This is a genomic window from Streptomyces sp. cf386 (assembly GCF_900103585.1).
Classification (GTDB): Bacteria; Actinomycetota; Actinomycetes; order Streptomycetales; family Streptomycetaceae; genus Streptomyces.
Genome location: NZ_FNHV01000001.1, coordinates 79,326 through 192,913 on the forward strand (window position 1 = coordinate 79,326; position 113,588 = coordinate 192,913).

Here is a 113,588-nt window from a genome sequence, read left to right on the forward strand (position 1 = left end):
AGAACCTGGGCCGGACGCCGGACCAGACCCTGGCTTCGGAGACCAGGACCGGACGCCTGGGCCGGACCCCAAGTCCGGTCCCGGCAGGCCGGTCCCCGAAAGCCGGGGCCGGAAGGGCGGTCCCCGAAAGCCGGGACCGGGCACCAGGGCCAGACGCCGCAGCCGGAGGCCGTTGCGGACCGCAAGTCGGGAGGCCGGGACCAGACGCCGGGACCAGACGCCAGCGCTGGCGGCCGGTCCCGGAACCCAGGGCCGCGGCCGGAGTACCGACCCCCGAGGCCCAGCACAGCGAACCGACCCCGGAGACCTGGGCCTGACAAACAGCGGAGGCAATGCTCATGAGCACACCCCAAGTGCGGCTGTACGGGCCGCAGTACGTCCTCGGCGAGACCGAGGTGCACCACTCCGAGATAGCCGATCTGCCGGCCCGGGCGGCCGAGTTCCGTATGCCGCCGAAGCCCGGCCTGTGGGGGTGGGGGACGGTACGCCGCGCCGAGCGGAGCCTGGAGAGCATGGCGGCCGACAGCGCGACGGCCACGTTGCGCGCGGCCGGCGCCGACCCGTCCTCGGTCGACGCGGTGGTTCTGTGCTCCACCCGGATCCCGGGGCCCTCGGAGGTCCACGGCCGGTTCATGCAGACCTTCCTCACCGAGGCCGGTCTCGGCGACATCCCGTTCTACGGCCAGAACATGAACCGCTGCGTCAACCTGCTGGCCGCCATCGACACGGCCACCGCCTTCGTCGCCTCGGGGCGCCACCGCAGGGTCCTGGTCGTCACCACCGACGCCGTCGCGGACGAGGCGGACCGCATGGTCAGCTACGCCTTGTTCAGCGACGCGGCGGCCAGTTGCCTGATCGCGGCCGAGGGCGAACCCGGGGGCGAAACCGACGCCGGGTACGAGGTCCTCGGCTGTGCCACCGCGCAGGACAGACTGAGCCTCGACCACTCCAACGAGATCAGCTCCGACCTCGCCCGGACGGTCAACGACCGCCTCCTGGCCCCTGTTGGCATGAAGCTCGGCGACGTCGCCGGCTTGATGCACGCCAACATTTTCAAGCCCGTCGTGGTGATGAAGGAACTCCAGGCCGGGTTCACGCAGGCGCAGCTGTACACCGACAACATCACGCGCGTCGGGCACTGCTTCGCCGCCGACCCGCTGATCAACCTCGCCGACCGGGCCGCCATGGGCCAGATCGAACCCGGCCGGCACTACATGCTCGCCTCCGCTGTCGCCGGGCAGCGCATCGGCGTGCTGCTGCGCAAGACCCACCGCGCATGACGCCCCAACGGGCCGCTGCCGCCAAGAGGCGCGAGAAACCCCGTAGTCCCGCGAAGACCCGTAGTCCCGCGAAGACCCGCAGTCCCGCGAAGAACCGTAGTCCCGCGAAGAGGGGAGCCCGGGAATGACCACCGCACACACCACACACGCAGGGCGTCGAGACCGGGCCTTCGTGCCCTTCGTCCTGCCCGACACCATCGCCGCCCTCCCCCGCCGCCCGTTCGAGTTCAGCCGAGCGGGTCGGGACGAGGCGGCGGCAGCCTCACTGGAGCCGGCCGACCTGTTCCAACGGCTCCTGCGCGACCAGGAGTCCGAGGCGTCCTTACTGCTCGCCCGGCGTGTCCTCGACGCCTTTCTGCCGGCCGACGGCCCGTATGCGGACGGCGATCCCGAGGTCGGTCCGGAAGCAGTGGTCGCGGCCGTCGCCGCCCAAGTCCACGAGATACGCGCGGAATTGGCCGGGACGATCGACTCGCTCGGCCGTCTGGAGCCCGAGCTGCGCGAGGCCGTCGTAAGGGAGCGTTCGCCCCTGGCCCTGCTGGACGGCTGCTGGCTCGACGCCGTCTCACAGCCCGCCACCCAGCCCTCCGTCATCGTCAACCGCCTGTTCGCCCACCATCTGACGCTGCGCGGAGACGGCAACCCCAAGCGAGGCTTGGCCCAGTTACGACGGCGGGCCATGGAGGCCGAGGGCGTCTACCTGCCCTCCATCGCCGCCGTCGACTTCCTCGACAAGGCGCGGGCCCGGCCGCTCACCGCCCTGCACGGTTGCTTCTACCTCGCCCTCTCCCGACTGCCCGGCAACTTCCTGCCCGAAGTCGTCGGCGTGCACCTCGTCTTCCACGCTCTCGGCACCGACGACCTGCTGCTGGGCACCGCGCCTCCGCTGCCCGGGCAGGAACTGCTGGACACGCTCGCCGCCTTCGTGGACCTGGCCGGCCCGGACGAGTTACGGCGGCTGGGCGCGGCCGTACAGCTGACGCTGGAGCTGGAGCAGGAGCACGTCACCATGCTCGCCGAGCTGGCCTCCTGGCGCGCGGGGCTCACCCTGGAGTCGAAGGTGGCCGAGATCATCGCCCGGCATGCTCCCCTGGCGGGCACCCAGCACGGCGGCGTACGCGTCGGCGACAGCCTGCTGTCGGACATCTTCCGCGCGCCTGGGCGGGGGCGGGTCGAGAGCGGGTTCGGTGATGCCGGGGGCGAGAGCGCGCCATACGGTGCAGCCCCGGACGAGAGCGCGTCTTCCGGTGACAGCCCCACAACGCCCCCCACCCGCAGCGAACTCGCGGCCACAGACCTGGCCGCCTTCCTGGCCGACTTCCGTGACTCCCGGCATCTGCGACCCACCGGTTCCGGGGACGGTGCCTGTCGGTTCACCGATGCGATGAAGTTCGGCGGGCCGATGTTCGGGATCTTCGATGAGCGGGAGGCCGCGGCGTTCCGTGCCTGGGCGGCGAGTGTCCAGGCGGGTGAGCGGCCCGAGATCGAAATCTCGCCCGCCACCGTGGGGGACGTACGGGCCGAACGGTGGAGTTCCGCGCTCGCGCGCAGCGCCCCCGCCGACGTCATCGTCGCCGAGGCCGAGCCCAGCGATCATCGCGAGCTGTTCCACCGGCTGGTCAACATCGAGAACTTCCCCAACACCCTCCCGCTCGCCGCGCAGCGGGCCGAACAGTGCTTCCGGGACGCGGAGATCCTGTTCGTGCACGGACGTGAGGGCAAGTACACCGACGCGACGTGGTTCGACTACAGCCCCAGGGCGTTGTACGAGCGGGCCGAGCGGATCTACTGGGAGAAGCTCGTCGAGCCGTACCGGCCGCTGGAGGAGATACCCGACCGCGACGAGGTGCTCTTCCGCCAGACCACGTACTACCTCACCTATCTCATCGACGGCGCCTGGCTGCACCGGCTGGTCGGCCTCGGGCACGACGAGCGCGAGAGCGACGGCATGCTCTTCTCGATCTACGCGGACGAGATGGGCAACGGGGACCTGCGCAAGAACCACATCACCCTGACCCACCGGGTCCTGGCCAGCGCCGGGATCGAGCTGCCGCACATCCGTGACGAGGCGTTCATGGAGCAGGACGAACTCCCCGACGACCTCTACGGGTTCGCGATCCAGCAGCTGTGCATGTGTCTGTTCCCCGACCGGTTCTACAACGAGATCCTCGGCTACAACCTGGCCATCGAGATGTTCGGATCCGGCGAGATGCGGCTGCACGAGATCCAGAAGCTGCATCACCACGGCATCGACACCTGCTACGAGCAGGCCCATCTGACCATCGACAACTTCTCCGCCGGGCATGCCAAGCAGGCTGCCGACATCATCGTCTCCCACCTCGACGGCGTCCGGCGCACGCTCGGCGACGCGGCCGTGGCGGAGCAGTGGCGCCGGGTCTGGCGGGGCTACGCGTCCTTCGCCTACTTCCTCGAACAGCCCCTGCTGAATCAGGTCGCCGCCGCGGCCGACGCCTCGGACGCCGAACTGGTCATCTGATCCGCCGCGGGTCGTCCGATCCGCCGTGGGTCGTCCGATCCGCCGCGAGGCCGGGAGCCCCCAGCGAGTCCGACCACCGAACGAGGCAGAACCCAAACCAGGAGAACACGCAGCCATGACCGAAGCCCTCCCCGCCCCCACTCCCGATGCCGCTCCCCGCCACGCCCCCGCCGACGACAGGCCCAGGGCGTTCATCCTGACCGGTTCCTTCATGGTGATCCGCCGCAACCCCCTGTACCTGACCGAGCTCTCCCGGCGCGGCCTGAAGATCCTCGTCATCACCGCCGAGTCGTACCGGGAACAGGCGGCCGAGGCGATGGCCGACACCTCCAACCCCGCCTCGCAGATCACCGACATCGCCTTCGTCACCGGCGACTTCACCGTCCAGGGCGCCTTCGTCGCCGGTGCCGTCGCCCGCACCGCCGTGTGGCGGGAGGCGTACACGATCGTCGGCGCGTACGCCGTCGGCGACTACCTGGCCGAGCCGACCGGGCTGCTCGCCGACGGCCTCGGGGTGCGTTCGCCCGGGCTGCGGGCCAGCCGGGCGAGCCGTGCCAAGTACCTGCAGCGGTGGTACGTTCCCGAGCTCGGTCCGGCCTCGGTGACCGTCCCGGCCGGGGAGCGCGAGACCACCGACCTGAGCGCGGTGCGCTACCCCGCGGTGGTCAAACCCGCCTCGCGGGCGTCGAGTTCGGGCGTGGTGACCGTCACCGAGCCGGAGGAACTGCGTCAGCGGCTCGCCACGTACCCGGACCACGAGGTCGTCCTCGTCGAGCAGAAGGTCGTCGGCCCGGAGTTCTCCGTCGAGAGCCTGATCCAGGACGGCCGGGTGATCTTCGCGTCGGTGACCGGCAAGGACACCACGGACAGCCACTCCCGGACCTTCGTCGAACTCGCCCACAGCGTCCCCAGCGCACGCGACGAGCTGCGCGAGGCCCTGCTGGACGCCAACCGACGGCTGCTGGCCGGGCTGGCCTTCGAGGACGGGATCACGCACTCGGAGTGGCGTGTCGACGACGACGGCCGCCCCTTCCTGATGGAGGTGGCGGCGCGCACGCCCGGCGACGGACTGCTGGTGCTGTACCAGCTCGCCACCGGCCGCCCCCTCGAACCGGAGATCCTCCGCATCGCGCTCGGCGAGCCCGCGGGCTACCCGCAGCCCCGCCGCTGGACGCGCCAGGTCTACCTGGAGCACGACCCCGGGACGCTTGAGGACGTCACCGTCGACTGGCCGGGCGTGCGCGCCGAGTGGATCAGCGACAGCGGCGCCTGGCCGGACATCAAGCCCGGCGCCGTGGACGACCCGCCGACCCTGCGCGCCGTACTGGTCCTCAAGGAACGCGGCAACCTGCTGGAGCCGCTGTCCAGTTCGGACGACCGGTCCGTCACCTTCTTCATCGACGCGCCCACGCCCGAGGAACTCGACGACCTCGAAGCGCGTGTGCGCGCCCGGATCCGAGTCGTCACCGGCGGACGCCCATGAGCGGCGTCGCCCAGGAGGCCGCCGAGAGGGCCGAGCAGGTCACCGTAGGAGCGACCTTCCGGCAGGCCCCGCTCGCGGCGAAGACGCTGCTCGTCGGGGTGTTCGTCAACCGTCTCGGCGGCTTCCTCAACATCTTCCTCGTGCTCTTCCTCGCCTCCCGTGGCTACTCCACCGGCCAGGCGGCCTTCGCCCTGGGCGTGTACGGCAGCGGGGCCATCGTCGGGGTGTTCTTCGGCGGGGCGCTGGCCACCCGGCTCGGCGCCCGCAATGCCAGCGTCATCAGCATGGCGAGCGCGAGTGTGCTGATGGCCGCGATGATCCACCTGCCGTCGTACGGTCTGGTCCTGGTCGCGGTGGCGCTGGTGAGCCTGGTGGGACAGCTCTACCGCCCGGCGTCCGCCACGCTGCTCTCCGATCTCACCCCTGCCGACCGGCAGGTGATGATCTTCGCGATGTACCGCTTCGGCATCAACCTGGGCGCAACGGTCGCCCCGTTGCTGGGATTCGCGCTGTTCAACCTGGGCGACCAGAGCTACACCCTGGTCTTCTGGTGCGAGGCGCTCATCGCCCTGGTCTACGCGGTGATCGCCTGGCGCACGCTGCCGCCGCGCTCGGCGCAGCCGAAGCCGGAGGTCGACAGCGAGGCCGCTGAAGGAGCGCCGAGCCGAGGCGGCTACGCGGCCATGATGCGCGACCGGCGCTATGTGCTCTACCTGGTGGCGATGCTGCTCTACGCCATGGTGTACGCGCAGTACCTGTCCACGTTGCCGCTGGACGTGAAGGCCAGGGGCGTTGCGGTCCTCTGGTACACACTGGCCGTCTCGTTGAACGGCTTCATCGTGATCTGCTTCGAGCTGATACTCACGAAGGTCACCCAGGCGTGGCCGCACCGGCTGACGATCTCGCTCACGCTGGTCCTGCTCAGCGCCGGCGTCGCGCTGTACGGGCTGCCGCTCGGACCGGCCGTCATCCTGCTCGGCACCCTGATCTGGTCCCTCGGGGAGATCATCGGAGGCCCGGCCGCCATGGCGTACCCGGGGATCGCCGGCCCGCCGGGCCTCAAGGCCCACTACATCGGCGGCTTCCAGTTCATCTGGAGCCTCGGCGCCGCCGTCGGCCCGGTCGTCGGCGGCTGGCTCTTCATCCACCTGGGACACCAGGTCTGGCCGGTATTCGCCGCCGGCTCGCTGGCCGCGACCATCCTGGTCCTCGCCGCGGTACCGGGCAGGACGCCCGCGACGGAATGAAGTCACCAACCCCGCAAACAGCGTGGCAGGACGCACGAGACAGCGACGCACGAGGCAGCAGAAGGGAGCGGCGGCCATGGCGGTCCGGACCGCGCGGGCATGGCGGCGCGACGAAGGGCGGGCGGCGCTCGCGGCCGGGGTCACGGTGCTGTTGTGGGCCTCGGCGTTCGTCGTCATCCGCGACGCCGCCCCGCACTTCGCCCCGGGCGCCCTCGCCCTCGGCAGGCTTCTGGTCGGCGCGGCAGTGCTGGGCACCTTCGTGGCCGTACGGGGCGAAGGGCTGCCGCCGCGCGCCGCGTGGCCGGGCATCGTCGGCTCGGGAGTGCTGTGGTTCGGCGTGTACTTCGTCGCACTGAACTGGGGCGAGCAGCGGGTCGACGCGGGTACCGCGTCCCTGGTGGTGAACATCGGGCCGATCCTGATCGCGCTGCTCAGCGGCTGGTTGCTGCGCGAGGGGTTCCCGAGGCGGCTGCTGGCCGGTGTGGCGCTGGCCTTCGTGGGTACTGCCCTGGTCGGCCTCGCCGGCTCGGACGCGGGGCGGGCCCCGCTGGTCGGCGTGCTGCTCTGTCTGCTCGCCGCCGTGGGCTGCGCCACCGGAGTGCTGGCCCAGAAGCCCGCTCTCGGCCACGCCTCCGCGCTGCAGGTCACCGCCTTCGGCTGCGCGGTGGGCGCGGTGGCGTGCCTGCCGTTCGCGGGTGCGCTGCTGCAGGACCTGGCCGCGGCACCGACGCGCGCCGTGCTCGGCATGGTCTACCTGGGCGTGTTCCCGACGGCCCTCGCCTTCACCACCTGGGCCTACGCGCTGGCCCGCACGACGGCCGGACGGATGGGCGCGACGACGTATCTGGTGCCGGTCGTCGTCGTGTTGATGTCGTGGCTGTTCCTCGGCGAGGTGCCCGGTCCGGCGGCGCTGGCGGGTGGCGCGCTGTGTCTGGCGGGCGTGGCGGTCTCCCGCCGGACGGCGCGCACAGAGCGAACACCGACGCCTGCGCCCGGCGCGGAGCGGACACCGGCGCCCGGCGTCGAGCCGATACCGACGCGCCGCGCCGCGACCCCCGTCTCCCCGGCGGAGAGACCCGTCCCCTCGGCAGAGGGCGAATCCGCCACCGATCCACACGACCCCCGGCACAGCGCGCCCGCCCCGGCGACCGCGACCGACCCACGTGACGAGGAGGAGAACCCCCATGGACTCCGCCGTTGAGGCATCCGAAACGCCGACAGACGCCCGATCAGCGGTGCCCGAGTGGGAGACGGGATCCTTCGTCGGGCGGACCGCCGAACGCGCCGCCGTCCGGGCGGCTCTGGGCCGGGAGCGGCTCGTGTCGCTCATCGGTCCGGCCGGTATGGGCAAGTCCCGGCTCGCCTCTGTCGTCGCCTCCGAGGTGGCGCAGGAGTTCCCCGGCGGCGGGGGCTTCGCCGAACTCGTTCCCGTACGACCGGAGTTCCTCGCCCAGGCGGTGGCCGCCGCGCTGGGAGTGACCGAGCGGCCGGGGCAGCCCTTGGAGCAAGCGCTCCAGGAGCGGTTGGGTGAGGGCCGCTGTCTGCTGGTCGTGGACGGCTGCGAGCACCGACCGGACGCCGTCGCGGGCCTGGTCGGCCGACTGCTCGACGGCTGCCCCGGGCTCACTGTCCTGACCACCGGCCGCGCACCCCTCGGGCTCGCCGGAGAGCACGTCCTGGAGGTGCGGGCCCTCCCCGTGACGGAGGAGTCGGACTCGGGCGCGGTGGAACTGTTCCTGGACCGGGCACCGACAGTCGAAGTCGATCGGAGGCTCGTGGACCGGCTGTGCTCCCGTTGGGGCGGCACGCCGCTGGCCGTCGAACTCATCGCTGGGCACGCGGAGTTGTCCGGCGCGGTCCCCGACGACCGGCACATCCCCGAAGCCGGGCCCGAGGCAGCCCTCGCCTGGAGCTACGGCCTGCTCAACGCCGACGAGCGCCGCACCCTCCGGCAACTCGGCGTGTTCCTGCGCGGCTTCGACGCCGCGGCGGCACACGCGATCGCGGCCGTCGACGGCACCGACATCACCGACACGACCGCGCTCCTCAACCGTCTCACCGCCCGCGCGCTGCTCGTGCGCGGCGCCTCCAACACCGACCTGTGGCGCATGCCCCCCGCGGTGCGGACCATGGCCCTGGAACGCCTCACCGCCGAGGGCGAGACGGCGAACTGCCGCGCCCGCCATCTGGATTGGGCCATCACGACGGCCACCGAGCTGGAGGCCGCCGCGGGCGTAGGGGACGGGCCTGATCAGGAAGGTCGGCCGACCCGACTCGACCTGGTCACCGGGAATGTGCGCGCGCCACTGGACACAGTGCACACGGCATCCGACACGACCGGAGCCGATCAGCCCCGACCCCCAGTCCGGCCAACACGGCACCCGCCAACGCGTCTCGCCTCCACCGACGACGCCCCGCCCCCACCACCACCCACAACCGGAACCCACCGGCCCCACCCCGCAACCCGCCCGACACCACACTGGCCCGCCCGCTTCGACCTCGTCGCCGACGACCTGCGCGCAGCACTGGACGCCGCTGACACACACCCCGCGCCCGGCCCGCACCGACTCGCCCGCGCCCTGGCCCGGCTGTGCTACTCCAGGCAGTTCCTCGTGGAGGCCCGGACGCGCTTCCGGGGCGCCGGTGTCCTCGCGGCCTCCCCCTCCGAAGCGGCGGCCGACCTGCGTGCGGCGGCGGACGTGGCGATGGCCGAGCACCGCGGCGACCTCGCCCACCCGCTGTTGCGGGAAGCGGCCCAACTCGCGGCCGGCGCCGGGGACACGGCCGCGCAGGCCGTCGCGCTCTCCTTCGCCGCCTGTGTCGGGAGCCGCTTTCCCGCGACGTTCACCGACCTGGTGCCGTACGACGAACTGCTCACTTTGCTGGAGGAGGCCAGGCGGGTCGCGCCGCCCGGTGACCGGCTCGTCGCCGCGTACTTGGCAGCCGCCGAGGCATGGAACGCGACCGGGCAGAAGACCACCCCGGACGCCGAACTGGCTCAGGTGGCGCTGGAGAAGGCGCGGGCTGCCGACGATCCGGTGCTGATCGCCGGTGCCATCGACGCGGTGTGCAGCGGCTACGGCGTGGCCGGCCGGTTCCGCGAGGCGCACCGGCTCGGCGACGAGCGGCTTCGGCTCTTCGACCGGCTGCCCCGGCACGATCCCCGGATCGGCCTCGAAATCATCGACACCCTGCATGTGGTGCCGCTGGCCGCCGTGGCCGCCGGCGATCTGCCTCGCGCGGTGACGGCGGCCAGTCGGGCCTGGGACGATCCGCTCAGCGGTCTCTACATGAGGGCCAGCAAGAGCGTGGTGCCGCTCGCGCTGTCCGGCAGGTTCGACGAGGCGCTGGAGTACGCGGACGCCATGTGGGACGGCTGGCAGCGGGCGGGCAGCCCCACCGCCCGCTGGATGGCTCCGGCCGTGCATGCAGCCGCTCTGGTGCACGGTCTGCGCGGTGGCGGGGAGGGCGGCCGAAGGCATCGGGAATGGCGCGAGCGTGCCCGGGACATGGCCGAGCCGTGGGATCCGCGGAGCATCGCGGCGAGTTTCGCCGCCTTCGCCGAGGTGCGGGTCGCCCTGCACACGGGGGCGGTCGAGGACGCTCTCGCCTCGGCCGTGGACCTCGCGGCGGTGGCGCCCTGGTCACAAGGCACGCATCAGTTCTACGACGCCTACTCCTGGGCCGTCGCCGCCGAGGCCGCAGCGGTCGCCGGACTCCCCGACGCCCGCGAGCGACTCGCCGCCGCGGCTCCCGCCGGCACCGAGAACGCCTGGGCCGCCGCCTGTCTGGCCCGCGCGGCCGGCCGGCTGCACGACGACCGGGACGCCCTGCGGGAGTCGCTCGCGGGGTGGGAACGTATCGACGCCGCCTTCGAACGGGCCTGCACCCTGGTCCTGTTGCCCGAACGGGCCGAAGAGGGCCTCGCCCAACTGGCCTCCCTGGGCTGCGAAGCGCCGGCCGGCCTTGGGAGGATCGCCCGATGACGACTCCGGACCACGACGCGACCGACACGACCGACGCGACCGTCTTCGGCCGGCTCCGTGCCGACGGCGCCGAGCAGGTCCTGTTCAGCCACGATGCCCGCACCGGGCTGCGCTCCGTGGTCGTCGTGCACGACACGACGCTCGGGCCGGCCCTGGGCGGTGTACGCATGCACGCCTACGAGGACGAACACGCGGCGCTGGACGACGCGGCGCGGCTGGCGCGGGCCATGACGCTGAAGGCCTCGGCCGCCGGGCTCGGCCTCGGCGGCGGGTGGAGTGTCGTCATCGGGGATCCGGCGCGCGACAAGTCGGAGGAACTGCTGCGCGCCCACGGCCGGTTCATCGCCACGCTCGGCGGGCGCTTCATCCCGGTGAACGACATCGGTACGACCCAGGCCGACCTGAAGGTGATCGGACGCGAGGCGTCTCCGGTGTGCGACAGCGGGGACCCGTCGCCCATGACGGCGCTCGGCGTGCTCGAAGGCATCCGTGCCTGTCTGCGTGCCGACGGCGCGGACGGCACTCTCGCCGGGGTGCGGGTGTGCGTGCAGGGCGTCGGCAATGTGGGCTCCGCGCTCGCCGAACTGCTCGCCGCCGAGTCCGCCGAGCTGGTCGTCGCCGACACCGACGCGAAGCGGGCCGCCGACGTGGCGGAACGCCTCGGGGCCCACGTCGTCGCCCCCGGAGCCGCGGTGGGCACCGACTGCGACGTCCTCGCGCCCTGCGCCATGGGCGCCGTGGTGAACGACGCCACGTTGCCCGAGCTGCGCTGCCGGATCATCGCCGGCGGCGCCAACAACGTGCTCGCCGCGCCCGAGCACGCCGCCGCGCTGGCGGACCGCGGAATCCTGTACGCCCCCGACTTCTGCGTGAACGCCGGCGGGCTGGTCTTCCTGGAGGAGCAGATCCTGGGCCACGACCGTGCGCGGGCCGAGCGAAGTGTCCGTCAGGTCGGCGCCCGTTTGGGCGAAGTGATCGCCCAGGCGCGCCGAACGGGCGTCACGACCACCCAGGCAGCGGTGGACCTGGCCGAGGCCCGCCTGCGCACGGCACGCGCGCGGGAGAGCACGACGTCGGCCTGACCCCCTCTCCACCCACGGAGCCATCCCGCGCCCGGCCACGATCCCCTCCCCCCTCCCGCTCCCCCGTCCCAGTCCCTGTCCCTGTCCGCTAGCGCACATGGCACCCCAGGCGTCCCCCAAAGCGCGAAAAAACGTCTCTCCTTGCATCGCGACATGCCTTTCCGTCAAGGCCTTGGCATGGCCGACATCCCACTCGTACTCGATGGAGGTACATCGCCATGCTCGGCAGACACACCGCGGCCGGCCGCCGCGTCGCCCTTACCGCTCTCGGCACCCTCGTCCTCACCGGCGCCACCTCGGCCGCCACGGCCGCGCCGCCGCCCGCGCCCGCGTCCACGGCCGCGCAGACCCTCGGCGCCGACCGGCCGCCGGCGGCGGTGCTGCGCGCCATGGAGCGTGATCTGAACCTGAAGCCGGGTCAGGCGGAGGAACGGCTGGTCAACGAGGCGGAGGCGGGCGCCCGTGCGGGTCGCCTCCGCAACGCCCTCGGCAAGCACTTCGCGGGCGCCTGGGTGCGCGGGGCGACGTCCGCCGAGCTCACCGTGGCGACCACCGATGCCGCCGACGTGTCCGCCATCAAGGCACAGGGCGCGAAGGCCGTGGTCGTCAAGCGGACGTTGGCCGAACTCCAAACGCTGAAGAACACGCTGGACTCGACCGCCCGCACCGCCAAGACACGCGACACACCGGTCTGGTACGTGGACGTACCGGCCAACCGGGTCGTCGTACAGGCGACCAAGCAGTCGGCGGCCACCGACTTCATCAAGGCCGCCGGCCTGGAGGGCAAGGACGTCGGCGTCCGTGTGTCGACCATGCGGCCGCGGCTGCTGGCGGATGTTGTGGGCGGCGAGGCCTACTACATCGAGAGCTCCGCCCGCTGCTCCATCGGGTTCTCCGTCACCAAGGACCAGCAGCAGGGCTTCGCCTCGGCGGGCCACTGCGGCGACCAGGGCGACTCGACCACCGGCTACAACATGGCCAACCAGGGCACGTTCCAGTCGTCCACGTTCCCCAACAAGGACATGTCCTGGATCGCCGTCAACAGCGACTGGACGGCCACCGCCGACGTGAAGGGAGAGGGCGGCCAGCGGACGCAGGTCACCGGCTCGGTCCAGGCGCTCGTCGGGGCGTCGATCTGCCGCTCCGGCTCCACCACCGGCTGGCACTGCGGCACCATCCAGCAGCACGACACGAGTGTCAGCTACGCCCAGGGCACCGTCGACGGCCTCACCCAGACCACGGTGTGCGCCGAACCGGGTGACTCCGGCGGCCCCTACGTCTCCGGCTCCCAGGCACAGGGTGTGACCTCCGGTGGCTCGGGTAACTGCACGAGCGGCGGGACCACCTTCTACCAGCCGATCAACCCGATCCTCAGCGACTTCGGCCTCGTCCTGAAGACCGCGCCGACCCAGTCCGGCACGCCCGCTCCGCCGGAGAACGCCGCGGAGACCTGGGCCGCGGGCCGGGTCTACGAGGCCGGCGCCACCGTGACCCACGCGGGTGTGCGGTACCAGTGTCTACAGTCCCACCAGGCACAGGGCGGGTGGTCGCCGGTCGCGACTCCGGCCCTGTGGGAGCGGCTGTAGGAGTCGTACTGCTCGGGCGGTGCGGGAGCCTGCTCCCGCACCGCCCGTTCTCGTTTCCCCACCAGGCCCCCGGCTGCTCCGCTACTGCTGCGCGAGGAGCGCGTACGCGGTGGCGACGAACGCGTCGCGGGCGCGGAAGCGGCGGGTGCACAGCGCGACCAGGGCGGTGCCCGTGTCGGGTCTGAAGCCCAGGAAGGCCTGTTGGCCGAGGGTCGCCCCGCTGTGGAAGTACATGGGTCCGCCGTCGGTCGGATGCCGGAACCACGAGACCGTGTGGATGTGCCGGCGATCCAGTCCGCGCCGGAGCACCGGCGTGCGCACCGCCCGCAGCGACTCGGTGAGCGGGGAGCCGGCCGGGTCGAGGTGGGCTTCGAGGAACGTCAACAGGTCGTGCGGGGTGGCGCGGACGGCCCCCGCCGCGTCGAAGCCGCCGGCGTCGAAGGCGAGGGTTGGCGTGTGCCCGTCCTTGCCGTGTCCGACGGCGTCGGTCTTGGGGTCCTCCGCCGTCAGGGCGGTGCCGCTCAGGCCGAGCGGGCGCAGCACATGAGCGCCGAGCAGGTCGGCCCATGTCGTTCCGGTCGCGGCGGCGACGGCGTGGCCGAGCACGGCGACGCCGAAGTTGGAGTAGTGCCAGCGGGTGCCGGGCCGGTGCCGGGAGCGATGGCGCAGAAAGGCGTCGGTGACCCGCTCGGCCGGGTAGCGGCCGTAGGGGTTGGTACGCCAGGAAGGCAGCGCCCGCGGATAGAAGTCGGCCGGCAGGGCGGGCAGTCCGGCGGTGTGGGTGATGAGGTGAGCGAGCGTCACCGGGGCCGTGTCCGTGCGCCGGCCCGGGTCCAGGCAGACGGTGGCGGGCTCGCCTCCGGTCAGCAGGCCGCGCTGGATGAGCCGGGCCAACAGGAGTCCGGTGAACGCCTTGGACGCCGAGCCGATCTCGTAGCGCAGGTCCTGCCGCGGGAGGGGTGGGGGCGGGGTGCTGCCACCGCAGTGCAGCATGCGGCGACCGGACCGGGACACGGCGAAGACGACGTCGGGGGCGTCCACGGCGTCGACCGCGCTCTCCAGCCGCTCGCGCCACGCGTCGTCGCTGCCGGGGTCGCCGCCCGTGCGGGCCTCGTCCGGGTCGTCGGCGATGCCCGGCCAGGGTGTGGACCGGACGGTCATGGGGTGGCGTGCGTCAGCTCGGCGAGGGCCCGGGAGGTGGCCAGCACGGAGGCGAAGGCGGCGACCAGCGTGGGGTGGTAGATCATGTCGAACACCTCGTCCGGTTCGCCCTCGGGCATCGTCCGTACGGCGGGCATGGCGCCGTCGGGCTGCTGTGCGGCGGCGAAGCCCTGCCAGGCCCGTTCGTCCAGGGTGGGGCGGGGCAGACAGGCGTCGACGACGAGCAGTTCGCCGAGCAGGTCCCAGCGCTCCAGGTCCAGCCAGTCGTCGATCCAGACCGGCAGCCAGGTGGCGAGGTAGTCGGCGATGTCCGGCGGCAGGTCTTCGGGGTGCTCTCCCCAGTCGGTGAGGTGGAACACCGTGTGGGTGAGGTCGTAGGCGATGTGGCCGCTGACCGTCCAGGGTTCGGGTGTCCGGCCCAGCCAGGTGGAGCCGACGACATCCGCCTCGGGGATGCGGGGCGTGAGGCCGAAGCGGCGTTGGAACGCGGACAGTCCGAGGCGGCGGGTCGGGTCCAGTTCGAGGGCCGCCCAGCTGTCGAGCCGGTGGTAGAGGACGGTGGCACGCTCCACCTCGGGCTCGCTGTACCCGAGTTCCTTGTAGGGGAGGTACACCTCGAACGGGATGGGTGAGAGCGGTTCGATGCGCTGGCCGCGCACCAGCATGCGACCGCCGTCCAGGGTGTGCCGCCAGGTGTGGTCGAGGAGCCGGCGCGCGAGGTCGGCCTGCCGCGATCCGGCGACGCCTTCGCGGAACAGCACCCGGCAGATCAGCGCCAGTTCACCGACCGGCTTGAAGCGCTCCAGGAAACCCACTTCGGGGTCGACGTCGGGTTCCAGGCGGAATCCGTCGCGATGGGCCCACAGCCATTCCAGGGCGCGGACGCCGACGTTGTGCACGAGTCGGGTGTCGGTCATCCGGGCACTCCTTGTCCTTCATCGTCCTCGCCGCTCAGGCACTTGACGGTCTGTGCCGCCGCGAAGGCGGCCATCAGGGTGGAGTGGTAGCAGCGCAGGAAGTCAGGCTCCCGATCCGCCCCGGGGTCGTCCCCGAAGTCCTGCTCCGGGAGCGCGCCGGATTCGCGCTGCGCCCGCGCGATCCGGGTCCAGGCGTGCTGAAGTGTCGCCGGGTCGGGCGGGCGCGGCAGGCTCGCGGCCACGACCAGCAGCTCACAACTGAGGTCCCACATACCGGCGTCCAGGCAGGTGTCGAGCCAGGACGGCAGCCACTGGTCCAGGTAGGCGGCGAGGTCGGCGGGGACGCCCTCGGGGGTGCGGCCCCAGTCGGTGAGGTGGAAGACGACGTGGGTGAGCGCGTACCCCGAGGAGCGCTCGAAGGTCCACGGTTCCGGAAGTCCGCCCAGCCAAGTGCGCCGCAGCGCCTGCGTGGCCCGCTCCGGCCGGTGGATGCCGCTGCGCCGCTCGGCTCTGAGGACGCCGAGCCGGCGGGTCGGGTCCTGCTCGGTGAGCTGCCAGCTCCGGGTACGGGCCGTCGTGGCGGCCGCGGCCTCGTACCCGGCGTGCCGCAACCCGGCCGCGGCGAAGACGGAGTAGATCTCCAACGGGTAGGTCGCGAAGGGCTCCAGCCGTTGGAGCCGCAGGAACAGCTCGCCCCGGCCCGTCTCTTGCCAGGCGAACCGCAACAGGTCGGCCGCGCGGGCATGCAGCGGATCGGTCGGCCGCGTGTGCGAGCGTACGCTGGCACACGTCTGGGCCAGTTCCCCCAACGGTTTCCAGGTGGCGTCCACATGGCCGTCGAGGGTGAGCGCGTCCTCTCCAAGAGCGAAGTCGTCGCGGTGGGCGGACAGCCAGGCGAACGCGGCGCCCCCCACCTCTCGGATCTCGGCGACGCCCGGGGCGCTCACGCCCACGGCGGTCATACGAGGGCTCCGGCCGTCCGCATGACGCGGGCCGCCTGTACCTGTAGGGCCACCCGGGGGTCGTTGCCGCCCATGAGTTCCACGAAGTCCAGCCCGGCTTCGAGGCCGAGTGTGTCCGGTACCCCGTCGAGCAGGGTCAGCCAGCGCCCGGCGCCGGCCGCCTGCTGATAGTCCCTGCGCCGCACGGCCCGTACGAAGCCCCGGGCCACGTCGACCGGGCGGCGCCCTGCCGCGCGGGCCACGGCACAGTCGTCGCCGGGTACCGCGAGCGGTGCCAGGACCGCGAGTTGATGGGTGAGCACCTGCCAGGTCGCCGCGTCGAGCCAGTCGGCGTCGGGTTCGGCGGCCTCGTCCTCGAAGGGCGCACCGGGTGCTCCCGGTGCATCGGTCAGGGGCGAGTCGAGCCGCCGCAGAGTGCGACTCATCGCCCAGTGGCTCCACTTGACGGTGGGCGCCGCGTCGGCTCGGGGTGGGAAGGCCTCCACCGTCTTCCGGAACACGGCGAGTGCCTCCGGGTCGGGCGGGGCGGGGAAGAGTACGTGCGGCAGCAGCAGATCTGCTCCCAACACGCGTACGGCCGCGAGGTCGAGGCTTCCCTCGATCTCCTCCACGGTCCCGGTGCCGGTGCTGGACATGCGCACGTGGTCTCCGCCCCGAAGGGCGGAGACCACGTCGGTCGCAAGGTCCTGCACCGCGCCCTGCAAGAGGGCCGAAGTGCCTGACTGCTCCATTCAGCCTGCTCCCGTCGTCCGCTCAGCCCTTCTTGGGGCGGGGGGTCGGCGGGGACAGCAGCAGCTTGGTGTCTGCGGAGAGCAGCGCCAGGGCGGCGCACTCCCGGCTGTCGCGGTAGACACCGTCGGGTTCAGCGGGGTCGAGTGCCGCTTCGAGGTCGGTCCGGACGTCGGTGATCTCTTCGATCGCCTTGCCAATGGACGGCATATCACCATCTCCTCTGGGGTCAGCCTTAGCCTCCAACACCTAGGTGACCATACGGTCACAAAGCGCGCATCTTTTCCCAGAAGCCACATAGGCAACTTCTTCAACATGCCGCCGCGTCCCGCGTACGGACAGAGCGAACACCCTTGCCCCCGCGGCCAGTTGAGCCTCGACGGCACCCGACCACATCGGTGAGACCCAGTTCACACACGGCGTCCTGTCACAGCCGGCGGGGTGCCCCGGTCAGTAGTGCGTATCCCGCTACTCGGCAAGGAGAACACCGTGGAACCGCGTCTCGACTACTTCGGCAACCCCCTCGCGGGAAAGGTGCTGCGGCACATCAACTCGGCCAGCAAGCTGCTTTCGGACTCGACACTGCCGGCCACCGTCCAGGAGCTGGTGAAGATCCGCGCCAGCCAGATCAACGGCTGCGGCTTCTGCACGGACATGCACACCAAGGACGCCGTCCACGCCGGTGAGACCCCGCAGCGTCTCCATCTGGTCGCGGCCTGGCGGGAGGCCAAGGTCTTCACCGAGGCCGAGCGCGCCGCCCTGGAACTGGCGGAACAGGGCACCCGCATCGCCGACGCCGCCGGTGGTGTCACCGACGAGGCCTGGACCAACGCCACCAAGTACTTCGACGAGGACCAGTTGGTGGCCCTGATGTCCCTCCTCGCCGTCATCAACGCCTACAACAGGATCAACGTCATCAACCAGCAGCCCGCCGGGGACTACCAGCCCGGCCAGTTCGGCTGACCGCACCGGCACGAGAGAGGTGGATCATGACGGGAGCCAAGGGGACACGTCGCCTTTCGCCGGTCCCGTCGGCCGCGGACCCGGCGGCGGGATTGCGTGCGCTCCCCCGTCCCGTCGCTGTCGTGGTGGGCGCCGGTGGTGTGCTCGGAGCGGCGCACGTCGGGGTCGGATACGCGCTGGAGCAGCGCAGATTCACGCCGGACATGATCATCGGAACCTCCGTGGGTGCCCTCAACGGGGCCATCGCGGCCGCCCATCCCGACCGGGCCGCGCCGTGGCTGGACCATGTGTGGACCCAGCTGCGTCGCCGTGAGGTGTATCCGCTCGGCTACCTGTCCTCGCGGGCCAGTGTCTTCACCGATCGCGGGCTGCGCCGACTGATCGCCCGGGCCGGGCTGCCGTCCCGGATCGAGCAGTTGGCGGTCCCGTTCACGGCGGTGGCCATGGACCTGGGCACCGGTGCTCCGGCCCTGCTCGACAGCGGGGACCTGGAGTCCGCGCTGCTGGCCAGCGCGGCCATCCCCGGCATGCTGCCTCCGGTGGACCGGGAGGGCCGGACGCTCGTCGACGGCGGGGTGATCGCCTATGTGCCGGTCCTGGCGGCTCTGCAGGCCGGGGCGGCCAGCGTGGTCGTGGTGTCGACCGGGCCGGAGAGCTCACCGCCGGGCCCGGTCAGTCCGCGCCGCCGGGCCAGTGCGATCGCCGCCCGGGCCGGAATGCTCCTGTTGCGCCATCAGATCGAGCGTGATCTGCACGAGGTGTCCCGGCACGTCCCGACCGTCGTGCTCCCCACCGGTATCGAGGCCTGGCCCGCCCCGTGGGACTTCGGCCATTCCCAGCGACTGATCAGCACCGCGTCCCGCACGGCGGGGCGCTTCCTCGACGAGCTGCGCATCGACGGGCCGGGCCTGTACCGGGTCGACGGCCCTTCGGCATCGCCCGCCGATCCAGGCGGGGCATCGATTTCTTCCGTAGTGGAGGCCGGCCTGTGAGTACCATCGCGTTCCTCAACATCGGCATGCACGGGCACATCAACCCCACGCTGCCGGTGGTGACCGAGCTGGTCCGGCGCGGCCACACCGTCACCTACCACACCTCGCCCGCGTTCCGTGCGGAGATCGAGGCCACCGGCGCGAGGGTGTATCTCTACCCCGGGGGCGAACAGCCGCTCCCCGATCCGCCGACGCCGGTCACGATGGTGGAGTCGCTCGCGCGGACCACCCTGCGCCTGCTGCCCGCCGTGCTCGACGACCTGCGCCGCGACCGGCCCGATCTGATCGTCCACGACAGCTCCTGTCTGTGGGGCGCGGTCGCCGCCCGCGAGCTGGGTGTGCCGGCCGTCTCGTCGTTCACCACGTTCGCCTTCAACCGGCATGTCCCCAGCCCCACCAGTGCCTCGTGGGACCTGTTGGCCATGGCACGGAAGCAGCCCCGCAACGTCCGGGGCTACCTGCGGGCCCGCGGGGAGTTGCACCGCCGCTTCGACGCGCGCGGGATACCCGTGCTCGACCTGCTGAACATCCGCCAGCCGCTCAATCTGGTGTACACCTCGCGCACGTTCCAGCCCGCCGCCGAGCACTTCGACGAGTCGTACCGTTTCGTCGGCCCGAGCATCGGCGCCCGCCCGGCCGACCCGTCGTTCGAGGCCGATCGGCTCCAGGGCCCGGTGCTCTACGCCTCGCTCGGCACGGTGTTCAACGCCGACCCGCAGGTGCTGCGGACGTTCGCGACCGCGCTCGCCCCGCTGGGCGGCACCGTGGTCGTCTCCACCGGGCAGACCGAGCCGGACGCACTGGGTCCGCTGCCGGCCAACGTGCTCCCGCTGCGTTTCGTGCCTCAGCCGGAGGTGCTGGCCCGCGCGGCGCTCTTCATCACCCATGGCGGAATGAACAGCGTCAACGAGGCCATGTACGCCGGGGTCCCGATGCTGGTGGTCCCCCAGGGCGCCGACCAGCCGATGATCGCCCGTCGCGTCGTCGAGCTGGGCGCGGGCCTGTCGATCCGTACCGAGGACGTCGCCAAGGGCTCGGTGCGATCCCTGGCCCGACGCCTGCTGCACGAGCCCGGCTTCCGGACCGCCGCGGGCGGCCTCAAGGCCGCCCAGCACGACGCGGGTGGATACTCGCGGGCCGCCGACGAACTCGAACGGTACGTGCACGTCGCCGGCTGGGTCCGTCAGCCGGTCCCCGCCGATCCGGCACAGCGGGGCTGAGCGATGTCCGTCGTCGTCCTGCTGCTGTTCGCCGGGCTGTCGGAGGCCGCCGGCCGGATCCTGCCGCTGCTGGCCCGTCGGCCCGGCATGCCGCGCACTCTGGTGGCCGGGTCGCTGCTGACCGCCGGTCTCGTCGAGGCCGCCGTGTTCGCGCTGTGGCCGCTGACCGCGTGGACCCTGTCCGAGCTGGTGGTGTCCTCACCGCCACCGGGCGACGGGCTGGAGTGGACGGCGGGCCTGGTCGCGCCGCTGCTGCTCTCCGCCGTCCTCGCGTTCCCGTTGCTCGGGCCGCTGCTCCACCTGCTGCTCTTCGTGGGGGTCGGGGCCGGTCTGGCAGGCCCGCTCGCCGAGGCGTCCGGGCTCGGCTGGTGGGGCGCCGCGGGCTGCGTGGCCGTCGCCGGGACCGGACTCGGTGTCGCTGTGGAGGCCGTTCGGCGTCTGGTCGTCAGGATCAGTGCGCCCCGGACGACGGAGCCGATCTCATGAACGACTTCCTTCTCTGGGCCTGTGTGGTCGGACCGGTCCTGCTCGCCGAAGGCCTGCTGGCCCGCTACGAGGTGCTGTCCTACAGCGCCGGTTTCCGGGCCCCCACCACCGATCTCCCCGAGGGCGTGCCCTACGCCCGGGGTGCGACCGCGGACACGCCTCCGGACGCCTACCTGGTCTACCTGGACGGCATCGGCAAACGCCGCTTCCGGGACACCCGGGACGGCGGCCAGCTGGTCAAGGCCGTGCTCGCCGGGGCGCCGGAACTGCGGGTGCTGGGGCAGGTGCAGCCCTACTCGCCGCTGGCCGACCCGCTGGCCGACCGGCCGGTGTGGAAGTGGCTGCGCCACCACATCGGGCTGCTGCTCTTCCTGCACAACGTCATGCAGATCTTCGTCGCCGCCGACCACCGGTACCGCCCCCTGTACAACCGGGCCGTCGGCTCCCAGATCGCCACGCAGCTGCAGCTCGCCGGTTACCGGCCCGACAGCGGTGTCCCGGTGGTGCTGCTCAGCTACAGCGGCGGTGCGCAGGTCGCCACCGGGGCGGTCGACCAACTGCACACCCGGCTTCGCTGCCCGCTCATGGTGATCACGCTCGGCGGGTTCCACAACGGCGCCAACGACCTCACCCATGCCGAGCACGTGCATCAGCTGACCAGCGCGTACGACCGTATCGAGCGGGTCGGCACCTGGATCTTCCCGCAGCGCTGGCGTCTGTTCCGCAGGAGTGGTTGGAACCGCGCCCGGCGCGCCGGGAAGGTCACCGTGCATCGGCTCGATCCGGCCACCCACCTCGGTCCACGCAGCTACATCAGCCGGGAGCAACGGCTGCCCGACGGCCGCAGCTACCTCGATCGCACGACCGACACCGTGATCACCCTGATCCGCGCCGGGCACGGAGCGACCGCGGCCACCGACAACCCGGCGCGATGAGGCAACACTGCGCTATGAGGCCGGGGCCCCGTCGTCGTCCAACCCGGCGACCAGGCCACGCAGGAGGGGGCCGTACTCCGGGTGGGCCAGGGCGGACGCCATCTGGGCGACCAGGTAGTCGGCCGGGTTGCCGGTGTCGTACCAGCGGCCCTTGATGACCTGGCCGTACACCGCGCGGGTGGCCGCGTAGGCGTTGATGGCGTCGGTCAGGTAGACCTCGCCGGTCCGGTGCTCGTACCAGCGGCGGGTCTGTTCGCGCAGTTCGTCGACGATGCCGGGGGTGATGACATAGCCGCCGATGGCGGCGTAAGACGACGGGGCGGCCTCGGGCTCGGGCTTCTCGACCAGTCCGGTGATGCGCAGCTGGCCGTCCCCGAGGTCCTCCTTGACGATGGGCACGCCGTAGCGCTGGGACTCGGTGGGGTCCATCGGCAGGAGGGCCAGCACCGGGCAGCCGGTCTGCTCGTAGGCCCGGATCAGCTGCTGGGCGCGGGGGACCTCGGCGACGAACACGTCGTCGGGCCAGAGCACCAGCACGGGCTCGTCGCCGAAGGAGCGGGCGGCGTTCAGCACCGGCGTGCCGTTGCCGTACGGGCCGTACTGGTCGAGGTAGGTGATGTGGCCCTGGCGGGCCAGCTCCGCGACCTCCTCCACGGCGTCGGCGTAGGCCGTCTTGCCGTCGCCCCGGAGTTGCTCGACGAGGGCGGGGTTGGGGCGGAAGTGGTCCTGGATGAGGCTCTTGCCGCCGGAGACCACGATGGTGATGTCGGTGATGCCTGAGTCCACCAGCTCGCGCACGGTGTGCTCGATGACCGGCTTGTCGCCGACCGGGAGCATCTCCTTCGGTGTCGCCTTCGTCAGGGGCAGCAGACGGGAGCCGAGTCCGGCGGCGGGGATCACAGCCCTGCGAATCGTCGGGGACATCGCATCTCTCTCGGTCGATCGGCGCACCGTACCGGGAGGCACGGCACAGGGTCGACGCTACCAACGCGGTCCACAGGTCAGTTCGCGGGGCGTGGAGCGCGCAGATGGGTCCGACGGCCCAGTTCCTCCTCGTCGACCAGCGTGAGCATCGGCCGGCCCGGCGCACACAGCATGGTGACGAGGAACCGGCACGGCACGTCGGTTCGGGCGTTGCCGTCCTGGTAGTGGATCACGTCCCCGCCCGGCTCCCAGAACGTCTCGCCGGCCTTGACGACACGTTCCGGCTCACCCTCCAGCTCGAACAGCAGCTCGCCCTCGATGACGTATCCGAAGGCCGGCCCCGAGTGCCGGTGCGGAGGGTTGCCGGGGTCACCGGGCGGCCACTCGACCAGGATGGTCATGCTCGATGCGCCTTCGGGGATCTGGGGCGGTACGACGTCCTGCAGCATCGTCACCGCGTCCATTCCGATGGAACGCCGCTCGTCGTTGCCCACGTCCGCTGAGTCCTTGGTAGACACGATGTGCACCTCCGTAGTGGTCCCGGTAGGGGTTGCGCTCTCTGAAGACCGGGCACGGGCGGTATGTGTGACAGGGTCTGTCACAGACAAGCCACCTGACCGGTCTTGCTATATATGCTCCCTTTATGGCAGATGTGTCCGTTGATCCTCCCAGCCGGGAGTCGCCGGACGCCTACGCGATCAGTGCCGAGTTCTACGACATCCTGCAGGCGGACCGGGACAGGGCACGCGTACGCCGGTTCTACGGCCGCGATGTCCGCGTCGCCCGTCGGGGTGTGCTGGACGTCGGCGCCGGCACCGGGCGGGTCACGCTCATGAGTCTCGCGGACTCGCGGGTTCCCGTGCATGCCGTCGAGCCCACGCGCGCCATGCGGTCCCTGCTGATGACACGCCTGGCAGCCCTGCCCGTGGACGTGCGGATGCGGGTGACCGTGCACCCCGGCGGACTAGCCGAGGCCGCCCTGCGAGAGGTGGCCGACGTGGGCATATGCCACAACACGATCGCCTGTCTTCACCCGGCCGCACGCCGGGCCCTGTGGCCGGCCGTCGCCGACGCGCTCGTCGCCGGAGGGGTGTTTCTTGTCCAGCTCCCGCCCGACCGTCTTCCCCCGCACGAGGCCACGCATGTGCTTCCGGCCCAGCAGGTCGGCGGGCACGAGTACGGCGGGCGCATGGTGATGTCGGCCGACGCGGACCGGATCCGGACACGGTTCGACTACTGGGTGCGGGGCGAGTGCGGGGTGCTGCGCGAGTACACCGAGACCTTCTGGATGTGGCCGGCCTCCCGTGCCGAGGTGATCGGGGAACTGGCGGGTTCCGGGTTCGTCCCACTCCCCGAACGGGCCGATCCCGCCGTGCTGGCCGTAGGGCTCGGGCGGCGCTGACGGGGGCCCCGCGAAGGCCGATCCCGGCCGCGCACCCTGCCGCACCCGCTTGTAGCCTGGTCGTCCAGGACTGGAGGACACACATGCGCGCCGAGGACGACGCCGACTCCCTCGACGAGGCGACCAGGCAGTTCATGGCAGCGCGCCCCCAGCTCTTCGGCATCGCCTACCGCGTGCTCGGCAGCGCGGTGGAGGCCGAGGACATCGTCCAGGAGGCGTGGTTGCGGTGGCAGGGGACCGACCGCACCGAGATCCGGGAGCCGACGGCGTTCCTGGCGACCGTCACCACCCGGCTCGCGATCAACCTCGCCCAGTCGGCCAGGATGCGGCGTGAGTCGTACGTCGGACCGTGGCTTCCGGAGCCGGTCGACACCCGTGCGGATCCGCAGCTGGGCGCGGAACGCGCCGAGGCCCTCGACATGGCGGTGCTGCTCCTCCTGGAGAAGCTCAACCCCGTGGAGCGTGCCGCCTACGTGCTGCGGGAGGCCTTCGACTACCCGTACAAGCGGATCGCGGACATGCTGGAGACGAGCGAGGCCAATACGCGTCAGCTCGTCACCCGCGCCAGGAAACACCTGGCCGCGGAGCGTACGGCGCCGGTCAGCTCCACCGCTCACCGGCGCCTGCTGGAGGTGTTCCTCGACGCGGCCCGGACCGGCAGCCTGTCGGAGCTGGAGCAGATCCTCACCGCGGACGTCGTCAGCTACTCCGACGGCGGAGGGATACGCGGCGCCTCCAAGATCCCGGTCGTCGGGCGTCTTCGCGTGTCCAAGTACCTGGCCGCCTTCGCCCCACGCTTCTGGCCTCCGACGGAGGTCCGCTGGGTCGAGGCCAACGGCAGGCCGGCCGCCCTCGTCTCCGTCGACGGGAACGCGGTGGCGCTGCTCTGCGCCGATGTGTCGGAACGGGGCATCGAGCAGATCATGTGGGTCATGAACCCGGCCAAGCTGGCTCCCTACGTGGCCTCGCTGACCGATTGAGACGTGCCTCGTGCCGAGGCCGCGCCCGGCTGCCCGGCCCCAACAGGCGGCTGTCACAAGGTGGATGACTTGTCGGTCAACCAGCTGTCCCGGACCTGGGATTCCTCTACGCGGGAGGCACCCGATGAGCGAGCCGTTCCAGTTGCCCGACCTGTCCATCGAGAAGGACTACGTCGGAGAGTCCTTCTCCCCCATCTACACCACGACGGTGACGGTGAGCGGTGGACCGGCGAGCCACGGGCGGGCCTCGGGCAGGGCGCGCTCGGGCGACGGCGTCCTGGATCTCGACCTGCGCATGCCCGCCGAACTGGGCGGAGACGGCCGGGGGACGAACCCTGAGCAGCTGTTCGCGGCCGGCTTCGCCGCCTGCTTCCACGGCGCCCTGAGTCTGGTGGCACGCCAGGAGGAGCTCGACCCCGCACCGATCTCCGTGGCGGCGACCGTGGCCTTCGGACGGGACCCGGAGGACGGCGGCTATCTGCTGCACATCGACCTGGTGGTCGGGTGGCCGGACATCGACCCCGAGATCGCCGTGCCCCTCCTTCGGAGGGCCGATTCGCTGTGCCCCTACGCGCGCATGGCAGGGCAGGGCACACCGACGACCATCACGCTGGCGTCCTGACCGGCAGCGATACCCGCTTTCCGATCGGGGGTACCTGGGCCACGGAGTTCTGTCACAGATCCGCCGGCAGTCCGGTCGTACTGAATGACACCCCCTGATCGGAGAAGACCGTGGCTATCACCGAACAACGTCTTTCCACCATGGTGCTGGTGATCGGCACCGGAGGCGCCGGTCTGCGGGCCGCGATCGAGCTGGCCGAGGCCGGTGTCGACGTCCTCGCCGTCGGCAAGCGCCCCAAGGACGACGCCCATACGGCACTTGCCGCCGGAGGAATCAACGCGGCGCTGGCCACCATGGACCCGGAGGACAGCTGGCAGCAGCACGCGGCGGACACGATCAAGGAGAGCTACCTGCTCGCCGACCCCCGCACCGTCGAGATCGTCACCCAGGGCGCCGGCCGGGGCATCGACGACCTGGAGCGCTACGGCATGGCCTTCGCCCGGGAGGAGGACGGCCGTATCTCCCAGCGGTTCTTCGGCGCGCACAAGTTCCGGCGGACCGCCTTCGCCGGCGACTACACCGGGCTGGAGATCCAGCGCACGCTCGTCAGGCGCGCCGAGCAGCTCGACATCCCGGTGCTCGAAGGCGTCTACATCACCCGGCTCCTGGTGCATGACGGGGCCGTGTTCGGCGCCTACGGCTTCGACCTCGCGAACGGAAGGCGCTATCTGATCCACGCGGACGCGGTCATTCTCGCCGCGGGCGGCCACACGCGTATCTGGCGGCGCACCTCCTCCCGGCGCGACGAGAACACGGGTGACTCCTTCCGGCTGGCCGTGGAGGCCGGCGCCCGGCTGCGCGACGCCGAGCTGGTCCAGTTCCACCCCTCCGGGATCATCGAGCCGGAGAACGCGGCCGGCACCCTGGTCAGCGAGGCCGCCCGGGGCGAGGGCGGGATCCTGCGCAACGCCGTCGGGGAACGGTTCATGGCCCGCTACGACCCCGACCGGATGGAGCTGTCCACCCGCGACCGCGTGGCCCTGGCCTCCTACACGGAGATCAAGGAGGGGCGGGGTACCGCCAAGGGCGGCGTATGGCTCGACGTCTCCCATCTGCCCCGGCAGACGATCATGACCCGGCTCCCCCGCGTCTACCAGACGATGCTCGACCTCCAGATGCTGGACATCACCCGCGAGCCGATCGAGATCGCGCCCACCGCGCACTACTCGATGGGCGGCGTGTGGGTGCGTCCCGAGGACCACAGCACCGATGTGCGGGGGCTGTACGCCATCGGTGAGGCGTCGAGCGGGCTGCACGGAGCCAATCGCCTCGGCGGGAACAGTCTCATCGAGCTGCTGGTCTTCGGCCGCATCACGGGGCAGGCGGCCGCCGCCTACTCGCAGTCCCTGACCGCGCAGCGCCGGTCGGCGTCGGCCATCGCCGAGGCCCGCGCGGAGATCGACGATCTGCTCGCGGCCGACGGGCCGGAGAACGTGCGTGCCCTGCAGCGCGCGATCCGCAACACCATGACCGAGCACGCGGGGGTCGTACGCGACGAAGAGGGCCTGCGTGCGGGCCTTGCGGAACTCTCCGTGATCGAGAAGCGGATGGCGGACGTCGGCGTGCACCCGGACATCGCCGGATATCAGGACCTGGCGCACGCCTTCGACCTCAAGTCCGCCGCCCTGGCGGCCCGGGCCACCCTCGAAGCGGCGCTGGAGCGGCGCGAGACCCGTGGCTGCCACAACCGCAGCGACTACCCCGACCTGGATCCCGCGCTGCGCGTCAATCTCGTGTGGTCCCCGACGACGGGCGTCACCCACGAGAGCATCCCGGACATTCCGAACGAGGTTTCCGCCCTGATGGAAGAGGTCTCGACCGAAGGGAAACTCGCGGAATGAAATTTCCCGATTTCCTGCGCGTCGCGTGTCACACACGGATCCCCTGCCCTGTCTCTTCTGGTGCAGACGTTGTGCAGACCGAATTCTCCTCCGAAAGGAATCCGCTATGAAGGTCGTCGTGATCGGTGGCACCGGTCTCATCGGTTCGAAGCTGGTCGTCAAGCTCAACGAGCACGGCCACGAGGCGGTGGCCGCCTCGCCCAACACCGGCGTCAACACCCTCACGGGCGAGGGTCTCGCCGAGGTCCTGAAGGACGCGGCGGTCGTGGTCGACGTGTCCAACTCCCCCGCGTGGGAGGACGACGCCGTCATGAACTTCTTCCGCACCTCGACGGCCAACCTCCTCGAGGCGGAGGCCGAGGCCGGCGTGACGCACCATGTGGCGCTGTCCGTGGTCGGCACCGACCGCCTCCAGGAGAGCGGGTACTTCCGGGCCAAGCAGGCCCAGGAAGACCTGATCAAGGAGTCCGGCATGCCCTACTCCATCGTCCACGCCACCCAGTTCTTCGAGTTCATCAAGGGGATCGCGGACATCTCGACCGACGGCGACACCGTGCGGCTGTCCTCCGCCAAGTTCCAGCCCATCTACTCCGACGACGTGGCCGCGGCCGTCGGCCGCACCGCCGTCGGCACTCCCGTCAACGGCCTGGTCGAGATCGCGGGCCCCGACGTGTTCCAGCTCGACGAGCTGATCCGCAAGGCGCTCGCCGCCCAGAACGACCCCCGCACCGTCGTCACGGACCCGCACGCCCCGTACTCCGGTGCCGAGCTGCAGGAGACCACCCTCCTGCCGGGGCCGGACGCGCACATCGCCGAGACGAAGCTGTCCGACTGGTTCGCGCAGCAGAAGTAATCCCGAGTAATCCCGGCGAATCAGCCCCTGATTTCCGACACCAGTCCGACACGAGTCCGACACCGGTTGGCCCCTGCTTCGCTTTTCGGCAGGGGCCTCGAAATTCCGTGAATCAGTTGTCAGCAGCTACTCGCTCGCGTCTGCCGTGGGCACCGCTTCCAAGCGCCCGAGGTCACCGGACTGTGCCGCCGCGAGAAAGGCCTGAACGAGCCGCCGATGCGCCACCGAGTCCACGGGCTGCCTGTGCCGGTTCGCGTCGAGACGCTCCTGGGCGCGTGAGACGTGCTGCCTCGCGTTGGGGACGCCTAGGCCGAGGAGCTCGGCGATCCGGTTGTACGGGTATCCGAACCCCTCCCGCTGGAGGATGTCGCCCGTGCCCGTCTCCTCTACGGCGAGTGGCTGCGCCGCGAGAACCGCCGAGCCGACGCCCGTGCGCAGTTGAGTTCCGCCCATGACACGCTCAGCCAGATCGGCGCCGAGGCGTTCGCGGAACGCGCGCGGCGGGAACTCCAGGCCACCGGAGCGACGATTCGCCGACGCGCCGTCGCGACACACTCGGCCCTCACCCCGCAGGAAGCGCAGATCGCCCGGCTCGCCGGCGACGGACTCACTCGACTCGACGGCACGGCGACATCGGCCTAGGCACCGGCCCCGGTCCCGGCCCCGGTCGGGCCGATGTCACAAGATCTGCGCCTTTCCGGTCTCACTGAGTAAGGGAGTGATGCCGTATGGCGGGTACGGATGACGCGGTACCGATCGCGGAGTTGCTGGACGAACGACGGCATCTGCTGGATATCGCGTACTGGATGCTGGGCAGCGGCCGTGAGGCCGAGGGTGTCATCGACGAGACCTACCGGCGGTGGTTCGAGCTGCCGGATCCGGCACGGGCACGGATCACGGCGCCGCGGTCGTGGCTGTCCCAGGTCGCCGGGAGTATCTGTCTGTCCCGGCTGGCCCTGCCTCGCCGGGACCGGGAGCGTGCGGTCGGGGAGGCGGCCGGCTGTGCGGGTGCGGTGGCGCAGGGGATGCTCGCGGAGGAGATCAGCGGGGTCCTGCTGGAGGCGTTGGATTCCCTGTCCCCGGCCGAGCGGGCGGCGTTCGTGCTGAACGACGTCTTCGGGATGGCGCCGGGTGCGGTCGCCGACATCGTGCGCCAGACCGAGCCGGAGTGTGCCGAGCTGGCGGACCGGGCCCGGCGCAGTCTGCGGGTGCGGCGTGCGCGGCCCACGTCGGCCCGGGAGCACGATGCGGTGGCCCGGGCGGTGCGTGAGGCGTGCGTGGCGGAGGACGAGACGGTCCTGGCGTCGCTCCTCGCCGCCGATGCCATGGCGTTCTTCGACGGTGGCGGCAAGGTGCGGGCGCTGATCAAACCGGTGCACGGCAACACCCGAGTGGCGCGCAGCCTCCTGACCCTGCTGGCCCGGCATCCACGGACGAGCGTGCACACGCATCCCGTCAACGGACGGACCGGTCTCGTCGTACGCTACGGCCCTCAGGTGGCCGCGGTCATCAGCCTCGACATCGCCGGCCCGTACGTCGTCCAGGTCTGGGTCACCCTCAATCCGGACAAGCTCCGCACCTGGAACCGGAGTCGATGAACGCCGCGATCTTGCTCGGGTTGAACACCCACATCACCTGGTGAATGCCCTGGGGCGAGGCCGCCATCGTCATGAACGTCGTGGGCGTACCGTCCCGGTAGAGCAGCACTCCGCTGCGTCCGTTGGCCTCGACATGACGGATATCGGCACCGCTCCAGAACTTCCGCGTGGCAGTCGCCAGGTTCGCCACCCGTGCGCGGCCCAGTACGGGGACGCGGGCCGCGCCCCGGATGCCGTTGCCGTCGGACAGGCTCACGGTGTCCGGTGTGAGGAGAGCCTGCAGTGAGGCGACATCACCGTTCTGCGCTGCCGACACGAAGGCGTCGAGGAGCTGCCGATGCTGCGCCGTGTCCACGGTCTCCCGCTGATCGGCCGCGAGATGCTTGCGGGCCCGGCTCACGATCTGGCGGACGTTGACGACGCTGAGCCGCAGAATCTCCGCGATCTCGGAGTAGGCGTAGTCGAACGCCTCCCTCAGGACGTACGCGGCCCGCTCCGTGGGACTAAGCCTCTGCAGGACGAGAAGCAGAGCGAGTTCCAGAGCCTCCGCCCGCTCGGCGCCGACCTGGGGATCGTTGCTCGTGTCGACGGGCTCGGGCAGCCACGGGCCGATGTAGGTCTCGCGGCGCACACGCGCGGACTGAGCGACGTTGATGGCCAGCCGGGCGGTGGTGCTCGACAGAAAGGCCACGGGGCTGAGCACCACGGAGCGGTCGGTTCGCTGCCAGCGCATCCAGACTTCCTGAACCACGTCTTCGGCCTCGACCGCGCTGCCCAGCACGCGGTACGCGATACCGAAGAGCCGCGGACGGAGCTCCACGAAGACAGAAACGGCGTCGTCCAGGCTGCTTTCCGCGCGGGACGTCTTGAGATCCATGCCTCATAGACCGGGCAGCCCGCCGTTCTGTGACAGTGACTTCGTGCGGGGAGGGAGCCGTCCCGAGGCCACGTTCCAGAGAATGGACCGCCTCTTGGTGAAGCACTTCGGCTGCTGTACAAATGTGCGTCATGAGTCCCGAGCCCTTGGTGCGACGCCCGGTCATCGACCTGTGCCGACGCCCGGGCTCGTGTTGTCGCTGACCCAGCCTCTGCTGATGCGCCCTGCCGTGCGGTGATGGCACCCGCACACCCCGCACACCCGTACCAGGGCGGTTTCCGTGCCCTGTCCCAGGGTGTGCTCCCTCTTCGTTCGGCATCACTCTCGCTCGGGGCCGGCCATGTCCACAATTCCCCCTCGGGACGTGGAGCGAGACGCTGGTTCCGCCGCCGGCCAAGGTGTGGGACGCGTTCATCGACGTCTCCACCACCCATGACGGCGTACGGGGCTACAACGGCACCACACTCGTCGAGCACCTCGGCATCAGCCTGCGGCGCATCGCGGTCGGCGCCGGGATCGGCATCGCCGCCGGCGTGGTCTTCGGGCTGCTCATGGGCACCGTCGGCTGGCTGCGCTCGCTGTTCGAGCCCTGGATCACCTTCCTGCGGACGCTGCCGCCGCTGGCGTACTTCTCGCTGCTCATCATCTGGCTGGGCATCAACGAGGAACCGAAGGTCACGCTGCTGGCCGTGGCCGCCTTCCCGCCCGTGGCGGTGTCCACCACCACGGCCGTCGCGGCCGTGCCGAGGAGCCTGATCGAGGCGGCCCGTGCGCTCGGCGCGTCGCGGTGGGACGTCGTCCGGGACGTGGTCGTCCCGTCAGCCCTGCCGGAGACGCTCACCGGGGTCCGACTCGCCGTGGGGGTCGCCTACTCCTCCCTGGTCGCCGCCGAGTTGGTCAACGGCCTGCCAGGCATCGGCGGCATGGTGAAGGACGCCGCCAACTACAACAACACCCCTGTCGTGCTCGTCGGCATCATCGCCATCGGCGTCTCCGGCCTGATCATCGACGGCCTGCTGCTGCGGCTGGAACGGGCGGTCGTTCCGTGGCGCGGTCGCGCGTAGGGCCTTTGTCCCCCCTGTGCCCTGCCCTCCCTCTTCAGAGAAACGGCTCCGCCATGCCCCCTGTCCCCCAAGGTCCGTCCCGCCGTCTCCTCCTCGCCGGCGCCCTGGCCGCCGTCTCCGCGGCCGTCACCGGTTGCTCCTCGGACAGTGCGGCGTCGACGTCCGGCGGCTCAAAGCGGCTGCGTATCGGCTACTTCGCCTTCCCCAGCGGCGACTTGCTCGTGAAGAACGGAAAGCTGCTGGAGAAGGCGCTGCCGGACTACGAGATCACCTGGATCACGTTCGACTCCGGCGCCAGTGTCAACCAGGCCTTCCTCGGCAAGTCCCTCGACATCGCGGCGCTGGGCTCGAGCCCGTTCGCCCGCGGGGTGTCGGGCAGTTCGCCCATCCCGTACAAGGTCGCATGGATCCTCGACGTCGCGGGTGAGAACGAGGCCCTCGTGGCGCGCAAGGCCACCGGCATCACCGACGTCGCCGGGCTCAAGGGCAAGAAGATGGCCATGCCCTTCGCCTCCACCTCGCACTACAGCCTGCTCGCGGCGCTGGAGACGGCCGGCCTCAAGCCGTCCGACGTCGAGCTCATCGACCTTCAGCCACAGCCGATCCTCGCCGCCTGGCAGCGGGGTGACATCGACGCCGCCTATGTCTGGCTGCCGACCCTGGACGAGCTGCGCAAGACCGGCACCCAGCTCACCAACAGCAAGGAGATCGGCGCGGCGGGCAAGCCGACCCTCGATCTGGCCGTCGTGTCGGACGACCTGATCGCCCGGGATCCCCAGGCCATCGATGCCTGGCGCAAGGCGGAGGCCGAGGCACTGCGCCTGCTCAAGTCCGACCCGGACGGCTCGGTCAAGGCTGTCGCGGCAGAGCTCGGCATCAGCACGGCGGATGCCGAGGCGCAGCTCTCGCAGGGGGTGTTCCTCACCCCGGAGCAGGTGGTCTCCGCCGACTGGCTGGGCATCGACGGCAGCCCAGGCAAGCTGCTCACCTACGTCACCGACACGGGTCGGTTCCTGGCCGACCAGAAGCAGATCGACGGCGCACCGTCCCAGGACGTCGTCCGCAAGGCCTTCTATCTCAAGGGGCTGCCCGATGTCCTCAAGTGAGCTCACCGAGGCCAAGGAAGCGGGGGACGTCGCGCGCGCCGGGTCCGTCCGCCTCGACCAGGTCACCCATCGGTACGGCCGGGGCGGCGAGGCCTTCACGGCCGTCGGGCCGGTCGACCTGACCGTCCCGGCCGGGAAGTTCCTCGTCCTGGTGGGTGCGTCCGGCTGCGGCAAGAGCACGCTGCTGCGGCTGATCGCGGGCTTCGAGCGGCCCACACACGGCTCGGTGCGGGTCTCCGGCAGCGAGCCGCGGCCCGGCGAGACGGCCGGCGTGGTGTTCCAGACGCCGCGGCTGTTCCCGTGGCGGACCGTGCGGGGCAATGTCGACCTGGCGCTGCGGTACGCGGGTGTGCCCCGGGCCCAATGGCCCAAGCGGCGCGCGGAGTTGGTGGGCCGGGTCGGCCTGGAGGGCACCGAGAAGCGGCGCACCTGGGAGATCTCCGGTGGCCAGCAGCAACGCGTCGCCATCGCCCGGGCGCTGGCCGCCGAGAACCCGCTCCTCCTCCTCGACGAACCGTTCGCGGCGCTGGACGCGCTGACCCGGGAGCGGCTCCAGGAGGATGTCCGCCGGGTCACCTAACGGACCGGCCGGACCACGGTGTTCGTGACGCACTCGGCGGACGAGGCGGTGTTCCTCGGCTCCCGCATCGTGGTGCTGACGAAGAGCCCCGAGACCGTGGCCCTGGACCTGCCGATCCCGCTGCCGCGCGGCGACATCGATGCCGAAGAGCTGCGCGACTCCCGCGAGTTCGCCGAGCTGCGGGCCCAGGTCGCCCACGCCGTCAAGGCCGCCGCAGCGCCTTGATCCCCGTGATCCCCGCACTCACCCCCGACACCCCCGACACTCCCGAAAGGACACACAGGTGAGCATCCTCAGCGAGCGGCCCGCCGTGGCGAAGCTGCCGATCACCGCGCTCGGCCCCCACTTCGGTGCCGAGATCCACCGCACCGACCTCGGCAGCCTCGACGACGACCAGGTCCTCGCCCTGCGCGAGGCACTCGTGTCGTACAAGGTGCTGTTCGTACGCGGCCGCAACCACCTCGACGACGCCGCGCAGATCGAGTTCGGCCGACGCCTGGGCGAGGTCACCGTCGGGCATCCGGTCCACGACTCCGGTGACGTGGCCCCCGAGGTGTACTCCCTGGACAGCCAGGACAACGGGTTCGCCGACAAGCAGTTCGCCCAGTGGTGGGGCGACCACCGCGTCGCCGCCCGCACCGTGGGCACCAAGACCCTCAACCATCCGGTCGTCGGCGAACTCGTCCTGGACTGGGACACCCTGACCGCCAACACCGACCCCGACCAGCACCTCACCGTCTGGACCGCCGAACCCGGCTCCCCCACCCACGAGCGCCTGCGCATCCTCGCCTCCTGGGCCGCCGGCCAGAATCTGCCCGCGTCACCACCGCTCACCTGACCGGGGCTCCCGGACAGCGGCGCCGCCCGGGAGCCTGTGCGGTCTCAGAGCTTGAAGACGAGTTCGGCCTCGTCGCGCTTGGTGGTGTGCAGCTCCCAGTAGAGCGGGGAGATCTGTTCGGGCCGGGCCGCCTCCAAGCCGGGGATGACGGAGACGCCGATCGACGCGTCGATGCCGACGTGCGCGGCCTGGATTCCGGTGCCGGCGTCGGCCAGCTCCTTGTGCAGGTTCATCGCCCAGTTGCGCAGCGCCGCCGCGGCGGCGTTGACGTTGGCGACCCGCGGGTCGGGCCAGATCGAGCCGGCACCGGTGGTGTAGAGCAGGGTGCCCGCACCGGCCTCGCGCATGGCGGGCAGCACCGCCCTGGTGGCGGCGATGGCCCCGTACAGCTGGGCGTTCATCTCGAACTCCACGTGCGACGGCTCGGTCTCGGCCGGGGCGGTCAGTGCGGTGATGCCGAAGGTCCCTACCGGGGAGTACTCCAGGACATCGATCCCGCCGAACTTCGTGGCGGCCTCCCCCAGCGCGTGGGCGAGCGCGGCACGGTCGAGCACATTCGCGGGGAACGCGGCGGCGGTGATGCCCTCGGCGGTGAGCTTGTCGACCAGGGGGTCGAGCTTGTCGCGGTTGCGGGAGATCAGGGCGACGTCGAAGCCGCGGGAGCCGAAGGTGCGGGCGATGGCCAGGCCCAGCTGGGGGCCGGCTCCGACGATGGCGATGCTGGTCACAGCGATCCTTTCGTAAAACCTGGTTGAGGAAGCAGCAAGACGGATGCAGATAGGCCTATCCGCATTTTGGAACCGGATAGACCTATCCGGTTCCGCATCCGGATAGGCCTATCCGGTTCACCGCAACCACAGTAACATCAAAAATGGATAGGGCAATCCGGTTGCTAGACTCGTCGGCATGAATCCTGGCGCCCCGCACCCCGACGCTCCCGCCACGCAGCCGCTGCGCAGCGACGCCGAGCGCAACCGGGAACGGATCATCGCCGCCGCGCGCACCGTGTTCGCGCGCGACGGCCTGAGCGCCTCCATGGCCTCCGTGGCCCGTGAGGCAGGAGTCGGGATCGCCACCATGTTCCGCCGCTTCCCCACCAAGGAAGAGCTGGTCGCCGCCGTCTTCTCCGACCGTATGGACGCCTACGCCGACGCGGTCGCCGTCGCCCTGGACGACCCGGACCCCTGGCACGGTTTCACCGGCTACATCGAGACCGCCTGCGCGATGCAGGCCGCCGACTACGGCTTCGCGGACGTACTGACCATGACCTTCCCCACCGCCAAGGCCCTGGAGGAACGCCGCAACGAGGCCTACGAGGCCATGCTGGAACTCATCGGACGCGCCAAGGCCGCAGGGCGCCTGCGCGAGGACTTCGACCCCTCGGATCTGGTCCTGATGCACATGGCCACCGCCGGGGTCGTCAACGCGACCGGCAGCGCCGCCCCGGACGCCTGGCGTCGTGTCGCCTCCCTGCTGATCCAGTCCTTCGAGTCCCCTGCCCGCGGCCCCCTGCCCGACCCGCCCGAGCACGCCGCCCTCTACAAGGCCATGCTCCGCGCCAGCCCGACGGACCTCACCTCGCCGGCGCCGGAGCCGGGGGCTCGGCCGGGGCCGGGGAAGGGGAACGGGAAGGGAAGGGGGAAGGGGAAGGTGTCGGGAAAGCGGCCGGGGAAAGCTCCGGGCACGGACAGCTGATCGCAGAGCCGTAACCGCCGTGCCCGGCCGGGGCGCGGCGGCCGGACATCCGACCGGGCGCCACCAGTGCCGCCGCCGGGCACGCCCTTCACCGGCAACTCGCCGCCCGCCCGAAATGCCGGTTCCCTGGAAGCTGTGGCCCTCGGCCGCCCGGCCGTCTTCAGCGGTCGGCCTCAGCAGTAAGGAGCCATCCTCATGCGCGGCGTCTTGATGCATGCCCCCGGCGACTTCCGGGTGGAAGAGCGCGAGGACCCGAAGATCCTTCACCCCACGGACGCGATCATCCGGCTGTCGGCGACCTGTGTGTGCGGTTCCGATCTGTGGCCCTATCGGGGCGCCGAGCCCATCGAGGCGCCCTCCCCGATCGGCCACGAGTACGTGGGCGTCGTGGAGGAGGTCGGCGGCGAGGTCTCCACCGTCGAGCCCGGACAGTTCGTCGTCGGCTCCTTCGCCGCCTCCGACAACACCTGCGAGAACTGTCGCGCCGGCTACCAGACCGCCTGTGTCCGGCGCGAGTGGATGAACCGGATGGGAGCCCAGGCGGAGCGGCTGCGCGTCCCGCTGGCCGACGGCACGCTGGTGGCCACCCCGGGCACGCCCGACGCGGACCTGGTCCCGAGCCTGCTGACCGCCTCCGACGTACTCGGCACCGGCTGGTTCGCCGCGGTCGCCGCGCAGGCCGGGCCCGGCAGGACGGTCGCCGTGGTCGGCGACGGCGCGGTCGGCCTGCTCGGGGTGCTGTCCGCCAGGCAGCTCGGCGCGGAACGGGTCATCGCCATGAGCCGCCACGAGTCCCGGCAGAAGCTCGCCCTGGACTTCGGCGCCACCGACATCGTCACCGAGCGCGGCGACGAGGGCGTGGCCCGGATCAAGGACCTGACCGAAGGCTACGGCGCCCACTCGGTCATCGAGGCGGTCGGCACCCAGGAGTCGATGCTCCAGGCGATCCGCTCCACCCGCCCCGGCGGCCACGTCGGCTACGTCGGCGTCTCCCACGACGTGAAGCTGGACGGCACGGAACTGTTCTACTCCCACGTCCACCTGCACGGCGGCCCGGCCCCGGTCCGCCAGTACCTGCCGCACCTGATCGATCTGATCTGGAACCGGCAGATCGACCCGGGCAAGGTCTTCGACCTCACCCTCCCGCTCGAACAGGCCGCGGAGGCCTACCGGGCGATGGACGAACGCCGCGCCATCAAGGCCCTGCTGACTCCCTGACCGGACCAAAGCCGGGGCGGCTCAGCCTGCCGCCCCCGTCAGTCGGGCCGGTGGCTTCGTGCGGTGGATCGGGCCGGACGGGTCGGACAGCGGCGGGCCGGTTCCCCGGTTGGTGAGGTCGAGGCCGATCGGGGACCGCAGCCGGGCCAACCGGTGCTGCGGGACGCCGACTTCGCGCAGGAGGCGCAGGCGCTCGTCGTGGGTACGCCGGGATCCCATCGCACCGGCGTATGACGGGCAGGTCGAGTGCGAGGCGCAGCAGGGGGATGTCGAACTTGGCGTCGTGGGTGAGAACGCAGATGGCGGTACGGCTCTCCACGGTCGCCGTTGACAGGTGGCGGTGGGGCCGGTCGACCACGATCTCGTCCGCGTGCGGGAAGCGTGCCGCGGTGGCGAAGACGGGACGGGCCTCGCGGGGGCCGGGGGGGGGCGGCCACGTGGACCAGGACGGAGAGCCGGTCGGGGCAGGTGTCCGCATCACCGCCGAGCGGGACCAGCGCGGTGGGTCCCGCCCGTAGCTGGGCCGTGGCCCGGTCCGCCACCGCCCGTGCCGCGGCACCGCCGACCGCGGTACTGGTGGCGATGAAGGTGCGCCGACTGGGTGCCGCGGGAGACTCGCTGGATCCGATGGGAGGTGGAACGGCAGCTTCAGGTAGGTCAGAGGACATGGGTACGCCTTCACATCAAAGAGGGGTCAGTCGCACACAGCAGCGGGATCGACGTCACCGCGAGGATCGGGGCAACCGCGCGCCTCGGTGGCTGCGGCTGGTCGCTCCGGAAGTCTCGCACCACCGGCTACGCGCGTGGCAGGGAGACTTTCCTCCCCCCCCTTTAACGTGCGTCCTTTACGTGCGTCGCGCATGGGGCTCCGTCGGCTCCTCTTCCGCGAGTTGGCCGGCGAGCCTCTGTATCGCCGATCGGATCCCTTGGCCGTAGTCGTCGTCCTTGAGCGCGTCGAGGTGCTGTTCGGCATGGGCCAGGTGCGTGCGGGCCTGCGTGATGTCTCCGAGTTTGTGGAAGTCGGCTGCGAGGTTGAGGTGCAGGGACGGGTAGAACCCGCGGATGGCCAAGGACGAGTCGTGCTGTTTGGCCCGGTCGTCGGTCACCGACGCCGCGGCGTCCAGGGCGCGCAGGTCCCAGGCCAGTTCGTCCTGCGGATCCGGCTGGAGATCGGCCATGTAGTGGGCGAGGACGCAGCGGTGGAAGGGGTCGCCGTCCGAGGCGATCTGCTCCCAGATCTCGGTGAACCGTTGCCGAGCGCCGTCGATGTCGCCTGTGTGCTGCAGCATCATGGCTTGCTCGATGTGCTTCATGGTCGTGTCCTCGGTGGTCACGGCAGCCTCCCCGTCGCTCGTCGATGATCACGCGGAAGCGTAGGGGCAGCCACTGACAAGAGACCGGGACCGGCGTCCGTACCGCGAGGTCCTGGGACTTGGTGTCACAGGGTGGGCCCGTCAGGAAGTGGCGGTACCGGCCTGGGAGTCGGCGGGCGGTGCGGAGGTGTCGTCCAGGAATTCGCGGATCGCAAGGCCCGCCAGTGTGATCACCGCGGTCCACACCACCACTGCCGTGGTCGGGTAGTTCCAGGTGAACAGGACGATCGCCGCGATCAGCAGGATGGCGACCCCGATCCAGCGCTTGAAGCGATGGACGAACCGCCCGACCGCACCCGTGCGGAACCCCGCCGACGTCGCCACGTCGCGCACGGCGCCGATGCTCCTTCGGCAGCCCGTGCGCGTGAGAACGGCGATCCGGGACGGGCCGGCGAGGAAGGCGCCGGCGGCGGTGAACAGGGCGACCGCGGCGAGTGCCCGCACGCCGGCCCGTAGGAACTTGATCAGCGCGTCGTACACGGCTCCCGCGGCCGCCTGGGAGGTACCGGGCGGAAGTCGGTCGAGGTAGACGTCACGGGCGACGGTGAGGGAGATGCCCAGGACCAGCATGGCGACGAACACGGCCAGGGCCGCCCCGATCAACGCGTGCCGGCGGTTGAACGCCACGTAGACGCCGACAGCCGCGACCAGGAGCGCGATGATGGGCAGCCAGCCGCCGAGGAGCTGCAGCACTCTCACATAGGTCTTGATCTCGCCGATGTCCTTGGACGCGAACACCACGAAGTCCGTGTGGACCTCAGGGATCTTCGCGGCGGGCGTGAGGCCGGCGGCGACCAGCCGGTCCTTGACGTTGGCGACGATCGGCCCCACGTCGATGACGACCTGGTTGTCCTTCAGCTTGACCGCGCCCTCGCCCTCGCCGGTCAGCGCCTCGTCCACCGCCGCGTGCGCCCTGCGGTTGGCCTCCACCCAGGTCTTCTGGAAGGCGCTGCTGGTGACCACCCGTTCCACCGTGTTGCTGACCAGCTGCTTGAGGCCGCTCTCGATCGGGCCGTCCAGGTTCTTCAGCAGCTCGGCGGCCCGCGGGGGCACGCCCTGCTGCGCCGCCGCATCCGTCAGCTGCTGGACCAGCGCGTCCACGTCGACGCGCTCCAGCACGGCGGAGGTGACTCGGTTGGTGACCGCCGCCTGCACATCGGGATTGCTCGCCAGCGGCCCGACGGTCGCGACGTAGCGGTCCGTGTCCTGCACGATGCTGTTCGCCCACACCGCGACGACGGACAGCAGCGACAACAACGCGGCGAGAAGGATCAGCAGGGCGGCGCCGAGCGACCGGAACGGATGGTGGCGCCGCGGCGGCCCGGCGACCTCCAGGGCCCCCACGCGTCGCCGCAGTTCCTCCAACTCGCCGCGCTCCCGGGCCGAGAGCCCACCATCACCGGTCTCACTCATGGTCACCAGCAGATGTGTGTGGCGCACGACGCGCCACCTGAGTGGGCCGAACCAGTGACACGGCGATCGGACGTACGACGGCCGTGCCGCCCGTCCGGGCGGATACCGTGGCAGACCCCGCATGCAGCGCTGCATGCCCGGCCGAGAGAGGGTGCTCGTGGAGGGAGCCGCGAACGAGGAGGGCCGTCCTGCGGGCCTGTTCGTCGGCCTGTGCACGCTGGATGTCATCCAGCTCGTGGATCGTGTGCCGGGTTCCGACGAGAAGCTGACGGCGCGTGAGCAGGTCGTGGCGGCCGGCGGTCCGGCGGCGAACGCGGCCGTGGCCTTCGCCCACTTGGGCGGCGCGGCCACGTTGCTCACCGCGATCGGTTCCCATCCGATGGGACATGCGGTCACGGCGGACCTGGAGCGGGCGGGCGTGACCGTGTCGGACCTGGCGGCGGACTCGCTCGAACCGCCTGCCGTGTCCTCGGTCCTGGTCACCGCGTCCAGCGGAGAACGCGCCGTCGCCTCGACCAACGCCACGGGGTACCGGCTCGCTCCGCCCGACGATCTCGACACGTGGGTGACAGCCTGCGACATCGTCGAGTTCGACGGCCACCACATGGAGCTGGCTCAGGCCACCGCCCACGCCGCGCGTGCCGCCGGTCGCCGGACCGTGCTCGACGGGGGGAGCTGGAAGCCGGGTACGGAGAGCCTGCTGCCGTCGATCGATGTGGCCGTCTGCTCGGCCGACTTCCGACCACCGGGCGCGGACATGCCGAGGGACATCTTGCGGTTTCTGCGGGACCACGGGGTCGTGTGGTCGGCCGTGAGCCACGGAGGGCAGCCCCTCGTGTGGGCGGGCCCCGACGGCGGCGGGACCGTGGAGGTACCTCCTGTGCGGGTGGCGGACACACTGGGCGCGGGTGACGTCCTGCACGGCGCGCTCACCCACCACCTCGCCGGACAGAAGCAGCTGACCGCACCAGGCTTCGTCGAGGCCCTGCGTGCGGCGGCCGTGGTGGCCTCGCGGGCGTGTGCCTCGTTCGGCACCCGGGCCTGGATGCGGGGCGGGTGACGCCGTCCCGCACGGGCGGCGATGCCCTGGTCGACCCCACGAGGTGGGCGCGGTCGCCGTGGACATGCAGCGGGCCGAGCCGAGTGCTGCAATGGCCGGAGGAGTTGTTCCTCCGGCTGACCGACACCCGATGAGGTGTGACCGGGTCCGAACCACCTCTGCGGAGTGGCCATGCACGAGCCGAGGTCCCCGGCCGCCCCCGCTGCCGGTACGCAGCCGGCGGAAGCCGACCGGCTGCGTGATCTGCTGCGGAGCCCGGCCTACCAGAAGACGCTCGTCTTCTGCGCGCTCATCGGTATCCCGGTCTCCTTCACCGCGTTCTGGTTCCTCGCCGGCCTGCACGAACTCGAGCACCTGCTGTGGGCCGAACTGCCCGCGGAGCTGGGTTGGGACATCCCTCCATGGTGGTGGCCGCTGCCGCTGCTGACGCTCGCCGGCATCCTCGTCGGTCTCGTGGTCCGGCACCTGCCGGGAGCCGGCGGCCACGTTCCCGCCCTCGGTCTGCACGCCCCGGGGCTGCCCCTGGCCGCCCTGCCGGGAGTCGTCCTCGCGGCCCTGGCCAGCCTGCCGCTGGGTGCCACCCTCGGCCCCGAGGCCCCGTTGATCGCGTTCGGCGGCGGTCTGGCCATGCTCTTCGCCCATCTGGCCCGTGCCCCGGTGACGTCGCAGAGCGCCGCTCTCCTCGGAGCGGCGGGTGCCGCCGCGGCTCTTCCGGCGATCTTCGGCAATCCGCTGATCGGAGCGGTGATCCTCATCGAGGTGGCCGGAGTGGGCGGCCCGCAACTGTTCGCCGTGATGCTGCCGGCGCTCCTGTCCAGCGGAATCGGCTCGCTCGTCTTCACGGGGTTCGGCCGCTGGACCGGCCTCTCCACCGGCGGGCTTTCGTTCGATGTGAAGGGGCCGTCGCCCCGCATCGACGCCGGAGACGTGCTCTGGTCGGTGCCCATCGCCGTCGCGATCGGCCTCGCCCTGCACCTGATCTTCAGCACCGGGCGTCTGGCCGCGGTGTTCGTCTCGCGACGGCCCGTCGCCCACACGGCGGCCTGCGCCCTGGCCGCCGGGGCGTGCGCCGCGGTGTACGCGCTGGCTGCCGACCGGTCGCCGGCGGACGTGGCGTCGTCCGGTCAGGCCACGCTGGCCCAGCTGGCCGAGGACCCTCACTCCTGGGGTGTCGGTGCCCTGGTCGCCGTCCTGCTGTTCAAGGCGGCGGCGTACGCGCTGTGCCTGGGCAGTCTGCGCGGCGGCCCCATCTTCCCCTCGCTGTTCCTGGGGGGCGCGGTGGGCGTTCTGCTGGCGCCGCTTCCCGGGTTGGGGGTCGTGCCCGGCCTGGCGGCGGGCATGGCCGCGGCGTCCGCCGCCGCGCTGCGGCTGCCGGTGAGCAGTGCGGTGCTGGTCGTCCTGGTCATGGGGAGCGCCGAGATGACTCCCGTGGTGTTGCTCGCGGCGGTTGTGGGGTTCGTGACGGTCCAGCTGCTGCCGCCCGGTCGCGCTGTGCCGCCCATGGGCGAACACGCCGGCGCACCGGACGACGGGACCCCCGACACACCGAGCGGGCATCCCGAGCACACCTGACCCGGACGGGGCCCCTGGAGCGGTCCCACGGCCCCCGCGAACGCCGGGGTGTAAGCCACGACCGGGCAGCCGACAGTGGAACCGCGAGCCTGCGACGAAGGAGTTCCCATGACGGACCGCCGACACCGCGCCGCGCCGGTAGCACCCGGCCCGCCCGCCCCGCAGCGCATCGCCGCCCGGCCGGGCCATCGGTCGCGATGAGCACGCACCGACCTCCCGCGTCCCCCTCCCCGCCCCCGCACCGCATGTCCGAGGCGGCCTTCCGGGCCCTGTACCGCAGGCTGCGTGAGCAGGTGCCCACCGGCGCGACCGGCCACCGGGGAACACTCGGCCTGCTCACGCCCGAACGGGTCGTGGCCGCCGCCGGCGAGGTCCGCAGCGGACGCACCGTCTCGCTCGCCGCACCCATCGAGACCGCGCCGGGCCCCGACAATCCGGAGCCCGCCACCCACCGGATGATCGCGCCGACGTGCGAGGAGTCCACCTCCCACGGGCTGCACTTCGCCCGCGACCGGTTCGCCATGAACGTGCACGGCGACGCCGACAGCCACCTCGACGCGCTCTGCCATGTGATGTTCGACGGCGAGCTCTACGGCGGTGTCCCGGCGAGCACGGTGACGCCGGACCACGCCGGGGCGCTGACCCTGGACCTCGTGCGGGACGGCATCGTCGGACGCGGTGTGCTGCTGGACATCCCCCGGCTGCGGGGCGTGCCGTGGCTGGAACCCGGCGCCCAGGTGACCGCCGAGGACCTGGAGGCGGCCGAGACCGCCCAGGGGGTCACGGTCGGGCCGGGCGATCTGCTGTTCGTGCGCGTCGGGCACCGCAGTCGGCGCCGCAGCCTCGGCGCCTGGGACCCGGCTCAGGCCCGGGCGGGCCTGCATCCGGAGGCGATGCGCTTCCCGGCCGAGCGGGGTGTCGGCGTCCTCGGATCGGACGGCAACAACGACGCGGCACCGAGCCCGGTGCCGGGTGTCGACTATCCCGTGCACGTGCTGGCCGTGAACGCCATGGGAGTGCATCTGCTGGACTACCTGGACCTGGAAGAGCTGGCGGAGGTCTGCTCGGAGGCGGCCCGCTGGCACTTCCTGTGCGTGGTCGCCCCGCTGCGGCTTCCGTCGGCGACGGGCTCTCCGGTGAACCCGATCGCCGTCCTGTGAACTGCCGGGGGCTCCGTTGCGGATGCTGCATCTGTGGCGTCCGTATACGTTCGAAGTGGGGACTTCCTCGTTTCCAGGTCACCCCAAGGGCGGGAGACCGGCCCCGGCAAGGACGGTGGTCGTCATGGGCGACTTGCCCCAGTACGACGTCATCATCATCGGCACCGGTGCCGGCGGCGGAACCCTCGCCCACCGGCTCGCCCCCTCGGGCAAACGGGTCCTGATCCTGGAACGCGGTGACTACCTGCCGCGTGAACGCGACAACTGGGACTCCACAGCCGTGTTCGTCAAGGCCAAGTACCGGGCCCCGGAGTTCTGGCTCGACAAGCACGGCGACGAGTTCCCGCCCGAGGTCAACTACTACGTCGGCGGCAACACCAAGTTCTACGGCGCGGCCCTGTTCCGGCTGCGGCCGGAGGACTTCGGGGAGATACGCCACCACGGCGGCCTGTCCCCCGCCTGGCCGATCCGCTACGAGGACCTGGAGCCGTACTACACCGAGGCGGAGCACCTCTACCGGGTGCACGGGCGGCACGGCGAGGACCCCTGGGAAGGCCCGTACAGCGCCCAGTACGCCCATCCACCGGTCGAACACGAGCCGCGCATCCAGCAGTTGAGCGACGACCTGGAGAAACAGGGCCTGCACCCCTTCCACCTGCCCATCGGAGTCGACCTCACCCAGGACGCGAACGGCAAGGCCACCCACCTGAGCACCTGTATCCGCTGCAACCGGGTCGACGGGTTCCCGTGCCTGGTCCGGGGCAAGTCCGACGCCCAAGTGGTCTGCGTCGAACCGGCCCTGCGGCATCCGAACGTGGAGATGATCACCAACGCCCGGGTGACGCGCCTCGACACCGATCCGACGGGGCGCAGTGTCACCGCGGTCGTCGCCCGGCTCGCGGACGGGCAAGAGGCCCGCTTCTCGGCGGACATCGTGGTCGTGGCCTGCGGAGCGGTCAACTCCGCCGCGCTCCTGCTCGCTTCGGCGGGCGACCGGCATCCGGACGGGCTGGCGAACAGCTCGGGTGTGGTCGGCCGCCACTACATGCGGCACAACAACCTCGCCCTGATGGCCGTGTCGAAGGAGCCCAACGACACGCAGTTCCAGAAGACGCTCGCGATGCACGACTGGTACCTGGGCGCGGACGACTGGGACTATCCGCTCGGCGGCATCCAGATGCTCGGCAAGTCGGACGCCGAGCAGATCCACGGCGAGGCCCCGCGCTGGGCCGGGGCCGTGGCACCCGACATGCCCTTCGAGGTGCTGGCCCACCATGCCGTCGACTTCTGGCTGTGCGGGGAGGACCTGCCGCAGCCCGACAACCGGGTCACGCTGGACGGCGACGGCCGTATCCGCCTCACACTCGACGAGAAGAACAACATCGCCGGACTCGGGCGTCTGCGGCACAAGCTCCAGCACCTGCTCGGCCACCTCGGCATGCACGAGCACCACCTGCTGCCGCACAGCATCTACCTGCACAAGGGAATGCCCATCGGTGCCACCGCGCACCAGGCGGGCACGGTGCGGTTCGGCACCGACCCGGCGTCCTCCGCCCTGGACGTCCACTGCAAGGCGCACGACGTCGACAACCTGTACGTGGTCGACACGAGCTTCTTCCCGAGCATCGGGGCGGTCAACCCGTCCCTGACGGCCATGGCGAACGCCCTGCGGGTCGGCGATCACCTCGTGGAGCGGCTGGGTTGACCGAGGCCGGGCTCCGGCGACTCGCCTTCGAGCGGGCGAAGGTCCTGCGCCGGTCGGCGCAACGCCGACTTGCGCCGCGCGCCGTCTGTCGCCCCCGGTGATTGGGTTGCGCCCTGACCTCCGGGCCACGGCCCGGACGACCCCGCCACGCAGGAGACAGTGACCGTGAGTTCCCCCGAGGGCGCGCCCCGCAACGTGATCCCCGTCCATCTGCTCAAGGGCCAGAAGGCCCTGGTCACCGGGGCGAACTCCGGCATCGGCCGGGCGACGGCCGTGGCCATGGGCCGGGCCGGGGCCGACGTCGTCGTCAACTATGTGGCCGGTGCCGAGGAAGCCGAGAAGGTGGTCGAGGAGATCAAGTCCTTCGGGGTGCGGGCGGCGGCCTACGAGGCGGACGTCTCCGACGAGGAGCAGGTCGTCGCGATGACGAACCGGATGGTCGACGAGTTCGGCACGATCGACATCCTGGTCGCCAACGCCGGGCTGCAGCGCGACGCCGCGTTCACCGAGATGACGCTCGCCCAGTGGCGCAAGGTCCTCGACGTCAACCTCACGGGGCAGTTCCTGTGCGCCCGGGAGGCCACCAAGGAGTTCCTGCGGCGTGGTGTCGTCCCCGAGGTGTCCCGCGCGGCAGGCAAGATCATCTGCATGAGCTCCGTGCACCAGGTCATCCCGTGGGCCGGGCACGTCAACTACGCGTCCTCCAAGGGCGGCGTGCAGATGATGATGGAGACCCTCGCCCAGGAACTCGCACCGCAGAAGATCCGCGTGAACGCCATCGCCCCCGGCGCCATCAAGACTCCCATCAACACCAGCGCCTGGGACACGCCCGAGGCCCGCGAGGACCTCCTCAAGCTGATTCCGTACGATCGTGTCGGCGACCCGGAGGACATCGCGCACGCGGCGGTGGGCCTCGCCTCCGACCTCATGGACTATGTGGTGGGCACCACGCTCTTCGTGGACGGCGGGATGACCCTGTTCCCCGGTTTCGCCACCGGCGGCTGACACCACCCGCACGACGGCCCCCGGACGGAACTCGGATGCACAACACCCTCCATCTGCTGGCGGACGCGCCGGCGCAGCTGCTGCCGGCCAGGTCCCTGATGGCCTTCACCCTGGCGTCCCACATCATCCTGGTGCCCTTGGGTGTGGCACTGCCGCTGATCACGCTCATCCTGCACGGCTACGGGCTGCGCCGCGGGGACCGGACGGCCCTGCTGCTGGCGCGCCGCTGGTCGGCGGTCATGGCCGTCCAGTTCGCGATCGGCGTGGTCACCGGCACCGTGCTGTCCTTCGAGTTCGGGCTGCTCTGGCCGGGGCTGATGGGCAGATGGGGCGATGTGTTCGGCATCGGGTTCGGCGTCGAGGCGTGGGCCTTCTTCCTGGAGGCCGTCCTCATCGCCGTCTACCTGTACGGCTGGCGGCGGCTCCCCGCCCGGACCCACTTCCTGCTCGGACTGCCCCTGCCCGTCACGGCACTGCTCGGCGCCTTCGGGATCCTGGCCGCCAACTCCTGGATGAACACCCCGCGCGGCTTCCGGCTCGACTCCGCGGGCAACCCCGTCGACGTGAACATCTGGAAGGCGATCTTCACGCCGATGTTCGGCCCGCAGTACTGGCACTTCGTCGTGGCGATGCTCGTGACGGCGGGCTACGTGGTGGCCGGCGTCTACGCCGTCGGTTGGCTGCGCGGTCGCCGGGACCGCTACCACCGGCTCGGTTTCACGATCCCCTTCACGGTCGCCGCGGTGTTCACGCCCGTGCAGTTCGTGCTGGGCGACTCCATCGCCCGGCAGGTCTTCCACAAGCAGCCGGTGAAGTTCGCCGCCATGGAGATCGTCTGGGACACCGACACCCATGTGCCGGAGTACCTGTTCGGCCGACTGCATCCGGACGGGAGCATCTCCGGCGGTATCAAGATCCCGCAGCTCGACTCCATCCTCGCCGGTTTCAGCCCGGACACCAGGGTGACCGGGCTGACCTCCGTCCCCGCGGACCAGCGGCCGAACGCCACCCAGGCGACCATCGCCCACTGGGCCTTCGACCTCATGGTCGGCATCGGCAGCCTGCTCGCGGTGCTCGCCCTGTGGTACGGCCTGGTCTGGCTGCGACGGCGCCGGCTGCCCGCCTCCCCGTGGTTCTACCGGTGCGCCGCCGTGGCCGGCGTCGCCTCGGTCATCGCGGTCGAATGCGGCTGGATCACCACCGAGGTGGGCCGCCAGCCGTGGATCGTCTACGAGAACATGCGGGTCGCCGAAGCCGTCACCTCGACCCGGTCCACCAGTCTGTGGATCATGTTCGGCCTGGTCGTCGCGGTGTACGTGTTCATCTTCGGCTCGTTCCTCGCGATCCTGCTGCGGATGCGCATCCGCTGGCGGCTCGCCGACGAGGCGGACAGGGCGGCGGCCGGGGCCGGGACAGCGGTGGAGCCACCCGAGTCGGACACACCCTATGGACCGCGCCCCACGGTGCCGTCCGGTCAGGACCGGCCATGATGGCCGATGTCATCGCCGTCGTCCTGCTGCTCGCGATCGCCGCCTACGCCTGCGCCGGCGGCACCGACTACGGCGCGGGCTTCTGGGACCTGACCGCCGGCGGAGCGGAGCGGGGCAAGCGGCCCCGCTGGCTGATCGACCATGCGATGGCTCCCGTGTGGGAGGTCAACAACGTCTGGCTGATCTTCGTACTCGTCATCATGTGGACGGGCTTTCCCGTCTTCTTCCAGCAGCTGTTCCAGTCGATGTGGCTGCCGCTCACGCTGGCCGCCGTGGGCACCGTGCTGCGCGGCGCGGGTTTCGCACTGCGCAAGCCCGCACGGCGGCTGGCCGGACGGCGCCTGTACGGCGCGGTGTTCGCGGTCTCCTCCCTGCTGACGCCGTTCTTCCTCGGCGCCGCGGCCGGCGGAGTGGCGTCGGGCCGGGTGACCGCTGACACGAAGGCCTCGGATCACGCGTGGGCCCACCCCACCCCCGTGCTGTTCGGTCTGCTCGCCGTGGCGACCACCGCCCTGCTGGGCGCGGCGTTCCTCGCCGCGGACGCCCGGCGCTTCGGCGCGCCGGACCTGGACGGCTACTTCCGGCGGCGGGCACTGGCCGCGCTGGGCGTCGTCGCCGCTCTCGCCGTGCTCACGCTGGGCGTCGCACACGAGGACGCGGCGCACGTGTGGCACGGGCTCACGCACGGAGTGGGACTCGCCTTCGTGGTCGTGGCGGCCGTGAGCACCCTCGCCACCGCCTGGCTGCTGCTGCGTCCCTCCGGCGGCTGGTCCCGGGTCACGGCGGTCGGCGTGGTCGCGTCCGCCGTCATCGCCTGGGGCTTGGCACAGCGCCCGTATCTCGTCCCGACCTCGCTGACGGTGGCCGAGGGTGCGGGCGCGGACACCACCCTGCGCTGGCTGGGCGTGGTCACCCTCGTCGCCGTCGTGCTCGTCCTGCCCGCGGTCGTCCTGCTCTATTGGCTGGACACCCACGGCGAGCTGGAGGGTCTCACCGACGCCGATCTGCGGCGCGGTGCCGGTGACGAGGGCTGAGTCCCACGTCAGGTTCGGTCGAGAGCCGCGTTCAAGGTGACGGCCGCGTCGATGAGGGCGAGGTGGGTGAAGGCCTGCGGGAAATTACCCAGCTGACGGCCCGTCGGGGCGATCTCCTCCGAGTACAGGCCCAGATGGTTGGCGTACCCCATCATCTTCTCGAACACCAGCCGCGCCCTGTCGGTCCGTCCCGCGCGCGCCAGGGCGTCGACGTACATGAAGGTGCACAGCGAGAAGGTGCCCTCCGAGCCGAGCAGGCCGTCGGGCGACGCCTCGGGGTTGTAGCGGTAGACCAGGCTGTCACTGACCAGTTCCAGTTCCATGCTGCCGAGAGTCGCCGTCCACATCGGGTCTTCGGGGGTGATGAACCCGACCGTCGACATGCGTAGCAGCGAGGAGTCGAGGACATCGCTGCCGTAGTGCTGGACGAAGGCCTGACGTTTCTCGCTCCAGCCCTTGGCCATGACCTGCTCGTAGCAGTCGTCCCGGGCCTTGCGCCAGCGTTCGGCGGCAGCGGGCCTGCCGTTCGATTCGGAGAGCCGCAGGGCGCGGTCGAAGGCCACCCAGGACATGACGCGGCCGTAGGTGAAGTCCTGTCGCCCGCCCCGGGTCTCCCACAGGCCCTCTTCCGCCTGGTCCCAGTGGTCGACCAGCCACTCGAGGTTCGTCAGCAGCGCGTTCCATCCGTGGTGCCCCATCTGGAGCCCGTGCCGGTGCGCGAAGTAGATGCTGTCGAGCGCCTCGCCGTAGATGTCCAGCTGGAGTTGCGTGGCCGCGCCGTTGCCGATGCGCACGGGGGCGGAACCCGCGTAGCCCGCCCAGTGGTCGAGGGTCTCCTCGTCCAGGTCGGAGGAGCCGTCCACCTTGTACATGATGTTCAGCGGGCCTGTGGCGCCGTGTCGTCCGGCCCGCTCCTTGACCCGGTCGGCGAGCCACTGGATGAACGCCCTGGCTTCGTCGGTGAAGCCCAGCCCCACCAGGGCGTACACCGAGAACGACGCGTCGCGTATCCAGGTGTACCGGTAGTCCCAGTTGCGCTCGCCGCCCAGTTGTTCCGGGAGCGCCGCCGTCGGGGCGGCCACCACGGCACCGGTGGGCGCGAAGGTCATGAGTTTCAGCGTGATCGCGGAGCGCTCCACGGTTTCGCGCCAGCGACCCGTGTACCGCGACTGGCGCAGCCAGGTACGCCAGAACTGCACCGTCTCGTCGAATAGTTGCTGGTACTCGGCCAGTCGCAGCTCCCTGGGCGGCCCCTCCGCCGCCCACTCCAGGGCCAGCCCGCGCTCCTGGCCCGCCTCAAGCGTCAGTGTGAAGTGCAGGTCGTCGCGGCGGTCGCTCAGCAGGTCGAGCAATCGTTCGTCCCCCGGTTCACGGATGGCGTGGACGGTGAGCTCCGAGCCGTCCTGCGCGGCGAACACCGCTCCGTGCGGGGCGATCTGCAACCGGTGCGGCTGCCGCCCGTAATCGAACCGCGGCGCTATGTCCCCCTCGAACGTCATCCTGCCGCGCACACACCGGACCATGCGCACCAAGCGGTGGCTCTCGGTGACCGTCCTGCCGGTCACCGGCATGAAGTCGATCACCTCTCCGGCGCCCTCCTCGGTCATGAAGCGGGTGACGAGGATCGCCGTGTCGGGCAGGTACAACTGTTTGGTCGCGTAGGCACGGTGTCTCGGCCGGACAGTGCAGTGCCCGCCCTTGTCCTTGTCGAGCAGCGCGCCGAACACACTGGGCGAGTCGAACCTCGGGGCGCAGAGCCAGTCGACGCTGCCGTCGGACGTCACCAGCGCTGCCGTCTGCAGATCGCCGAGAAGACCGTGGTTCTCGATCAGTGGGTAGTCGTCCATCGGGGCCGCCCTTTCGGTGTGCGATTCACCCGAATGCCCCACGCATCACAGTAAGCCGAGTGCCCGGGATCGGCGCGCGGAGACGAGCGCCGCCGGCTGCCGCGCCCACGCAGCGGAGTGCCGTAGTCCGCTGCGTAGCGCACTCTGGAGGTGGGAAGGAGCGTCGATGGGGACTGACTCAGGCGTGCCGTCGGCGGCAGGGATCCGGACACCACGCCCGGGCACGACGCGCGTCGGCGGCTGATGCGGCGCGAAGCCGGGGACCGGCGGCGGATCCTCGCCCTGCTGCGCGTGTCATGGTGGCGTGGCCGTGTCAGGGAGCTGACTGCCCGGCAGAAGGACTTCCACGCGCGGGTGGAGACCCGCTTCCCGGTGGTCACCGGGCTCGTGGACCGCATGGTGTCGGTGAACATCTTCGACTCCGCCACTCGCATCGCGGCGCAGTGCTTCCTGACCGCCGTCCCGTTGCTGTTCGTGGTGGGTGCGTACGCCCCGACCGCGGTGCGGGACCAGGTCCTGGCATCGGTCAGTGCCGTCTTCGGTCTGACCGGGCCGGCGAAGGACGAGGTGAGGCAGGCGTTCCAGCCCCCTACCGACGATCTGCGCCAGGCGACCGGCCTGGTGGGCCTGCTCATGGTGCTGCTGTCGGCGACCGCGGTGAGTCGCGCGGTGCAGCGGCTGTGCAGGCGGGCCTGGCTCATGCCCCGGACGGGGGCGAAAGTCGCTCCGTGGCGGTGGCTGGCGTGGATCGCCCTGTGGCTGGGCGCACTGGTCGTGCAGGGGCTGCTGCACAACGGGTTCGGCCGATGGGCGGGGCTGGGATTTCTGACCATCCTGGTCATGCAGGCGGCCATGTGGTGGTGGACCCAGCACCTTCTGCTGGCCGGCGTCGTCCGCTGGGCGCCCCTCTTGCCCGGGGCCGTCATCACGGCGATCGCGGTCAGCTGCCTGTCCGTGACCGCGCACTTCTACATGCCACGGGCACTCAACCGGGCCCTGGCCAACTACGGTTCCGCGGGGTCGGTTTTCATCCTGCTGTCCTGGCTGATCGTCGTGTGTGTGGCCGTCGCCATCGGCCTCAGCGCGGGCGCGGTGCTGTCCCAGGATCCCTTTCTGAAGCACCGCCTCGGAACCCCTACATCGCCGCCTGGCGAGGCCGAGCACGGGTGACAGCCCCTGCGTGCCACCAGTGCGGGCCGCGCCTCCGGCCCGGTGCACACCGGGTGCGCACCGGGCCGGAAACTGCAGGTCAGGTCCAGGCCGTCACCGGCAAGAACGACCATCTGAGTGCACGGGGCGCACGATGAGGCGGCACATCACGTCTTCCTGCTCCCCTTGCGAACTGTGACTGCTGAGTCAGGCACTCGCTTGCTTGGCACGCCCTGGCAACGACCACGCGCCGCCTCGTCCCGGGCAGGGACTGAACGGTCTCCGGCAGCCAACTCACCTTGACGGCAAGCGCCCTCAACCGACTGACCGGCAACCGCGATTACGGGGTGAACTCGACGCTCCGAGCCAGGTTCTCCTCAGGAGCGGACCGGGCGGTCGAGGTCCGCCTCTCCCCATGAGTCAGCGAGCTTGTCCGGGACCGGGGCATCGGCCGCGGCAGCCTCGTCATCCCGATCCGGCACGAAGACAACCTCTCCGTTCAGCACCTTCCTTGCACGCCCGGTGTCCAGGGCACCTTCCCAGCGGGAGACCGCGAAGGCTGCCACACAGTTGCCGAGGAGGTTGGTGGCCACGCGCATCGAGTCCATGATGCGGTCCACGCCGAGGAGAAGGGCGACGGCGCCGGCGGGGATCACGCCGAGCGCGGAAGCAGTCGCCGAGAGGGCGAGGAACGCCGAACCAGGCACGCCCGCCATGCCCTTGCTGGTGAGCATGAGCATCAGCACGACGGTCACCTGCTGGCCCAGGGTGAGGTCGACACCCACCGCCTGCGCGATGAACAGCGTCGCTACCGACAGATAGATCGAGGCACCGTCGAGGTTGAAGGAGTAGCCGGTGGGCACCACGAGGCCCACCGCATCGTCACGACACCCGGCATGACGCAGTTTCTGCATCATGCGGGGCATCACGGTCTCACTGGAAGCGGTGCCGAGGGCGAGCACCATCTCCTCGCGGGTGTAGCGGACGAACTTCCACAGACTCAGCCCGGTGAACGCCTTCAACGCCACCGCGAGCAACAGAAGGAACAGGGCCGCGACGGCGTAGCAGACGCCGATGAGCTTGCCGTACGTCGACATCACACCCAGCCCGTACTGGCCGACCAGGTGCGCGGTGGCGCCGAAGACCGCGACGGGTGCGAGTTTCATGACGAAGCCGACGATCGCGAAAACGACGTCCTGCGCCTGCTCGATGGCCGGGAGGATCGCGGGTACCCGCGTGTGCCCCAGGTGGAGCAGGGCCGCGCCCACCAGGCAGGCCAGCACCAGCACTTGAAGCAGTGAGTTCTCGGCAAAGGCCCCCACCGCGCTCTCGGGCAGGGAGTGCAAGATGAATTCGCCGGTCGACGGCAGCGAGCCACCACCGGTCTTCTCATCGACTGCGGAAGCGTCCAGCTTGGACGGGTCCACGTTCATTCCCGCACCGGGCTGCACAAGATTGCCCGCGAGCAGCCCGATGAGAAGTGCGAACGTCGTCGCCACCTCGAACCACACCAGGGCCTTGAGGCCGATGCGCCCAAAGGCCCGCAGATTGCCGGCCTTGGCTATGCCGGTGACCACCACACAGAACACGAGCGGCGCGATGACCGCCTTGATGAGCCGCACGAAGCCATCACCGAGCGGCTGAGCCGCAGTGCCCACATCGGGCCAGAGCCGCCCGACGGCGACTCCGAGGGTCAGGGCGATGGCGACCTGCGTGAACAGCGAGGTGCGTATAAGACGTGCGGCGCGTCGAGGCAGGGACGGTGCGGACAGCGGCACGGGCTTCCTCCGATCCAAAGATTCCGACATGCGGAATCTCATTTCCATTGTGCGCTCGCCACTATGGTCCAAGTCACGACTTCGAAGAAGCCCACGAACACGACCCGGGCAGATATTGGATGTTCGTCCAACACCCCTCATCGGGGCGATGGATCATCGCCGTTGGCGCGCTCGAAGACTGTGAGAGCTTCGACAGGCGAGCCTCAAAGGACTCGGTGTTCGGCAGGCCGCACCCCACCCACACATCGCCCAGACAGCCGCGTCCGCACGACCCCTTGCAGCGCTTCAAATCACCACCGCCGAAGCCATTGACGTCTCTTTCCCGTCGCCGGTCATCGCGGAGGGCAGATGTGCGGACGAGACGTGGCCGTTGGGGTAGCCACAGGCACTCTTGGATCTCCACCGGCCAAGTCGGTGGGTGGTCTGCGGGGCCGCAGCGGCCCCTTGCCCGATCACCGTGTATGAGCGGGCGCCAGCCACTACCGCGGACGCCGCGATCAGCACCACGCTCACGAACGGATGACGTACTCCCCGCCCTGCGACGCTACAAGATCACGCGACTCCGCAACGGCCCTGCGCCGGAACCTGCCATGCTGAGCAGGTTCGATTCGATCCTCACACCTTGGAGGTTCTGATGCGTGCAGGCGTCGTTGTCGCCGCGCAGCCCGGTGTGGAGGACCTCGCCGTGCGGGCCGAGGAGTTGGGCTTGCACAGCTTCTGGGTCAACGACACCCCGATGGTCCACGGCGACCCCTTCGTCGCCTTGAGCCTGTGTGCGAAGGCCACCAGCCGCATCAGGCTCGGCATCGGCGTGACCTCACCGGCGCTGCGCTCGGCCCCGGCCGCCGCGAGCGGGCTCGCCAGCCTCAACGCCCTTGCACCGGGCCGGATCATCTGCGGAGTCGGCACCGGAAACACCGCCCGGCGCACCCTGGGCATGCGGCCGACCACGGCGGCCGGGCTGGAGAACTTCACCGTCGCACTGCAGGACCTGTGCGCCGGACGTTCGACCGAGTACCGCGAAGGTGACCGGGTCCGCGACATCCGGTTCCTGCACGCCGGGGCGCATGTGAACACCGCCGACCCGATCGAGTTCGTCGTGGCCGCGCTGCTCGGACCGAAGGCCGCCGCCGTCGCCGGCCGCCGCGGCACCGGCCTCATCTCCTTCGGCCTGCTGGACCCCACCGCCTGGCACACGCTGCACGACACCCGCCGCCAGGCCGCCCAGGGCACGGCCCCCGACTCCCACACGGACTCCTACGTGGTCACCTCGCTCCACCTACTCGACGAGGACGAGGACCCCCAGGGCGACGCGGCCCGGGACGCGACGGGCCACCTCGTCCTGTCGCTGCTGGCCTTCGCCGCCGACACAGGCGCCGACACAGCCGCCCTCGCCGAGCAACTCGGCCCCGAGGAACGCGAGGCGGTGCGGCGGCTCCTCGACCGGCGCGGCACTACCGCCACCGCGCCGGACCGGCACACCAAGCTCTACCCCAACTACCTCGGACGCATCGCACCGCAGGACCGGGACCTGGTTCTGCCCTCGCTGATGAACACCCTGGCCCTGGTCGGCACCCGCGACGACCTCCTCGCCCGCATCACCACCCTGGAACAGGCCGGCGTCGACGAACTCCTCATCCAGCCGGTGATCGACCCACCCACCGAGATGGCCCAGCTCGCGAAACTCCTCACCTGAGCCGACCCGCCTGCCGCACGTCCTTGACCTGTACTTTTCTACCGTGCGCCGATACCTCCCCGTCCCCACCACACACGAGGAAGTGGCACACATGGCCTCCGATGCTGTAGCGGCTGGCTCTTGCAGAGCAAGCGCGGCAACTCGACACCTTCGCGCCCGTCGGTTCCGCCCCACATCGCGAAGTCCCGTAGGTGCACCCACAAGGCTGGGCCGCGCTTCCCGGCCCAGAGCACTGAATGTGTTTGGCATTCATGACGTCCCCCTGCCTTTGTGTCGTGTGCTGCCTGAACCCGATGCACGTGCCCTTCGCGCCCCGGGCCGGCCGTCCTCTGCCGCAGCGGCTTGTAGCCCCGTCCGCTCCGAGCGTGGCCTCAATGCCGCCTCGGGCAATCCAGGAGGCGGCGGGATGCCGAACAGTTCCCCGAAGGAAGCCGGCGCGTTCTCCCAATCCACTTCCAGGGCAAAACCGTAGGTGTCCAGCGTCTCCGCGAGCGTGCCATGCCTCATGCGAGCCTGAAAACTCCGGGGTGGCACTCCAGCAGCGATCAACACAGCGTCCATGAAGTCCGGCAGGTCCCGGAAGGTGGCCGTGGGGGGGCATGACCCTCTTGGCGCGCAGAAGAAGGCATGGAGGCGGTGGCCAGTGCGGGGGCAGTCAGCGATCCAGGCCAAGGAGGTGGGCGACCTGCCCCAGGTTCCTCACAGTCGCTTTTGCCGCCGATGAATGGACCGGCGAACCCGAAAACCGCGAACCCAGCAAACTTGCCCAGGTTCGGTGGGTCGAAGCCGACGCCATTCCCGACGACTTCGTGGACACCACTGCCAGTGCACTCCACCGCTACCTGGGCGGGGGCCAGGAAGTCTCCCTCGACGGGTGGCGATAGACCGGTGATCACCGCACCGCGCTGAGCCTGTACGAGCAGGCAGTCGCGGACCGGCAACGCGAGCGTGGTCCGGACCACCCCGACACGCTGACCAGTCGCGGCTGGCTGGCCTCGGCACACAGGGACTCGGGCGACCCGCGCACGGCGGTCGCCCTGTACGGGGATGTGGTCGCCGACCGGACACGGGTGCAGGGTGCCGACCACCCGGACACCCTGCGCAGCCGCCACGAGCTGGGCTGGGCACTGTCCGAGGCCGAAGGACCCGATGCAGCTCGGCGGGAGTTCGAGTTGCTGGCGGCGGACAGCGCTCGGGCGCAGGGGCCCGACCATCCCTCCACGCTCTTCTACCGCGACGACCTCGCGGAGGCCCACCGAAACCGGGCGGACTACGCTCGGGCAACCGACGCGTACGAGGCGGTAATCGCCGACTACACCCGCGTCAGAGACAAAGATCATCCGGAGACGCTGCGGGCCCGGGCGGCGCTGGCCTACACCTGGCAGCTGGCGGGGGACCACCAGCGTTCGATACGGGAGCGCCAGACCCTGGTCGCGGACCGGACAAGGGTGCAGGGCAGCTGGCATCCGGCGACACTCACCGCTCGGGCCAACCTGGCCTTCGCTCATCGTGCGGCGTCCGAGTTTCCGGCCGCGATCGGGCTCTTCGAGGATGTGTTGCGGGATCGTCGCGCCATCCTGGGCCCCGAGCATCCTGAGGTCTTCGCCACACGCGAAGCTCTAGCCCGCACACTGCAGTGGGCCGACCGCCATACCCGCGCGGTCCGGGAACTGAAGTCACTGCACGCGGACATGGAAGGGTTCCTCGGCCCGGACAACCCGCGGGTGCTCAGCGTCCGGCTCGCTCTCGGCCGGGTGTACGCCGAGGAGTACCGCCTGGAGCAGGCCCTGGAGCTCTACGAGCCCCTGGCCGAGGACTACGAGCGGCTCTACGGTCCCGACCACCCCATGACCCTCGTCGTACGACTGTGGATAGGTGCCGCGTACCGTGCGGCCGCACGGTACGACCGGGCAGGCGAGGTGTTCGACGCACTGATCGACGACCACACCCGCATTCAGGGCCCGGACCATCCGGACACGCTGAATGTCAGGAGCTGGCGAGCCCTCGCCTTCCGGGATGCCGAGCAGCACAAGCAGGCGATCACGGCGTACCAGGAACTGATCGACGACCGCACCCGTCTCCTCGGCCCGGATGCCCCAGACACCCTGCACGACCGCAACGGGTTGGCGCCGGCCCGGCTGGACGACCGCGACCACGCGGGCGCGATCGCCGAATTCACCGGACTGCTCGATGACCGGCGCGGGCTCCTGGGGACGATGCCCCAGACACCATTCTGATGCTGGAGAACCTGGCAGACGCCTGTTCGGCGGACGGGCAGCATGACCGCGCCATCGCTTCGTACGAAGAGGCGGTCGAAGCATGGACCCGGAAGTGGGGAGCCGCACATCCGCGCACCCTGCGCTCGCGGCGGGACCTTGCGATGGTCCAGCGAGCGGCGGGTCGGCACCGGTCGTCGCTCGGCACGCTGGAAGCCCTGATCGGAGAGCGCGAGCGCGCCGACGGGCCCAATCACGCCGCCGTGCTGTCCCTCCGCTACGACGTGGTCGCGGGGCACAACGCTGCGGGCGACCATGTCCGGGCCGCGGAACTCGCCGAGCAACTGCTGACCGACACCGCCCGAGTGCGCGGCCGCGGCCATATCACCACGCTGAACACCCGCATGCAGTTGACGAACGCGTGGCGACAGTCTGGCCAGTACCAGCGAGCCATGGTCGGGTACGAGACCTTGGTGGAGGAGTACACACGGTTCCACGGCCAGGAGCACACCGGGACACTCGCAGCCAGGAGACTTCAGGGGTTCTGCTTCTCCGAGCGGCTCGACTGCGAGCAAGCCATAACCCTCGGTCAGGCGCTGGTGAACGACCGCATCCGCATCCAGGGCGCCGAGCATCCCGACGTCCTGCATGAGCGGCGCAACGTGGCCCGTTGGCGGGAGTGGGCCGACGACCGTGCGGGAGCACTGCAGGACTTGGACCTTCTGCTGCGAGACCACGAACAGATACTGGGCGCCGAGCATCCCGACACCCTCGACGTCCGTGGCGCTGTCGCCTGGACCATGCTGGGGGAATCCACGGCCGTTCGTGCCGTTGGGGAGTGCACGACGCTGTTGGAGGATGTCACCTTCTCCACCCGACTACTGCCGACCGACACCGACTATCCGCAGCGGGTCCTGGATCACCGCCTGGTCAACATCGACGCCGACTGGCTCTACCGCGGCAGCCGCCGCACCCGGCTCCACCCTTCGGGTGCCCACTCCGACTTCCTCCGTCCGGAATCCGCCCACCTCCTGCTGACACTGGCGGAACACTCCCGCTGACCGACATCGGTCAGAGGCTGAGCACCGCCCACGGCACGATGTCGACGCCTTCCACCTGCTCGGCGGGACATCGTCGAGACGGTGTCCCGCCAAGTGCAACACCGCGACTCTGTTGGTGATCTTGTATGGGTGCTGACGGGAGGGCCGTGGGATGATTCGCTGCGGGCGTGCGGGGACAGTGAGCGTCCTCACCCACATCACCACCACCTTGGCGTCCGCCCTGTCCAGCCCTTACGCCGCGAGCGCGTGACCGGGATGCAGGACGACCTTGGTGTAGCCCTCGATCCGCTGGTCGAACTTCTCGTACGCGCTCGGTGCCTCCTCCAGCGGCAGTTCGTGGGAGACCACGAAACTGGGCCTGGCGCGCCCCGCGATGATCAGGTCACGCAACTGGCGGTTGTACTGCTTGACGTTGCACTGACCGGTGCCCATCCGCTGGCCCTTCTCGAACATCCTGCCGATGGAGACCAACAGTTGACCGTGCTTGGCGTTCTCGTCGGGTCCGCCCGGGTCGGACGGCACATACAGGCCCGGTACGCCAAGCATGCCCGTCGGCCGCACCGTCTCGACGAGCGTGTTGAGGACGACGGCGGGCTCCTCGTGGCTCGCGTCGTGCGCCTGAGCCTGGTAGCCGACGGCGTCGACGCCCTTGTCTGTACCCTCACCGCCGGTCTGTTCCTTGATCTGCGCGGCCGGGTCGCCCTTGGTGAAGTCGATCGGGATGGCTCCGATCTCCTCGGCTTTGGCGAGCCGCTCGGGCACCCGGTCCACGGAGAACACCTTCGACGCACCGCGCAGCAACGCGGAATACGCGGCCATCAGCCCGACCGGGCCGGCACCGAAGACGGCCACGCTCTCTCCCGGGGTCACCTGAGCGAGCTCGCATCCGTGGTAGCCGGTCGGGAAGATGTCGGCGAGCAACACGAAATCGGTCTCGAAGTTGTTCGGCGGCAGCTTCAGACAGTTGAAATCGGCGAAAGGCACCCGCAGCAGCTCTGCCTGTCCGCCCGTGTACGGGCCCATAGCCACATAGCCATAGGCTCCACCGGCAAATCCCGGATTCACCGTGAGGCAGAAGCCGGTCCTCCCAGCCAAGCAGTTCTTGCAGAATCCGCAGGCGACGTTGAACGGCATGACAACGCGGTCACCCTTCGACAGAGAGGTCACACCCGCGCCGACTTCCTCGACGATGCCGAGGTTCTCATGCCCGAAGACGATGCCCGACTCGGCCGCCGTGCGGCCCTCGTACATGTGCAGATCGGATCCGCAGATAGCGGTCGACGTGACCCGTACAAGCACGTCGTTTGGATGCTGGATCTGCGGATCGTCGACGTCCCTGACAGCGACACTGAAGGGCTTCTCGTAGACAACGGCCTTCACCTGGATCACCTCCGCGTCGAACGCCGGGCAACGACGAGCCGCACCGATCGCGACCCTGGCCAGGAGAACAGGCAACGAGGCGGAGCCCCCGGTCCGTGTCGTAACCCAGGCGCCCTTGTTTCTCTGGATACTTCCAGGGAACGCCCCTGAACCATGCGCTGCAACCCGCGCCAGTCGGGAATCCCGACGTCGAGTAACACTCTGCACGCACCACATCACCGAGGGAGACAAGGCGGGCTCGCTCCCGAGGCCTGACCGTCGAGGACGACGAGTGAGGGCTGTGGACGCAGCGGATCTGAAGGACCGGACAGAGTCGCAATCACAATGTACGGTCCTTCAGATCACCGTTGAAAACCGCCCACCCATCCGAACGCTCGATTTCTTCAGGACAGTCGTGTTGTGATCGAGGTTGCCACTCTTCTATTCCTTCACGCACAAGAGATGCTCCTCCCGGTGAAGAAACCACGATCCCGAACAGAAAGACCATCCAGACGACGCACCGCGCCCGTCGGCCACGCCACTCGGCGGGTTTGAGCAAGCCAGCCGTGGCCAGCAACAGCAGCCCGTCCACAGAGAAGGGCCACAACGCGGCCGTCACCACGTCTGCCCCGCCCTGCAGAGCGAACTCCCGCTGGTGCACATACGAAACGTAGACTGCGGCCCCTGCGACGACCAGACCGCACAGGAGCCGCGCCCAGGCATCCAGATCAAGCCCTCGGCGAGCAGCTCGGCTGACACCGAAGCCCTCCTCCGGCCGCTTCACCGAGCGGTCGCCCCCGCCCGGCGCGTTGCACATCCATTGCACACTCGGCCGGGAACTCCCGGGAAATGGAGGGAAACATTCCGCAGCCGTCTCCGAAACTGCCCTGCTCAGCAGGGGTGCAGGTCAGGCCCAGGCTGCCACTGGCACGAACGAACTGTCCTGCCGGAACTGATCCGTCCCGTCCGACCGGTCCACCCGCAGCTGGTAGCTGTAGTGCCGCAGGTAGTACCCGGGGTAGTTGTACGACTCGAAGCGGATCGATCCGCTCGCCGTGCCGGTGCGGGCGACGAACGTGGCGTCCTTGGCGAAGGTCGACGTCCCGTCGTTGGTGTCGAAGCGGGCCCGGAAGTCCCAATGCCGCAGGTACCTGCCGGAGGAATCGCGGAAGGAGTAGCCGTTCGCGTCGGCGAGGCCGGCCACGACCGTGAACGTCGAGGCCTGCTTCTCGCCGGTCGTGCTGGAGCTGGTCACCACCGGGAGGTTGAGCAGCGAGGACTGCGTCTGCCAGTAGCGGGTGGAGTAGTTGGCCGACTGGAAGGAACGGGTGACGTTCTTCGCCAGGGTGGGGCCGCCGGAGACGGTCTCCTTGATGACGGTGAAGTGGCGGGCCGTTCCCGAGACGGCGGGCAGCGCGGCCGGGGCGGACCAGGTGGCGAAGGTGTCGTAGCTGTCGCTGTAGTAATAGGTGCCGTCGCCGTAGCCGTCGAAGAAGAGCCGCCAGGCGCCGTTGTCGAGTTGGACGAGGGCGGGGCCCTCGCGGTAGCTGCCCCAGCCGGCCCAGTTGCCCGTACGGGAGATCGTGTAGGGGCCGGTGAGGTTCGACGCGGTCGCGTACTCGATGTACTTCGTCGTCTCGTTCTTCGTGAAGGCGTGGTAGGTGGAGCCGATCTTCACGATGAACGTGTCGATGTGGTTCGCGCCGATTCCGGACAGCGCCACCGGTGAACTCCACGCCGTCAGCGCGGAGTTCGTGGCCTTGAGGAGGTACGGGGTGAAGATCCACTCGTCGTTGGTGGTCGAGCAGGACACGATGACGTTCACGCTGCCGTCGCTGTCCACGAACCACTCCGGCGCCCAGGCCCGGGACAGGTTGGCGATCGGGACCGTGTAGTCGTACAGGAACGTCCAGTTGACCCGGTCGCTGCTGCGCGCGAAGCCGATGGTGGTGCTGGTGTCCTGCCAGGTGTGGGTCGTGTAGGTGATGTAGTAGTAGCCGTTGGTGTGCTTGAAGATGCTCGCGTCGCGGATGCGGTTGCTCGGCGGCGTGTAGGCGGAGGCCTTGGCCAGGCGGAAGTCGGTGGCGTCGTCCGACTGATAGACGTTCACGGTCCCGTCGTTGCTGTTCAGGAACGGCACGATCGTGTAGCGGGTGGCCGAGCCGCTCGGCGGTGCGGCCGCCAGTGCCGTGCCGAGCAGGCCGGGGGCCTCGCCCAGGATCAGCGCCGAGGCGGGCACGGCGGCCATCGCGCGCAGCAGGGCTCGGCGGGACGGGGTGTGGGGACGTCTGGTCACTGCGGCTCTCCCTACGGTTCAAGGGATTCCCGATGAGTTCGATGGGTTCGAAATATCGAACTCGGTTCGGGAATTCGATCAGAAGGTAGGGGTGAGGCCCAGGCGCGTCAATGGTTTGCGCAGCAGGAAGCGAGACCTGAGAGAAACCTGTGGTGAACCCGCGGGCCGCGCCCGGCGAAACCGTTCCACCACGGCCGCATGGAGGTTACCGTTCGGTAGACATCGTGGAGACAACGTCGTCCCGGAGGTGCCCCGTATGACGCCCGACCGTGCCGTAGGCCTCGCCGAGTCCGCCCGCGCGCTGGCCGACGGGGAGGTGACGTCGCGAGCGCTGGTCGCTCAGGCGCTGGCGCGGATCGAGGGGACGCAGGGGTCGCTCAACGCCTTCCGGGTGATCCGCACCGAGGCCGCCCTCGCCGAGGCCGAGGCCGCTGACAAGGAGCTCGCCGCCGGAGGGCGCCGGCCGCTGCTGGGTGTTCCGGTCGCGGTCAAGGACGACATGAACGTGGCGGGCGAGCCGACGGCGTTCGGGTGCGGCGGGGAGTTCCCTCCCGTCGCGGAGGACGGCGAGGCGGTACGACGGCTGCGCGCGGCCGGCGCGGTGATCGTCGGCAAGACCAACACCTGCGAGCTGGGGCAGTGGCCGTTCACCGAGGGGCCCGCTTTCGGCGCGACCCGCAATCCGTGGAGCCCGGAGCACACCCCCGGTGGCTCGTCCGGCGGTTCGGCCGCCGCCGTCGCCGCCGGGCTCGTCCCGGCCGCGCTCGGCTCGGACGGCGCCGGCTCGGTGCGGATCCCCGCGTCCTGGACCCATCTGATCGGCATCAAGCCGCAGCGCGGCCGTATCTCGACCTGGCCGCGCGGCGAGTCCTTCCAGGGCATCACCGTCAACGGCACCCTCGCCCGCACGGTGGCCGACGCGGCCCTCCTGCTGGACGCGGCAGCCGGCAACCACGACCTCGACCCGCACCGGCCCCCCGCGCTCAACGCCTCGGAGGCCGTCGGCCGCGTCCCCGGCCGGCTGCGCATCGCGCTCTCCCTCAAGCCTCCGTTCACCGCCCTGCCCGCCCGCCTCCAGCCGGAGGTACGGGCCAGGATCGTCCAACTCGCAGAGAAGCTGAGCGCGTTGGGGCACGTCGTCGAGGAGGCCGATCCGCCGTACGGCCAGATCGGGCTGACCTTCGTCCCGCGCGCGACGGCCGGTATCGCCGAGTGGGCGAGCGAGGTGCCCTTCCCCGCGCTGCTCGACCCGCGCACCCGCGGCGCCGCCCGGCTGGGCCGCCTGCTCGGCGGGGCACCGCTGCGCGCGGCCCGGCGCGCGGAGGCGGCACTGCACCGTCGTATCGGCACGTTCTACGAGTCGTACGACGTGATCCTCGCCCCCACAACGGCCGCTCCCCCGCCCCGGATCGGCGCGATGCTCGGGCTCGGCGGGTTCGCCACCGACCGTGCGATGATCGCCGCCTGCCCCTACGCCTGGCCCTGGAACGTGCTGGGCTGGCCCGGCGTCAACGTCCCGGCCGGATTCGTGTCCGGACTGCCCGTCGGCGCCCAGCTGCTCGGACCCGCGAACAGCGAGCCGCTGCTGATCTCGCTGGCCGCCCAGCTGGAGGCGGAGCTGCGCTGGCACGAGCTGTGGCCGCCGCAGCGGGACGAGGCCGCACCCACCGCGGTCGTATGAGGCCGCACCCACCGCGGTCATGTGAGGCCGCCCCAACTCCCGTACCCAGGCCCTACTCTGTGACCATGGGCGATGCGTCGATGGTCGGGCTCATGGGGCGGGTCACGGGGACGATCGGGCCGGGGCTGGTCGGCGAGGTGATCGTCCGGGTGCGCGGCGGCGCCGAGCACTTCCTCGCGTATCCCGCCGTCGGCACGGACCGCATCGAGCGGGGCACGGTGGTGATGGTCGTGGAGTACCTGCCCCCGAGAACCGTCTACGTCCAGTCCGCGTACGACAGTTGAGCCCGCTCGGGCGCAGGGGAGAGCCGTCCGCGTCAAGGTTTCGGCAAGGATCCGCCGGCGTCTGTACCCGGGCGTCGCGCAGGCGCACACTCCCTTGCGTTCGGTGCCGAAAGGGCGCCAGGCAAAGGGGGCGTATGCCGATGGTCGTCGGCGTCGTTGCGGGGGCGGCCGTAGTCGCCGTTCTCGCGTTGATCGGTGTGTTCAAGATGATGTGGCGGGTCGCGGAGCCGAACGAGGCGCTCATCATCTCCGGTTCCAAGCACCGTACGGAGGGCCTGGAGGAGGGCATGGGCTTCCGTATCGTCACCGGCCGCGGCACGTTGGTGCTGCCCGGGGTGCAGGCGGTGCGCAAGCTGTCGCTCGACCTGAACGAGACCGAGCTGCAGGTGGACTGCGTGACCCATCAGGGCATTCCGCTGAAGGTGCGGGGCGTGGTCATCTTCAAGGTGGGCGACGACTTCGTGTCGATCGCGAATGCGGGCCGCCGCTTCCTCGACCAGCAGAAGCTGATGTCGGAGCGGGTGCACAACGTGTTCGCCGGTCATCTGCGGTCCATCGTCGGCGGGTTGACGGTCGAGGACATGATCCGCGACCGGGAGAAGCTCACCGGGCAGACCAGGGCCGCGTGCGGCACGGAGATGGAGAAGCTCGGGCTCATCGTCGACTCGTTGCAGATCCACGAGATCGAGGATCCGACCGGGTACATCCAGAACCTGGCGATGCCGCACGCGGCGGCCGTCCAGCGGGACGCGCGCATCGCGCAGGCGGAGGCGAACCGGCTGGCCACGGAGGCGGAGCAGCAGTCGTTCGCGCGGATGGCCGAGGCGACCCGGGACAGCGAGATCCTCCAGGCCGGCTACCAGGCCGAGCGCGACAAGGCGGGCGCCAAGGCCCGGCAGGCGGGTCCGCTCGCCGATGCCGCGGCCCGGCAGGAGGTCGTCGTCCAGGAGACGCGGGTCGCCGAGCTGGAGGCGCACCGGCGTGAGCAACAACTCCAGGCGGACGTCCGCAAACCGGCCGACGCGCAGGCGTACGAGAAGCGCACGCTGGCCGAGGCCGAGCGCGACGCGCGGATCTCGGCGGCGCAGGCCAAGGCGAAGGAGACGGAGCTCGCGGCCGCAGCCGAGGCGACCCGCGTCAAGACGGCCGCGGGCGCCGAGGCCGAGGCGACCAAGACGCGTGGCGCGGCGACGGCCGCCGCGACCCGTGCCACCGGCGAGGCGGAGGCCGCCGCCTCTCAGGCCAAGGGCCTCGCACAGGCCGAGGCGACCAAGGCGAAGGGCCTCGCCGAGGCCGAGGCGATCAAGGCCCGCGCCGCCGCCTTGGCCGACAACCAGGAGGCCGTGGTCGCCCAGCAACTCGCCGAGAACTGGCCGGAGATCGTCCGGGCCGGCGCGTCCGCCTTCGGCAACGTCGACAACATGGTGCTGCTCAACGGCGCCGACGGCATGGCGGACATGTTCGCCAAGGCGCTCACCATGGGCGGTACGGGGCTGGGCCTTGCCCGCCAGTTGCTGGCCTCGATGAACCAGAACGGGCAGGCGCCGAAGGAGACATCGCCCCTCAACGGGCTCGCGCAGAAGGTGCCGATGGACGAGAAGTGACCCTTCAGGTGCGTCTGGTGACCTTCCCGCGTAACCGGTGACCCTTCACGCGTAGCTCACGGGGGCAGCCCCTAAGGTGCCCCCGTGAGCACGTATACCGACGAGACCGTCCCGGGCCGCTCCGGCCCCACCGCCACCACCGAGGCCGACCCCCGCGCGGTCGGCAAGGTGCGCACCGAGTACTCCCCCGCGCACGACGGCGATCCCGACCCTGGGGAGATCGTCTGGACCTGGGTCCCCTACGAGGAGAACGACGGGCGGGGCAAGGACCGCCCGGTGCTCGTGGTGGCTCGGGAGGCGGGCGGCACGTTTCTCGCCGTGCAGCTCTCCAGCAAGCGGCATGACGGGGACCGCGAGTGGGTCGCCATCGGCAGCGGCCCCTGGGACCGGACCGGTCGTGACTCCTGGGTCGACGTGGACCGCATCCTCCGCCTGCACGAGCAGGGCATGCGCCGGGAGGCCTGCGCCCTGGACCGCGGCCGGTTCAACCTGGTCAGGCACCGGCTGCACGAGCGCTACGGCTGGACCTGACGCTCCGGGAACACCCTGCCGAACGCGGCTCGAACCGGGCTGTCCAACGTGCGGTCGAGGATTCCGAACACCACGTGCTCGAAGGCCCCGGCGAACCGCCCGCCGGGCCCGAGCAGCGCCCGGAACGCGCCGGCCACCTGCGCCGGTTCGTTCTGGAACACCCCGCAGCCCCACGCGCCCAGCACGAGCCGCCGGTACCCGTGCGCCGCGGCCGTCTCCAGCACGCGCTCGGCCCGGGTCGCGAGGGCGTGCGGCAACTCGGCCGTGCGCTGCGGGACCGTACGCCGGATGACACCCGCGTTCGGCGCGGCGGCGGTCAGGAAGCCGATCGTGTACGGCGCGTCGAGCAGGCGGCCGCGGTCGTCGCGGAAGACGGGCACGCCGGGTGAGTGGATGACACGGTCCGTGTAGAACGCGTCGCGGTGGGCGCGGTGGTGGTCGTAGAACTCGCGGGCTTCGAGCAGGCAGGCATACAGCGCCGAGGCGCGGCACAGGGCCTCTTCCTGGGCCTGGGCGCCGTTCAGAAATCCGCCGCCGGGATTGCGGGCCGAGGCGAAGTTCAGTACGGCCGTACGGCCACCGAGGCGGCGGGCGGCCTCCAGGCTGCTCTCGCCCGTGACCTCGAAGAACGTATCGGCCGCGGAGATCTCCGGCAGCGGAACCGGGTCCGGCCCGTACATCCTGGTGCCGGCCCGTGCCGTCTCGATCAGCGCGCCGAGTGACACCTCGTGGCCGTCCGGCGCGCGGTACGCGCCCGCCGCGACGATTTCTTCCGTCTCCCGTGCGATGCCGCGCAGGCGCGCGCTCATGGCGCCACCCCCGTGCGCGCCATGACCGTGCGCCCGCGCCGGCCGCGTACGACCTCGCCGGTCGTGATCTCCCCCGTCGTGCTCACACGGGCATCGTGCGCGATGCTGGTCGTGCGGTGCAACAGGGTTTCCGCGGCCCCACAGCCGACCGAGAACGACCGGGAAAGACCTTACGAACGCCCGGGGAGCGGATATTACCGACCCGGAACGTGCCGGAACGCACCCTTGTGCGAAGCGGCGCGAGGGTCTTGGGTGGGACGGGTGTGCCGGCCCGCCCACAAGATCCGGGCCGGGCGGCACCGTGGACTCTCAGGAGGATCGCGACATGTCCGATTCGGTGAGTGACTGTACGGAGCAACCCCGCTCCGCCGTCACCGAAGCCGAGGTGGAGGCCCTGGTCAGGGGCATCTGCTTCAAGACCGGCCCGCCCCGCACCCTCGGGGTCGAAGTGGAATGGCTCGTCCATGAGCTGCGCAGCCCGCGGCTCCCCGTGACACCCGAACGACTCGAAGCGGCCTACGCCGCACTACGGACCGTGCACCTGAGGTCGGCGCTCACCGTCGAACCCGGCGGTCAGCTGGAGCTGAGCTCCCCGCCCGCCACCTCGCTGATGGAGTGCATCGGTACCGTCTCCGCCGACCTCGACGCCACGCGCGCGGTACTGCGCGAACACGATCTCGGTCTGGTCGGCATCGGCAACGACCCCTGGCACTCGCCCCGCCGGTTCCTGCGTCAGCCGCGTTACGACGCCATGGAGGCGTGCCTGGACCGCGCGGGCCCGGCCGGCCGCGCCATGATGTGCACCTCGGCCTCCGTGCAGGTCTGCCTGGACGCCGGATACGAGGAGCCCGGCCCCCTCGGGCACGGGCGGCGCTGGTGGCTGGCGCACCAGTTGGGCGCCGTGCTGGTCGCCGTGTTCGCCAACTCCCCGCTGGCCGGGCGCGAGCCCACCGGCTGGCTCTCCACCCGGCAGCTGCTGTGGATGGAGATAGGCGCGGGACGCGCGGGCGCACCGCCGCTGGACGGCGATCCTCGGGCCGCCTGGGCCCGGCACGTCCTGGACGCACCGGTGATGTGCGTGCGCCGGGACGGCGGCCCGTGGGACGTCCCGGACGGGCTGTCGTTCCGGGAGTGGACCAGGTCGGGGGCGCCCAGAACGCCCACGCACGAGGACCTCGACTACCACCTCACGACACTGTTCCCGCCGGTCAGGCCGCGTGGCCATCTGGAGCTGCGCATGATCGACGCGCAGCCCGGCGAGGACGGCTGGATCGTGCCGCTCGCCGTGGCCACGGCGCTCTTCGACGACCCGGAGGCCGCCGAGACCGCCTACCGCGCGGTGAAGCCGCTGGCCGAGCGCGCCCTGTCGCGGGCCGCGCCGCACAATCCGCTGTGGATCGACGCGGCCAGATCCGGGCTCGCCGACCCCGAGCTGCACGAGGTCGCCGTGGAGTGCTTCACGGCGGCTCTGGAAGCCCTGCCCCGGCTGGGGGCCACGACCGAGGTCAGGGACGCCGTGGCGGCGTACTACGACCGCTATGTCGTCAGGGGCCGTTGCCCCGCCGACGACCTGCTGGACGAGCTCTACGGCACGGATCGCACCCTGCACGGGAAGGACCTGCGCACATGACCGACCCCGCCCTCGACGCCGACACGCTCCGCGAGCGGGCACTGACCACGCTGACCACCGCCCGTGCCCGGACGACCCTGCTGACCAGCTGCGTCGAAGACCCCGACCTCACCGCCCAGCACTCGCCGCTGATGTCCCCGCTGGTGTGGGACCTCGCGCACATCGGCAACCAGGAGGAGCAGTGGCTGCTCCGGGCGGTCGCCGGGCGGGAGGCGATACGGCCCGAGATCGACGGCCTCTACGACGCCTTCGAGCATCCGCGCGCCGCACGTCCCTCGCTGCCGCTGCTGCCGCCGACGGAGGCCCGGAACTACGCGGCCGAGGTGCGTGGCCGGGTGCTGGACATCCTGGAGAGCACGGCGTTCCACGGGACGCGGCTGACCGAGGCGGGCTTCGCCTTCGGGATGATCGCGCAGCACGAGCAGCAGCATGACGAGACGATGCTGATCACGCATCAGCTCCGTAAGGGCCCGCAGGCCCTGACCGCCCCGGACCCGGACCCGGCGCCGCTGTTCACGGGGCCGTCCGAAGTCCTGGTCCCCGGCGGCCCGTTCATGATGGGCACCTCCACCGAGCCATGGGCGCTGGACAACGAGCGCCCGGCGCACCGGCGTGAGGTGCCGGCGTTCTACATCGACACCACGCCGGTGACGAACGCCGCCTACAAGGCGTTCATCGAGGACGGCGGCTACGACGACGACCGCTGGTGGACGCCGGAGGGCTGGGCGCACATCCGCTCCCACTCCCTCCACGCCCCGCTGTTCTGGCGCCGGGACGGCAAGCAGTGGCTCAGGCGCCGCTTCGGTGTCACCGAGGTCGTACCGCCCGACGAGCCCGTGCTGCACGTGTGCTGGTACGAGGCCGACGCCTATGCCCGCTGGGCCGGGCGGCGGCTGCCCACCGAGGCCGAGTGGGAGAAGGCGGCCCGGCACGACCCGGCCGGGGACCGCTCGATGCGCTACCCGTGGGGCGACGACGACCCGACGCCGGAGCACGCCAACCTCGGCCAGCGGCATCTGCGCCCGGCACCCGCCGGAAGCTACCCGAAGGGCGAATCCCCGCTCGGCGTGCGGCAGTTGATAGGTGACGTCTGGGAGTGGACGGCGAGCGACCTGCTGCCGTACCCGGGTTTCCGGGCGTTCCCGTACAAGGAGTACTCGGAGGTGTTCTTCGGGCCCGAGCACAAGGTGCTGCGCGGCGGTTCGTTCGCCGTGGACGCGGTGGCCTGCCGGGGCACCTTCCGCAACTGGGACTATCCGATCCGGCGGCAGATCTTCTCCGGGTTCCGCACGGCCCGTTCCGCGGGAGACGTCTGATGTGCCGGCATCTGGCCTATCTGGGCCCCGAGGAGCCGCTCGGCCGGCTCCTCGTGGAGCCCGCGCACGGGCTGTACCGCCAGTCGTGGGCGCCGAGGCGGCAGCGGCACGGGACCGTCAACGCCGATGGTTTCGGGGTCGGTTGGTATGCCGAGGGGGACCCGGTGCCGGCGCGCTATCGCCGGGCCGGGCCGATCTGGGCGGACCTGTCCTTCGCCGATCTCGCCCGGGTCGTACGGAGCACCGCGCTGCTCGCCGCCGTACGGGACGCGACGGTGGCGGGCGCCGACGGGGAGGCCGCGGCGGCGCCGTTCGCCGCGGGTCCCTGGCTGTTCAGCCACAACGGCGCCGTGAAGGGCTGGCCCGACTCGCTGGCGCCGCTCGTCCCGACCGTGCCCGCCGTGGATCTGCTGTCGTTGGAGGCCCGCAACGACTCGGCGCTCGTATGGGCGCTGGTCCTCGCGCGGCTGCGCGGCGGTGACGACGAGGCGCAGGCGCTGGCCGACACGGTCGCGGAGGTCGCCGAGGCGGCCCCGGGCTCCCGGCTCAACCTGCTGCTCACCAACGGCGAGACCATCACGGCGACCGCCTGGGGCGACACCCTCTGGTATCTGACCCGGCCCGGCGGCGGCACCGTCGTGGCCTCCGAGCCCTACGACGACGACCCGCACTGGCGGGAGGTCCCCGACCACACCCTCCTCGCGGCGAGCCGCACCGATGTGCTGCTCACCCCGCTCAAGGACCCCGGCGACACCCTGCCACCCGCATCCGCACGACCGAAGGAGCCCAGCACGTGAGTCCGTTCCTTCTCACCCGGACCCTGCCCGAGGACGCCACCGAGGCCGCCCTGCGCGCCGATGTCCTGAAGGGCCTGACGAGTACGCCCAAGACACTGCCGCCGAAGTGGTTCTACGACGCGAAGGGCAGCGAACTCTTCGAGCAGATCACCGAGTTGCCCGAGTACTACCCGACGCGCGCCGAGCGCGAGATCCTCGTCGACCGGGCCGGCGAGATCGCCGCGGCCAGCGGTGCCCGCACCCTTGTCGAACTGGGCTCCGGCTCCTCGGAGAAGACGCGGTACCTGATCGACGCGCTGACCGGCCTGCACACCTACGTCCCGGTCGACGTCAGCGAGAGCGCGCTCACCCAGGCCGGGCAGGCGCTCGTCGAGGAGCGGCCGGGGCTGAACGTGCATGCCCTGATCGCCGACTTCACGGGCGGGCTGGCCCTGCCGGACACGCCGGGCCCCCGGCTGGTGGCGTTCCTCGGCGGCACGATCGGCAATCTGCTGCCGGCCGAGCGCGCGGCGTTCCTCGCCTCGGTTCGCGGTCTGCTCGCCCCCGGTGACGCGCTGCTGCTCGGCACGGACCTGGTGAAGGACGAGAAGGTCCTGGTCGAGGCGTACGACGACGCGGCCGGGGTGACGGCCGCGTTCAACAAGAACGTCCTGGCGGTGATCGACCGCGAGTTGGGCGCCGACTTCGATCCGGGCGCCTTCGATCATCTGGCGCTCTGGGACCCGCGCAACGAGTGGATCGAGATGCGGCTGCGCTCCCTTACGGCGCAGACGGTGAAGGTGCCCGCGCTCGATCTCGCCGTGGACTTCGCGGCGGGCGAGGAGATGCGCACCGAGGTGTCGGCGAAGTTCCGGAAGGAGGGTGTGGGCGCGGAACTGTCGGCGGCCGGGCTGGAACTGGCGCACTGGTGGACGGACGGGGAGGCCCGTTTCGCGCTGTCACTGAGCGTGGCGCGGTGACGGACGGCTCGCGCGATGCCCCGCCTTGGGGCACGGTGGAGTGACGCGTGACTCCGCCATGGCGGAGTCACGGGAGAGGAGCACCCCCATGTCGAACCACACCTACCGCGTCACCGACATCGTCGGTACCTCGCCCGACGGCGTGGACCAGGCCATCCGCAACGGCATCACGCGCGCCTCGCAGACCCTGCACAACCTGGACTGGTTCGAGGTGACCGAGGTGCGTGGCCAGCTCGACAACGGGCAGATCGCGCACTGGCAGGTGACCATGAAGGTCGGCTTCCGCCTGGATGAAGCCGGGTAACACGCCGGGTCCGCCCCTCAGGTCCGCCCCTCCCGCTCCTGCGCCACCTTCAGCGCGGCGGACGGGGCGGTCCAGCGCGCCCGTACGACGGTGAAACCGGCCCGTTCGGCGTCCTCGCAGACCAGCTCGTCGTCGTCCACGAGCACCCGGATCTCATGGGTGCGGGCGAGGCGGCGCAGGATCTCCAGCTTGGTGCGCCGGGCGGGCCGACGGTCGTCGTTGCGCCGCATGTACACCCGCCCTTCGGGCAATCCGTGCGCGGCAAGCCAGTCGAGCGTGTCGCGCCGGCACCGCTCGGGCCGCCCGGTCAGATAGCGGACCTCGCACTCCTTCGCGCACTCCAGCGCCAGCGCGACGCCCTCCGGGATCGGCGGGTCCTGCGGGGCGGCCGCGAAGAAGGCGTCCCAGTCGCGCGGTGCGCGCTCCAGGAACTGCTGCCGATGGGCCGTGTCGGCGAGGGTGTTGTCCAGGTCGAACACGGCGAGCGGACGTGTGCTGCTGTCGGTCACATTCCTCACCCTAGACGGACCGCGCACCCCGGCAACCTTCCCGCCCCGGGCGGCCACTGCTCTGCGACACGGCACGCAGGCAGAGCAGCGGCAGGAGGCCCCATGCGCGACGCGGTGAACGGCAGGCGCGGTACGGCGATCTGGACGGCGGCGGCGGTGGGTGCGGCCCTGCTGGCGGTGTGGGGGCCGGCGGGCGAGGCGCACGGGGCCGCGACGCTGGTCGTGGCAAGCGACGGGAGCGACTCGGCGCCGGGCACCCTGGACCGGCCGCTGCGGACCGTCCAGCGGGCCGTGGACCTGGCGAAGCCCGGCGACGTCATCGCCGTACGCGGCGGCACCTACACCCTCACCGACAACATCACCATCACGACCTCGGGCACCGCCGCCCTGCCCATCGCCCTCGGCGCCTATCAGGGCGAGCGCGTGGTCATCGACGGCGAGCAACTGCCCGCCAGCCACACGCCGGTCGGTGGCAGCATCCCGCGGGCCGAGCGCGGGGCGATCCACATGGAGGCCTCGCACTGGCGGATCTCCGGGCTGGAGCTCGTCAACGGCCCGTACGGCATCTATTGCGACGGCTGCAACAGCAACGTCTTCTCCCGGTTGTCCACGCACGACAATTACGAGTCCGGCTTCCAACTCCAGGGGTCGTCCAGCGACAACCAGATCCTGAATCTGGACAGTTACGGCAATCGCGATCCCCGTAAGAACGGTGAGAGCGCCGACGGGCTGGCCATCAAGGAGGGCAGCGGAACCGGCAACGTGGTGCGTGGGGCCCGGTTGTGGAACAACGTCGACGACGGGTTCGACGCCTGGAAGTTCGCCTCGCCGATTCTGATCGAGAACACCATCGCGTACGGCAACGGCTACAACCGCTGGAACTTCCCGGACTTCTCGGGCGACGGAAACGGTTTCAAGATGGGCGGCGGCACCCCCGCCCCGGCCGTGGGCCACATCCTTCACCACGCGATCGCATTCAAGAACGCGGCACACGGTGTCACGGACAACGGCAATACCGGCGCCCTGGCCCTGAGCCGCAACACGACCTGGGCCAACGCGGGCACCGGCTTCGACGCCGACGTCGCGGGCGGCACCGCCACCCTCACCGCCAACCTGTCGATCGCCGACGCCCGCGCCGTGGCCGTCGGCTCGGGAACGGTGGTCAGCGGCAACTCCTGGAATCTGGGCGGAACTTGGGACACGTCCTCGGTGCTCAGCACCGACCCGGCCGCGATCACGGGCCCACGCTCCACCGACGGCTCACTCCCGTCGGCGCCACGCTTCCTCGTGCCCCGGAACGGCACGGCTGTCGGCGCCCGGTTCTGAGCCGCCGGAACGGGCCGCGCGGCAAGGGGGGCGAGTTTCAGACAGTCCGACCGAAAGAACTGGCCCGGACTAATTCCCGGAAGGCCCTTTTCGCAGGCCACAGAAGCCTGATAAAGGATCACGAGCGGCGCGAACGCGCCACCGGACTACGGCAATTCAGCGCCGCGGTTGATTCTTCAATGAGCCCGCTGCCATACTCGCGACTTCCGGCTTCGCCGCCGCTCACAGCCTCCCCACAACAAAGCCCGCGCTCCCCCATGTCCGGCATGCCGCAGCAAAGAAGGTGCGCCTGTGCCCGAGTTTTCACCTTGGCACGACAATTCTTTCACATACAGTCCCCCGGATAATGAACCCGCACCGACCCGGCGCATATCCGAAGATCCTGAATTTCACTCACTGCGCCGCGCTCAGCGTAGATTCGGAGTCCGTGCGACGCTCCTGTCCGTCGGCGGATTCCTCCTGTACGTGCTTCTGTCCCATTCCGTCCCCGGCCTGATGAACCAGCGCCTGGTCGGCCACCTCACCCTCGGCCTCACCCTGGGCCTGGGCCAGTTCGCCGTGATGGGCGTGACGGCTGTGTGCTACGTCCGGTACATGCGCACCCGGGTCGACCCGCTGGCCCGTGGCCTGGGCTCGCGACTGGACCAGCACACGGCACGGCAGACCGTCCCGCCCGGCTCCAGGGGGTACCGCACGTGGTGACCATGTCCGAAGGCATCGTCGACCGGTTCAGCCTGAACCTGACGTTCGTGCTGTTCCTGTCGGTGGTCGTGGTCACGCTGTTCATGGCGCTGCTGACAGCCCCTCAGCGCGACGAGATCAGCGAGTTCTACCTCGGCAACCGCACGATGTCCCCGCTGCGCAACGGCCTCGCGATGTGCGGCGACTATCTGTCGGCAGCGACGCTGCTGGGCAGTACCGGCCTGGTCGCCCTCAACGGGTACGACGGCCTGCTGTACCTGGGCGGCACGGTCGTCGCCTGGATGATGGTGCTGCTGCTCATCGCCGAACCCCTGCGCCGGGCGGGCAAGTTCACGCTGGGCGACACGCTCGCCCTGCGCCTGACCAGGCTGCAACGTCCGGCCCGGCTCGCCCTGGCCGTGTGCACCCTGGTCATCACGACCCTCTATCTGGTGGCCCAACTCGTCGGTAGCATGGCCCTGTTGACCCAGTTCACCGGCGAGCCCAGTCCCGCGACACGCACCTTGTGCGTGGTGGTGATCGGCACCATCGTCATCGTGTACGCGGCCATCGGCGGCGCGCCCGGCGCCACGGTCATCCAGATCATCAAGGCCGTGATGCTGGTGGCGGGCGTGACGGTCACCGCGGTCATGGTGCTCCACCACTACGACTGGAACCCCAACGCCCTGCTCGCCGCGGCCGCGGACAACAGCGGCACCGGCACCCAGTTCCTCGAACCCGGACTGCGCTACGGCGTCAGCACCACGAGCAAGATCGATTTCTTCAGCCTGGAACTGGCGATCGTCCTCGGGCTCGCCGCCCTCCCCCACGTACTGATGCGGCTGCTCGCCCCGCGCAAGGTCGACGTCCTGCGCCGCTCCGTCGTGTGGGCGGTGGGCCTGGTCGGCCTGGTCTGCCTGGCGGCCGGCGTTCTGGGCCTCGGCGCCACGGCTGTCGTCGGCCGGGAGGCCATCGCGGAGACGGACCACAAGGGCGACTCCGCCGTCCTCCTCCTGGCCAACGCGCTCGGCGGCGGCATCCTCACGGCCCTGCTGTCCTGCCTCGCCTTCGTCACCCTGCTCGCCGTCGCGGCCGGCCTCACCCTGGCCGCCGCCTCCTCACTCGCCCACGACCTGTACGGCGAGGTGATCCGCAAGGGCCGCGCGAGCGAGACCGAGGAGCTGATGGTGGCCCGGCTGTCCGCGGCCGTCATCGGTGTGCTCGCGATGCTGCTCGCGCTGATCTCCTGGGGCGCCAACACCGCGACGCTCGCCTTCCTGGCCTTCGCCATCGCGGCGTCCGCGATCCTGCCGACGATCGTGTACACCCTGTTCTGGCGCCGCTTCACCGGCGAGGGAGCGCTGCTCAGCCTCTGGGGCGGCCTGATCTGCTCGGTCCTGCTGGTCCTGTTCTCCCCCGTCGTCTCCTCCGCGCCGGCCTCGTTCTACCCGGACTCCGACTTCGCCTGGTTCCCGTTGCAGAACCCGGGCATCGTCTCCATCCCGGCCGGCTTCCTCCTCGGCTGGCTCGGCAGCGTGCTGAGCAGCCGCCAGGAACGTCAGGAGGACGCCGCCTACGAGGAGTTCGAGGTACGGATGCTGGTGGGCGCGAAGGAGTAGGACATGCTTCTGTCATGCCTACCCGTACGTTCCTGATCGGCGCCGCCCGCGAGCGCCCCTGCACCCTCGTCGTCTGCCGGGGGTGCTGCTGCGGCAGTCCCGGCAAGCACCCCGGCACCGATCACGCCGGGCAGGTGGAGCGGCTGCGCGCCGCGGGGGCCGAGCACGGCTTCCAGGTCCGGACGACCGACGACTGCCTGGGTCCCTGCGACCAGGCCAACGTGATCGTCGTCCAGCCGTCGGCCGCGGGGCGCCGGGCCGGCGGGCGGCCCACCTGGGTGGGCTTCGCGATGGACGACGACTGCACGGAGGAGATCGCGCGGTGGGCGGCGGCGGGCGGGCCGGGCCTCGCGGACCCGCCTGTCACGCTGGAGCTGCAGTTCATCCAGCCGCCGAGGGCGGCACGGGTGCGCTCACGTCGCTGAGTCCAGGCCGACCCCCGGCTCATTGTTAATGGGATCCATTTTCATGTAGCGTCCTCGGTGTTCACCCACCGAGGAGGGGTCCGTCATGGCTGTCCCGAAGCGGAAAATGTCCCGCAGCAACACCCGTCACCGCCGCGCCCAGTGGAAGGCGAGCACGCCCCAGCTCGTGCCCGTCACCATCGACGGCGTCGGCCACCTGGTGCCACAGCACCTGGTCAAGGCGTACGAGCGCGGGCTGCTGCACCCCGAGGGCTGACCGGGGGCGCCGTGCGAGGGCTGCGCGCGGCAGCGATCGTCAACGACATCAGCGAGGTCAACGGCCACCCCCTGACGACTTGTCATGGAGCCACGGGCACCCGCGGCTCCCGAGCGCGGATCGCCGCTGCGCAAATGGCCGCACCGGGGGAATTCACGAGTCGGTGTCGGCGTGTCAGCACGTCGGCGTGCTCGGCATACTGGACGCTCGGCGTCGGTGCCGTGCATGACCTCGACGCAGTACAGCTCGGGCCCATGGATGCCCTGCGGATCGCGGCCCGGGCCTGGTCAGGGGCGGCGCCCGGGACGATCCCACAGGGGCCCTACTCCGTCGCGCGGAGCTTTGTCAATACCCGACACGCGGGCAGAAGTGTGAAGGGGTGTCAGCTCGGTCCCCCGAGCGGCTCAACTGTGGTGCCAAGTCACCTTCACTTTCGACTTTCTGACGAACCATCACAGACGTCAGCTTGAGCTTTCGAACGCCCGATCGGCCCCCTTCATCGCCCCTCCGACATTTCTGAGGTGGCGACAGATTTAGGCATGAGTATGTTCATTCTTAGTCGGTCGGCTCAGCTGACACCCTGAGAGATGGAGAAACGGAATGCCTGTGAGAAGGAGAGAGGGAATGCGTACGCGTACCGTTGTCGCGATCGCATTGTCGGTGGGCGTCACCGTCCTTGCCGCAACCGGTATGAACTACGCCTCGGCTTCCAGTTCAGCCCCGAAGTCCGCCCCGTCGGTGCAGGAGGCCGACGCCTCCGTTCCCCAGGGCGGCGACGGCCAGACGAACTTCAACTACCGGAACGACAACGACCGAAACGACAACTTCCGGAACGACAATTTCCGGAACAACGATCGTGGACGGATCCACGTCAACGAGCGAACGTTCGCCGCCGAGCCGGGGGTGTGCACCGCTGTCATCAGTAGTCCCGCGACCAGCTTCAACGTGCTGAACGAGAGTGACAGGACCCTCGAATTCTTCCGCGGGATTACCTGTGACAACGGCTCTGCAATCGCGAAAATTGGCCCCGGAAACTCCAGCAGCGCAATCGACGGCACGCCGGTCCTCGACGGGGCCACAGTGCCATTCGCGCTTGTCGGCAGCTTCCGAGCAATCGACAAGCGTCACCACTGACCGCTCCACGCGGACAAGGGCAGCGACGAGCCTGCCGATGTGCCACTTGGGCCCGGCCCGCAGTAATGGGGCCGGGCCGCGCCCATTGACGGGCCTGTGGTCGCCAGCCGGTTCCGTCCCCCGCTTCGCGCCCGGCGCCACGAGCACACGGCCGAGCTCCAGGTGTCCGGACACTGACTCCCCTGCGCCCGGCCCGCCTATTCTGGGGAGGGGCCGGTCCTGCTCGCAGAGCGCGAGAAGGGAGCCGCGGGTGACCGAGCGGACGATCGACAAGGCTGCCGCGGACACCTTGCGGCGGGCCAGGGATGCCGTCGCCCGTGAGGCGTGGGCCGAGGCTTATGGGCTGCTGGGCGACCTGGATCCCACCTGTCTGACCCCTGACGACTGCGCCGCCTTCGCGGACGCCGCCTGGTGGACGAGCCGGGTCGACGAGTCGATCGTCCAACGGACGCGGGCCTACTCCGGGTATGTCGCGGGCGACGCCGCCCGGCAGGCGGGGCACTCGGCCTGGCTGCTCTTCTACGAACATCAGCTGGCGGGACGCACCGCCGTCGCCGCGGGCTGGCTGCGTCGGGCCCGGCGGCATCTGCACGACGAGCCGGAGTGCGTCGAGCAGTGCTACCTCGCCTGGATCGACGCGGAGGACGCCCAGCGGCGCGGCGCGTTCGACGAGGCCATGGCCGCGGCCCGGCACATGGCCTCGATCGCGCGCCGCCGGGGCAGCCCGGATCTGCTCGCCATGGGCGTCCAGGCACAGGCGGGCGTACTGGTCGCCCAGGGACGGGTCAGTGAGGGGCTCGATCTCCTGGACGAGGCGATGTGCGCGGCCATGGCCGGTGAGCTCAGCTCCTTCTTCACCGGGTGGGTCTACTGTCTGGGCCTGCAGCAGTGCATGGCCTGCGTCGATCTGGAACGCGCCGCCGAATGGACCGACGCGGCCATGCGGTGGTGCGCGGCGATGCCGGCCGAGAACAACTTCCGGGGACTGTGCCGGGTGCACCGGGTGGAGGTCCTGGAGCTGCGGGGCAGCTGGGAGGAGGCGCTGACAGAGGCCGGGCGGACCTGCGCGGAACTGCTGCCCTACGAGCGGCGGATGGCGGCCGAGGCTGTCTACCTGATCGGACAGATCCAGCGGCGGCGCGGGGAGCTCGCGGCGGCCGAGCAGTCGTACGACCGCACACATGAACTCGGCCGTGACCCGCAGCCCGGCCTCTCTCTGCTGCGGCTGGCCCAGGGGAAGCCCGACGCCTCCGCCACAGCCCTGCAGCTCGCCCTCGCGAACGGAACCGAGGCCGGCGGTCTCGAACGGTGCAGGCTGCTCGCCGCCCAGGTGGAGGTGTGCCTGGCGCTGGACCGGACGGCCGAGGCGCACAGTGCCGCCGAGGAGCTGCGTTCCCTGGCCCGGGACTGGCAGCAGCGGTGCGGTTCGGAGACGACCCTGCTGCATGCGAGCGCCGCCACCGCCTCCGGCGCGGTGGCCTTCGCCGCCGGTGACCTCGACCGTGCGCTGCCCCGGCTGCGCCGTGCGCTGACGTTCTGGCTGGAGCTGCGGGTGCCGTACGAGGCGGCGCAGGTACGGATGACCCTGGCCGCCGCCGACCGGGCCGTCGGGGACGACGAGGGTGCCCGGATGGAGCTGCGGGCCGCGGAGCAGGCCTTTCGCCGGCTCGGCGCCGTGCCCGACGCGCGCCGGGCCGCCGCCCTGCTCGCCGATGTGCGCCCGGAGCGGCCCGGCGGGCTCACCGAGCGGGAGATCCAGGTGCTGCGGCTGGTCGCGGCGGGCCGCACGAACCGGGCCGTCGCGGCGGAGCTGGTGATCAGCGAGCACACCGTCGCCCGGCACCTGAACAACATCTTCGCCAAGCTCGACGTGTCCTCGCGGGCGGCGGCGACGGCGTACGCGTATCGCCACGGCCTCACCTGACACCGCCCATGGGCCGTTCTGCCCATGGCCGCTCCCCCGAGATGGGCGGTTCCGGCGATGATCGGGCCCTCGCCGCGCGCGTACACCGGTGATGTATCCCTTCCCGGCACAGGAACGGAAAGCGAGCGGCGGCCATGACCACCTCCACACCGACCCTCGACCAAGGGCTCACGGACCGGTTGCACGGCGACATCGTCGAGCCCGGCGACCCGGACTACGACGAGGCCCGCAAGGTCTTCAACGCCATGCACGACAGGCGGCCCGCGATCATCGTGCGGCCCGCCGACGCGGGCGACGTCATCGCCACGGTGGACCTCGCCCGCGACCGGGGCCTGCCGCTGGCGGTGCGCGGCGGCAGCCACAGCGTCCCCGGGCACGGGACGTGTGACGACGGCGTCGTCCTCGATCTCGGCCGGATGCGCGGCATCCGCGTCGATCCCGAGAAGCGGACGGCGTGGGTCGAGGGCGGCTGCACCTGGGCGGACGTCGACCACGCCACCCACGCCTTCGGTCTCGCCACCACCGGCGGGGTCGTCTCCACCACCGGCGTGGGCGGTCTGACGACCGGCGGCGGCATGGGGCACCTGGCCCGGCGCTGCGGTCTGGCCTGCGACAACCTCGTCTCGGTGGACCTGGTGACGGCCGACGGATCCTTTGTGACCTGCACCGACGAGCAGAACAGCGATCTGATGTGGGCGGTGCGCGGGGGCGGCGGGAACTTCGGGGTCGTGACGTCCTTCGCGTTCCGGCTGCACCCCATCGCGGACATCCTCGGCGGGCCGACCTTCTTCCCGCTCGACGGCGACGTGATCCGCCGCTACCGGGAGCTGGTCGCCGAGGCGGACGACCGGCTGGGAGCCGTGTTCGTCGTAGGGCTCGGGCCGCCGGTGCCGTTCCTGCCCGAGCGCTGGCACGGGCGGCCGATGTGCGGCGTGGTCACCTGCTGGAGCGGACCGCAGGACGAGGACGACGAGATCCGGGACCGGGTCGCGGCACTCGGGCCGGTGCTGGGCCGGCATGTGGAGCGGATGCCCTATCCGGTGATCAACACCCTGTTCGACGAGCTGGTGCCGGCCGGGCTGTACCACTACTGGAAGGGCGCCTTCACCCAGGGCCTGCCGAACGGGGCCGTGGACGCCCTGGTCGAGTACGGCGCCGACACGCCCTCGATCCAGAGCGTGACGGTCGTCTTCCCCATCGACGGGGCCTGCCACCGCGTCGGCCCCGAGGAGACCGCCTTCTCCTACCGGGACGCCGACTACTCGATCGCGCTCAGCCCGACCCTCACCACCCGGGAGGACTGCGAGGCCCAGAAGGACTGGGTGCGCGCCTTCGACCGGGCGCTGGCGCCGCACTCCATGGGAGGCGGCTACGTGAACTTCATGGACAGCGACGACCGCGACCGCGTCCAGGCCAACTACCGCACGAACTACGGCCGTCTCAGGGAGCTCAAGCGGCGCCACGACCCGGGGAACCTGTTCCGGCTGAACCACAACATCGCGCCGTGAGGAATCCTGCGGGCTCCGTGGTGTTGAACCCTGTATGAGCTCCGTGATCGCTTCGACCCGCTTCTCCGTCCTGGACCGCTCCCGCACCCGCGAGGGCCACTCGAACGGAGAAGCGCTGCGGGACACCGTCGGGCTGGCGCGGGAGATCGAGGCGCTCGGCTACCACCGCATCTGGGTCTCGGAGCACCACGGCGTACCCGGCGTCGCCGGTTCCGCGCCGACCGTGCTGGCCGCCGCCGTCGCCTCCGCGACCCGCACCATCCGCGTCGGCACCGGCGGGGTGATGCTGCCCAACCACCAACCGCTGGTCGTGGCCGAGCAGTTCGGGGTGCTGGAGTCCCTCTTCCCGGGCCGTGTCGACATGGGGCTCGGGCGGTCCGTCGGCTTCACGGACGGCGTGCGCAAGGCGCTCGGGCGGGACAAGGGGGACGCGGAGGACTTCGCGGCACAGATCCAGGAGCTGCTGGGCTGGTTCCGGGGCACGTCGACCACGGGGGTGCACGCGCGCCCCGCCGAGGGCCTGACCGTGCCGCCGTTTGTGCTGGCCATGGGCGAGGGCGCGGACATCGCGGCCCGCGCGGGGCTGCCGATGGTGATCGGCGACCTCAGGAACAGGGAGAAGATGCTGCGCGGGATCGATCACTACCGCGGCCACTTCCGGCCCTCCCCCTGGGCCGGTGAGCCGTACGTCGTGATCTCCGGCACGATCGCGGTGGCCGCCACACCCGAGGAGGCCCGTCGGCTGCTCGTCCCCGAGGCCTGGTCGATGGCGTACTCGCGCACCCACGGCACCTTCCCTCCGCTGCCGCCCGCCGAGCGCGTGGAGGCGCTGACCATGACCGACAAGGAGCGCGGCTTCTACGAGGGCGGCCTCGCCGGGCATGTCGCGGGCACGGAGGAGCAGGTCGCGCACGAGCTGGAGACGGTGCTGAAGGAGACCGGGGCGCAGGAGGTGCTGGTCACGACCAGTACGTACGACCGTGCGGCCCTGCTGGACTCCTACCGCAGGCTCGCCCGGATCTTCGGCGCGTGATCCGGGCGAGCGGCCGGACGACGGATCAGTCCGGGTCGCGCGGGTCGAACGACTTGGTGTCGATCGTCAGCGGCTTCGAGAACGCGCCGGCCACCGCGTCCCAGCGCGTGAACTTGAAGTCGGTGCCCTCCCGTTCCCCGTCCGCGGGCGCGGCCTCGCCGTCATGGGTGACGAGCAGGCCCTTGGGGAAGGACCGGCCCAGCGGGACGTTCACCACGGCGGCACCGTCGGAGTGCTGCACCCCGTCGGTGGCGGCGCTGTCGGTGACCGCGAAGGAGCCGAGGTAGGCGTTGCCGCCCTGGCGCTCGTACACGGCGAAGGTGTTGTCGCCCTGGCTGGAGGCGAGCAGATAGCCCTTGCCGTCGGCGGCGTGGTAGATCGTGGCGCCCTCGGCGTCGGCACTCAGGTGCTCACCGCCGAACCCGGGGTCATTGGCGGTGTCGATGACGCACTCCTCTTCCTCTGCGTCATACGTCCACGGAGTGCCGTACTCCCGCACCCGGTCGATCAGCTTGGGCCGGCCGAACTCCTCGTCGTCGAGGTCCACCCGCCACAGCCCGACGTCCTCCTGGGCCGCGTACAGGACGTTCTCCTCCTGGTCGACGACCATGCCCTCGACCTGCGCGTGGTCTCCGGGGTCGGCGCACGGCGTCCAGCCGCTGCCGTTCGGCAGGGTGAAGGAGGCGGGCAGGTCGAGGGTGTCCTCGGACTTGTAGCCGACGCGACCGCCCCGGTCCTCCAGCCGCAGCAGCCGTACGCGGGTCTCCGAGCGGCGCGACACCACCGCGTAGGCATGGTCGTCGTCGCTGAAGGCGGCCAGGCCGTAGGCGGTGCGCTGGTCGTCGACCTCGGCCTCGCTCGCGGAGAAGACCGGCGCGGCGTCGGCCACCGTCACGTCCTTCAGCGGGGGCCTGCCCGCCGCCACGGCGGCCGGGTCGATCGCGTAGGCCCGGATCCGGTCCCGGCCGCGGTCGCTGACCAGGGCCAGGTCGGTTTTCCTGCCGCCCAGTTCGAAGCCGTAGACGACGTCGACGTTGTTGAAGCGGCCCGGCGCCGCGTCCTCGCCCGGTGCGGCGGGCGCGGCGATGTGCTGGAGCCGCTTGCCGTCGAGACCGTAGACGTCGAGGCCGGCCTCCTTGAGGGTGGCGATCACGAGGCTGCGGCCCGGGTCGCGGGGGTCGACCCAGACGGCCGGGTCGTCCGCGTCGGCGTTGCCGCCCGCCTCGTCGTCGTACACGGCGGGCGTCTCCACGCGCGCGGAGACGGAGACCGGCTGCGGAGCGGAGACGCCCGTGACCATCAGCAGCGCGGCGGTGAGAGTGCTCAGAGCGGAAGCGCTCACGAATACTCCTCAGTAGGAAAAGAGACGGGACGAGACGCTATGGGCGACCGGTGTGGGTGAGCCGACGGCACCATGAACAGCAGATGGCTCGTACGGCCCGCGCGTCCCGTTCGCATAGAATCGCGGGGTTTGCCCACGGCCCCTCCCCCTTCTCCTTCCCCCACGCGTACCTTCCGGAGCCCTTACCCCATGCATTCCCCACACGATCCGTACGTCCGCGTCCGCAGCGCCCGCGAGCACAACCTCAAAGGCGTGGATGTCGACATTCCGCGGGATGTGCTGGCCGTGTTCACCGGTGTGTCCGGGTCCGGGAAGTCGTCGCTCGCCTTCGGCACGATCTACGCCGAGGCCCAGCGCCGCTACTTCGAGTCGATCGCGCCTTACGCACGCAGGCTGATCCATCAGGTCGGCGCACCGAAGGTCGGCGAGATCACCGGGCTACCGCCCGCGGTCTCCCTCCAGCAGCGCCGTTCGTCGCCGACGTCCCGCTCGTCCGTCGGCACGGTCACCAACCTCTCCAACTCCCTGCGGATGCTGTACTCCCGCGCCGGTGCGTACCCGCCGGGCGCCGAGCGGCTCGACTCGGACGCGTTCTCACCGAACACCGCTGCCGGGGCGTGCCCTCAGTGTCACGGGCTCGGTCAGGTGCACCGTACGACCGAGGAGTTGCTGGTCCCCGACCCGGCGCTGTCGATCCGGGAGGGCGCGATCGCCGCGTGGCCGGGCGCCTGGCAGGGCAAGAACCTGCGCGACATCCTCGACACGCTCGGCCACGACGTCGAACGGCCCTGGCACGATCTGCCCGCCGAGGAACGGGAGTGGATCCTGTTCACCGACGAGCAGCCGGTCGTCACCGTGCACCCGGTGCGCGACGCCGACCGGATCCAACGGCCGTACCAGGGCACGTACATGAGCGCCCGGCGCTACGTCATGAAGACGTTCGCCGACTCCAAGAGCCCGACCCTCAGGGCCAAGGCGGAGCGATTCCTCGCAGCCACGCCCTGCCCGGCGTGCGACGGCAGCAGGCTGCGGCCCGAGGCACTGGCGGTGACCTTCGCCGGCCGGACGATCGCCGACCTGGCCGCGCTGCCGCTCATCGAGCTGGCGGGGATACTGGAGGGCGGTTCCTCGGAGACGGCCCGTGTCCTCACCGAGGACCTCAAGTCCCGTATCGCGCCGGTCGTCGAGCTCGGCCTCGGCTACCTCGCCCTCGACCGCGCCACCCCCACGCTCTCGGCGGGCGAACTGCAGCGCCTGCGGCTCGCGACCCAGCTCCGGTCCGGGCTGTTCGGTGTCGTGTACGTCCTCGACGAGCCGTCGGCGGGACTGCACCCGGCGGACACGGAGGCGCTGCTGACGGTGCTGGAGCGGCTGAAGGCGGCCGGGAACACGGTGTTCGTGGTGGAGCACCATCTCGACGTCGTGCGCGGCGCCGACTGGCTGGTGGATGTGGGGCCACTGGCCGGGGAGCACGGCGGGCGGGTGCTGCACAGCGGGCCGGTGGCCGAGCTGGCGGCCGTCGCGGAGTCGGCGACGGCCCGCTTCCTGTTCGACGACTCCCCTGCCGCCGAGCGCCAAGTGCGTTCCCCGCAAGCCCAGTTGAAGGTCGGCCCGGTCACCCGGCACAACCTGCGAGGGGTATCCGCCGAGTTCCCGCTCGGCGTGTTCACCGCCGTCACCGGGGTCTCGGGTTCGGGCAAGTCCACGCTCATCGGCGAGATCACCGAGGAACTGGCAGGCGTCGGCCGCCTCGTCTCGGTCGACCAGAAGCCGATCGGCCGCACCCCGCGCTCCAATCTCGCCACCTACACCGGCCTCTTCGACGTCGTACGCAAGGTGTTCGCGGCCACCGACGAGGCGCGGGCGCGTGGGTACGGCGTCGGGCGGTTCTCCTTCAATGTCGCGGGTGGCCGGTGCGAGACCTGCCAGGGCGAGGGGTTCGTCAGCGTGGAGCTGCTGTTCCTGCCGAGCACCTACGCGCCCTGCCCGGACTGCGGCGGGGCGCGCTACAACCCTCAGACGCTCCAAGTCGCGTACCGGGGGCGGAACATCGCGCAGGTGCTGGACCTCACGGTCGAGGCGGCGGCGGAGTTCTTCGCGGACACCCCGGCCGTCGCCCGCAGCCTCGGCACCCTGCTCGACGTGGGCCTCGGCTATCTGCGGCTCGGGCAGCCCGCCACTGAGCTGTCCGGCGGCGAGGCACAGCGCATCAAGCTGGCGAGCGAGTTGCAGCGCGGCCGACGCGGCCACACGCTCTACCTCCTCGACGAGCCGACGACCGGACTCCACCCGGCCGACGTCGAGGTGCTGATGCGCCAGCTGCACGGGCTCGTCGACGCCGGGCACACGGTCATCGTCGTCGAGCACGACATGTCCGTCGTCGCGGGCGCGGACTGGGTCATCGACCTGGGGCCGGGCGGCGGTGACGCGGGCGGGCGGATCGTGGCGGCCGGTCCGCCGGTGGAGGTGGCTCGGGCGGAGGGGAGTGCCACGGCGCCGTATCTGGCCCGGGTGGTGGCCTCACAGCCTCGGTGAGGCCCTGAAAAGCCTTTGCGGACACGGCACTTGTGCCTCGTAGGATCGCCGCGTGGAGTCCCTCACCTACGACGCGTTCATCGAGCTCGCCACGGCCGACCCCGCCGTCGTCGGCCTCGTCCTCAAGGGCTCGCGGGCCCACGACAGTATGGCCACCGAGCACTCCGACCACGATCTGTACGTCGTCCTCGCGGACGGTGCGGTGACGGACCTCCCTCGCTTCACCGGTCACCGGACGTCGCGACTGGATCTGGTGATCGTCTCCCTCGCCGAGTTCCGGGCGGCCGGAATGCCGGGGCACGAGCGCTATGCCCTCGCCCGGGCGCGGGTCGTGCTCGACCGGCTGAGCGGAGGGGCCGCGGAGTCCGGGAGGCCCGCGGAGTCCGGGGGGATCGCGGAGATCCTCGCCGCCAAGGCACGGCTCGGCGTCGACGAGGCGTTCCGGGCCGCCGGCGGTTGGCTGGACGGGTACGCCAACTCCCTCTACCGCTCGGTGAAGAACGACCGTGACGGCGAGCCGCTCGCCGCCCGGCTCGACGCCACCGACAGTGTGGGACACCTGCTGGAGCTGCTCTTCGCCCTGGACCGGCGCCCCCGCCCGTACAACAAGTACCTACGCTGGGAGCTTGCCCGCCACCCGCTGCCCGGCTGGGACGGCGACACCCTGCTGGGAGCCGTGGACCGTATCTCCGCGAGCGGCGACGTGGCGGTCCAGCGGCGGCTGTTCGCCCGTGTGGAGGCCGCGGCCCGCCGGGCGGGTCACGGGGCGGTGCTGGACGCCTGGGGCGAGGATCTCCGGCTGATGCGCCCCCAGTAGGACGGACACCTCGGCCGCCCGGGCCAGGGAACGGCGGTCCGGGCGGCTGCCCTGGGAGATCGGCTCCCGCACCTCCGCCTCGGCGACGAGGTCGCGTGACCTCGTCACCCGCCACACCGAGGCGAGCAGCGAGTCATCGCCCACGAAGGCGGCCGCCGTGCCGGGGGCGCCGCCGGCCGCTCGGTAGTGCAGACGCACCGGCTGCACGGGCACGTCCGCATCCAGGGCGGCCTGGAAGGCGGCTCGGCGGAAGTGACCCTGGGCGCGGCCGCACCAGGTGCTGCCCTCGGGGAAGACGGCGACCGCCTCGCCCGAGCGCAGCGCCTGGGCGATCCGGGCCACCGTGGCGGGCAGGGCGCGGATACGGTCCCGGTCGATGAACAGGGCACCGCCGCGGGCGGTCAGCCACCCCGCGACCGGCCAGTCCCGGATCTCCGACTTGGCGAGCATCCTGGCCGGGCGCACGGCGGCGAGCAGCGGGATGTCCAGCCAGGAGATGTGGTTGGCGACGAGCAGCAGCCCGCCGTCGGGTGCGGCGCCGCCGTCGATCCGCACCCGGACGCCCGAGGCCCGCACGACCCAGCGGCACCAGCGCCGTATCAGTCCCGCGGGTATGCGCCCGCCGAGCGGGCTGGCGGCGAACCCGGCGACCAGCAGGAACAGGACCGCTACGAGCCGCAGGGCGGCCAGGGGCATGGCCCTGGCCGGTCCTGTCACGTCCACGCACGTCCGCGGGGTGCAGGGCGCGCTGGGCCGCCAGAGGGTCGCCACCTCGACGGCGTGGGCACGCGCGGCCGGTGCGCCGGTCGGCCCGGCGGTGGGAGCGGTCGCCGTCGGGACACCCAGGGCTCCGAGGGAGGAGGTGCTCATGGCCGCCCCGTCCGTCACGCCGGGACGAGGGAGAGGAAGTGCCGCAGATAGCGCGCGTTGATCCGGCGCATCGACAGCAGCACGTACATGTCGGCGACCCCGAACTCCGGGTCGTGCGCGGGCTCGCCGCAGACCCAGGCGCCCAGGCGGACGTAGCCGCGCAGCAGGGCGGGCAGCTCGACGCGCGTGGCGGGGACGGGGGCGGTCGGCTGCCAGGGGCGCAGCGGCCGTACCCGGTACTCCTCCGGGGCCAGGTGCTTGGCCTGCACCCGGTCCCAGGTCGCCGCCGCGAGCGTGCCGCCGTCGGCGAGCGGGATGGAGCAGCAGCCGGCCAGCCACTCGTGGCCGTGGTCGACCATGTAGCGGGCGATGCCGGCCCAGATCAGGCTGATCACGGCGCCGTCGCGGTGGTCGGGGTGGACGCAGGAGCGGCCGACCTCGACGAGATTCGGACGCAGGGAGTCGATCCGGGTGAGGTCGAACTCGCCTTCCGAGTACAGTCGGCCCGCGACGGCGGCCCGCTCCGGCGGGAGCAGTCGGTAGGTGCCGACGACCTGTCCGGACACCTCCTCGCGGACGAGCAGATGGTCGCAGTACGCGTCGAAGGCGTCGATGTCGTGACCCGGCTGCGGGGTGGTCAGCAGGGCCCCCATCTCGCCGGCGAAGACGTCGTGCCGCAGCCGCTGGGCGGCGCGCACGTCCTCCTCGTTGCGGGCGAGGCCCACGGTGTAGCGGGTGGGCGCCGTGGGCTGCGGGGGACGGTCGACGGTCAGTACGCCGGTCATGGCTTACTCCTGGTCACGGGCCGGGGACGGCGAGCGGCGGGAAGTTGCGAGCGGTGCGTGGTGCCGCCCCTGTTCTTCCTATGCCGGTTGGCGTACGCGTGACCTGTGTCAGGAGAGCGGATGTGCGGATGCTGAACGGCGTGAACTCGTACCGGTCGTCCACATTCCGGTGCCCGACCGGTCAGCCGACCGGTCCGGTGCTGTTCACCTGACGGGCGTGGGAACGCGAGACGGGGCCGGAGAGCACCACTCCCGGCCCCGTCCGTCCGCACCTGTCGGCGAACGTCTGCTGGATGACGCGGACTACCGCTTCACCTTCCGCGTGGCCCTCAGCCACTCCTTGTTCATGCTCGTGATGGACATGAGCGGGATGCCCTTGGGACAGGCGGTGGCGCACTCACCGGTGAGCGTGCACCCGCCGAACCCCTCCTCGTCCATCTGCTCCACCATGTCCAGCACCCGCGTCTCGCGTTCGGGCGCCCCCTGCGGCAGCACGTTCAGATGGTTGATCTTGGCGGAAGTGAACAGCATCGCCGCCCCGTTGGGACAGGCCGCCACACAGGCGCCGCACCCGATGCACTCGGCGTGCTCGAAGGCGAAGTCGGCGTCCGGCTTGGGCACCGGCGTGGCGTGCGCCTCCGGCGCGGCACCCGTCGGGGCGGTGATGTAGCCACCGGCCTGGATGATCCGGTCGAAGGCCGTCCGGTCCACCACCAGGTCCTTGATCACCGGGAACGCCGACGCCCGCCACGGCTCGATGTCGATCGTGTCGCCGTCCTCGAAGGACCGCATGTGCAGCTGGCAGGTGGTCGTCCGCTCGGGCCCGTGGGCGTCGCCGTTGATCACGAGCGAGCAGGCGCCGCAGATGCCCTCACGGCAGTCGTGGTCGAAGGCGACCGGGTCCTCGCCCTTGAGGATGAGCTCCTCGTTGAGGGTGTCGAGCATCTCCAGGAAGGACATGTCGGTGGAGATGCCGTCCACCTCGTACGTGGACATGGCGCCTTCGGCGTCGGCGTTCTTCTGCCGCCAGACGCGCAGGGTGAGCTTCATGCGTAGCTCCGCTGGGTGGGGTGGACGTACTCGAAGACCAGGTCTTCCTTGTGCAGCACGGGAGCGGCGCCCGTGTCGGTGAACTCCCAGGCCGCCGCGTAGGCGAACTCGTCGTCCTTGCGGGCCGCTTCGCCGTCCGGCGTCTGCGACTCCTCGCGGAAGTGGCCGCCGCAGGACTCGTCGCGGTGCAGTGCGTCGAGGCACATCAGCTCGGCGAGCTCCAGGTAGTCGATGACGCGGTTGGCCTTCTCCAGCGACTGGTTGAACTCCTCGCCGGTGCCCGGGACCTTGATCCGCCGCCAGAACTCCTCGCGGATCTGCGGGATGCGGCTCAGCGCCTTGCGGAGTCCGGAGTCGGTGCGGGCCATGCCGCAGAACTCCCACATCAGCTCGCCGACTTCACGGTGGAAGGAGTCCGGCGTGCGGTCGCCGTCCACGGCCAGCAGTAGGTTGAGCCGGTCCTGGGTCTCGGCCAGCACCTCCTGGACGACCGGGTGCTCGTCGGTGACCTTCTCGTGGTGCGGGTTGCGGGCGAGGTAGTCGTTGATGGTGGCCGGCAGCACGAAGTAGCCGTCGGCCAGGCCCTGCATCAGCGCCGAGGCACCGAGCCGGTTCGCCCCGTGGTCGGAGAAGTTGGCCTCGCCGATCGCGAACAGGCCGGGGACGGTGGTCTGCAGGTCGTAGTCGACCCACAGGCCGCCCATCGTGTAGTGCACGGCCGGGTAGATCCGCATCGGCACCTCGTACGGATCCTCGTCGGTGATCCGCTGGTACATGTCGAAGAGGTTGCCGTACTTGGCCTCGACGGCCCCCCGGCCCATCCGCTTGATGGCGTCCGCGAAGTCGAGGTAGACGCCCTGTCCGCCGGGACCCACTCCCCTGCCCTCGTCGCAGACGTTCTTCGCGGCGCGGGAGGCGATGTCGCGGGGCACGAGGTTGCCGAAGGACGGGTAGATGCGCTCCAGGTAGTAGTCGCGCTCGCCCTCGGGGATCTTGTGGGCGGGCCGGTCGTCGCCCTTGGCCTTCGGCACCCAGATCCGGCCGTCGTTGCGCAGCGACTCGCTCATCAGCGTCAGCTTGGACTGGTGGTCGCCGGTGCGCGGGATGCAGGTGGGGTGGATCTGCGTGAAGCAGGGGTTGGCGAAGTAGGCGCCGCGCCGGTGGGCCCGCCAGACGGCGGTGGCGTTGGAGTTCATGGCGTTCGTCGACAGGTAGAAGACGTTGCCGTAGCCACCGCTGGCGAGGACGACGGCGTCCGCGAAGTATGTGTCGATCTTGCCGGTGATGAGGTCCCGGGCGACGATGCCGCGCGCCCGTCCGTCGACGACGATCAGGTCGAGCATCTCGGTGCGCGGGTGCATCTCGACGTTGCCGGCCGCGATCTGCCGGCTCAGCGCCTGATACGCGCCGAGCAGCAGCTGCTGGCCCGTCTGGCCGCGGGCGTAGAACGTCCGCGACACCTGGACGCCGCCGAAGGAGCGCGTGTCGAGCAGACCGCCGTACTCGCGGGCGAACGGCACGCCCTGGGCCACGCACTGGTCGATGATCTCGACCGAGATCTGCGCGAGCCGGTGGACGTTGGACTCCCGGGCCCGGAAGTCGCCGCCCTTGACGGTGTCGTAGAACAGGCGGTGGATCGAGTCGCCGTCGTTGCGGTAGTTCTTCGCGGCGTTGATGCCGCCCTGCGCGGCGATGGAGTGGGCGCGGCGCGGGGAGTCCTGGTAGCAGAACTGGACGACGTGGTAGCCCTGTTCGGCGAGGGTGGCGCCCGCGGAGCCGCCGGCCAGTCCCGTCCCCACCACGATCACGGTGTGCTTGCGCCGGTTGGCGGGGTTGACCAGCTTGGCCTCGAAGCGGCGCTTGTCCCAGCGCTCGGCCACGGGGCCGGCGGGGGCCTTGGGGTCGACGACCGGTTCGCCGGTCGCGTAGTCGGTGTAGGTCATCTTCAGCTCACCACTCCGGTCATGACGCCCACGGGTACGGCGATGAACCCGGCCGTGAGCAGCAGCGCGAGGACGTTGGCGCAGGTCTTCAGGGCGCGGTCGCGGGTGCGGCTGCCGGCGCCGAGGGTCTGGGCGGCGCTCCAGAAGCCGTGCCGGATGTGCAGGCCGAGCGCGAGCATCGCGACGATGTAGATGACGTTGCCGTACCAGGTGGAGAAGGTGTCCACGATGTTCTGGTACGGGTGGCCCTCCTGGAAGCCGCCCGAGTGCACGGTGCCGGTCGTCAGGTCGAGGATGTGCCAGACGATGAACAGGCCGAGGATGATCCCGCCCCAGCGCATGGTGCGCGTGGCGTAGGACGCCCGCTTCCTCTTGTGCACGTACTTGCTGGGGCGCGCCTTGATGTCGCGGCGGCTGAGCTGGTACGCCGAGGTGGCGTGCGCGACCACGGCGACGACCAGCACGATCCGGACGAGCCAGAGCGTCCACTCGTAGTGCATGAACGGCTCGCCGACGGTGCGCAGCCAGTGCGCGTAGTGGTTGAACTCGCCCGCCCCGAAGAAGATCTTCAGGTTTCCGATCATGTGGACGACCAGGTACAGCAGCATGATCAGCCCGCTGACCGCCATCACGGTCTTCTTGCCGACGGTGGAGTCCCACACCGTGCGTGCCATGGACGGCCGTCGATCCGTCCGCGTTGCCAGAGCCATGGAACACGACGCTAGAGGCGGACCACCCCATCGGTCCAAGACATGGTCCGGCTCGTTTCCATAGCCACTGACTATGCTGGTTGGATGCAGTTCCAGCAGCTCCAGTACTTCGTGGCGGTCGCCGAGACCCGGCACTTCACCCGGGCCGCCGACCTGGTGCATGTCGCGCAGCCCTCCCTGTCGCAGCAGATCAAGGCGCTGGAGCGGGAGTTGGGCGCGGACCTGTTCCTGCGGGCGCGCGGCAACATCACGCTGACGGACGCCGGTGAGGCCCTGCTGCCGCTGGCTCGGCGCATCCTGGCCGACGCGGACACCGCACGGCACGAGGTGCAGGAGCTGGTGCAGCTGCGCCAGGGCCGGGTCCGCCTCGGCGCGACGCCCAGCCTGTGCACGGGCCTGCTCCCGGACGTGCTGCGCGCCTTCCACGACCGCTATCCCGGCATCCAGCTGCTGATCGAGGAGGGCGGCTCGCACGACCTGGTACGGGAGCTCGCGCGCGGCGCCCTGGATCTCGCCCTGGTCGTCCTCCCCCTGCCGAGCCCGTCCCCCGCGCTGACCACGGTGGAGCTGCTGCGCGAGGACCTGGTGGTCGTCTCCTCACCGGAGGCGCCCCGCCCGGGCGACGGCCGGCGCACCGTGCGCATCGCCGACCTGGAGGGCGAACGCCTGGTGATGTTCCGGCACGGCTACGACCTGCGCGAACTGACCGTCGCCGCGTGCCGCGCCGAGGGCTTCGAGCCGGACTTCGCGGTCGAGGGCGGCGAGATGGACGCGGTGCTCGGGTTCGTGCGGGCGGGGCTGGGCGTGGCCGTCGTACCGCGCATGGTGGCGGCGCGGTCGGGCCGGGGTCTACGGGTCACCCCGCTGGCCCGGCCCGGACTGCACCGGACGATCGCGCTGGCCCACCGCAGTGACGTGGCTCCGCCTCGGGCCGCTCGGGAGTTGCAGCGCATGCTGTTGGAGCGCTGAGCCGCCTCAGGTTCGGGGCGTCAGGAGATCCGGCATGCCGATGCGCTCGTAGAAGTCGGCGCGGACGCTGTCGGCGACGTCGCTCACCCGCTCGGAGCCGTCGTCGGCCGGGTCGATGGTGGTGCGGAAGGGGCGCTCGCCCTTCGGTGTGCCGACGATACGGACGATGGCGTCGGCGACCTCGCGGACGTCGGCGTCGGCCGGTGCCAGGGCGGCCAGGGCCTTGCCGATGTCGTCCATCAACCCCGCGTACAAGGTGTCGTACGCCTCCGCGGTGGCCGTGTCCCCGGGGTGCATCGCGTGGGCGAAGTGGTTGGTGCCCGAGGTGTAGGAGCCGGGGACCACGAGGGCCGTGTCGATGCCGAAGCGGCTCAGCTCGACCGCGTAGCTCTTGGCCAGGTGGTCCATCGCGGCTTTGGCACCGAAGTAGGGGCCGAGGTAGGGCGGGGTGCCGCCGAAGGTGCTGGACGACCCCACCCACAGCAGCAGACCGTCCCGCCGGGCCCGCATCTGTGGCAGCACGGCCCGGTTGACGCGCTGCGTGGAGAGCACGTTGGTGTCGTAGATCTCGGCGATCTGCTCGGGCGTGAACGCCTCGGTCGGGCCGAGCACCATGTGCCCGGCGTTGTGGACGACGACGTCGATCCGCCCGGCCTCGGCCGTCACCGACGCGACCGCGGCATCAACCGACTCCTGGCTGGAGACGTCGAGTTCGACGGTACGCAGCACGACACCGTGCTGTCGGGCGTAGTCCTCGGCGTCGGCGACGGCCAGGGCGTTGCGGCCGGTGGTCTGCCGTATCCCGGCGTAGACGGTGTGGCCGGCGTCGGCGAGGGCACGGGCGGTCAGGGCGCCGAAGCCGCTGGAGGCACCCGTGACGAGGGCGACGTAGGGCATGGTGATCTCCTTGCGCGAAGGCGGACGGTGATCCGGCGGATCAGGCGAAAGTGATGACGCTGCGGCCGTGCGCCGATCCGTCGGCCATCGCGTCGAGGACGGCCGGTGCCTGGTCCAGGGTGATCGGCGTGACGTCGGGCAGGATGCCGTGGGCCGCCGAGAAGGCGAGGGTGTCGCGCAGGTCGTGGGGCGAGCCGGAGGGCGACGCGGCCACGCGCAGGCGGTTGAAGACCATCGGCGCAGTGGGCAGGGTGAGCGGCTCGGAGCCGTAGCCGAGGAGCAGGAGGGTGCCGTCGGGGGCGAGGCCGCCCAGGGTGGCGGAGGCCGCGGCGGTGGACGGGGCGGCGTTGAGCACCAGGTCGGCGCCGCCGTCCCAGGCCCCCAGCGCCTCGGCCGGGTCGGACTCGTCGGTGGCGACGAACAGTTCGGCGCCCAGTGTCTTGGCCTGGTCCTCGCCGCGCCGGGAGCGGCCCACCACGGCGACGCGGGCGCCCATGGCGGCGGCGTAGCGCACGGCCAGCGCACCCACTCCGCCGAGTCCGACGACGGCGACCCGGGATCCGGCCGTCGCGCCGCCCTGCCGCAGGCCGTTGAACGCGGTGAGGCCGGCGCACATCAGGGGAGCCGCGGCCACCGGGTCGAGGCCGTCCGGCAGCGGAGTGACGAAGTCGGCCTTGAGCAGCGCGTACTCGGCGTAGCCGCCGTCCGCCACGATGCCGGTGATCCGCTTGCGGGGGCACAGGATCTGGTCTCCGCGCACACAGTGGTCGCAGTGCCCGCAGGAGTCGTACAGGAACTGGGCGCCCACCACGGTGCCGACCTCGGGCCAGGTCACGCCCTGGCCGACGGCGGTCACCACTCCGGTGATCTCGTGGCCGGGGACGACGGGGTACCGGGCGAAGGGGTAGTGGCCGCGCAGCAGGTTCAGGTCGGAGAAGCAGACGCCGCAGGCGGTCACCTTGACCAGGACCTCGCCGGCGGCGGGCTGGGGGACGTCGAGGGTGTCGAGGGTGAGCGGGAGGTTCGCGCCGGTGGCGACGGCAGCACGCATCGCGGGCTCCAGTGGTCGGGGAGGTACTCGGGAAGTTCCGGTGCCTCCGAGTCTTGGGGGGCCGGTGCGGCCCCGTCCAATGCCTCTTCCCGCGCGATTGATGCCGAGTCGGCATGAGCGCAGGTCTACGTCGTGTCTCTCACTCGCACGGCCGCACGCACCGCCTCGACGAAGCTCGTGACGAGCGGTGAGGGGCGCCCACCGTTCCAGGCCAGGGCCACCTGCCCCGGCGGTGCGTCGGCGACCGGGACGTAGGCGATGTCGGACCTGGGGAACGCCGCCGCGACGGAGTTCGGCACGAACGCGATGCCGCGCCCGCCCCGGACATAGCCCAGCAGTTCCTCCATGTCGTGGAAGGCGGGGCCGTGGCCGGGCCGGGTGCCGTCGGGGCGCGGGTCGGCGTTCCATACGGCCGACCAGGCCTCGGCGGCGTCGGCGTACTCCAGGACCGGATCGTCGGCCAACGCGGCGAGGGCGACCTTCGCGTCGCGTGCTCGTGGGTGATCGACGGGCAGGACGGCGGTGAGGTGCTCGCGGTACAGCGGGAGCACCTCCACCCCGTCCGCCTCGACGGGCAGCCGGACGAACCCGACGTCGGCACCGCCCTCCAGCAGGACCCGCGCCTGGCTCCACCAGCGCAGCCGGACCAGCTCGATGGACACATGGGGACGCTGCCCGGAGAACGCGTTCAGCGCGAGGCTGACGTCCGTGCCGAGCATGAACCCGACGACCAGCGCGTCGTCACCGGCGCTGATGCGCCGGGCTCGCTCCTGGGCGGCCTCCGAAGCGGCGAGCAGCGCCTTGGCGTCGCGCAGGAACTGTTCACCGGCCGGGGTTAGCGTGACGTCGCGGGTGCTGCGGGTGAACAGGTCGACCCGCAGGTCGTGCTCCAACTGCCGCACCTGCCTGGACAGCGCGGGCTGGGTGACATGCAGGGCGAGGGCCGCCTGACCGAAGTGCCTGCGCTCGGCCACGGCCACGAAGTAGCGCAGCTTGCGCAGATCCAGATCGATCGGCCCGTCAGGCATGGCTTCACGCTATACGACCGTGCGCAGGCCGTCCGGGGCCGAGGACCGGCCGAACGGGAGAGGAGAGCAGCGCCCACCGTCCCGTACGGCCGCGGCGTTCAGCCCGTCGCGTCCACCAGCGCCAGCTCGTGCAGCCGGTCCGGCGGGCCCGGGCGGGCGTAGTACCAGCCCTGGGCGGTGTCGCAGCCCAGTATCCGCAGCTGCTCGGCCTGGGCCCCGGTCTCCACGCCCTCCACGGTCACCGCGAGGCTCAGGCTGTGGGCCAGGGAGACGATGCCCTCGACGATCTTGAGGTCGACGGGGTCGGCCGGGAACTGCTGCATGCTCTGGGTGAAGGAGCGGTCCAGCTTGAGGATGCTCACCGGCAGCCGGCGCAGGTTGGCGAGGTTGGAGTAGCCCGTGCCGAAGTCGTCCAGGGCGATGTCGACACCCATCTCGGCCAGTCGGCGCAGGGGTTTCAGCAGGTCGTCGTCGGCGCCGATGAGGGCCGACTCGGTGACCTCCAGGCACAGGGAGTCCGGCTCGACACCCGCGCGCTCCAGGATGTCGACCGTGTCCTGGACCAGCCCGGGGTGCGTGAGCTGGCAGGGCGAGAGGTTGACGTTGATGCGGAGCGGCCCCGCATCGTCGTGGCGTTCTCGCCACTCGCGCGCCTGACGCACCGACTGTTCCAGCACCCAGCGGCCGAGCGGCACGATGAGCCCGGTGTGCTCGGCGAGCGGGATGAACCGGTCCGGGCCGAGGACGCCGTGCTGCGGGTGCAGCCAGCGCACCAGCGCCTCCGCACCGCGCACGCTGCCGTCGCCGAGGTGGACCAGGGGCTGGTACTCGATGAAGAACTCGCCCCGGTCCAGGGCCGTGGGCAGCGCCGTGGTCAGGCCGTGCCGGGTGATGGCACGGGCGTCGGCCTCCTCGTCGGCGAGCTCGAAGCGGTTGCCGCCCGCCGACTTGGCCCGGTACATGGTGATGTCGGCGCTGCGCAGCACCTCCGCCGGGCTGCGTTCCCCGGCCGGGCCCTCGACGATGCCGATGCTGCCGCGCACGGTCAACTCCCGGCCGTCGACGCTGATCGGGGCGATGAGCGCGTTCATGATGCGGGAGGCGAGTTCGTCGACCTCGTGCTCGGTGTCGGGACCGGTGGTCAGCGCCACGAACTCGTCGCCGCCGAGCCGTGCGACCATCTCGCCGGGCGCGGTGGCACAGGCCTGCAGCCGGTCGGCGACCTCGACGAGCAGCCGGTCGCCGGCGGCGTGGCCGAGGCTGTCGTTGACGGTCTTGAAGCCGTCCAGGTCGAGGTAGCACAGACCGAACCGCTGTCCTTCGCCGGCACCCAGTGCCTTCTCCAGGCGTTCGAAGAAGAACGTGCGGTTGGGCAGGCCCGTGAGGGCGTCGTGCGTGGCCTCGTAGCGCAGCCGCAGATTGAGCAGGCGACGCTCGGTGGTGTCCTCCATCAGAGCCAGTTGGTACTGCGGTTCGCCGTCGGCGTCGCGCAGCAGGGAGACCGTGAGGTTGGTCCACAGGACCGTTCCGTCAGGGCGGTAGAACGCCTTCTCGACGTGGTAGTGCTCGCGGTCGCCGCGCACGAGTTCGTCGTAGAGCTTCCAGGTCTGCGGCGCGTCCTCGGGGTGGGTCCACTCCATGACGTTGCGGCCGTGCATGGTCTGCTCGGAGACGCCGAACATCCTCAGCAGCGCGCCGTTGACCTGGAGGACGTTGCCCGTCAGGTCGGCGATGCCGATTCCTATGGCCGCACCCTCGAAGACCGCGCGGAAGCGGGCCTCGGTGGCGTGCAGCGCCTGCGCCACGACGCCCTGTGCCTTGAGGGCGGCCGCGGAGATCGCCTCCTGCTCGGCCAGCGTCCGCTCGCGCAGCGCCTGGGCGAACCCGGCGGCCATGGCGTGCTGGAGCCGCGAGGAGCGGGCGCGCAGGTCCTCCTGGTCACCGTCGGTGCCGCAGTACAGGACGAGGTAGGCGTCGACGCAGTCCAGCGAGCGGCTGAGCGCCTCGGGGTCGGTGCAGTGCGCGGTGACGAGCGCGGCGCCGACCGCCCTGCCCTCGTCCGCGTCGAACGTCCTGGCCCGCAGCGCCTCGCTCAACCGGCGGGCCAGCGGCAGCAGTTGCGCCTCGAACTCCGGCCGGGTCGACGACGTCGAGGTCACCGGGAAGACCGCCCGGCTCCAGATCGTCGCGAACCGGCGCAGTCTGTCCTCCGGCCCGTCCGGCCCCGCGCTCACGCCGTACGTCCCACGCCGGCGAAACCGGAGAAGGCATACGGATCCTCGTCCTCCGGTGCGGTGTCCGGCCGCCAGCGCGGCATCGGCACCAGTCCGGGTTCCACCATGTCGTACCCCTCGAAGAACCGCGCGATCCCGTCGCGCGAACGCATGATCAGCGGGTTGCGAATGTCCTTGTATACGTCGACCGTGCCCTTGGCCCGCTCCTCGGGCAGCGGGATTCCCTCGTACGAGGCATGCGTGAGCACCAGCATGCTGCCGGGCGCGAGCGCGTCGCGCAGCTCGGCCACCGCCTCGTACGGGTCGTCCTCGTCTTCCACGAAATGCAGTATGGCAACGAGAAGCAGCGCCACTGGCCGGTTCAGGTCGATGAGGCTCTCGACCTGCGAACTGGCCAGGATCTCCTTGGGCTTGCGCAGATCCGCGGCGACGACGTCCGTGCCCTCGGTGCCCTCCAGGACGGCCTGGCTGTGCGCGACGGCGACCGGATCGTGGTCGACGTACACCACACGCGCGTCGGGGCTGGCCGCCTGGGCCACCTCGTGGACGTTTCCGAACGTCGGGATGCCGGAGCCGATGTCCAGGAACTGGGTGATGCCCTCGTCGACCGCGAAGCGCACGGCACGGCGCATGAATGCCCGGTTGGCCTGCATGATCTTGGGGAGCCCCGGCATGAACTCCATGGCCTTGCGGGCCGCTTCCCGGTCGACCTCGAAGTTGTGCGAACCGCCCAGGTAGTAGTCGTAGATCCGCGAGACACTGGGCACCGAGATGTCGATGCCCCGTGGGGCCCAGGCGGGACGCTCCATCTATCTCTCCAAGGCGTAGGCGATCCGGTGTTCGAGCAGAGGCTACTGATCGCCCGCCAAAGGAGCGAGCGGAAACGGAAATTGACCATCCGTTCCCGGTCACTGCCAGCGGCACGTGCCGGATTGATGCCCCACACACACTCTGCGAAAGCATCGGAAGCATTCCACAGAGTTCCGAACCATGGTGAAAGTGGGCGAAGAATACCGGTGAATGACGGCAAACCGGTCCGCCCCCTGTGCGTGGAGCCTCAGGGGGCGGACCGGTGGGTCGGGCGCGCCGTCCGTTCGTCCGGCACTCTCGCTGCTCTCCTCCCTCCCTTCCGTGGCCCGTACTCGGTTGGGTGAGGCGATCAACCCTGGGGAGGTGTGATCTTTACTCCGACGCGCCGACCGGCTTGCCGTCGGGGCGAATGGCGAACCAAGTGCCGCCGACGCCCTGACCGTTGGTGTCTCCGGGCTTCTTGTCGCCCGCGAAGGTGTAGATCGGCACGCAGTCGATGGTCTGCTGCTTGATGCCGTCGGGCCGGTCGAAGACGACGTAACCCTGGCCCCGGGGACCGGAGCCCTTCAGGTCGATGCCCTCGGTGTCCTCGGCGTCGACCGGCGCGATGACCGGCCACTTCTCCAGGCACTCGCCGGTGCACGCCGTCTTCATCGGCCAGGGCGAGTCCTTCATGAAGCGGTAGACCGTGTGGCCGTTCTTGTCGATGACGATCTCGCCCAGCTTGGCGTCCTTGCGCGTGGACAGACCGGGCAGGTCGGCGGCCTCGGCGCCGCCTCCTTGCGCCTTCTTGCCGGTGGGGGCGAGCGCGTACCAAGTGCCGCCCACGCCCTGGCCGTTGATATCGCCCGCGTTGGTGTCCTTCGCGAAGCGGTAGGCGGGCCAGCCGTCGATCGTCAGCTGCTTGGTGCCGTCGGTACGGGTGACCGAGCCGAGCAGCTCGTCGTCGATGCCGGCGCCTGCCTTGGCGTCGTCCGCGGGGACCGGCGGCCACTTCTTCGCGCAGTCGCCGTCACAGTTCGACTTGGGCGGCTCCGCGACGTCCTTGTCGAAGCGGTAGAGCGTCAGCCCGGCGCTGTCGGTCAGCACCTCGCCGAGTTCCTGGTTGGTGGAAACGGACAGCTCACCGGCGGAGGCACTCGGCGCGGCCGCGTTCTCCTGGCCGGCCGCGCCAGCGTCGTAGCCGGATCCGTTCCCAAGGCCCGTACCGGCGCTTCCGTAATCGCCCGCCGCGGCCGTGGCACCCACATTCTGGCTGCTCGCCGGCGGGGCGGTTTCCGAGCCGCAAGCCGTCGTCAGCGCCAGCACTGCTACGGCGCTCACCACGAGCGAGGCGCTCCGCCACGAGGTATTCATCGTCAACTCCCCATAATCACAAGGGTGTTGCAGCGCCCTGCTGCGCCGCCGCACGACAATGGGTACGCACGGGAGCCACGCTCGTGTTCAACCGACGCACAAATTTCTTTCCGAGAGCTGTGACACCACCCGCATCACACCTGTGAGGAAGACGCTGTTCGGGTCGCACGGAAGTGCGCTTCGGCGGTCACACCCGTGCCCGGCGAACAAACCTATCGAGGGCCAAATGTCGCCCGTTCGGGGCAATCCACCCGGGCTCGGGCGTATGCGCGCGGGGACTGGCCTCAAGATCTTCGTCGTGTATGGACTCGAACCGACCCAATCCACCCTGACGACAAGGGTGTTGACGGTGGTGACACTGACCTGGCTTCTGGTGGCGGCACCGGCCGAGGCGGCCGTGGCCACGGTCTGCGCGTCCGCCGGCACGGGCCCGGACGGTGCGCAGGCGGTGGCCGTGGTCGGGAGCCTGACCTGGCCCACTCCCTCGCCGTGCCCGACACCGACACCCACTCCCACGCCGACACCGACCCCGACGCCCACGCCGGACCCGGAGCCGAAGCCCAGGCCCACACCGGACCCCACGCCCACGCCGTCACCGACGCCCACCCCGAAACCCGAGCCACCGCCACCCGCACCTCCTCCCCCGCCACCGCCCCCGCCCCCGCCGACGCCAAGGCCCGCGCCGCCGCGCCCGCAGCCGGCGCCCACCCCGACCCCCACGCCGAAGCCCTCGGTCAAACACACCCCGAGTCCGTCCACGACCCCGGTCGACTACCCGCCCTACCGCGCCACCCCACACCGACGGGCGGCCCACGACGCCCCGTCGCCCCTCACCTTCGTCCTGCTCATCGCTGCGCCCGCGATCGCCGCCGTCGCCGCGCTGCGTCCGCGCTGAATCTGGAGGCTTCCCTTGCCGGAATGGCTTGTTCTCACCCTCGCGATGCTGGCCGCCTGCTCCGTGGTGGTCATCATCACCCTCGTACGGCACCGCACCGCCCCCGAGGACGAGGATCCCTCCGAGACCCCTGACGTCATCGAGTACATGACCATGTGGATCGGTGTGGTGTACGCCATCGTCCTGGGCCTGGCCATCGCCGGTGTGTGGGAGGGCCGCAGCGCCGCCGAGGACCACGTCCAGGCGGAGGCCGTGGCGCTGCATGAGGTCTCGGAACGCGTCCGGGTCTATCCGGCCGACATCCGTGACCGCATTCGGGACGATGTCAACGCCTATGTCGGACACGTCGTCACCACCGAGTGGAAGACGATGTCCGAGGACGGCCGGGTCACCGAGCGCGGCACCGAACTCCTGCAACGCGTGCGCGAGGACGTCACCGACTACGAGCCGAGGACGAACTTCCAGGCGCAGGCCTACCAGCCGCTCCTCGACCAGGTGACCGCCGCCGACCAGGCGCGCAACGCCCGCGCGAGCTCCACCGGGGAGACCATGCCGGGCGTGGTGTGGTTCGGGCTCATCGCCGGCGGCATCGTCACCATCGGGATGATCTTCGCCCTGCAGATCCGGCGCACACCCCGCGAACTGATCCTCGCCGGGGTGTTCTCCGCGCTGATCGCCTTCCTGCTCTTCCTCATCTGGGACTTCGACGCGCCGTACAGCCGTGGCGTCACGGCGTCTGCGGAACCGTTCCTGGAACTCTTCCCGCACATCAAGGGCTGACGGGCCCTCATCCGACCGGCCCAGGCGTCTGCCCCATTCGCACGACAGCGATCGCGCGGGTGGGCGCGTCTTCCTAGCGTTCCGATCATCGAGGTGCATTTCCGGCGCACGTGGACAGAGGTCCGCAGCTGCTCCTCGGGGACCGGAGGGAACACCATGCGCGCGATACCCGTCGCTTCGGCCGTTCTGCTGAGCCTCGGCACCTTCGTCCTGTCCCCACCCGCCGCCCAGTCCGGTGGGGACGCCGAGGGTTTCCGGGTCTCTGTGCTGCCCTCCACCGTCGCCCCCGGTGGACGGGTCATGCTGCACGCGACCGGCTGCGCGCAGAGTGTCAGCGTCTCGTCGGGGGTCTTCGACACGGTCATCATTCCCCGCGGGCGGACCTCGGCCCGGTCGGTGGTCGACCGGGACGCCCGACCGGGTGCCGGGTACGAGGTGTCGTTCCACTGCGGCACCTTCTGGCAGGACGTCGACCTCACCATCGCCGGTGTCCGGGAGGCCGCTCCCCCGCACTGGCGGAAGGGCGTGGACGCGGGTGACGGCGGCAGCCTGGCCGACCTCGACCTCAAGCAGATCGGCATCGGCGCCGCACTGATCACGGCCTCACTGGGGACGGCGTACCACCTCTCGCGGCGCCGCAGCGACGAGGACGGCAACTGACACCACGGGCCGCACACACAGGATTCGCCCCGGATCCCCCGCAAGGGGGCCGGGGCGAGGTCCTGTTGAACACGCGAACTGTCCGGCACGGCAATGATCAGAACCGCTTCTCCGCTCGCCGCCGCATCCAGAACACCCCGCCACCGACGACGGCCAAGGCAATGAGCCCACCTCCGATGGCCATGTCGGTCGGCGTCGCCCCCGTGGAGGTGCTGCCGCCGAGACCGCCGCGGACGCCGCCGATGACGGTGAACGCGTTCGGGCGGGTCAGGGGCCTACCCGAGTTGGTGCAGCGGACCGTGATGTTGTGTGCACCCGGCCTCGCGCGGCTGTCGACCGCCGCGCTCCCCTTCGCCGTGCTGCCGCCCACGGGGACCAGCGACGTGGGCCGGAACGCGTCCGAGGTCGCGGTGCCGCCCTGCGGGCAGCCGTCGACGGTGATGGTCACCTGCCCGCTGCGCGCGATGACGCTGGGCAGGGAGACGATGTTGCTCGGTCCGATGGACAGGCCGTCCCGGGCTGTGGCCGCCGGGGCGGCGAGACCGAGAGCGGCGACCGCTGTGGCAGCGGCCGCCAGAGCTCGCGTAGTACGCATGTGATCCTCCGCGGAAGACACCCCGGGAACCGTCCCCGGTCGATCGGCGAGAAAGCGCCTCCCAGAAAAACCCTCAGATGCCGTGCCCGAGGCCGCATTTCGGCGATGGTCCGTCCTGGTGAGACGACACGCCGACGGACAACCCCGCAAATCGGAATTGCCGCAGGTCACGGACCGTCAGATTTTTCCGGTTCGGTGGCAACTCGGATGGCGCACCGAACGGGAGCGGCCACCCATTCGTATGCGACCCGTCGCCGGTTTCCCGCGCGGGACTTAGCGTTTTACTATGCGCGATTTCCGGGACGACTGCCGCGTCAAGAGGGGAAGTCGAATGTACGGGACCGAGCTGGCCGAGGACGAGGAGGAGCGGCGCAGGAAGCGCGCTCCCTGGGGCGTGCTGGCGCTTGTTCTGCTGACCGGTCTCGCGCTCGTCCGCAATGGCTCGGGGGAGTTCGACGTGGGGCCGCCGCAGCCCGCGTCGGCCGCCGCCGCGGACAGCCAGGTGTCCGGCGGCATCTTCGCCGGGGCCGCGCAGCCGCTGCCGTACGCCCTGCCGGACCGGGTCAGGATCCCCTCGATCCAGGTCGACGCGCCGACGATCCCGGTCGGTCTGGACCTGGACGGCTGGGTCGGCGCGCCGCCGCCGGAGGACCCGAACCTGGCGGGCTGGTTCACCGGCTCGGTGTCTCCCGGGGAGAAGGGCACCGCGGTGGTCGTCGGGCATGTCGACAACACTCTGGGCCCCGCCGTTTTCTACGGTCTCGGGGCGCTCAAGCCCGGGAATCGCGTCGAGGTCGCCCGCCAGGACGGAAAGACAGCCGTATTCGAGGTGTACGGCGTGGAGGTGTTCGCGAAGAACGACTTCCCCGGCGACCGGGTCTACGCCTCCAAAGGGAGCGCCGAATTGCGGGTCATCACCTGTGGCGGCGGTTTCTCGAAGCAGAACGGATATGACGGGAACGTCGTCGCTTTCGCCCGCCTGGTCGAGGTCCACTGAGCGTGCCCGGCCGGGCCGGCGAAAGCCGTCCCGGCTTTTCCGTTCCCGTCAGGCGTACTTCCGTTCGGAGACGTCAGGTGTACTTCCGTTCGGGGACCGTGACGAAGTATCCGGAGTCCAGCAGCCGCGGCAGATAGGCGCGCAGGGCCCGGACGCTCTGGGAGCGGTCGCCCCCGGCGTCGTGCGAGAGCACCACGACGCCGGGGGCGGCGCCGTCCTCGACCCGGTCGATGATCGTACGGGTGCCGGGGGTGGTCCAGTCGAGGGTGTCGACGGTCCAGGCCAGCGGCTCCATGCCCAGCTCGGCGCCGAGTTGGAAGGTGGCGCGGTTCCAGGCGCCGTAGGGCGCGCGGAACCAGAGGGGGCGCTCGCCGTACGTGCCCTCGATGATGTCGCAGGTGCGCTCCATCTCGGCGCGGATCCGGGACCGGCTGAGTGCGGTGAGCAGCGGGTGGGACCAGGTGTGGTTGCCGACGACATGGCCTTCGTCGGCCATCCGCGCCAGCAGGTCCCCGTTGTCGGCGACCATCTCGCCGCACACGAAGAACATGGCGCGCACGTCGTACTCGCGCAGGGTGTCCAGGATGTACGGGGTGTAGCGGGCGTCGGGTCCGTCGTCGAAGGTCAGCACCATGGTGCGGCCGCGCCCGGACACGCGCAGGAGCGGCTCGCGCCGTACGAGGGTCCGCCGGGATGCCGCGCGGCGCGGGCCGTACCCGGTCATGGGCTGGAGCCGGTAGGCGGAGGGCTTCAGCGCGCGGTGCGCCTGCGGGCCCGCGGCCGGGGCGGCGGGCCGGATCGTTTCCTCGCCCGTGATCGTCGCGAACAGTCCGGCGGTGGCGCCGGCGGCTCCGACGGCGGCGGCACCGGCGAGCAGCGCGCGGCGTCGCGTGAGCGGACGGATAAGCGACTGATCCTTCGTCATGAATGATCAGTCGCCCGGTGCGGGACCCACGCAGCTCGGCAACACCGGTACGGCGGCAGGAAAACGCCCGACCGGACCACCCGGCGTGCAGGGGGCCGCAGAAGGCTGTATGACCCCCTGTCAGCGACGGCGTACCAGCGGGAACGGCAGGGTCTCCCGGATCGTCAGGCCGGTGAGGAACATGACCAGCCGGTCGACGCCGATACCGAGGCCGCCGGTGGGCGGCATGGCGTATTCGAGGGCGTCGAGGAAGTCCTCGTCGAGTTCCATCGCCTCGGGGTCTCCGCCCGCCGCGAGCAGGGACTGGGCGGTGAGGCGGCGGCGCTGTTCCACCGGGTCGGTGAGTTCGGAGTAGGCGGTGCCGAGTTCGGTGCCGAAGGCGACCAGGTCCCAGCGTTCGGCGAGCCGGGGGTCCACCCGGTGCTGGCGGGTGAGCGGGGAGACGTCGGTCGGGAAGTCCTTGTAGAAGGTGGGCAGCTGGGTCTTCTCCTCGACGAGCCGCTCGTACATCTCCAGGACGACGTCGCCGTGGCCGTCGTCGGCGGTGTACGGCACACCCACGCGGTCGCAGTACCGGTGCAGTCTGAGCAGTTCGGTGTCGGGGTCGATCTCCTCCCCCAGCACCTCGGAGATCGCGCCGTACACCGTCTTGACCGGCCACTGCCCGGAGATGTCGTGCTCCTTGCCGTCCTTGCGGGCGATCGGTGAGCCGAAGGCGGCGGTCGCGCAGCCCTGGATGAGCTCGCGGACGAGGTCCAGCATCACGTCGTAGTCGGCGTACGCCTGGTAGGCCTCCAGGATCGTGAACTCGGGGTTGTGCTTGTAGTCGACGCCCTCGTTGCGGAAGGTGCGGCCCATCTCGAAGACCTTCTCCAGGCCGCCGACGCACAGCCGCTTGAGATACAGCTCGGGGGCGATGCGCAGATAGAGGTCGAGGTCGTAGGCGTTGATGTGGGTGGTGAAGGGGCGGGCGTTGGCGCCGCCGTGGATCTGCTGCAGGACCGGTGTCTCGACCTCCAGGTAGCCGCGCTCCAGCAGGCCCTGCCGCAGGGCCTGGACGGCGACGGAGCGGGCGCGCACAACGTCGCGGGCGACGGGGCTGGAGACCAGGTCGAGGTAGCGCATGCGGACCTTGGCCTCGGGGTCGGCGAGGCCGCGGCGCTTGTCGGGCAGCGGGCGCAGGCACTTGCCGATGAGCTGCCAGGAGGTGACGAAGACGGTCGGCTCGCCCTTGTCGCTGGCGCCGGCCAGGCCGGTCGCGCTGATGAGGTCGCCGATGTCGGTGTCGGCGGTGAAGCGGTCGAGGGCGGCGCCGGAGTCCCCCCGGGTGAGGGCGAGTTGGTGGTCGCCGGACCAGTCGCGCAGTACGGCGAAGACGATGCCTCCGAAGTCGCGGACGAGCATGATCCGGCCGGCGACGGTGACCCGCTCGCCTGGGCGGACGTCGGCGAGGCTGTGGGTGCGGGCCGGGATGCCCACCGGGTAGGGGTCCAGGCCGCCCGCGCGCAGCCGGTCGAGGGTGTGGTGCCGGATGCGGACCTGCTCGGGCAGGCCCGCATCCGGCCCGGCCGCCCCGGCCTCGTCCCCTCCATCGAGGCCGAGCGCCGCCAGCGAGGGAAGACCTTCGGTGGTCGCCGGACGCGGTCCGTTCCTCGGGTGCCCCTTTCTGCGGAGTTTGCGCAGCGACGGTACGGACACGAAGCCCTCGGCGATGCCGGAGGCGAGACCGATACGGGCGAGGGAGGCGGCCTCGCCGTAGCAGAGGAAGCGCGGATACCACTGCGGCTTGTACTTGGCGTTGGAGCGGTAAAGGGCCTCCAGCTGCCACCACTTGGAGAAGAACAGCAGCAGGCGCCGCCACAGCCGCAGCACCGGTCCGGCGCCGATGCGGGCGCCCTCCTCGAAGACCGAGCGGAACACGGCGAAGTTCAGCGAGATCCTGCGGATGCCCATCTTCGGAGCCACGGCGCACAGTTCGTCGACCATGAACTCCATGACACCGTTGGGGGCGCCGCGGTCCCGGCGCATGAGGTCCAGGGAGACGCCCTCCTTGCCCCAGGGCACGAAGGAGAGCAGGGCGAGCAGTTCCCCGTCCTCGCCGAGCGCCTCGACGAGGAGGCAGTCGCCGTCGGTCGGGTCGCCGAGGCGGTCCAGGGCCATGGAGAAGCCGCGCTCGGTCTCGGTGTCGCGCCAGGCGTCGGCCTTGCCGGTCACCTCCTCCATCTCCACCTCGCTGAGGGCCGCGTGGCGGCGGATACGGCAGTGCGCGCCGGTCCGTCGGACGCGGTGCACGGCCTGCCGCATGACCCGCATGTCGCGGCCGTCGAGGTCGAAGTCCGGGACGTACAGGATCGCCTCGTCGCCGAGCTGGAGGGCGCCGAGTCCGGCGCGCGTGTAGGCCGTGGCCCCGTCCTCGGAGGCGCCCATCGCGGCGGGCACCCAGGCGTAGCGGCGGGCCAGATCCAGCCAGACGGCGATGGCGTGCGGCCAGGCCTCCCGGTCGCCCACCGGGTCCCCGCTGGCGAGGCACACGCCGGCCTCGACGCGGTAGGTGACGGCGGCCTTGCCGCTGGGTGAGAACACGACGGCCTTGTCGCGCCGGGTGGCGAAGTAGCCGAGGGAGTCCTGGGTGCCGTAGGCCTTGAGGAGGGCGCGGATGCGGGCCTCCTCGTCGTCGTGCAGGGCGGCCTCCATGCGCTGTGAGCGGAACAGGGTCGCGGCGGCGTTCAGGAGGGCGAGGGCGCCGAACAGGCCCAGCAGGAAGTACAGGGGGCGCGGTGGCCGGCCGTCGTAGCTGGTGCCGGAGACGAGGCCGCCGCAGACCCGGTCGGCGGCCCACGCCAGCCGCTGGTCCTGCGGCAGCGTGCCGGGGAACAACTCGACGAGCCCCCAGCCGACGAGGATGCCCACGGCGAGGCCGACGACCAGGACGCCGATGGCCCGGCGCAGGGCGGCGCGGCGGGAGGCGGCGTAGAACTCCTTGCGGGCGACGATCAGCAGGGCCAGGGCGAGGGAGCAGACGATGAGGGACGGGATGTTGTCCGAGTAGTCGCCGAAGGCCGTGCCGAGGGCGTCGCTCAGGACGAGCAGGCCGAGATAGACGACGACCAGCCACCAGGCGATCTTCTTGCGGGCCGCCGTCGCGGCGGCGAGCAGGAACAGGAAGACGGCGTAGGCGAGGTTGGCGCTGACGGGGACGATGATCTGGTCCAGGGCGTTCACGACCGGGCGCAGCGCGGTGCGCAGCGGCGGGATGAAGGCCAGCAGGACGCAGAGCAGTCCGAGGGCGCCGAAGAAGGTCGCGAAACCCTCCGGCACCCTGCTGAGAAGGCGGTTCCCGGGCGGCCGTGTCCGGCCCGTGGTGTCCTTCGCCGGGGCGGCCTCCACGGTGGCACTCATGTTCCGACTGTAGGAAGCACTCGGCGTCCTCGCCCGTCGAGAGCCCCGTGCCCGCCCTCCCCGGCGCCGGGACCTGCGGCTTCCGATAGCCTCCCTGCCGTGACGGAACACCACGCGCACCGGTTCGAGCGGGGCACTGACGGGCCCAAGGTCATCGTGGTCGGGGTGGACGGCTCCGACTCCTCGTTCCGCGCGGCGGCCTACGCCGCCGGCCTGGCCCGACGACAGAACGCCCTGCTCGCCGTCGTGTACGTGCAGCCGGTGATGGCGGCGGGCGCCGCCCTCGGGGTGCCGGTCGCGGAGACGACGGACGAGATCGCCGAGGGCCTGATCGCCGAGATCCGGGACGCGACCGAGCGGGTCAGGGGGATATTCGACATCCGCTGGGAGTTCCACACCTTCCCCGGCGACCCCTACAACGGGCTGGTGAAGGCGGCGGACGACCTCAAGGCCGACGCCGTGGTCGTGGGCGCCTCCGAGCAGGCCGGGCACCGGATCGTCGGCTCCGTCGCGGTGCGGTTGGTCAAGGCGGGGCGGTGGCCCGTGACGGTGGTGCCGTAGAGGCATGGGATCGAGGGCGGACCCGCTGTCCGGGGGCAGGCGTCGCTCAGCGTGCGGGACCTGAGTTGACCCGGCCGCACGCTGAGACTTCGCGCTGCGCCGGACTTCAGAGGGTCCGCAGGAAGTCGAGCACGATCCTGTTGAAGACATCCGGCTTCTCCAGGTTGGGGTAGTGGCCGACGCCGTCGACGACCTCGGCGCGACCGTCGTGGACGGTGTCGGCAAGGCGCTCGGCCGCGGCAAGCATGTCGGCGGGTTCCAGGCGGCCGTTGAGGGTGAGCAGCGGCGCGGTGATCTCCGCCGCGCGGGCGAAGGTGTCCGGCACGGGCACGAACCAGTCCTTCTCGCCGGGTGTGTGCTTGGCGAGGGTGCCGCGGGCCATGTCCCGGATCAGCCGCAGGCTGTCCTGGTCGACGTCGGCGACGGTCCGCTCCGGGCCGGGCAGGACCTGCACGAACGCGTCGAGCCAGCCGTCGACGTCCGCGGCCTGCAACGCGCGGGCCATCTCCGCCTGGAGCGCGCGGGTCCAGTCGTCCGTGTACTGGAACTCGCCGGTCGCGGCACCGCAGGTGACGACGGCGCGGACGAGTTCCGGGTACTCCAGCACGGTGTTGGTGGCGATCAGCCCGCCCATGGACAGGCCGACGAGGACCGCGGGGCCCGCGTCGAGGTGGCGCAGCAGGGCGGCCACGTCGTCGGCCCAGCGGAAGGGCTCGCTCGCGTTTGCGGAGGAGCCGTGGCCGCGTACGTCCAGGGCGATCACGCGGTGGCCGGCGGCGAGGGCCGGTATCTGGGCGTGCCAGATCCGGTGGTCGACGTATCCGGAGTGGAGGAGGACCACGAGGTCCCCGGATCCGGTGTCGAGGTAGGCGAGGTCGCCGTCGGCGGAAGCGAAGGTGCTCAGGTCCGAAGCTTTGGTCGCTGTCGTCATGACAACCAAGGTGTCATCCTCGAAGCAATTTGGCAACCAAGGTGTCATCATGGCCGGGTGAACGACTCCGCCAAGCCCCTCTCCCCCGACGATCTCGGCCACCGGGTCAGCGAGGTGTTCGACCTGATCGGCGCCCTCTACCGGCGCGGCCTGCGCAAGCTGGAGCAGGGCGAGGAGGTCGAGGGGGTGTCCGTCGGCGTGCGCTCCGTCCTGGTCCTGCTGCACAGGTACGGGCCCATGACGGTGCCTCAGATGGGCCGGGTCATGGCGCTGACCCGGCAGTTCGTGCAGCGCATGGTGAACGACGCGCTGGCCAGGGGCTGGGCCGAGGCCACCGTCAATCCCGCGCACCAGCGGTCCTCGCTGATCCGGATCACGGACGAGGGCGAGGCCGTCATCACCGCGATCCTCGCGCGCGAGCACGCCCTGAACCGGCAGGTCGGCGGCGAGCTGACCGAGGACGAACTCCGGGCGTGTGTGCGCGTGCTGAAGGAGATGCTGCGGACCTTCGACCACGTGGAGACGGACTGACCCCGGCCGCCCGGCCCTACTCCCCCATCTGCAGCCCGTCCTCCGCCGCCCCCCGGCTCAGTACGACATCCCGGATCCGGTCCCGCACCCCACTCAGCTCGGCACCCTTCGCCAGCGCCCGGTTGAGATTGATCACCCGGCCGGCGTCGATGTCGAACAACTGCGGAATGAACTCGGCCTTCTTCACCTCCCAGCGACCGCCGGGCCGGGCGGGCGGGGCGAAGGAGAAGCGGGCGAGGGTGGACTGGTTGCCCCGCGGGTCCTGGACGCCCTGTTCGTTGTACATCGCGCCCGCGACCTGGTCGCCCATGCCGTAGACCACCCAGGTGCCGTTGACCTTCTCGTACGCCTGCGGAACATGGGCGTGGGTGCCGAGGATCAGGTCGATGTCCGGGCGCTCGCCGTCGGCCGCGGTGGTGAGCTCATCGGCGAGGGCCACCTGCGCGTTGTCGGGAGCGTCCTGCCATTCGGTGCCCCAGTGCAGCGATACGACGACCACGTCGGCGCCCCCTTCCCGGGCGGCGCGGGCGTCCGCGAGGATCTTGGCCTTGTCGATCAGGTTGACCGCCCAGGGCTGCCCCGCCGGCAGCGGGAAGCCGTTGACGCCGTAGGCGTACGCGAGATGCGCGACCTTGGCCCGTCCCGCGCGCAGCACGGTCACGGAGCGCGCCTCGCCCTCGGAGCGGGCCGTCCCCGCGTGCCGTACGCGCGCCTCGTCCAGGGCGTTGAGGGTGCGCAGGATGCCGGCGGCGCCGTCGTCGAGGCTGTGGTCGGAGGCGGTGGAGCAGCCGTCGTAGCCGGTGGCGGCGACGCCCCGGGCCACTTCCTGCGGGGACTTGAAGGTGGGGTATCCGGTGTACTCGCCCGGCTCGCCGAAGACGGTCTCCATATGACACAGCGCCAGGTCGGCGCGGGATACGACGGACTGGACACCGGCCAGCATCGGGCGGAAGTCGTAGCCGGAGCCACCCGCGTCGAATCGCGCACGGTCGATGACGGAGGTGTGCGGGAGGATGTCGCCGGAGGCGACGAGCGTGAAGCCGCGAGGGCCGGCGGAGGCACCCGGTTGCCCCGCTTTGCGGTTGTCGGCCTGGCAGGCGGCGCCCGCGGCGAGGGCGGCCGTCAGAGCCAGGGCCACAAGTCGACTGCGTGCAATCATCAGCTCACCCCGTGTGGTCGTATTACCCACCAATACGTATGAATCCGGGCCCGATCGCAAACAATCCGGCTGCTTTCGTTAGCCCGTCCGGCCTGCCCCGAATAGGCGGAAGGGACCGTTCGTCGTACCGTTCGCCGACGCGATCGACCGTCCGCCGCAGATCCGTGTGTGTGCCCTGTCCCACAGCGGCCGCCTGCGATGCCATACGGCCATGACGGCCGGAACCACCCTCACGAACGGGACGACGACCGCCGAGCACGAGCTCGCCGCACTGCAGCGCGAGCACGGCCGGCCCCTCTTCGCGCTGCTGCTCCGGCTCTGCGACGGCGACCGGCAGCGCGCCGAGGACCTCGTACAGGAGACGCTGGTGCGCGCCTGGCAGCATCCCGAGGCGCTCCGCGCAGACGACTTCGACTCCGTACGGCCGTGGCTGCTGACCGTCGGGCGGCGGCTCGCGATCGACGCGCGCCGAGCCCGGCAGGCGCGTCCCCCGGAGGTCGGGGACGCGATCCTGGAGAACGCGCGGGTGATGTCCGACCACGCCGAGCGGGCCGCGGAAGCGCTCGATGTGCGCGAGGCTGTGAAGACACTCACTCCGGAGCACCGTGAAGTCCTGGTGCTCGTGTACTTCCAAGGGGCGAGTGTTGCGGAGGCCGCGGAAACCCTTGGAATTCCTCCCGGTACCGTGAAGTCCCGCGCTTACTATGCGCTGCGCGCCCTGCGCAGGGTGCTTCCGGGATACGCGGCCGACCTGCGGTGAAACCGACGGCTTAGTCAAACCTCCGTAAAGCGCCTTGCTGAAGACACCGGTTGAGTAATCGGCTGTCCTCATCCGTGTTCCGGATTGGGCCAGGATCCTCGGGTCCCGGGTCGGGCGACGCACTCACCGGAGGAAGGCAGGAAGGGATGCTGCACAGAGGTCAAGAGAGCACGGACGGCACCGGCGGCGGTGAACTGACCGTCCCCATGGCGTGGTTGTACGCCGAGTACATCGCCGACGAGCTTCTGCGCACCGGCGATCTCATGCCACCGACGTCCTTCGAGTTCCGCGCCGGGCGTGACGCCCTGGCGCTGACCATCTTCCTGTCGG

99 protein-coding genes and 5 pseudogenes (1 of these 104 only partly in view) are annotated in these 113,588 nt (G+C 70.8%); 67 read left to right on the plus strand and 37 right to left on the minus strand.

The features are described 5' to 3' along the window. Window positions 1-338: 338 nt before the first annotated feature. From BLU79_RS00360 to BLU79_RS00395, 8 genes are all read left to right on the plus strand, one after another. The gene (locus BLU79_RS00360) at window positions 339-1,280 is read left to right on the plus strand and encodes a beta-ketoacyl-[acyl-carrier-protein] synthase family protein (protein WP_093904160.1); all 942 of its coding nucleotides are present in this window, start codon (window positions 339-341) and stop codon (window positions 1,278-1,280) included. Between the two features lie 124 nt (window positions 1,281-1,404). After that, entirely contained in the window at window positions 1,405-3,777 is a 2,373-nt protein-coding gene (locus BLU79_RS48725; RefSeq protein ID WP_093903514.1) for an iron-containing redox enzyme family protein, read from the plus strand. Between the two features lie 115 nt (window positions 3,778-3,892). After that, on the plus strand, window positions 3,893-5,260 hold the full coding sequence (locus BLU79_RS00370; RefSeq protein WP_093903515.1) for an ATP-grasp domain-containing protein: 1,368 nt from the start codon (window positions 3,893-3,895) through the stop codon (window positions 5,258-5,260). Further along, complete coding sequence (locus tag BLU79_RS00375) at window positions 5,257-6,507, plus strand: MFS transporter (RefSeq protein ID WP_093903516.1); 1,251 nt, start codon at window positions 5,257-5,259, stop codon at window positions 6,505-6,507. Before BLU79_RS00370 ends, BLU79_RS00375 begins: the two co-directional genes overlap by 4 nt. A gap of 76 nt (window positions 6,508-6,583) precedes the next feature. Continuing rightward, window positions 6,584-7,708: a DMT family transporter gene (locus BLU79_RS00380; protein WP_093903517.1), complete on the plus strand. Its 1,125-nt coding sequence runs from the start codon at window positions 6,584-6,586 to the stop codon at window positions 7,706-7,708. Then, on the plus strand, window positions 7,692-10,493 hold the full coding sequence (locus tag BLU79_RS00385; protein ID WP_143052440.1) for an ATP-binding protein: 2,802 nt from the start codon (window positions 7,692-7,694) through the stop codon (window positions 10,491-10,493). Before BLU79_RS00380 ends, BLU79_RS00385 begins: the two co-directional genes overlap by 17 nt. Then, complete coding sequence (locus tag BLU79_RS00390) at window positions 10,490-11,575, plus strand: Glu/Leu/Phe/Val dehydrogenase family protein (protein ID WP_093903519.1); 1,086 nt, start codon at window positions 10,490-10,492, stop codon at window positions 11,573-11,575. Before BLU79_RS00385 ends, BLU79_RS00390 begins: the two co-directional genes overlap by 4 nt. A gap of 218 nt (window positions 11,576-11,793) precedes the next feature. Further along, a complete protein-coding gene (locus BLU79_RS00395) occupies window positions 11,794-13,161 on the plus strand; it encodes an alpha-lytic protease prodomain-containing protein (RefSeq protein WP_093903520.1) in 1,368 nt (455 codons plus the stop codon). A gap of 81 nt (window positions 13,162-13,242) precedes the next feature. Here BLU79_RS00395 and BLU79_RS00400 read toward each other — a convergent pair whose 3' ends face one another. From BLU79_RS00400 to BLU79_RS00420, 5 genes are read right to left on the minus strand one after another with little or no spacing between them, the layout of a single operon-like run. After that, complete coding sequence (locus BLU79_RS00400; protein ID WP_093903521.1) at window positions 13,243-14,322, minus strand: serine hydrolase domain-containing protein; 1,080 nt, start codon at window positions 14,320-14,322, stop codon at window positions 13,243-13,245. Continuing rightward, a complete protein-coding gene (locus BLU79_RS00405) occupies window positions 14,319-15,239 on the minus strand; it encodes a DUF6895 family protein (RefSeq protein WP_093903522.1) in 921 nt (306 codons plus the stop codon). The genes BLU79_RS00400 and BLU79_RS00405 overlap by 4 nt, the downstream gene beginning before the upstream one ends. Next, window positions 15,236-16,201 carry a DUF6895 family protein gene (locus BLU79_RS00410; RefSeq protein WP_093903523.1) on the minus strand — a complete coding sequence of 322 codons (966 nt, stop codon included), beginning with the start codon at window positions 16,199-16,201 and terminating at the stop codon, window positions 15,236-15,238. Before BLU79_RS00410 ends, BLU79_RS00405 begins: the two co-directional genes overlap by 4 nt. Further along, window positions 16,198-16,932, minus strand: a complete 735-nt coding sequence (locus tag BLU79_RS00415; protein ID WP_093903524.1) for a hypothetical protein — start codon at window positions 16,930-16,932, stop codon at window positions 16,198-16,200. The genes BLU79_RS00410 and BLU79_RS00415 overlap by 4 nt, the downstream gene beginning before the upstream one ends. 22 nt (window positions 16,933-16,954) lie before the next feature. Beyond that, a complete protein-coding gene (locus BLU79_RS00420; protein WP_177000813.1) occupies window positions 16,955-17,140 on the minus strand; it encodes a hypothetical protein in 186 nt (61 codons plus the stop codon). A gap of 279 nt (window positions 17,141-17,419) precedes the next feature. Between BLU79_RS00420 and BLU79_RS00425 the strand changes: the two genes are divergently transcribed. From BLU79_RS00425 to BLU79_RS00445, 5 genes are read left to right on the plus strand one after another with little or no spacing between them, the layout of a single operon-like run. Next, a complete protein-coding gene (locus BLU79_RS00425; RefSeq protein WP_093903525.1) occupies window positions 17,420-17,893 on the plus strand; it encodes a carboxymuconolactone decarboxylase family protein in 474 nt (157 codons plus the stop codon). A gap of 26 nt (window positions 17,894-17,919) precedes the next feature. Next, on the plus strand, window positions 17,920-18,885 hold the full coding sequence (locus BLU79_RS00430; protein WP_093903526.1) for a patatin-like phospholipase family protein: 966 nt from the start codon (window positions 17,920-17,922) through the stop codon (window positions 18,883-18,885). Then, on the plus strand, window positions 18,882-20,105 hold the full coding sequence (locus tag BLU79_RS00435) for a macrolide family glycosyltransferase (RefSeq protein ID WP_093903527.1): 1,224 nt from the start codon (window positions 18,882-18,884) through the stop codon (window positions 20,103-20,105). The genes BLU79_RS00430 and BLU79_RS00435 overlap by 4 nt, the downstream gene beginning before the upstream one ends. 3 nt (window positions 20,106-20,108) lie before the next feature. Beyond that, a complete protein-coding gene (locus BLU79_RS00440) occupies window positions 20,109-20,591 on the plus strand; it encodes a hypothetical protein (protein ID WP_093903528.1) in 483 nt (160 codons plus the stop codon). Beyond that, entirely contained in the window at window positions 20,588-21,526 is a 939-nt protein-coding gene (locus BLU79_RS00445) for a hypothetical protein (RefSeq protein WP_093903529.1), read from the plus strand. The genes BLU79_RS00440 and BLU79_RS00445 overlap by 4 nt, the downstream gene beginning before the upstream one ends. Window positions 21,527-21,538: 12 nt before the next feature. Here BLU79_RS00445 and BLU79_RS00450 read toward each other — a convergent pair whose 3' ends face one another. After that, window positions 21,539-22,450, minus strand: coding sequence for a UTP--glucose-1-phosphate uridylyltransferase (locus BLU79_RS00450; protein WP_093903530.1), 912 nt, complete (start codon window positions 22,448-22,450; stop codon window positions 21,539-21,541). 77 nt (window positions 22,451-22,527) lie between these two features. Continuing rightward, window positions 22,528-22,914 carry a cupin domain-containing protein gene (locus BLU79_RS00455; protein WP_093904162.1) on the minus strand — a complete coding sequence of 129 codons (387 nt, stop codon included), beginning with the start codon at window positions 22,912-22,914 and terminating at the stop codon, window positions 22,528-22,530. Between the two features lie 179 nt (window positions 22,915-23,093). Between BLU79_RS00455 and BLU79_RS00460 the strand changes: the two genes are divergently transcribed. The 5 genes from BLU79_RS00460 (at window position 23,094) to BLU79_RS00480 (ending at window position 28,148) form a co-directional block, all read left to right on the plus strand. After that, window positions 23,094-23,852 carry a class I SAM-dependent methyltransferase gene (locus tag BLU79_RS00460; protein ID WP_093903531.1) on the plus strand — a complete coding sequence of 253 codons (759 nt, stop codon included), beginning with the start codon at window positions 23,094-23,096 and terminating at the stop codon, window positions 23,850-23,852. A gap of 83 nt (window positions 23,853-23,935) precedes the next feature. Beyond that, window positions 23,936-24,832: an RNA polymerase sigma-70 factor gene (locus tag BLU79_RS00465; protein WP_093903532.1), complete on the plus strand. Its 897-nt coding sequence runs from the start codon at window positions 23,936-23,938 to the stop codon at window positions 24,830-24,832. Between the two features lie 124 nt (window positions 24,833-24,956). Then, the gene (locus tag BLU79_RS00470) at window positions 24,957-25,454 is read left to right on the plus strand and encodes an Ohr family peroxiredoxin (RefSeq protein WP_093903533.1); all 498 of its coding nucleotides are present in this window, start codon (window positions 24,957-24,959) and stop codon (window positions 25,452-25,454) included. 140 nt (window positions 25,455-25,594) lie between these two features. Further along, entirely contained in the window at window positions 25,595-27,295 is a 1,701-nt protein-coding gene (locus BLU79_RS00475) for an FAD-dependent oxidoreductase (protein WP_177000846.1), read from the plus strand. A gap of 106 nt (window positions 27,296-27,401) precedes the next feature. Further along, window positions 27,402-28,148, plus strand: a complete 747-nt coding sequence (locus BLU79_RS00480; RefSeq protein WP_093903535.1) for an SDR family oxidoreductase — start codon at window positions 27,402-27,404, stop codon at window positions 28,146-28,148. Between the two features lie 126 nt (window positions 28,149-28,274). On the opposite strand, the gene BLU79_RS47770 is transcribed toward BLU79_RS00480, so the two are convergent. Next, entirely contained in the window at window positions 28,275-28,601 is a 327-nt protein-coding gene (locus BLU79_RS47770) for a sigma-70 family RNA polymerase sigma factor family protein (RefSeq protein WP_143052441.1), read from the minus strand. On the opposite strand from BLU79_RS47770, the pseudogene BLU79_RS00485 reads away from it, so the two are divergent. Together BLU79_RS00485 and BLU79_RS00490 are read left to right on the plus strand one after the other, a co-directional pair. After that, window positions 28,515-28,760, plus strand: a pseudogene (locus tag BLU79_RS00485) (hypothetical protein); the annotation flags it as partial. The gene BLU79_RS47770 and the pseudogene BLU79_RS00485 overlap by 87 nt on opposite strands. A 116-nt stretch (window positions 28,761-28,876) precedes the next feature. After that, window positions 28,877-29,746 carry a sigma-70 family RNA polymerase sigma factor family protein gene (locus tag BLU79_RS00490; protein ID WP_093903536.1) on the plus strand — a complete coding sequence of 290 codons (870 nt, stop codon included), beginning with the start codon at window positions 28,877-28,879 and terminating at the stop codon, window positions 29,744-29,746. Here BLU79_RS00490 and BLU79_RS00495 read toward each other — a convergent pair. After that, window positions 29,706-30,623, minus strand: coding sequence for an RNA polymerase sigma-70 factor (locus tag BLU79_RS00495; RefSeq protein WP_093903537.1), 918 nt, complete (start codon window positions 30,621-30,623; stop codon window positions 29,706-29,708). The genes BLU79_RS00490 and BLU79_RS00495 overlap by 41 nt on opposite strands. Window positions 30,624-30,940: 317 nt before the next feature. Here BLU79_RS00495 and BLU79_RS00500 point away from each other — a divergent pair, with 317 nt between their 5' ends. The 4 genes and pseudogenes from BLU79_RS00500 to BLU79_RS49800 all read left to right on the plus strand — a co-directional run bounded on the left by BLU79_RS00500 (window position 30,941) and on the right by BLU79_RS49800 (window position 34,211). Beyond that, window positions 30,941-31,687 carry an ABC transporter permease gene (locus BLU79_RS00500; RefSeq protein ID WP_093903538.1) on the plus strand — a complete coding sequence of 249 codons (747 nt, stop codon included), beginning with the start codon at window positions 30,941-30,943 and terminating at the stop codon, window positions 31,685-31,687. A gap of 53 nt (window positions 31,688-31,740) precedes the next feature. After that, a complete protein-coding gene (locus tag BLU79_RS00505; protein WP_093903539.1) occupies window positions 31,741-32,793 on the plus strand; it encodes a taurine ABC transporter substrate-binding protein in 1,053 nt (350 codons plus the stop codon). Continuing rightward, window positions 32,780-33,598, plus strand: a pseudogene (locus BLU79_RS00510) (ABC transporter ATP-binding protein). The gene BLU79_RS00505 and the pseudogene BLU79_RS00510 overlap by 14 nt, the downstream one beginning before the upstream one ends. 58 nt (window positions 33,599-33,656) lie before the next feature. Beyond that, window positions 33,657-34,211, plus strand: coding sequence for an MmyB family transcriptional regulator (locus tag BLU79_RS49800; RefSeq protein ID WP_093903540.1), 555 nt, complete (start codon window positions 33,657-33,659; stop codon window positions 34,209-34,211). Window positions 34,212-34,255: 44 nt separating this feature from the next. Here the strand turns inward: BLU79_RS49800 and BLU79_RS00520 are convergent, their stop codons facing one another. After that, a complete protein-coding gene (locus BLU79_RS00520) occupies window positions 34,256-34,939 on the minus strand; it encodes an SDR family NAD(P)-dependent oxidoreductase (protein ID WP_093903541.1) in 684 nt (227 codons plus the stop codon). 178 nt (window positions 34,940-35,117) lie between these two features. On the opposite strand from BLU79_RS00520, the gene BLU79_RS00525 reads away from it, so the two are divergent. After that, window positions 35,118-35,906: a TetR/AcrR family transcriptional regulator gene (locus BLU79_RS00525; protein ID WP_093903542.1), complete on the plus strand. Its 789-nt coding sequence runs from the start codon at window positions 35,118-35,120 to the stop codon at window positions 35,904-35,906. A 195-nt stretch (window positions 35,907-36,101) separates the two neighbouring features. Next, window positions 36,102-37,124 (plus strand): zinc-dependent alcohol dehydrogenase family protein, encoded by a 1,023-nt coding sequence (locus BLU79_RS00530; protein WP_093903543.1) that lies wholly within the window; start codon window positions 36,102-36,104, stop codon window positions 37,122-37,124. A gap of 21 nt (window positions 37,125-37,145) precedes the next feature. Here BLU79_RS00530 and BLU79_RS00535 read toward each other — a convergent pair. The 3 genes and pseudogenes from BLU79_RS00535 to BLU79_RS00545 all read right to left on the minus strand — a co-directional run. After that, window positions 37,146-37,672: pseudogene (locus tag BLU79_RS00535) on the minus strand (XdhC family protein); the annotation flags it as partial. Window positions 37,673-37,969: 297 nt separating this feature from the next. Next, complete coding sequence (locus tag BLU79_RS00540; RefSeq protein WP_093903544.1) at window positions 37,970-38,458, minus strand: hypothetical protein; 489 nt, start codon at window positions 38,456-38,458, stop codon at window positions 37,970-37,972. A gap of 120 nt (window positions 38,459-38,578) precedes the next feature. Further along, window positions 38,579-39,841: a hypothetical protein gene (locus tag BLU79_RS00545; RefSeq protein ID WP_093904163.1), complete on the minus strand. Its 1,263-nt coding sequence runs from the start codon at window positions 39,839-39,841 to the stop codon at window positions 38,579-38,581. Window positions 39,842-40,043: 202 nt separating this feature from the next. Between BLU79_RS00545 and BLU79_RS00550 the strand changes: the two genes are divergently transcribed. From BLU79_RS00550 to BLU79_RS00580, 7 genes are all read left to right on the plus strand, one after another. Further along, window positions 40,044-40,970 (plus strand): PfkB family carbohydrate kinase, encoded by a 927-nt coding sequence (locus BLU79_RS00550; RefSeq protein ID WP_093904164.1) that lies wholly within the window; start codon window positions 40,044-40,046, stop codon window positions 40,968-40,970. 171 nt (window positions 40,971-41,141) lie between these two features. Then, window positions 41,142-42,542, plus strand: a complete 1,401-nt coding sequence (locus BLU79_RS00555) for a chloride channel protein (protein ID WP_093903545.1) — start codon at window positions 41,142-41,144, stop codon at window positions 42,540-42,542. 197 nt (window positions 42,543-42,739) lie between these two features. After that, window positions 42,740-43,702 (plus strand): cyclase family protein, encoded by a 963-nt coding sequence (locus tag BLU79_RS00560; protein ID WP_256333083.1) that lies wholly within the window; start codon window positions 42,740-42,742, stop codon window positions 43,700-43,702. A 124-nt stretch (window positions 43,703-43,826) separates the two neighbouring features. Then, the gene (locus tag BLU79_RS00565; protein ID WP_093903547.1) at window positions 43,827-45,407 is read left to right on the plus strand and encodes a GMC oxidoreductase; all 1,581 of its coding nucleotides are present in this window, start codon (window positions 43,827-43,829) and stop codon (window positions 45,405-45,407) included. Between the two features lie 165 nt (window positions 45,408-45,572). Then, window positions 45,573-46,412: an SDR family oxidoreductase gene (locus BLU79_RS00570; RefSeq protein WP_256333084.1), complete on the plus strand. Its 840-nt coding sequence runs from the start codon at window positions 45,573-45,575 to the stop codon at window positions 46,410-46,412. A 35-nt stretch (window positions 46,413-46,447) separates the two neighbouring features. Next, a complete protein-coding gene (locus BLU79_RS00575; RefSeq protein WP_093903548.1) occupies window positions 46,448-47,902 on the plus strand; it encodes a cytochrome ubiquinol oxidase subunit I in 1,455 nt (484 codons plus the stop codon). Then, a complete protein-coding gene (locus tag BLU79_RS00580; protein WP_093903549.1) occupies window positions 47,899-48,936 on the plus strand; it encodes a cytochrome d ubiquinol oxidase subunit II in 1,038 nt (345 codons plus the stop codon). Before BLU79_RS00575 ends, BLU79_RS00580 begins: the two co-directional genes overlap by 4 nt. Window positions 48,937-48,944: 8 nt before the next feature. On the opposite strand, the gene BLU79_RS00585 is transcribed toward BLU79_RS00580, so the two are convergent. Continuing rightward, entirely contained in the window at window positions 48,945-50,783 is a 1,839-nt protein-coding gene (locus tag BLU79_RS00585; protein ID WP_093903550.1) for a glycoside hydrolase family 15 protein, read from the minus strand. Between the two features lie 243 nt (window positions 50,784-51,026). On the opposite strand from BLU79_RS00585, the gene BLU79_RS00590 reads away from it, so the two are divergent. Next, complete coding sequence (locus tag BLU79_RS00590) at window positions 51,027-51,953, plus strand: YhjD/YihY/BrkB family envelope integrity protein (protein ID WP_093903551.1); 927 nt, start codon at window positions 51,027-51,029, stop codon at window positions 51,951-51,953. Window positions 51,954-52,309: 356 nt separating this feature from the next. Here the strand turns inward: BLU79_RS00590 and BLU79_RS00595 are convergent, their stop codons facing one another. Then, entirely contained in the window at window positions 52,310-53,710 is a 1,401-nt protein-coding gene (locus BLU79_RS00595; protein ID WP_177000847.1) for a cation:dicarboxylate symporter family transporter, read from the minus strand. Window positions 53,711-54,344: 634 nt separating this feature from the next. Between BLU79_RS00595 and BLU79_RS00600 the strand changes: the two genes are divergently transcribed. The 4 genes and pseudogenes from BLU79_RS00600 (at window position 54,345) to BLU79_RS48740 (ending at window position 58,683) form a co-directional block, all read left to right on the plus strand. Then, window positions 54,345-55,406 (plus strand): LLM class flavin-dependent oxidoreductase, encoded by a 1,062-nt coding sequence (locus BLU79_RS00600; protein WP_093903553.1) that lies wholly within the window; start codon window positions 54,345-54,347, stop codon window positions 55,404-55,406. A 695-nt stretch (window positions 55,407-56,101) separates the two neighbouring features. Continuing rightward, a pseudogene (locus tag BLU79_RS48730) lies at window positions 56,102-56,290 on the plus strand (DNA mismatch repair protein MutT); the annotation flags it as partial. A 27-nt stretch (window positions 56,291-56,317) separates the two neighbouring features. After that, the gene (locus tag BLU79_RS48735; protein ID WP_256333127.1) at window positions 56,318-57,643 is read left to right on the plus strand and encodes a tetratricopeptide repeat protein; all 1,326 of its coding nucleotides are present in this window, start codon (window positions 56,318-56,320) and stop codon (window positions 57,641-57,643) included. Beyond that, window positions 57,643-58,683, plus strand: coding sequence for a tetratricopeptide repeat protein (locus tag BLU79_RS48740; RefSeq protein ID WP_256333085.1), 1,041 nt, complete (start codon window positions 57,643-57,645; stop codon window positions 58,681-58,683). The genes BLU79_RS48735 and BLU79_RS48740 overlap by 1 nt, the downstream gene beginning before the upstream one ends. Before the next feature lie 231 nt (window positions 58,684-58,914). Here the strand turns inward: BLU79_RS48740 and BLU79_RS00615 are convergent, their stop codons facing one another. The 3 genes from BLU79_RS00615 to BLU79_RS00625 all read right to left on the minus strand — a co-directional run bounded on the left by BLU79_RS00615 (window position 58,915) and on the right by BLU79_RS00625 (window position 62,338). Further along, complete coding sequence (locus tag BLU79_RS00615; protein WP_093904166.1) at window positions 58,915-60,063, minus strand: glutathione-independent formaldehyde dehydrogenase; 1,149 nt, start codon at window positions 60,061-60,063, stop codon at window positions 58,915-58,917. Window positions 60,064-60,382: 319 nt separating this feature from the next. Next, window positions 60,383-60,859: a DUF2637 domain-containing protein gene (locus tag BLU79_RS00620; RefSeq protein WP_093903554.1), complete on the minus strand. Its 477-nt coding sequence runs from the start codon at window positions 60,857-60,859 to the stop codon at window positions 60,383-60,385. Between the two features lie 90 nt (window positions 60,860-60,949). After that, window positions 60,950-62,338: a glycoside hydrolase family 43 protein gene (locus BLU79_RS00625; protein ID WP_093903555.1), complete on the minus strand. Its 1,389-nt coding sequence runs from the start codon at window positions 62,336-62,338 to the stop codon at window positions 60,950-60,952. A gap of 256 nt (window positions 62,339-62,594) precedes the next feature. On the opposite strand from BLU79_RS00625, the gene BLU79_RS00630 reads away from it, so the two are divergent. From BLU79_RS00630 to BLU79_RS00645, 4 genes are all read left to right on the plus strand, one after another. After that, the gene (locus BLU79_RS00630) at window positions 62,595-64,019 is read left to right on the plus strand and encodes an amidase (RefSeq protein WP_093903556.1); all 1,425 of its coding nucleotides are present in this window, start codon (window positions 62,595-62,597) and stop codon (window positions 64,017-64,019) included. A gap of 65 nt (window positions 64,020-64,084) precedes the next feature. After that, the gene (locus tag BLU79_RS00635) at window positions 64,085-64,303 is read left to right on the plus strand and encodes a hypothetical protein (RefSeq protein ID WP_177000814.1); all 219 of its coding nucleotides are present in this window, start codon (window positions 64,085-64,087) and stop codon (window positions 64,301-64,303) included. A 134-nt stretch (window positions 64,304-64,437) separates the two neighbouring features. Then, the gene (locus BLU79_RS00640) at window positions 64,438-65,907 is read left to right on the plus strand and encodes an SPFH domain-containing protein (protein WP_093903557.1); all 1,470 of its coding nucleotides are present in this window, start codon (window positions 64,438-64,440) and stop codon (window positions 65,905-65,907) included. An 84-nt stretch (window positions 65,908-65,991) separates the two neighbouring features. Next, the gene (locus tag BLU79_RS00645) at window positions 65,992-66,438 is read left to right on the plus strand and encodes a type II toxin-antitoxin system PemK/MazF family toxin (protein ID WP_093903558.1); all 447 of its coding nucleotides are present in this window, start codon (window positions 65,992-65,994) and stop codon (window positions 66,436-66,438) included. Here the strand turns inward: BLU79_RS00645 and BLU79_RS00650 are convergent. After that, window positions 66,423-67,247 carry a TIGR02452 family protein gene (locus BLU79_RS00650; RefSeq protein WP_177000815.1) on the minus strand — a complete coding sequence of 275 codons (825 nt, stop codon included), beginning with the start codon at window positions 67,245-67,247 and terminating at the stop codon, window positions 66,423-66,425. The two genes, BLU79_RS00645 and BLU79_RS00650, sit on opposite strands and share 16 nt — an antisense overlap. A 325-nt stretch (window positions 67,248-67,572) precedes the next feature. Here BLU79_RS00650 and egtA point away from each other — a divergent pair, with 325 nt between their 5' ends. From egtA to BLU79_RS00675, 5 genes are all read left to right on the plus strand, one after another. After that, complete coding sequence (egtA, locus tag BLU79_RS00655) at window positions 67,573-68,877, plus strand: ergothioneine biosynthesis glutamate--cysteine ligase EgtA (protein WP_093903559.1); 1,305 nt, start codon at window positions 67,573-67,575, stop codon at window positions 68,875-68,877. Beyond that, complete coding sequence (egtB, locus tag BLU79_RS00660; RefSeq protein WP_093903560.1) at window positions 68,874-70,193, plus strand: ergothioneine biosynthesis protein EgtB; 1,320 nt, start codon at window positions 68,874-68,876, stop codon at window positions 70,191-70,193. Before egtA ends, egtB begins: the two co-directional genes overlap by 4 nt. Next, window positions 70,193-70,990, plus strand: a complete 798-nt coding sequence (gene egtC, locus BLU79_RS00665; protein WP_093903561.1) for an ergothioneine biosynthesis protein EgtC — start codon at window positions 70,193-70,195, stop codon at window positions 70,988-70,990. The genes egtB and egtC overlap by 1 nt, the downstream gene beginning before the upstream one ends. Next, window positions 70,987-71,949 carry an L-histidine N(alpha)-methyltransferase gene (egtD, locus tag BLU79_RS00670; RefSeq protein WP_093903562.1) on the plus strand — a complete coding sequence of 321 codons (963 nt, stop codon included), beginning with the start codon at window positions 70,987-70,989 and terminating at the stop codon, window positions 71,947-71,949. The genes egtC and egtD overlap by 4 nt, the downstream gene beginning before the upstream one ends. An 88-nt stretch (window positions 71,950-72,037) precedes the next feature. Continuing rightward, the gene (locus BLU79_RS00675; protein WP_093903563.1) at window positions 72,038-72,253 is read left to right on the plus strand and encodes a dodecin; all 216 of its coding nucleotides are present in this window, start codon (window positions 72,038-72,040) and stop codon (window positions 72,251-72,253) included. Window positions 72,254-72,270: 17 nt separating this feature from the next. Here BLU79_RS00675 and BLU79_RS00680 read toward each other — a convergent pair whose 3' ends face one another. Then, complete coding sequence (locus BLU79_RS00680; RefSeq protein WP_093903564.1) at window positions 72,271-72,762, minus strand: phosphatase domain-containing protein; 492 nt, start codon at window positions 72,760-72,762, stop codon at window positions 72,271-72,273. A gap of 102 nt (window positions 72,763-72,864) precedes the next feature. Between BLU79_RS00680 and BLU79_RS00685 the strand changes: the two genes are divergently transcribed. From BLU79_RS00685 to BLU79_RS00725, 9 genes are all read left to right on the plus strand, one after another. Continuing rightward, the gene (locus BLU79_RS00685) at window positions 72,865-74,088 is read left to right on the plus strand and encodes a right-handed parallel beta-helix repeat-containing protein (protein ID WP_093903565.1); all 1,224 of its coding nucleotides are present in this window, start codon (window positions 72,865-72,867) and stop codon (window positions 74,086-74,088) included. Between the two features lie 396 nt (window positions 74,089-74,484). Beyond that, the gene (locus BLU79_RS00690) at window positions 74,485-74,790 is read left to right on the plus strand and encodes a DUF485 domain-containing protein (RefSeq protein ID WP_371131802.1); all 306 of its coding nucleotides are present in this window, start codon (window positions 74,485-74,487) and stop codon (window positions 74,788-74,790) included. A gap of 2 nt (window positions 74,791-74,792) precedes the next feature. Beyond that, a complete protein-coding gene (locus tag BLU79_RS00695) occupies window positions 74,793-76,388 on the plus strand; it encodes a sodium/solute symporter (RefSeq protein WP_371131803.1) in 1,596 nt (531 codons plus the stop codon). A 14-nt stretch (window positions 76,389-76,402) separates the two neighbouring features. Continuing rightward, window positions 76,403-76,813: a hypothetical protein gene (locus tag BLU79_RS00700; protein ID WP_093903568.1), complete on the plus strand. Its 411-nt coding sequence runs from the start codon at window positions 76,403-76,405 to the stop codon at window positions 76,811-76,813. Window positions 76,814-76,898: 85 nt separating this feature from the next. Continuing rightward, window positions 76,899-77,069, plus strand: coding sequence for a 50S ribosomal protein L32 (gene rpmF, locus BLU79_RS00705; protein WP_093903569.1), 171 nt, complete (start codon window positions 76,899-76,901; stop codon window positions 77,067-77,069). Window positions 77,070-77,693: 624 nt separating this feature from the next. Further along, the gene (locus tag BLU79_RS00710) at window positions 77,694-78,203 is read left to right on the plus strand and encodes a hypothetical protein (protein ID WP_093903570.1); all 510 of its coding nucleotides are present in this window, start codon (window positions 77,694-77,696) and stop codon (window positions 78,201-78,203) included. 250 nt (window positions 78,204-78,453) lie between these two features. After that, complete coding sequence (locus BLU79_RS00715) at window positions 78,454-80,127, plus strand: LuxR family transcriptional regulator (RefSeq protein ID WP_093903571.1); 1,674 nt, start codon at window positions 78,454-78,456, stop codon at window positions 80,125-80,127. Window positions 80,128-80,261: 134 nt separating this feature from the next. After that, the gene (locus BLU79_RS00720; protein WP_093903572.1) at window positions 80,262-81,635 is read left to right on the plus strand and encodes an FAD-binding oxidoreductase; all 1,374 of its coding nucleotides are present in this window, start codon (window positions 80,262-80,264) and stop codon (window positions 81,633-81,635) included. Window positions 81,636-81,669: 34 nt separating this feature from the next. Beyond that, complete coding sequence (locus BLU79_RS00725; protein WP_093903573.1) at window positions 81,670-82,668, plus strand: LLM class flavin-dependent oxidoreductase; 999 nt, start codon at window positions 81,670-81,672, stop codon at window positions 82,666-82,668. 25 nt (window positions 82,669-82,693) lie between these two features. On the opposite strand, the gene BLU79_RS00730 is transcribed toward BLU79_RS00725, so the two are convergent. Then, entirely contained in the window at window positions 82,694-84,010 is a 1,317-nt protein-coding gene (locus tag BLU79_RS00730; RefSeq protein ID WP_093903574.1) for a phytase, read from the minus strand. A gap of 189 nt (window positions 84,011-84,199) precedes the next feature. Here BLU79_RS00730 and BLU79_RS00735 point away from each other — a divergent pair, with 189 nt between their 5' ends. Both BLU79_RS00735 and BLU79_RS49805 read left to right on the plus strand, forming a co-directional pair. Next, window positions 84,200-86,545, plus strand: a complete 2,346-nt coding sequence (locus BLU79_RS00735) for an ATP-binding cassette domain-containing protein (protein ID WP_093903575.1) — start codon at window positions 84,200-84,202, stop codon at window positions 86,543-86,545. Window positions 86,546-86,597: 52 nt separating this feature from the next. Beyond that, entirely contained in the window at window positions 86,598-87,362 is a 765-nt protein-coding gene (locus tag BLU79_RS49805; RefSeq protein WP_371131788.1) for a hypothetical protein, read from the plus strand. 252 nt (window positions 87,363-87,614) lie between these two features. Here BLU79_RS49805 and BLU79_RS49810 read toward each other — a convergent pair. The 5 genes and pseudogenes from BLU79_RS49810 to BLU79_RS00760 form a co-directional block, all read right to left on the minus strand. After that, window positions 87,615-88,232: pseudogene (locus tag BLU79_RS49810) on the minus strand (lysophospholipid acyltransferase family protein); the annotation flags it as partial. Between the two features lie 14 nt (window positions 88,233-88,246). Further along, window positions 88,247-89,017 (minus strand): GNAT family N-acetyltransferase, encoded by a 771-nt coding sequence (locus BLU79_RS00745; protein WP_093903577.1) that lies wholly within the window; start codon window positions 89,015-89,017, stop codon window positions 88,247-88,249. Between the two features lie 303 nt (window positions 89,018-89,320). Continuing rightward, window positions 89,321-90,067 carry a succinate dehydrogenase/fumarate reductase iron-sulfur subunit gene (locus tag BLU79_RS00750; RefSeq protein ID WP_093903578.1) on the minus strand — a complete coding sequence of 249 codons (747 nt, stop codon included), beginning with the start codon at window positions 90,065-90,067 and terminating at the stop codon, window positions 89,321-89,323. Further along, complete coding sequence (locus BLU79_RS00755; protein WP_093903579.1) at window positions 90,064-92,010, minus strand: fumarate reductase/succinate dehydrogenase flavoprotein subunit; 1,947 nt, start codon at window positions 92,008-92,010, stop codon at window positions 90,064-90,066. The genes BLU79_RS00750 and BLU79_RS00755 overlap by 4 nt, the downstream gene beginning before the upstream one ends. Window positions 92,011-92,012: 2 nt before the next feature. Further along, window positions 92,013-92,684, minus strand: a complete 672-nt coding sequence (locus tag BLU79_RS00760; RefSeq protein ID WP_093903580.1) for a succinate dehydrogenase — start codon at window positions 92,682-92,684, stop codon at window positions 92,013-92,015. Between the two features lie 120 nt (window positions 92,685-92,804). Here BLU79_RS00760 and BLU79_RS00765 point away from each other — a divergent pair, with 120 nt between their 5' ends. Continuing rightward, window positions 92,805-93,689 (plus strand): LysR family transcriptional regulator, encoded by an 885-nt coding sequence (locus BLU79_RS00765; protein ID WP_093903581.1) that lies wholly within the window; start codon window positions 92,805-92,807, stop codon window positions 93,687-93,689. Between the two features lie 6 nt (window positions 93,690-93,695). Here the strand turns inward: BLU79_RS00765 and BLU79_RS00770 are convergent, their stop codons facing one another. From BLU79_RS00770 to BLU79_RS00795, 6 genes are all read right to left on the minus strand, one after another. After that, window positions 93,696-94,586: an SDR family oxidoreductase gene (locus BLU79_RS00770; protein ID WP_093903582.1), complete on the minus strand. Its 891-nt coding sequence runs from the start codon at window positions 94,584-94,586 to the stop codon at window positions 93,696-93,698. A 40-nt stretch (window positions 94,587-94,626) separates the two neighbouring features. Beyond that, window positions 94,627-95,637, minus strand: a complete 1,011-nt coding sequence (locus BLU79_RS00775) for an alcohol dehydrogenase catalytic domain-containing protein (RefSeq protein WP_093903583.1) — start codon at window positions 95,635-95,637, stop codon at window positions 94,627-94,629. Window positions 95,638-95,762: 125 nt separating this feature from the next. Then, complete coding sequence (locus BLU79_RS00780) at window positions 95,763-96,665, minus strand: LysR family transcriptional regulator (RefSeq protein ID WP_256333086.1); 903 nt, start codon at window positions 96,663-96,665, stop codon at window positions 95,763-95,765. 98 nt (window positions 96,666-96,763) lie between these two features. Next, a complete protein-coding gene (locus BLU79_RS00785; protein WP_093903584.1) occupies window positions 96,764-98,899 on the minus strand; it encodes a putative bifunctional diguanylate cyclase/phosphodiesterase in 2,136 nt (711 codons plus the stop codon). Continuing rightward, entirely contained in the window at window positions 98,896-99,708 is an 813-nt protein-coding gene (locus BLU79_RS00790; protein ID WP_093903585.1) for an SAM-dependent methyltransferase, read from the minus strand. Before BLU79_RS00790 ends, BLU79_RS00785 begins: the two co-directional genes overlap by 4 nt. Before the next feature lie 373 nt (window positions 99,709-100,081). After that, window positions 100,082-101,065 carry an SCO0930 family lipoprotein gene (locus BLU79_RS00795; protein WP_093903586.1) on the minus strand — a complete coding sequence of 328 codons (984 nt, stop codon included), beginning with the start codon at window positions 101,063-101,065 and terminating at the stop codon, window positions 100,082-100,084. 349 nt (window positions 101,066-101,414) lie between these two features. Here BLU79_RS00795 and BLU79_RS48010 point away from each other — a divergent pair, with 349 nt between their 5' ends. The 3 genes from BLU79_RS48010 (at window position 101,415) to BLU79_RS00810 (ending at window position 103,400) form a co-directional block, all read left to right on the plus strand. After that, window positions 101,415-101,960, plus strand: a complete 546-nt coding sequence (locus tag BLU79_RS48010; RefSeq protein ID WP_256333087.1) for a hypothetical protein — start codon at window positions 101,415-101,417, stop codon at window positions 101,958-101,960. A gap of 15 nt (window positions 101,961-101,975) precedes the next feature. Continuing rightward, window positions 101,976-102,740 (plus strand): bestrophin-like domain, encoded by a 765-nt coding sequence (locus BLU79_RS00805; RefSeq protein WP_093903587.1) that lies wholly within the window; start codon window positions 101,976-101,978, stop codon window positions 102,738-102,740. Window positions 102,741-102,896: 156 nt separating this feature from the next. Next, window positions 102,897-103,400 carry a hypothetical protein gene (locus BLU79_RS00810; protein ID WP_093903588.1) on the plus strand — a complete coding sequence of 168 codons (504 nt, stop codon included), beginning with the start codon at window positions 102,897-102,899 and terminating at the stop codon, window positions 103,398-103,400. Window positions 103,401-103,497: 97 nt separating this feature from the next. Here the strand turns inward: BLU79_RS00810 and BLU79_RS00815 are convergent, their stop codons facing one another. Beyond that, the gene (locus tag BLU79_RS00815) at window positions 103,498-103,995 is read right to left on the minus strand and encodes a hypothetical protein (RefSeq protein WP_177000817.1); all 498 of its coding nucleotides are present in this window, start codon (window positions 103,993-103,995) and stop codon (window positions 103,498-103,500) included. 331 nt (window positions 103,996-104,326) lie between these two features. Here BLU79_RS00815 and BLU79_RS00820 point away from each other — a divergent pair, with 331 nt between their 5' ends. Further along, a complete protein-coding gene (locus BLU79_RS00820; RefSeq protein ID WP_093903589.1) occupies window positions 104,327-104,992 on the plus strand; it encodes a class F sortase in 666 nt (221 codons plus the stop codon). Window positions 104,993-105,065: 73 nt separating this feature from the next. Here BLU79_RS00820 and BLU79_RS00825 read toward each other — a convergent pair whose 3' ends face one another. Then, on the minus strand, window positions 105,066-105,917 hold the full coding sequence (locus BLU79_RS00825) for a polysaccharide deacetylase family protein (protein WP_093903590.1): 852 nt from the start codon (window positions 105,915-105,917) through the stop codon (window positions 105,066-105,068). A gap of 120 nt (window positions 105,918-106,037) precedes the next feature. Beyond that, window positions 106,038-109,316, minus strand: a complete 3,279-nt coding sequence (gene lysX, locus BLU79_RS00830) for a bifunctional lysylphosphatidylglycerol synthetase/lysine--tRNA ligase LysX (RefSeq protein WP_093903591.1) — start codon at window positions 109,314-109,316, stop codon at window positions 106,038-106,040. A 99-nt stretch (window positions 109,317-109,415) separates the two neighbouring features. On the opposite strand from lysX, the gene BLU79_RS00835 reads away from it, so the two are divergent. After that, window positions 109,416-109,877 (plus strand): universal stress protein, encoded by a 462-nt coding sequence (locus BLU79_RS00835; protein WP_093903592.1) that lies wholly within the window; start codon window positions 109,416-109,418, stop codon window positions 109,875-109,877. A 106-nt stretch (window positions 109,878-109,983) separates the two neighbouring features. On the opposite strand, the gene BLU79_RS00840 is transcribed toward BLU79_RS00835, so the two are convergent. Continuing rightward, window positions 109,984-110,808: an alpha/beta fold hydrolase gene (locus tag BLU79_RS00840; RefSeq protein ID WP_256333088.1), complete on the minus strand. Its 825-nt coding sequence runs from the start codon at window positions 110,806-110,808 to the stop codon at window positions 109,984-109,986. Window positions 110,809-110,865: 57 nt separating this feature from the next. On the opposite strand from BLU79_RS00840, the gene BLU79_RS00845 reads away from it, so the two are divergent. Beyond that, entirely contained in the window at window positions 110,866-111,339 is a 474-nt protein-coding gene (locus BLU79_RS00845) for a MarR family winged helix-turn-helix transcriptional regulator (protein ID WP_093903593.1), read from the plus strand. Window positions 111,340-111,355: 16 nt separating this feature from the next. On the opposite strand, the gene BLU79_RS00850 is transcribed toward BLU79_RS00845, so the two are convergent. Then, entirely contained in the window at window positions 111,356-112,498 is a 1,143-nt protein-coding gene (locus BLU79_RS00850) for a CapA family protein (RefSeq protein ID WP_093903594.1), read from the minus strand. Between the two features lie 211 nt (window positions 112,499-112,709). Between BLU79_RS00850 and BLU79_RS00855 the strand changes: the two genes are divergently transcribed. After that, complete coding sequence (locus tag BLU79_RS00855) at window positions 112,710-113,258, plus strand: sigma-70 family RNA polymerase sigma factor (RefSeq protein ID WP_093903595.1); 549 nt, start codon at window positions 112,710-112,712, stop codon at window positions 113,256-113,258. A 146-nt stretch (window positions 113,259-113,404) separates the two neighbouring features. Next, a protein-coding gene (locus BLU79_RS00860) for a hypothetical protein (RefSeq protein ID WP_093903596.1) crosses the window boundary here: on the plus strand, window positions 113,405-113,588 show its 5' end (the start). It continues 332 nt past the right edge of the window; the window shows 184 of its 516 coding nt (coding positions 1-184); it begins with the start codon at window positions 113,405-113,407; the stop codon falls past the right edge of the window.

Bases quoted from the DNA above. Each gene is read 5' to 3' on its own strand.
- BLU79_RS00360 (WP_093904160.1), top strand. From the start codon at position 339: ATGAGCACACCCCAAGTGCGGCTGTACGGGCCGCAGTACGTCCTCGGC.
- BLU79_RS48725 (WP_093903514.1), top strand. From the start codon at position 1,405: ATGACCACCGCACACACCACACACGCAGGGCGTCGAGACCGGGCCTTC.
- BLU79_RS00370 (WP_093903515.1), top strand. From the start codon at position 3,893: ATGACCGAAGCCCTCCCCGCCCCCACTCCCGATGCCGCTCCCCGCCAC.
- BLU79_RS00375 (WP_093903516.1), top strand. From the start codon at position 5,257: ATGAGCGGCGTCGCCCAGGAGGCCGCCGAGAGGGCCGAGCAGGTCACC.
- BLU79_RS00380 (WP_093903517.1), top strand. From the start codon at position 6,584: ATGGCGGTCCGGACCGCGCGGGCATGGCGGCGCGACGAAGGGCGGGCG.
- BLU79_RS00385 (WP_143052440.1), top strand. From the start codon at position 7,692: ATGGACTCCGCCGTTGAGGCATCCGAAACGCCGACAGACGCCCGATCA.
- BLU79_RS00390 (WP_093903519.1), top strand. From the start codon at position 10,490: ATGACGACTCCGGACCACGACGCGACCGACACGACCGACGCGACCGTC.
- BLU79_RS00395 (WP_093903520.1), top strand. From the start codon at position 11,794: ATGCTCGGCAGACACACCGCGGCCGGCCGCCGCGTCGCCCTTACCGCT.
- BLU79_RS00400 (WP_093903521.1), bottom strand. From the start codon at position 14,322: ATGACCGTCCGGTCCACACCCTGGCCGGGCATCGCCGACGACCCGGAC.
- BLU79_RS00405 (WP_093903522.1), bottom strand. From the start codon at position 15,239: ATGACCGACACCCGACTCGTGCACAACGTCGGCGTCCGCGCCCTGGAA.
- BLU79_RS00410 (WP_093903523.1), bottom strand. From the start codon at position 16,201: ATGACCGCCGTGGGCGTGAGCGCCCCGGGCGTCGCCGAGATCCGAGAG.
- BLU79_RS00415 (WP_093903524.1), bottom strand. From the start codon at position 16,932: ATGGAGCAGTCAGGCACTTCGGCCCTCTTGCAGGGCGCGGTGCAGGAC.
- BLU79_RS00420 (WP_177000813.1), bottom strand. From the start codon at position 17,140: ATGCCGTCCATTGGCAAGGCGATCGAAGAGATCACCGACGTCCGGACC.
- BLU79_RS00430 (WP_093903526.1), top strand. From the start codon at position 17,920: ATGACGGGAGCCAAGGGGACACGTCGCCTTTCGCCGGTCCCGTCGGCC.
- BLU79_RS00440 (WP_093903528.1), top strand. From the start codon at position 20,109: ATGTCCGTCGTCGTCCTGCTGCTGTTCGCCGGGCTGTCGGAGGCCGCC.
- BLU79_RS00445 (WP_093903529.1), top strand. From the start codon at position 20,588: ATGAACGACTTCCTTCTCTGGGCCTGTGTGGTCGGACCGGTCCTGCTC.
- BLU79_RS00450 (WP_093903530.1), bottom strand. From the start codon at position 22,450: ATGTCCCCGACGATTCGCAGGGCTGTGATCCCCGCCGCCGGACTCGGC.
- BLU79_RS00455 (WP_093904162.1), bottom strand. From the start codon at position 22,914: ATGGACGCGGTGACGATGCTGCAGGACGTCGTACCGCCCCAGATCCCC.
- BLU79_RS00460 (WP_093903531.1), top strand. From the start codon at position 23,094: ATGGCAGATGTGTCCGTTGATCCTCCCAGCCGGGAGTCGCCGGACGCC.
- BLU79_RS00465 (WP_093903532.1), top strand. From the start codon at position 23,936: ATGCGCGCCGAGGACGACGCCGACTCCCTCGACGAGGCGACCAGGCAG.
- BLU79_RS00470 (WP_093903533.1), top strand. From the start codon at position 24,957: ATGAGCGAGCCGTTCCAGTTGCCCGACCTGTCCATCGAGAAGGACTAC.
- BLU79_RS00475 (WP_177000846.1), top strand. From the start codon at position 25,595: ATGGTGCTGGTGATCGGCACCGGAGGCGCCGGTCTGCGGGCCGCGATC.
- BLU79_RS00480 (WP_093903535.1), top strand. From the start codon at position 27,402: ATGAAGGTCGTCGTGATCGGTGGCACCGGTCTCATCGGTTCGAAGCTG.
- BLU79_RS47770 (WP_143052441.1), bottom strand. From the start codon at position 28,601: ATGGGCGGAACTCAACTGCGCACGGGCGTCGGCTCGGCGGTTCTCGCG.
- BLU79_RS00490 (WP_093903536.1), top strand. From the start codon at position 28,877: ATGGCGGGTACGGATGACGCGGTACCGATCGCGGAGTTGCTGGACGAA.
- BLU79_RS00495 (WP_093903537.1), bottom strand. From the start codon at position 30,623: ATGGATCTCAAGACGTCCCGCGCGGAAAGCAGCCTGGACGACGCCGTT.
- BLU79_RS00505 (WP_093903539.1), top strand. From the start codon at position 31,741: ATGCCCCCTGTCCCCCAAGGTCCGTCCCGCCGTCTCCTCCTCGCCGGC.
- BLU79_RS00525 (WP_093903542.1), top strand. From the start codon at position 35,118: ATGAATCCTGGCGCCCCGCACCCCGACGCTCCCGCCACGCAGCCGCTG.
- BLU79_RS00530 (WP_093903543.1), top strand. From the start codon at position 36,102: ATGCGCGGCGTCTTGATGCATGCCCCCGGCGACTTCCGGGTGGAAGAG.
- BLU79_RS00550 (WP_093904164.1), top strand. From the start codon at position 40,044: ATGCCCGGCCGAGAGAGGGTGCTCGTGGAGGGAGCCGCGAACGAGGAG.
- BLU79_RS00555 (WP_093903545.1), top strand. From the start codon at position 41,142: ATGCACGAGCCGAGGTCCCCGGCCGCCCCCGCTGCCGGTACGCAGCCG.
- BLU79_RS00560 (WP_256333083.1), top strand. From the start codon at position 42,740: ATGAGCACGCACCGACCTCCCGCGTCCCCCTCCCCGCCCCCGCACCGC.
- BLU79_RS00565 (WP_093903547.1), top strand. From the start codon at position 43,827: ATGGGCGACTTGCCCCAGTACGACGTCATCATCATCGGCACCGGTGCC.
- BLU79_RS00575 (WP_093903548.1), top strand. From the start codon at position 46,448: ATGCACAACACCCTCCATCTGCTGGCGGACGCGCCGGCGCAGCTGCTG.
- BLU79_RS00580 (WP_093903549.1), top strand. From the start codon at position 47,899: ATGATGGCCGATGTCATCGCCGTCGTCCTGCTGCTCGCGATCGCCGCC.
- BLU79_RS00585 (WP_093903550.1), bottom strand. From the start codon at position 50,783: ATGGACGACTACCCACTGATCGAGAACCACGGTCTTCTCGGCGATCTG.
- BLU79_RS00590 (WP_093903551.1), top strand. From the start codon at position 51,027: ATGCGGCGCGAAGCCGGGGACCGGCGGCGGATCCTCGCCCTGCTGCGC.
- BLU79_RS00600 (WP_093903553.1), top strand. From the start codon at position 54,345: ATGCGTGCAGGCGTCGTTGTCGCCGCGCAGCCCGGTGTGGAGGACCTC.
- BLU79_RS48740 (WP_256333085.1), top strand. From the start codon at position 57,643: ATGCTGGAGAACCTGGCAGACGCCTGTTCGGCGGACGGGCAGCATGAC.
- BLU79_RS00620 (WP_093903554.1), bottom strand. From the start codon at position 60,859: ATGTGCAACGCGCCGGGCGGGGGCGACCGCTCGGTGAAGCGGCCGGAG.
- BLU79_RS00630 (WP_093903556.1), top strand. From the start codon at position 62,595: ATGACGCCCGACCGTGCCGTAGGCCTCGCCGAGTCCGCCCGCGCGCTG.
- BLU79_RS00635 (WP_177000814.1), top strand. From the start codon at position 64,085: ATGGGCGATGCGTCGATGGTCGGGCTCATGGGGCGGGTCACGGGGACG.
- BLU79_RS00640 (WP_093903557.1), top strand. From the start codon at position 64,438: ATGCCGATGGTCGTCGGCGTCGTTGCGGGGGCGGCCGTAGTCGCCGTT.
- BLU79_RS00650 (WP_177000815.1), bottom strand. From the start codon at position 67,247: ATGAGCGCGCGCCTGCGCGGCATCGCACGGGAGACGGAAGAAATCGTC.
- egtA (WP_093903559.1), top strand. From the start codon at position 67,573: ATGTCCGATTCGGTGAGTGACTGTACGGAGCAACCCCGCTCCGCCGTC.
- egtB (WP_093903560.1), top strand. From the start codon at position 68,874: ATGACCGACCCCGCCCTCGACGCCGACACGCTCCGCGAGCGGGCACTG.
- egtC (WP_093903561.1), top strand. From the start codon at position 70,193: ATGTGCCGGCATCTGGCCTATCTGGGCCCCGAGGAGCCGCTCGGCCGG.
- BLU79_RS00675 (WP_093903563.1), top strand. From the start codon at position 72,038: ATGTCGAACCACACCTACCGCGTCACCGACATCGTCGGTACCTCGCCC.
- BLU79_RS00685 (WP_093903565.1), top strand. From the start codon at position 72,865: ATGCGCGACGCGGTGAACGGCAGGCGCGGTACGGCGATCTGGACGGCG.
- BLU79_RS00695 (WP_371131803.1), top strand. From the start codon at position 74,793: ATGTCCGAAGGCATCGTCGACCGGTTCAGCCTGAACCTGACGTTCGTG.
- BLU79_RS00700 (WP_093903568.1), top strand. From the start codon at position 76,403: ATGCCTACCCGTACGTTCCTGATCGGCGCCGCCCGCGAGCGCCCCTGC.
- rpmF (WP_093903569.1), top strand. From the start codon at position 76,899: ATGGCTGTCCCGAAGCGGAAAATGTCCCGCAGCAACACCCGTCACCGC.
- BLU79_RS00710 (WP_093903570.1), top strand. From the start codon at position 77,694: ATGCGTACGCGTACCGTTGTCGCGATCGCATTGTCGGTGGGCGTCACC.
- BLU79_RS00720 (WP_093903572.1), top strand. From the start codon at position 80,262: ATGACCACCTCCACACCGACCCTCGACCAAGGGCTCACGGACCGGTTG.
- BLU79_RS00725 (WP_093903573.1), top strand. From the start codon at position 81,670: ATGAGCTCCGTGATCGCTTCGACCCGCTTCTCCGTCCTGGACCGCTCC.
- BLU79_RS00735 (WP_093903575.1), top strand. From the start codon at position 84,200: ATGCATTCCCCACACGATCCGTACGTCCGCGTCCGCAGCGCCCGCGAG.
- BLU79_RS00745 (WP_093903577.1), bottom strand. From the start codon at position 89,017: ATGACCGGCGTACTGACCGTCGACCGTCCCCCGCAGCCCACGGCGCCC.
- BLU79_RS00750 (WP_093903578.1), bottom strand. From the start codon at position 90,067: ATGAAGCTCACCCTGCGCGTCTGGCGGCAGAAGAACGCCGACGCCGAA.
- BLU79_RS00755 (WP_093903579.1), bottom strand. From the start codon at position 92,010: ATGACCTACACCGACTACGCGACCGGCGAACCGGTCGTCGACCCCAAG.
- BLU79_RS00760 (WP_093903580.1), bottom strand. From the start codon at position 92,684: ATGGCACGCACGGTGTGGGACTCCACCGTCGGCAAGAAGACCGTGATG.
- BLU79_RS00765 (WP_093903581.1), top strand. From the start codon at position 92,805: ATGCAGTTCCAGCAGCTCCAGTACTTCGTGGCGGTCGCCGAGACCCGG.
- BLU79_RS00770 (WP_093903582.1), bottom strand. From the start codon at position 94,586: ATGCCCTACGTCGCCCTCGTCACGGGTGCCTCCAGCGGCTTCGGCGCC.
- BLU79_RS00775 (WP_093903583.1), bottom strand. From the start codon at position 95,637: ATGCGTGCTGCCGTCGCCACCGGCGCGAACCTCCCGCTCACCCTCGAC.
- BLU79_RS00780 (WP_256333086.1), bottom strand. From the start codon at position 96,665: ATGCCTGACGGGCCGATCGATCTGGATCTGCGCAAGCTGCGCTACTTC.
- BLU79_RS00790 (WP_093903585.1), bottom strand. From the start codon at position 99,708: ATGGAGCGTCCCGCCTGGGCCCCACGGGGCATCGACATCTCGGTGCCC.
- BLU79_RS00795 (WP_093903586.1), bottom strand. From the start codon at position 101,065: ATGAATACCTCGTGGCGGAGCGCCTCGCTCGTGGTGAGCGCCGTAGCA.
- BLU79_RS00810 (WP_093903588.1), top strand. From the start codon at position 102,897: ATGCGCGCGATACCCGTCGCTTCGGCCGTTCTGCTGAGCCTCGGCACC.
- BLU79_RS00815 (WP_177000817.1), bottom strand. From the start codon at position 103,995: ATGCGTACTACGCGAGCTCTGGCGGCCGCTGCCACAGCGGTCGCCGCT.
- BLU79_RS00820 (WP_093903589.1), top strand. From the start codon at position 104,327: ATGTACGGGACCGAGCTGGCCGAGGACGAGGAGGAGCGGCGCAGGAAG.
- BLU79_RS00825 (WP_093903590.1), bottom strand. From the start codon at position 105,917: ATGACGAAGGATCAGTCGCTTATCCGTCCGCTCACGCGACGCCGCGCG.
- lysX (WP_093903591.1), bottom strand. From the start codon at position 109,316: ATGAGTGCCACCGTGGAGGCCGCCCCGGCGAAGGACACCACGGGCCGG.
- BLU79_RS00840 (WP_256333088.1), bottom strand. From the start codon at position 110,808: ATGACGACAGCGACCAAAGCTTCGGACCTGAGCACCTTCGCTTCCGCC.
- BLU79_RS00850 (WP_093903594.1), bottom strand. From the start codon at position 112,498: ATGATTGCACGCAGTCGACTTGTGGCCCTGGCTCTGACGGCCGCCCTC.
- BLU79_RS00855 (WP_093903595.1), top strand. From the start codon at position 112,710: ATGACGGCCGGAACCACCCTCACGAACGGGACGACGACCGCCGAGCAC.